Consider the following 115,343-nt stretch of genomic DNA (forward strand, 5'->3'; position numbering starts at 1 on the left):
CACGCTCAGGCGGCCCACTAAAGATTGGACGGCATCGGAAATCCGGACGGATAGCCGCAGGTCGTCTTCTTTATCCCCGGTATCGGCGGTGATAAGCTTCCGGGTGGTGTACACACACACTGTTTTCCCAGCTCGAATGGCGGCTTCTTCAAGTTCCAGGCAGCGGTTAACTTCCTGGGCAAAGGCGGCTTCATCGGCCACTAAGGTAGCGTCCAGCTCGACGAAGACGATATTGGGATTTTCCTTTAAGGCGTCCACCTGTTGGCTGGTTTTTTCGGTGTGGGAGCCTACGACGATGATGCCCCCGTTGTCGGTTTCCTTCACGACCATCTGTTCCCGGGTGAGAAGGGGCTGATCCGTTACCCCGCCCATGACCTTGACGATGGCGGCGGCGGTGCGGAACATAAAGATCTTGCCCTTGGCCATGGCCCGGTACAGGGCCACACAGAATACTTTAATGTCTACGTAATCCACGGCGTTGACGATGATTTTATTAAAGCCCTTAACCGCCATGAGCTGGGCTTCGATTTTATCGTAATCCATGGCCCGGATATCCCCCAGGGCGATACTGGTGACGTCAGCGGCTTTATAGGCCCCTTTGGTTTTTTCTTCGACGTAGTCCTTGATGTCGGACTGGGTGTAGCCAAAGGTTTTATCCTTGGCGAATTCGGTTTCGGCGGCGGGCACCAGTTCCTCGCCATATTTGACGTAATGGATATCGTCGATGGTGAAGCGTCCGCCTTCTTTAAAGAAGGGACAGAGGATTTCCCCGTCAATGGTTTTTCCGGTGTGGGCCTCATAGGCTTCCTTTAAGATGACGGTTTCCAGGGGGTAGTGTCCCCTCAGGGTGGAGTCGCTGCGGCTGATGAAGAGGTAGCCCTTTCCAGTTTCCTTGGCCACTTCGGCCACAACCTGAGCAATTGCCTTATGGGCTGCCTCGGTCTGCTCAGCGGTAAAGCCCCGGGAATTGGTCATGATGTAGAACAGATTGTTTTCTTCTTCAAATCCCTGACGGATGCTGTCCGCATCCCAGGTGGTGTATACCGAAATATCATGGACGGTTTGTACCCCGGTGGGGTCATCATCCAGGACGACGATTTTCTGATGGTTGGCTGCGATTTCCTTCTGCAGAAGGGCATCCACTGCGGCTTCGTCAATGGCGGGATAGCTCTGGAAAATATCTGCTTTGATGGTCATGGTTACTCCTTTTTCGTTAATCCTCTAATATTACTTTTTATTCGATAAACAGATGATGTTGCGGTAATGTATAAATCCTTTTGTTCTGGTCCGCCAAAGGTAAAGTTGGCGGCAACCTGGGGCATAAAGATTCTACCGATGATGTTACCCGTTTCATCGAAGATCTGTATCCCCCCGGGTGCGGAGCAGAATACCATACCAAGGTCATTGATCTTTAAACCGTCTGCACAGCCATCACCATCTGTTTTTAATTTAGCAAATATAGCCCCGCCGGTATAGTTTTCATCCTTGTCCAAATGGTAAACGCGGATACACCCTTCAATGGAATCATTGACGTATAGTCTTTGTTCATCTTTGGATAAACATAATCCATTGGGTTGGGGCAGCGTGTCGTCAATGAGATGGAGTTCTCCCCTTTGGACATCGATTTTATAGACCCCCCGGAAGGATAGCTCCGCAGGTCTGGGGATGCCAACCCGTGGCATCCTCCCGGGTATGGGGTCTGTAAAATAGATGTTCCCTTGGGAATCACAAATAATATCATTGGGGCTATTCAATGCCTTCCCTTTGTACTGGTCTGCCAGAACCTCGTAGGTCCCATCCTTTTTTGTTCGAGAGATCCGGCTGGTACCATGTTCGCAGGTTAACAAATTGCCCTGCCGATCCATTGTGTTTCCATTGGCCAAATAGCTGTTCGGGCGGATCATTTGAACATGACCTGCCTCATCCAACTGATATAATGCGTTTCCCATGATATCGCTAAAAACCAAAATCTGCTTTTCAGCATCCCACACTGGGCCTTCCACAAAGCGAAAACCCGATGCCAGCTCCTCCAGCGGGGTATCTTTATCGAAAACACATCGGAAGGCTTCATCATAAACGGCTATCCCAAAGGGTTCCATTTTACTCACCATAAATTTTTTTGAAATTCTCCACGGTTTTCCGGGCCGTCTGCCCCAAGGTCACCGTATCGGACATCAGCATAAGCAGACTGTACCCTTTCTCGTATTTTTTTTGGGCATCTTCCCAGCTGCCGGCAACCGTGGCCAGGATCTTATCGCTCTTAAAGACCTTATCCTCCACCGTTTTAATGGCCGCCTGTACTTCCGGTGCCCCAGGATTAATGAAATGTCCCATACTGGTGGCTAAATCCATGGGTCCGATAAAGATACCGTCTAACCCTTCAACGCTTAAAATATCGTCTAAATGAGCCACGGCTTCCGGGGTTTCAATGGCCACCATGACAAAGATTTCGTCATTGGCCTTTTTCATATAGTCCCCAGCATTATTGCCGTAGTGGGGCGCCCGGGGACTGCCTGCTACCCCACGAATGCCTTCCGTTGGGTATTTTGTAGCCGCTACGGCCTGAATGGCTTCTTCCTTTGTATTAATATAAGGGACCAGCAGACCATACACCCCGGCATCCAGGATACGCTTAATCTGAACGAAATCATTCCAAGGTGCCCGGCAGAAAGGAACTGCGTCACTGCCCTGCATCCCCTGGAGCTGGGAGATCAGGGTGGGGATATCCCCAGGGCCATGTTCCATATCCACCATGACGACATCAAAGCCCGAATCGGCCAGAATTTCCGCAGTGATATTACTACCGGCCTGAGCCCAGGCACCGGAAAGCTTTTTGCCTTCCTTTAGCTTCTTTTTTGCGCTATTCGTATTTATCATTTTCATAACTCATCCTTATTTGAATACAACGGGTTCGATTCCCAGCGCCTGGCATACCGCTACCAATTGATCGGTATATTCCCCAGCAACACCGGAGATATGGTTCGACCCATACTCGTTGATGAAATCTTCCACTTCACAGGTCATTTTGGCATAGAGCACTGGTAGCTGATGGATGCCCCGGGCCTTGATAAAGGCATCGACCATTTCCTCGGTTGGCCGGATCGCCTCGCAGGGAAGAATCGCCATTTTATACTGGCCATCCACCCGGTATAGTCGGGCAAGCTGCATAGGCCCTTCCTTTGCCGTAAAGCAAGAGATTGCCCCGCCTCCGGGTCGGATGGACTGCTTGATGGTCATGCAGTTCAGATTTTGGCAGGCATCGCAGGAGCGATCGGCATAATGGGCACAGATTCCGCCACAATTGACACAATAAATAATCTTCTGGTCGTCGTCAATATGGCTGACATCGGCAAAGAAGGTGGGGGTCCCCCCGGAAATGATCTTCAGGATTTCCTGGGTCAGGGCCCCATCAGCATCAGCCTCACAGGCCATGGGGATACTTTCCTTTTGGCCCTCCTCCCCATCATAGGTGTCTGCCATGAAGGTTGCCGTCATACACTGGGGTACGGCGTAGGTGGATAAGTCTGGCATACATTTGATGGCGATGAAATCCAGCCCCATTTCCTTGCAAATATCCTTGGTGGCCAGATAACAGCCGATTTGGAATTCAAACTTTTCCTTGGTCAGCTTTTCACTGTAGATGACTTCTTTCGCATTGGTGTGAATCCACTGAATCATTTTCTGGATTCGATCGGGGTCTACTTTCTTGGCCCGCATGAGGATTTCAGATTGATCGATATGTTCACTGTCAATACCGAACTGCTTCCGCCACCCCATGGGATCAAAGGTGGCCGTATCGATCCCAATGGATCGGCCGCCAAATAAACCAAAGACGCTTTTTGCTAATTCTGCTTTTACTTTAAGAGCCGTAAAATAAGGTATCAGCTTCTTTTTAAAGACCTCTGCATCGTAGTCCAGGCGCATTCGCTTATGGTCGTAGCCAATCTGGCTAAGGGCACCACATGCCCCTAAAAGGCCCACACAGCCATGGGTTGACATATCCCGATTTCCAATCATGACGGTTGCCTTTCCCACACGCTGCACCCCCTGAACCACAAGGTTGGGAGATGTCCAGCAGGGTGTATGCCCAATAAGAATATCTACCCCTTGGGCAATGAGGCCATCCGCCTGTTCATTAATCTGCTCCCGAGTCCGGGCAGCATCCTGGTAGAATTTTAAATCGATATCCAATTGCTTCAGGCATTCGATGATTTCACCGTGGTATTTCATGGTGCTTTCGCCAAAAACCTTCTGCCACATATCCTCCCGGTGATCCCCGAAGGTTATCAAACCGACCTTAGCGTTCATGTGCACACTCCTTTTTCATTTTCATATATGCGTCGTACTCATCATCGGTCAGAGTTTTATAGCCGGGTGTCGGGAAGGCCTGGAACCCCCGACCTCCATCGATATAGATGGTTTGTCCAAAGATAAAATTGGAATCCTCGTTAGCCAGGAAAACAGCAAGCCGTCCGCATTCATTGGGGGTTCCAATTCGTCCCTGGGGTGTTCTGGAAATAACGGTGTTAAAGAGCTGAGGGTCCGATCCCACCCGACGCATGAGTTCCGTCTCAATGGGGCCTGGAGCCATGGCATTCACCTTGATGCCGTAGGGGTTAAGGGCAACGGCCTGCACCTTGGTGAACTGGCTGATGGCACCCTTGGATGACGTATAGACCATTTGGGAATCCAGGGCCAGATAGGCATTCACCGAGGACATATTGATGATGGCACCGCCGTCGCCCTGCTTGGCCATCTGCCGGGCGGCCATTTGTCCCCCGAAGAACATCCCTTTAAAATTAATATCCATAATTCGATCGTAGCTCTCTTCGGTGATGTCTAAAAAATGGGTTTTATTGGGATCGTTGATCCCGGCATTGGCCACGTAAATATCCAATCGGCCGAAGGCCTCAACCGCCGCATCCACACTGGCCTGGAGGTCCTTCAGGCTGGACACATCCCCCTGGACAAATTTTACATCCGGCGCAATCTTTTTCAAGGTGGCTGCGGCCTCTTCTCCGGTCGCTTCATCCCGTCCTGTAATGATGACCTTTGCCCCTTCCTTTAAATATTCTTCAGCAATCCCATAGCCGATTCCCTTTGTCCCACCAGTGATGATGGCAACCTTATTTTTTAACTTCATTTTCCACTCCTAAATTTTTAATGCCATCCCCAGCTCGCACTGGATCACTCGCAGTTCGTCCACCAGTTTTTCAGGCAGATCAATTCCATTTTCCTGCCGTCTGACCATGGACTGATATTCCAATTCTCCAGGGATAAGCTGTACCCCTTTGCCATCAGCCATTGGGGTCTCCTTAATCATCTTAACCCAAGTTTTCATTCGATCCTTAAAGACCGCCGACCCCATGAAAAAGTCAGGATTCACCACCGCAAAAAGATGGGAGGTTTGGGACGGATCATCCGGGGATTTGTACATACTGCTTAAATCCTGTAAGAAAGGACCGCCGGTTAATACCCCTGTTAAAATATCGATAAACATGGACAAACCCATCCCCTTGTGCATCCCCATGGGCAACAGCGTCCCCGCAAACCCCAAGGTAGGATCATCGGTGGGTTCCCCCTCTTTCGTCATGGCCCAGGTTGTCGGGATCTTTTCATTTTTTTCTGCCGCCAGAAGAAGCTTGCCCCCAGCCACCGCACTCATGGAAATATCCAACATAAAATCATAGGGCTCACTGAGCGGGGCAGCCAGAGCCAGGGGATTATTCCCCGTCAGTGGCCTTAAATTTCCGGGCATTCCAATATTCGGAATGACATTGGTGGTGGAAATGCCAAGCATTCCCGCTTGGGCAGCCATGGCTGCATAAAGGCCTGCGCCGCCAAAGTGATTGCTGTTTTTAACCCAGGTGACGGCAAAACCATATTTTTTTGCGCCTTCAATGGTTTGCTCCATGGCCTTCTTTCCTGCCAGATAACCGATGGAGGCATCCGCATCCATGAGCATCATCGGTGTGCCTTCCCCTTTAATGACCCGGATATCCGGCTCTGGATTAATGACCTTATTCCGAATCCTTTGGATATAAATCGGTGCCCGTAAAACACCATGGGAATCAATTCCCCATAAATTGGTCTGCACCATATAAGCACTGCAAATCCGGGCATCTTCAGCGGATAATCCAGCTTTTTGATACATCTCTTCAAGGTACGCCTTCAATACCTCAACTTTAATTATTATAGACATGACTTTTACCCCTTTTCTTATTAAAAGTAGTGTATGGAGAACTTTGGTGCCACCCCTAAAGGGATTTCTCCCAAAGTTCTCAGAACATCACTTTTAATCCTTATCGACGGTATGTAATTATTTCAGTTGCCCCTTATCATCGTGATCTTTATCATACTCGATGGCAGCAGTTCCTTCGTATCCCAGAGGATTTCTAAACCCTAAGGGATTGATTCCACAGGGATACTTCGATTTAATCTCTTCAAGCAATTCCACATAGTAATCCACACATTTCCCCACCAGGGCTTCCCCCTTTTCAACACTGGCATGGGTCGGATCGCCAATGACACCATTGTCCAAATCGTCCTTTTCCGGAAGCGCAAAGGTCCCTTCGAAATGATACATCATCCCCGGCATGGCTGCCTGACCCGGTGCAATTTTCCACTTCGAATCCACCAGACCATGTCCGCCACCCTTTTCAGCCAGATCCATATTGAGGTGTTCAGGATACAGATGTAAGGCAACCGAGGTTTCGGCTTCATCGGCATGCCACATGAAATCTTTAAGGACTTCCTTGTTATCCCTCAGGAAATCGTACCAGGTAGACGAAATGGTGAAGTAGCCTTCAATCCCTAATTTATGGACCGCAACGATCATTGAGGATACCTGTCCGTGGGCAGAAATAATGATGAATTTGTTAAACCCGGCAACTGCTGCCCCCCGGACGATATCTTCCAGCAAAGCAATGTGGGTTTCGTATTTCAGAGGGATGGTCCCAGGCATTCCCCAATGATGATGGGGATGGGAGCCATACATGGGTGAGGGCAGGATCATTGCCCCGGTTTTTTCTGCCACCCTTTCTGCAATCCCGATGGCATTAAAGGTATCGGAACCACAAGGACAATGGGGACCATGCTGTTCGATAGCCCCAATGGGCAGGATGGCGATATCACAGACATTTTTGGCATAAGCCTGGTTGACTTGTCCTGAATTTTCGTGGAACCATACAGAATCTCTCTGATTTAATTTGAATTTTGTTTGCATTACCATTTTATTTCCTCCAATATTTTTTTATATTTAAAAACTAAACGGATAATTCTGGTATTTATGAATTGCCTCAAACATCCGCTTAAGGTTTTCCGGCGGAATATCCCGGTTGATATTATGACAGGTCGAGATGATGAAGCCACCGCCTGTCCCCAGGTCCTTCAAGCGTTTTTTGACCTCTTCTTCAATCTCCTCTGGAGTGGAGTTGATGAGTACATTCTGAACATCCATGGCACCATGAAAGGCGATTCGATCTCCATATTTTGCATTTAAAGCCTGGGTATCCTTTAACTCATCCACCGAGGTTTGTACCGGGTTTAGAATATCAACGCCGATTTCAATTAAATCCTCAATGAGTGGCAGCACACTGCCGTCAGTGTGGAAGGATATTCTAATATGGGGTGCCAAAGACTTAATATGTTTAATCAGCCGGGCTTCGTAGGGTTTTACAAACTCTCTGAAATGATTCAGGCTCATCAGCATACTGTTCTGGGCCCCTAAATCATCGGTCAGATACAAGATCTGGCCATATTCCCCCACTTCGTTTAAGTAGACCGTGTACATATCCATATACAGCTGGGTCACTTTTTCCAATAAGGCATGGGAACCTTCAGGGTCGATGATAATATCCATAAAAAACTGCTCATACCCCCGCAGCTCCAAACAGGTTTGGAGCACGCCGCCCTTAATGCCATCGAGACCGATGATATAATCGGTGTTCTCATAAAGTGCCTTCGCCTGCTCCCGAAGACCTTCCACCAGATAGGGATCGCTGGGATTCGGCCACTCCCACTCTGCTAAGGCATCCTCGATTTCCTCGTACGCCTTCATGGGGGATTCAGTCAATGCGTAATAATCGCCATCCTCGGTTTTAAACAGGGAGCCAAAGGTGTTGCGGTAGCTCTTTTCATCGACCTCACGGATATTCGTCCAATTGGGGATGATCCACCGAAAATCAATGCCCCAGGCTTCCAGCAAATCCTCATCACTGACCACACATTGGGACATCCGATCTAAAATACGGATCTGATCCTCTGGGAGTGCCGGCAGGCCCATGGCTTCCCGAATTTTGGGATAACACCATTTATGAATGGATGTAACCTGCTTCCCCTGATCCACCAATACCTTACCGACCTCTTTAAACTGCATGGTCTGTTCAAAAATTTCTCTTCTATTCATTCGGAAGTTCCTTTCTTTACTAAACAGTTATATTTAACAGCTGGGGTAACCATAAGGACAATGGTTCAATATATGTGGTTAACAGCAATGCTACAATCATCACAAGAATCCAGGGCCAAATCGCTTTGCAAATATCATCAAATTTAATATCACTGATCTGACAGGCCATAAAGAGATTCGCCCCAAGGGGTGGGGTTACAAAGCCAATGGAGAGGTTCAATACCATCATCACCCCAAAGTGGGTGGGGTTAACCCCAAGGGCCGTCACCACTGGCAGTAAAATGGGCACCAGCAGAATGATAGCCGAATTGGTTTCAAGGAAGGTTCCTACCAGCAGTAATAATGCATTAATGCACAGTAAGACCAAAATCTTATTCTGGGTAATGCTCAGAATGAAATTTGCAATATGGACAGGTACCTGAGTAAAGGTTAGCAGCCGACCAAATCCTGAGGAAATTCCGATGATGACAAGCACGGCAGCACACATCAGCACCGCATTGTACCCAATACTTGGCAATTGGCTGATTTTAACCTCCTTGTAGACAAAGACACTCACAAAGATGCCGTAGATACAGGCTACCGCAGCGGCCTCTGTCGGCGTAAATATACCTCCGTAGATCCCTCCCAGAATAATCACTGGAATAAGCAGCGCGGGGATGGCATCCCTCACGATTGCCAACTTTTCCTTGCTCGTATACGTGATGCTTTCCCCTTTATAGCCATGCTTCCTGGAATAATAATAGCAGTAGATTGACAGGACAACGCCCACGAGAATCCCAGGGATGATCCCTGCAGTAAACATCCCCGTCACCGATGTATTTGCCGCCACCGCGTACACCACCATGCATAGACTTGGGGGAATCATAACCCCTACCGTTCCGGCGGAGGAAACCAATGCCCCAGCAAAGTTCTTGTCATAATCTTTGGCCACCATCGCCGGAATCATAATAGAACCAATAGCGGCCACGGTTGCCGATCCAGTCCCAGAGATTGCGGCAAAGAACAGGCAGGTCACGATGGATACAATGCCCAGGCCGCCTGTCCCTTTTCCAAAGAGAAGGCTCACTACCTTGAGCAATCGCTTGGATATGCCGCCCTTTCCCATAATGTCTCCTGCGAAGGTAAAAAGCGGTACTGCCATTAATGGGAATGAATTGAGCCCCTGAATCATGCTCTGGGTGAATACCTCCATACTGATTGGCTGGAGGATAAGGATAGTTGTAACTGCCGAAAGACCAAGTGATACGCCAATGGGCACCGATAACAATAGGAAAATAATAAAACTACCGAATAATACGAGTGTTGTTGACATCCGTTACTCCCCCTTTTCCTCGTGATGACCCAGTGCGATTTGCTCTGCCTCACTCTCTTCGAGGTGTTCCCACTCACTCTCATCCCCAGATTCAAAACAAATCTTTCTGGAATTCAAGTGTTTCCCATTTATATTTTCAAATACTTCAATGGGGACATCCAGATGTCTCAGGCGCCATACAATATTCTGAATCAATCGGATTGACATAAGAAGCAGCCCTACGACTCCGGCCATATAAATGACATTCAGCCCCACATCCATGGCTACCAGGCGGTCATTGTAAAGGGTTGCTTCCCCGACGATGTTACACGCCGACACCAAGGTCCTCAGCGTGAACGCCAGGAACAGAAAATCCGTTATCATCAGAATGACTTTTTGTACCTTTTCCGGTGTTTTGTTCACCAAAAATGACACCCTGATATGCCGTTGATTCCGCGTTGCATAGCTGATGGCAAAATACATCAACCAGACAAAGATAATCCGTGATAACTCCTCTCCCCAGGAAAGTCCAAGGCCTAAGAAATACCTCAGGCCGACCTGCACCACAATTAAAATGGTCATAATGTAAAACAGTGCCGACATCAGAATTGGCTCAAAATTAACATCAAGCCAAGATAAACCTTTTTTAATCATCTCCACTACCCCCTTTGTGTAATGTAGGACTTCTTATTCCGCAGTGTGCCGTTCCTTCTCCACTTCCTCCATCACCATGTCGTACACATCCTGTCCACATTTATCAATGATTTGCCTACTGACCGCTTCGTTCATTGTTTGTGTCATTTCTGCTCTTGCCTCCAATGGTACTTCATTCACAATAGTCCCTGATGCCTTAATTAATTCAAGATTCTTCTTTTCTGCCCGATCCGCTTCTTCCCGCTGATCATGAATCGCTTTTTTTGATGCATCCATAACAATGCCCCGATCCTCCTCAGAAAGAGAATCCATAAAATCTTGATTGGCATACCACAGCCAATTGGTGTAGATGTGCTGGGTCAGAGACCAGTAGTTTTGTGTCTCGTTGAATTTCGCACTATAGAAACTTTCTGTCGTACATTCCTGACCATCGATGAGTCCCTGCTGAAGGGATGTAAACACCTCATTCCAGGATAAAGAGGAAAGATTGGCACCCAGTGCCTCCCAGGCCTTTATCTGAACAGAATTATACCCGCGCATCTTCAATCCTTTGACATCCTCCTTTGTATTGATCGGACGTTTGCTATTGGAAAAATTCCGGAAGCCGATTTCCATATATCCAATTCCCTCAAGGTTTTCCGCTTCCAGGTATTCCATCATTTTCTGTCCGGCTTTCCCGTCAAGGACTCGGTGAGCATGCGCTTTATCATCAAAGAGTCCAAACACCTCCCACACCGCCAGTTCCGGCATATTCTGAATGAGCAGGCTCGTGGCGGCAAAGCTCATTTGAATATCTCCCCGCCGGGTTTGTTCCATGGTATCCTGGATGCTCCCCATCTGGCCCCCGGGATAAATTTCTACCTTAATTCGCCCTCCAGACTGGGCTTCCACTTCTTTTTTAAAACCCTCAATGGCTTTATGGCCTGGTGTTTGTACACTATTGTCATGGGCGATTTTAATCATAATCGGATCTTCCACTGTCCCATTTTTTATCCCCGTTTCTTTTTTCTGACCACACCCGGTGAACATTATGGATGCTATACAAAATAATATCAGCATCAAGCAAATTATTCTCTTCATCATACTCTCCTCTTAAATTCGAAACGCAATATTTGAACGGTTGTTAATTCTGGGTAACATTCTATTCCTCCATTTTCCAACATACACCCTTTAAAAGCGAACCTTTTGAACCCATTTTTCCAGAGTATTAGCCTATTTATTTCCCCTCTAGCCGATCCTCCTTCATTGATTTATGTTTACATTATAAACCCATCCAAACAAATGGTCTTTTCAATTATTGCTTGAGATATTTCAAATATTGCTATATTATATAAACAGAACGATCAAGGAGGACAACCTCGTGAATGTAACATTCTCTGAATATGAATCCATGGATTTCACCTACGCCCATAACCTCTCTGAGGAACCCACCCTTGAATCCATTAATCACATTGAAATTCATTCTTTCTATGAAATCAACTTCTTTATCTCTGGTGATGTCACTTATTTCATTGAAGGCCATGAGTACAAACCACAAAAAAACCAATTCTTAATTATCAATAACAAGGAGCTTCACAAACCTGAATTTCATTCGTCCAAACCCTATGAACGCATTGTTTTATACTTTAACCCGAAGCTCCTCTATCAATACCAAACCCCAACCTTTAATCTGCTCTACTGCTTTGAACGGCGCAAACTGGGAAAACGCAATCTCATCGCACCAACAGACCCAGAAGAACTCCTCCGTTTTTTTCAAAGATTTGAGCACTATATTAAAAGTGATCTTCCCGAAAGAGAACTCATGCTTCGGTTGCTTTTTTTAGAATTTATCATTCTCCTGAACAACCTTTATTCCAAGGATCAGGACCACCCCATCCAGGTCCATCCCATTAAATCAGACCCCCTGTGTGAGGCCATCATCGCCCATCTTAACGAAAACCTGACGGAGAACATCACCTTAGAAGAGTTATCTGCCCAGTTTTTCACCAATAAATACTCATTATGCCGAACCTTTAAAAAGGGAACGGGATTCACCGTGATCGAATATCTAACCTACAAACGCATTATGTTGGCAAAGGAATTCCTTTCCGAGGGTGTCAGTATAACCGACACCTGTTATAATGTCGGCTTTAATAATTATTCCAATTTCTATAAAGCCTTTAAAACAGCCGTCGGTGTCTCTCCCAGAAAATTCATCGATGCTATTGCAAAACCAAATATCACAAAGGAGTCTCCATGAATATCCTATCCATCGACAATCTTAAAAAATCCTACGGGGTGAAAACCCTTTTTGAAAATATCAGCTTCACCATTGAGGATGACGATAAAACCGGCGTCATCGGCATCAACGGTACAGGCAAATCCTCCATGCTGCGCATTATCGCAGGACTGGATACCCCCGACGCCGGCGACGTGACCGTCTTTGGCAGCAAGCGTGTGGAGTATCTGGCCCAAACCCCGGATTTAGATCCGGGCATTACTGTCCTTGATCAAGTTTTCCAGGCCAATACGCCAGAGACTAATTTAGTCCGGGATTATGAACAAGCCACCGCTGCCCTGTCCCAAAATTCAGAGGACACGGCACTTCAGAAGCGGGTCCTGGCCCTGGGGGATCAGCTGGATGCCCAGGGGCTGTGGAATTTAGAATCCCAGATTCAGACCATCCTTACCCAGCTGGGGATTTCCGATTTTGATAAGCGCATTGCCGAGCTGTCCGGCGGCCAGCGCAAACGGGTGGCCATGGCCTCGGTCCTCTTAGCCCCCTGCGATCTCCTCATCCTGGACGAACCCACCAACCACCTGGACAACGAAACCATCGCCTGGCTGGAAACCTTTCTGCAAAACCGTAAGGGTGCTCTACTCATGGTCACCCATGATCGTTATTTCCTGGATCGGGTGGTCACCAAAACCCTGGAGCTGGATAAGGGCCACCTCTATGACTACCCGGGGAATTACTCGGAGTTCGTAGAAAAGAAAGCCGAGCGCTACGCCTTTGAAAGCGCCATGGAGCAAAAGCGTCAAAATCTCTATCGCAGAGAATTGGCCTGGATGCGCCGGGGCGCCCGGGCCCGGACCACCAAGCAGAAGGCCAGAATCCAGCGCTTTGAAATCCTGGAGCAAAGCGGCCTCAATTTATCCGAGGAGTCCCTGGCGCTGGATGTGGCCTTCACCCGTCTGGGCCGACAGGTGGTGGAGCTTCACCACTTAAACAAAAGCTTTGCCGGGGCCCCGGTGGTCTCAGATTTTTCCGCCATCCTGGGCTCTGATGAACGCATCGGCATTGTGGGGCGTAATGGCCGGGGAAAATCTACCCTTTTAAATCTTATTGCCGGCCGTCTCACCCCCGATTCCGGCACCGTTACCCTAGGGGAAACCGTTAAACTAGGGTATTTTTCCCAGGAATCCGAGGATATGGACATTAACCTCCGAGCCATCGAATACATTCGGGAGGGGGCCGAAATGGTGGAAACCGCCTCTGGGGAAACCATTACCGCCGCCCAGATGATGGAGCGCTTCCTCTTTGACCGGTATGCCCAGTGGGTGCGCATCTCTGAAATGTCCGGGGGCGAGCGCCGTCGACTTTACCTCCTGCGCATCCTCATGGCCGCCCCCAATGTCCTCCTACTGGATGAACCCACCAACGATTTGGATATCGACACCCTGAAGGTCTTGGAAAACTATCTGGATGGCTTTAAAGGCAGCGTCCTTACCGTATCCCATGATCGCTATTTTCTGGACCGGGTGTGCGACACCATCTATGGCTTTGAAGCCCAGGGCAGGATCATCGTTCAAACAGGGAATTACACGGACTATGCGGCCAAGCACACCGAGTCTCAAAAATACGAGGCCCCCACAGCCCCCAAAACATCAAAACCCAAGGCAGCCCCCACTGACAAACCCCGACGTCTAACCTATAAAGAGCAGCAGGAATACGCCACCATGGATACCGATATGGCCGCCATGGAATCCGAGATCGATGCCATCGATGCCGAGCTGGCCGTCCCCACCCAGGATTATACCCACCTCCAGGAATTAACCGAAAAAAAAGAAGCGCTGGAAGAAGCGCTTCTGGATAAGATGGAGAAAAAAGAATTGTACGATGAAATTGTAGCGGGGAGGAAAAAGCAATAAGTTTTATTTTTTAATGTTTATGCCTTCTTCCATGCCTGTCCAACACCATCCGCCCGAAGCACTGCCTCCACTAAAATCTCAGGGCTGGTCGGCACCGTCTCCGCGGCAATGTGTTTGGTGGTACAGGCCTTCTGGGCTGCCTGCATCAGGCTAGGGGTATCCTCAGGCGAAAGGCCGATTTCTGCCAGGGTAATGGGCAGGCCCAGGGTGCTGGAAAAGGTCAGCACCTCTTCGATGGTCTCCCGGGGCCAATCCTCCAAAACCAGCTGGCAGAGGGTGCCAAAGGCTACAATTTCCCCATGGGTACTATTCTGGCAGCCCGGCAGGGCCGAAAAGCCAGCATTCAGGGAATGAGCCCCAGCACAACCCGCAGACTCCACGCCAATCCCCGAAAGCAGGGTGTTTACTTCGATGATATTCTCCACCGCCTCGGTTAATCGCCCAGCCTTGACATCGGCTTTGGCCTGAATCCCATCGGCCATGAGCCGGGTATAGCACAGTTCCGACAGCGCCATGGCCGCCAGGGGGGTCTGATAGCCATCCCCCACCCGATTCTTCGTATTGGAATCCACGTGGGCCTTGGCTTCAAAATAAGTGGACAGGGCATCCCCCATCCCCGAAACAAACAGCCGCACCGGAGATTGTGCAATGATTTCAGAATCCACCAGCACTAAATCAGGATTGCGTTTGTAATAGATACTCCCGGCATGTTCTCCGGACTCCGTATAGGTCGCCGTCAAGGCACTGGTGGGCGCGTCAGTGGATACGATGGTGGGGACCGTCACAATGGCCGCCCCGATCTGAATCCCCACGTATTTGGCGGCATCCATGGCCTTTCCCCCACCAATACCCACAACAACATCATAGCCCTTTCCCGCAGCCAGGGCCGTGAGTCGCTCAAGCTCTGCCATGCTGGTTTCTCCCCCAAATTTTTCACAGGTGACCCTTTCCCCTGCTTTTTCATACATCGCCACTAGATCTCTGGATAACTTATCATAAAAGGATGGGGTAATAATCGCAAAAATCGCTTTTCCAAGATCCCGGGTGTACATCTCTAAGTTTTTTAGCTCCCCTGGCCCCTGGATATACTTGGGTGGACAGGCAAAGGCCCGTGTTTTTGTGTCCATTGCTGTACGCCTCCTATCAATTGTTTTTTTATTATAATTATAGCATATTCTTTGTTATAATAGAGTTATCGAATTGTCTTTTGTCCAGGAGTTCCACCTATGAACCCTCTATCTTCTTTGTCTATTATTATCTGCACCTGCTTTTGCATCGGCGCAGGACGCTTTTTCTTTTCAGAAAGGCGGGACCTTTTAAATAAAATGGCTGCCGCCGTCCTTTTAAGTCTGGGATGGTGGTCTTTTTGTAATGCTTTTTTCTATGCATCCCCCAATGCAGAAAGCGCCTTTTTCTGGCATCGCTTTGCCGCCATTGGCTGGTGCGGCTTCGTTTCGCTCACGGCCTATTATTTCTATGTCCTCACAAACCCCGAGCACGCTCCCATGGCAGGGTGGAAGCGGGTATTGTTTTTTACTCCAGGCCTTCTTTTAATCCTAAAAAATCTGCTTGGCCCCACCACCTCCCTGGCCCTTTCTGTTATTCCTTCAATGTCTGGCCTGGGATGGACCTATCCCAACAGTCTGACATCCTTTTGGCTCTGGGCCTTCCTGGGCTATGTCCTGATTTATTTTAGTTATGCTTTTTATCTTTTACACCTCTGGGCAAGAAACGTCCACCACCGGATGAAAAAGCGATTGGCCTACACCTTTATCCTTTTGGATACCCTCACCATCGCCATCGGCGTCATCACCGATGTCATTCTGCCCCTAACGGTCCCGGTGTTACCTTCTTTGGCCAGTATTGCCACTGCTTTTTTCGGCCTTGGATATTTTGGGATCATCTATCGCTATGATCTTTTCAACATCGATTTAATTATCTCCCCAGATACGATTTTACAAACCAGCAATAACCCTATTTTCGTCATTGATGAAAAGACTGAGATTTTAAAATGCAACGATGCGGCCGGATGTCTTTTAGGTTACGATGCTCCGCTGCTCCTGGGCTACCATCTTTCTCGTTTTTTGAGAACCCCATCGATTTAAAAGCCCTCAGTCTAAAACCCAAGGATTCTGATGTTGAAGCGGTTATTCTTTGCCCGGACCAGGGGGTTAAAAACATTTATCTCTCCGTTGCTGTCGCCAAGGACCGGCACCATGACTTTCTCTGCTATATCATCTCCTGCAAAGATGTCACCCGGCAAAAGCAAGCCCAGGCCGCCCTGGCCATTCAGCAGACACGCTATAAAAAGCTGGCCCGGGAATATCAGCGTCTGGCCTATTATGATCCTCTGACTGGCCTGTATAACCGCCGACGTTTTTTCGATAAACTAAAAGGGTTTGAATCTGCCTATGCAACGACCCAATTTGATTTTGCCGTCCTTTTCATGGATTTAGACAATTTTAAGGCTGCCAATGATCACTATGGTCATCAATTCGGGGATACACTCCTAACAGTCGGAGCCTCCAAGCTCCAGGCCCACACCAGGGGAACGGACTGTCTGGCCCGTATTGGTGGCGATGAATTCTGTCTGCTCTTACCTTTTCGAAACACCGCGGCCCTTGACCATAGAATCTCGGATATTCGGGCTGAGTTTGACAAAAGTTTTCTGATGGACGGAAAGGCCTATGTTTTAGGCATTTCCATCGGCTACGCCATCTATTCTCAAGCCAAAGATATTCCCCATCTAATGCAGCTTGCCGACGAAGCCATGTACCGGGATAAGGCACGTAAGCTGCATCATCAATCGGAATGAGGGGATTAAAAAAGCCAGCCCATAGCTGGCTTTTTTAATCCCTTTACAATCGATAGGTAGGGTTGGGAAAGCCTGGTCGGAAGGCTTCCACCAAGTAATTCCCTGTATCTAAGGCAAATTCCCCCTTGATGTCCCCCAGGGCTGCTTCTGTTTCGGCCCTAAGGATCTCAGGGTCTACCGCCGCCCGAAGGTTGATGGTCAGCTTGCCCCCAGAAATACCTTCTGTAAGGGCCTTGTCCAGATTCACCATGGACTGGATACTGGTACAGCTCAGCTTAGCGCTGTCCCCATCTCCTTCCAGAAAAAGCTTAAGATGCCCGATTTCCCCCTGGTGATCCGCAACACTTTCCTTCAGAATCTGTCCCAGCGTCTGAAGGAGGCGGTTGCCATCAAAGGCGCGTCCCCCATGAAGGGTGACCTGGGCATTCAGCCAGCCCATTTCGGCCTCAGCATCACCATAGGTTTGGTACTCCACCGCAATCTTTCTTGTACTGGCCCCCTGGACCTCTTCCCCGGTGACCGCAGATAACCATTCCTTCAGACCCTCCCCAGTTGTTGCCGAGATTTCCAAAACCCGGCCATGGGGATAATTTCCCTTCAAAAAGTCCAAAAGCACCTCTTTCCTTGCATCATCAAGGGTATCGATCTTATTGAGAACGATAAAATCTGCCTCCTCCATCTGTTTTGCCATAATATAATAGACTCCTTCGGAAAAAACGGAGGTATCCTTTGCCATAAACTGGGCCAACCGGGCGGGCTCTACCAATACCGACAGCGGCAGCACGGCAATGTCTCCCGCCTTTCCCGCCTTAGAGGGCTTCATAATGGTGGCCACCAAATCGGTACAGCTGCCCACCGGCTCCGCCAGCACAAAATCCTTTGTCGCCATGGCTCCCACCTTTTCTGCAAATCCCGGATAGTTGCAGCAGAAGCAGCTTCCCGTTAGTTCCGCCACGTCCAAGGCCTGACTCTTAACGTACTGGGTATCCACCAAAAAATCCGTTTGATCATTGGTAATCAGCCCCACGGTTTTATCCTGGGCCTTAATCCGTTCTGCCAGCTGCATCATGGCGGTAGTCTTCCCCGCCCCTAAAAATCCACCGATGACCATTAATTGTACACATTTCATAACCATGCTCCTTTTTCTTTTTCATTCCATCTTACCGATACTGTTAAACCTGGGCCAATTCTTCGCACAGCTCCCGAATCCGATTCTGGTATTCCTCCAGGGTCTCCCGCCAATTGCCCAGGCAATGCCGTCCTTCCGGGGTAATGCTGTAACGCCGCTCCCGTCCCGCCTCACTGGATTCAATCAGACCCCGCTCCGCCATTTGTTTTAAATAGCGATAGACTCCCGTAGGGTCCGGGCTCTGCCCCTCAAAGGTGGCATAGCTCCCAATTTTCTTAATAATGGCATACCCGTTGATTTCACTTTCCTGCTTTAGGATGGACAGGATAATGGGCTGGATAAAGCGCTCCAGATTTTTTCCCTGACAGGATTTACATTGCTGGATCATCATGGACTTCCTCCTGACTCATATAATATCCCCCTTTTGCTACTAGACTACATCTACTATTAGACTATATCTAAATTATAGGAGCAGGACCGCCCCGTGTCAAGGGAAAAATATGCCCCCCTCGCACTTCCATAAAAAAAGCGGCACAGACCAAAAGGTCTGTGCCACTTTTTTGGGGGTTGTCTCTTTATTCTCTTCTATTCTCCGAATACGGCAATATAATCTTTTCGAAATTTCTCGATGCCCTGATCCGTCAAAGGATGCTTGAGCATGGCTTCAATGACCGAAAGGGGTACGGTACAGATATCCGCTCCCAAAGCGGCACATTCTAGTACATGAACAGGATTGCGCACACTGGCGGCGATGATTTCTGTGGTGATGCCCTGAACGGCAAAAATATCGGTGATTTTTTCAATGAGGTCAATCCCCGGTGAAGCAATATCATCCAACCGTCCAAGGAAGGGTGACACGTAGGCGGCACCGGCCATGGCGGCCAGAAGTGCTTGCCCCGCAGAGAAAATCAGTGTCATATTCACCGGGATATTCTCCTCGGCTAAGGTCTTACAAGCCTTTAACCCTTCACCAGTCATGGGGATTTTAACCACCATATTCGGATGAATCTTAGCAATTTCCCGTCCCTCTGCAATCATTCCTTGGGCATCGGTGGTGGTGGCTTTGACCTCACCACTAATGGGTCCATCTACAATGGCTGCAATTTCGGCAATCACTTCACCAAAATCCCGTCCTTCTTTTGCGATGAGGGAGGGGTTAGTGGTGACGCCACAAATCACACCCATATCATTGGCCCGCCTTATATCCTCGACGTTGGCAGTGTCTAAGAAAAATTTCATGCGATCATCCTCCTGTGGATTTTTAAATCCTTTATAAATTCAAAATTTCTGCAAAATTATCCTTCAGCTGTGGATACAGCTTGTCAAAAGCGGCGTAGGTGGCATCGTATTTTGCCCGCATGGCCGGGTTGGGATCGTAGTTTTCGGCCCGCATCTTAATGATTTTATCACAGGCATCCTGGACATTGGGGTACATCCCTGTTCCCACGGAAGCCAGAATGGCGGCCCCCAGGGCTGCGGCATTCTCGGAATTCATGTCCGGCAGGCAAACGGGCATATCGTAGATGTCTGCCATGAGCTGACGCCAGAAGCGGCTCTTGGAGCCACCGCCGCACATCCGCATAATAGCGGGTTCGATTCCGGATTCACGCACTGCGGTCAACACATCCCGGAGGGCATAGGTAATGCCTTCCATGACGGCCCGGGTTAAGTCCCCCTTCGTGTGGGTGACGGACAAACCGACGAAGCCAGCCCGGCACTGTAAATCAAAGTGGGGGGATTGTTCCCCGGTGAGGTATGGCATATAAATCAGGTTATTGGCACCAGCGGCTGAAGCCATGGCATCCTTATTGATCTGTTCGTATTCTATATCGTCGCTATAGAACATATTCCGATACCATTTCAGGGAATTACCGGCAGAATTGACGCTTCCCATAAAATGCCAGGCATCCGGCACGGCCATACAGAAGGTATATACCCGGGCCTTTTCATCCATCATGGGCTTGTCGGCATAAGCAAAGACAGTCCCTGAGGTCCCGATGGTGGTCATGGCACGGCCCGGAGCAACCACACCGGTCCCCACGGCACCAGCAGCGTTATCCCCGGCACCCCCAACTACGACGGTTTTTTCAGAGAGGCCCAGCAGTGCCGCTACATCCTTGGTGATGGTTCCGGTAACCTCCGGTGATTCGTAGACCTTCCCCAGCATGGATTCCTTGATATCCAGGGCATCTAAGATAAAGGGAGACCAGCAGCGATTCCGAACGTCCAAGAGCTGCATGGCAGAAGCATCGGAAACTTCGGTGGCGTATTCCCCGGTGAGGCGATAGCGCAGATAATCCTTGGGCAACAGGATATGGGCAGTTTGCGCATAGATTTCCGGCTCGTTTTCCTTGACCCATTGAATCTTAGCGGCGGTGAGGCCTGGCCGAACGGGGTTACAGTTGATTTCCATCATCTTGGCATCCGTCACAATTCGGCGAACGGATTCACAGGACTCTGTGGTCCGGGCATCGTTCCATAAAATCGCCCGGCGCAGGGGATTCCCTGCGGCATCTAACATAACGGCCCCCATCATCTGGCCGGACATCCCGATGCCCTTGATGGCTTCGGTGGGGACTCCGGATTCCTCGATGACGTAGCGCATGGTGGCAATGGCTGCCGAATACCAATCCTCGGGGTCCTGTTCGGACCAACCATTGTGGGGCTGGTATACCGGGTACTCCTGGGCCATCTGGGCGATTTCTTTCCCATTTTGATCAAACAATACGGTTTTAACGCTGCCTGTTCCTAAATCCAATCCAATTAAATATTCCATAATATTCCTCCCTCAAAATTAAAATTTATGAATTTTTGTTTGCCGTAACACACCATACCCGGGCTTCCCCAAACCTAGGGTATCTTCCAAATTTATTTTTTATCCCGGGTTGTGGTTTGGAAGTCACTCCAAGGTATATTCACTTTTTCTCCCTCGTTGAGGAGCTTATCCACATGGAGAAGTAGCGGGAATTCCGAAGCATCAATTTTACCGGCTTCAGCCATGGCCTTCACAGCACTGGCGGTGCGGGTGGCGATGACCACGGCTTCCAGGGTCTGTCCTGCTAATTTCTCGGTGATTTCCTTCATGGACAGCCCTTCCCCGAGGTATTGGCCGACGCTTCGGCTTCGACCCCCGGCCACGGTCACGTCCAGGTCTCCGGCGGCATACATAATCATCTTATGGGTTCCCCCGACGATTTCCAAAAGAGCATCCATTTCTTTGACACTTTGCTGGAAGAGGGCCGCTTTAGAATTCACATGGGCGATACCATCATCCCCACATAAGTTTTTCAGACCAATGGCCAGGGCCGTTCCCAGGGCATAGCCATTTTTCAGGGCAACAGCTGCTTCCAGTCCAACAATATCATCGGTTAAACTAATATGGTAATAATCCGTTTGGAAGAGTGCCCGGATTTCTGCCAGCTTTTTAAGATCCCGGCCGCAATAGCCCACAAAGGAGTGATCGTGATCCGAGAGATCCCGGGCAGTACAGGGTCCGCCAATGGCATAAATTTCTAAAGTCGAATGCTCTGGCAACCGTTCTTCCCAATACTCTGGATAGACCTGGAGGGTACCGTTAGGATAATTGATCATTCCCTTGGTCACCGAAATCATGGGAATGCCCTCTGGAATAATGGGGATAATGGCTTCTAAAAACCAATCCACCCCAAAGCTGGAGACGCCGCAGACCACCAAATCACACCCATCAAGGGCGGTCTCTACCTCATCCACCTTGTAATAATGAATGCCGTGATGGAGGGTTCGGGTTAAATTAATATGAAAATCATCCTCCCGAAGGCCATCGATAACGGCATCATCCAGGGGTGACCCCACCAGTCTGACCTCATGCCCATTTTCAAAAAGGGGAAAGGTCAGTGCTGAGGCCATTTGACCAGAACCAACTAAGGTAACAATGCTCATTTCACTCACTCCTTGTGTTTTTTCTTTGATACGGGCATTGTACGTTGATTTTTAAACAAAGTCAATAGAATGAGTGCAACTTTTCCATTATTTCGAGATTATTCTTAATATGTTTGGGAATAATTTCACTTTCTAAAAATTATGATCTTTTTTTGCACTTTTTTTTGCCTTGACACCCGACAGCATCCCACATATAATAGAATTAAAATTTCATCAGTAGTTTTTTATGGGAATTTTCCCACATCAAGGAGCCGTTTATGGATCAGAAAAAAATCAATCAAATCCTTCGTATTTCAAAATTATATTATGAATTGGACTTGGGGCAAGTCGAAATCGCTGCTAAGGAGGGCATCAGTAAATCCACCGTAAGCCGTTTACTGAAGGCCGGAAAGGATATGGGACTTGTAGAAGTCCGAATCAAAGAGCCCATGCTCTCCTTCGGAGATTTAGAAGCGCAACTCCTCTCCCAGTTTCCGCTGAAGCGGGTGACCATCGTCCCGGATTTCGTGAACAACCCCCAAATCCTCCTTCGGGATGTCTGTACAGCCCTGGCGGAAGACCTTCCCCGATATTTAGATGATGATTGTACCTTGGGCGTTGCCTGGGGGAGTACCCTGGAAATGCTGTCCACTCTTTTAATTCCCATTAAACGCCGGGGCATCTCTGTGATCCAGCTTTCCGGGGGCTATTCCCGGGCCATCCACGAATCCAGTGCCTTGGAAATTCTTAAAAATTTTGCCGGCAGTGTGGATGGTACCGCCTATGTGATCCCCGCCCCTGCCATGGTAGATGCTCCTTTTATCGCAGAGGCCATTAAGCAGGATTCCCAGGTGAAGCGCATCCTTAAAATGGCCGAACATTGCCAGACCGCCGTCTTTTCTGTGGGTAATTTAGCCCGACCCTCTGTTATTTATGAAATGGGATTACTCACGGATGCCCAATATCGGGATATGGAATCCAGAGGCTGTATTGGGGATGTCTGCTCCCATTTCATCAATGCCCAGGGAGATATTTTCGACCACACCCTGGACGACCGTGTGGTTGGAGCCTCCTTAGATACCATCCGGGCCATTCCCAATAAGCTGCTTTTAGCCAGCGGCGTCGTCAAGGCCCGGGTCATTTGCGCCGCACTGCGCGGCAGCCTCGTCGATAGTCTTTATATCGACGCACCCACCGCCATGGAGGTCCTCAAGCATCGTTGATTTTTTATAATGATTCAATAAATTATCTTTAGAGAATCGTAATTTAACCCTTTTCAACCTTTTGTTTTCCTTAAGCATATGGTAATATATGAATGAATAGATGTTTTTCGATTCCTAAAGCCCAAAGGAGAAGTTTTCATGAAACGATTCATTTCCCTGACGCTCGCCCTCATCAGTCTGATTGTTCTGACCTCTGGCTGTGGACAAAGTGCGAAGAAAGTTGCACTAGACCCACAAAATCCGACTAAGATTACGATCTGGCATTAATACAACGGTGCCCAACAGCAAGCCTTTGCCAATGCCATCGCCGAGTTTAATGCGGGCGAAGGCGCCAAGCAGGGCATTCAAGTCAGTGAATCGACCCAGGGTACTGTTTCTGATTTAGAGAAAAGCGTTATGGATGCCGCTCAAAAGAAAGTCGGTGCCCCCCAAATGCCCAATATATTTGCCGCTTATTCTGACACCGCCTATGAACTGGATCAAATGGGGACCGTGGCCGATTTATCCCCCTACTTTACCGAAAAGGAACGCCAGGCCTATATTGAGGAGGGCGATTTTTTCAACAACGGCAGCCTTAAGATCTTCCCGGTTGCCAAATCCACGGAAATTTTAAGCATCAACGAAACCGATTGGCAAAAATTTGCTGATGCTACCGGGGCTTCTAAAGATGAGCTCAAAGCCATTGAGGGGATTACCAAAACAGCAAAAGCCTACTATGAATGGACGAACGCCAAAACCCCGGATATCCCCAATGATGGCAAAGCCTTTTTTGGACGGGATGCCTTTGCCAATTATATGATCATTGGCTCCCGACAATTGGGGACAGAAATCTTCAATGCTCAAAATGGACAATGTACCTTAAATTTTGACAAGGCCGTCATGCGCAAACTTTGGGATAATTACTACCTTCCCATGGTCGCTGGATGGTTTGATGAAGAAAACCGCTTCCGCAGTGATGACATCAAAACCGGGCGCATTATCGCCTGCGTCGGCTCCTCTTCCAGCGCCAGCTTCCTCCCCAGTCAGTGCATCCTTTCTGATACCGAAAGCTACCCCATCACGATGACGTCCACCGTTGCCCCCCAGTTTGAAGGAGGCAAAGCCTACGCTGTCCAGCAGGGTGCGGGAATGGTCGTCACCGAAGCTGACGAAAAAGAGGTCTATGCCTCTGTGCAATTTCTCAAATGGTTCACGCAACCTCAGCAAAACGCAACTTTTTCCGTTGAGTCTGGTTATCTCCCCGTCACTAAAGAGGCCAGTACCGAGTCCTATCTTGCCTCCGTCATGACTGATTCCGGAACCAAAGAAAAGGTGGTGGACGCACTCAATTCAGCTGCCAAGACCACGGAGAATAATGAAATGTATACAAATAAAGCCTTTAAGAATGGTGGTACTGCCAGAAGCATCCTCGAACATACCCTGCCCCAAAAGGCCGAAGCTGATCGTAAAGCCTTACTTGAAATGGTGTCAAACGGCACAGATTACAACACCGCATTGGCTCAATTAAATACGGATGCAAATTTTGATGCCTGGTATAAGGATACCCTCAGCCAATTGGAGACGGTTCTCACCCAAGAATAAATAATCCATGGACCATTTGTATTCCTTCAGAGGAGTGTATGGATATGACCCATCTAAAAGAAAAAAAACAAAGCCTTCGAATCCAATTGCTCATCCCCATCTGTCTCCTGCTGATTACCCAAATGGCTCTTATTTTTATTAGTATTTTCGCCAGCGGACTGCTGGTCCGTCTGGATGAATCGGCGGCTCAGGTCCTCGGCCGAACCGTTCAATCCAGACAGGATTATCTTCAATACGATATGGTGAACAAATGGCGTGAAACCGGTGATACGGTATCTCAGCTGGATGCCCTTTATGCAAATAGTGGCCAGAATGCCGCCAGTCTATCCTCTGATGCCAACGCATATACCGATTATCTCCGCCAGGCCACCCCGATGCTCATTTCTATGATGCGAACAAATGCCGTCTCTGGTGCCTTTGTCATCCTTCGAGGCAGTCCCCTTCCTGCGAATCCAGTAAAGGATAGCCTAACGGGCATCTATATCCGGGATCGGGACCCTTCTTCCGTCTATAATAGTGATAACAAGGATCTCCTTTTCGAGCGTGCTCCAGTGGATGTTGTGGCACAAACCGGCATCACCACCGATTCCTATTGGACTCCTAAATTTACTCTATCCGAGGATAATGCAGATCACCGTTATTTTTATAATCCCTATCGTGCCGCTTTGGAAAACAAAGATTTATCAGATACTGATTTAGCGTATTGGTCACCAGCGTACCACCTTAACGAAGAGGATAACGTCATCTCTATCGCCTATTCCGTCCCACTTATTGCTGATGATGGCACTTTATATGGTGTCCTTGGTGTGGAAATATTGACCGACTATCTGATTAAACAACTGCCGACGGAAGAAATTACCGACAATGACAGCGCCTATTGTCTGGCGGTTCAACAAAAATCAGACGGTCCGTACCAGGCTGTGGCAGTCAATAGCTCAAATTACCAACTGACCCAGGACACATTGAAAGAATTTAACCTCCAGCCAAGCCGATATAAAAAATGCAGTCTTCTCACAGGGCTACAAAACACGTCTCAAATGGTTGCTGCCACAGGCAAGCTATCGCTTTATAACCGTAATGCACCTTTTTCTGACGAACAATGGGTTCTCATGGCCATTGAGCCAAAGACCACCCTATCCAGCCTTTCCTGGAATACGGGCCTTACCCTTTCCATTATTGTGGGTGCCACTTTCATTGTCAGTGTCATTGCCACCATCATCATCACAAAACGGCTAATCGCTCCAGTTTCTAAGCTTGAAAAAGAAGTCCGTATCGGTATCTCTGCCGGCACCCCCGTCCCACTCACTGCCACAGGAATAAGTGAATTGGATTCCCTTGCCCAAGGCGTTGAAGCCCTCAATCGGGAAGTCATGCGGACCGCAGGAAAATTGACCCATTTACTCAAAATGTCCAGTATCAATCTCGGTGCCTTTGAATTAGATGAGGGCCTTGAAAAAATTCTGTTTGTCAGTGATGATTTCTTCGATGTTTTTGGAGAAAAGAATTTATCCGCCCAGGACATGGATTATCATACCTTCCTTGATCATCTGAATTCCTTTGAACCTTATGCCTTGCCCAAGACCATAAAGGATGCCCCACAACAAAAAGAACGGGTTTATGAAATCCCCAAAGAAGATGGTACTTTATGGATTCGAGTACAGGTAGAAATACAAAATAACTTAATCACTGGATTTGTGGAAGATATCAGTCTTGAGTGGCGAGAACTCCGTCAAATGGAATATGAACGGAACCACGATGTTCTTACAGGTCTGATGAATCGCCGGGCTTTCTTGGAACGGTTTCATAATATTTTTACTGATGGAACCCTGGAGAAGGACAAATACGCTGCCTTGATTATGTTGGATTTAGACAACCTAAAATATGTTAATGACAGCTTTGGCCATGAAGCTGGAGACGTCTATATCCAAACAGCGGCAACACAGCTTTTAGCCGGTAGTCCAGTCGATGCCTTAGTTGCCCGGATGTCCGGGGATGAATTCATCCTATTTTTCTACAATCTGGCGGATATGGTGACCCTTCAAACAGCTGTGTCCAACCTGGAAAAAAATGTCCAGGGCCAATGCGTCATCCTCCCTGAAGGTAATGGGCACACCTTACACATGTCCGCTGGTGTTGCAATCTATCCAACGCACAGCTGCCAAGGGAATGCTCTGATCCGATATGCTGATTTTGCCATGTACCAAGGGAAGCGAGGAACCAAAGGCTGCTTTACCTACTTCGATAGCAGCATTTATGATGAGGCCCATCGTCCGTAAAAGTATAACAAAAGGACTATCCGCTCTATATGGGATAGTCCTTTTATTTTTTTATAAATTGCTCAATAAGTGATTAAACTATTTCCGGCCAATGGCTTTTTTAGCTGCTTCTACAATCGCGTTGGTATTCAGGTTATAGTGTTCCAGTACATCCACAGCCTTACCGGATTGTCCGAACTGATCCATAATCCCGACCTTTTCCACCGGAGCTGGTACGGTTTCAGCTAAAACTTCACACACAGCGCCCGCTAAGCCGCCGATAATGGAATGTTCTTCTGCGGTAACGATGGCGCCGGTTTCCTTGGCAGCGGCTACAATGGCATCCCGGTCAATGGGTTTAATGCAACCCATATTCAACACGCGCGCATTAATGCCTTCACCTGCCAGAATTTCAGCGGCTTCCACAGCCTTTTCAACCATCAGGCCGATGGCGATGATCGTCACATCAGTCCCTTCTTTCAGGGTAACGGCCTTGCCCAGTTCAAACTGATAATCTTCCGGTAAAATGACTTCGGTTGCCAGACGACCTAAACGCAGGTAAACCGGTCCATTCAATTCGACGGCGGCATCCATCATCCGTTTGGTTTCCACGGCATCCGCAGGGACCAGGACCGTCATATTGGGCAGGACGCGCATCAGGGCAATATCTTCCACAGACTGATGGGAACCCCCATCTTCCCCAACCGAGAGGCCCGCATGGGTACAGGCCACCTTGACGTTCATCTTGGGGTAACAGATACTGTTCCGAATGACTTCGAAGGCGCGGCCTGCGCCAAAGATGGCAAAGGTACTGGCAAAGGGAATTTTCCCAGTAGTGGACAGGCCTGCAGCCATGCCCATCATATCACATTCTGCAATCCCAGCATTAAAATGGCGTTCTGGAATGGCTTTTTTAAAGTCAGCCGTCTTGGTGGCGCCGGAGAGGTCGGCATCCAGGACGACGATGTTTTCATTCTTTTCGCCCAATTCCACCAGGTATTTTCCGTAAGCTTCTCTCGTTGCGATTTTGCTCATATTCGATTCTCCTATCTCTAATCTCACTTAGGCGTCTAATTCAGAAAGGGCCTGGGCGACTTCGTCCGCATTGGGTCCCTTACCATGCCAGCCCGCATTGTTTTCCATATAGGAGACACCCTTACCCTTGACGGTCTTACACACCAGCATGGTGGGCTTGCCTTCAACGGTTCCAGCCTGTTCCAGGGCAGCGCGAAGCTGATCGAAGTCATTACCATCTTCCACCACGATAACATTCCAGCCAAAGGCTACGAATTTTTCATCAATGGGATAGGGACTCATAACATCGGTAATGGCACCGTCGATCTGGAGGTTGTTATTATCCACAAAGGCAATCAAATTATCCAGCTTGTAATGGGCAGCGCTCATGGCGGCTTCCCACACCATACCTTCCTGGAGCTCGCCATCCCCTAAGAGGACGTAGGTTTTCCAGTCTGCTTTGTCAAGCTTAGCTCCCAGAGCCATCCCAACGGCAGCGCCGATACCCTGGCCTAAGGAACCGGTAGACATATCTACCCCGGGAATCTTCTTCATGTCCGGGTGACCCTGGAGCATGTGACCGATCTGGCGCAGGTTTTCCAGCTCTTCTTTAGCGAAAAAGCCTTTGGCTGCTAAAGTGGCGTAGAGCACCGGAGCGGCGTGTCCCTTGGACAGCACAAAGCGATCACGATCTTCTTTTTTGGGATCCTTGGGATCCACATTCATTTTTTCAAAATATAACAGGGCTAAAATTTCTACGGCGGATAAAGATCCACCCGGATGACCGGAGGCGGCCTTGCCAATCATTTTAACAATATCTTTGCGGATATCCTTGGCTGTTGCTTCTAATTTTCCCATAAAGTTCTCCTTCGAAAAGATTTCTATCTCAAGCCCAATACCATCATTGGGCTACGATATCTATATACCGGGCTAATTTAGCCCAAAATAACCAGAATTTAAAATTTCCACCTCGAGATGAGCATCTCCCATAAAGGTGTACACCCGGGGGACCCGTTTGTTCACCATACAGACCAGCTCGTAATTGATGGTTCCCAGCTTGTTCGCCAGCTCATCAACGGAAAGGTTTTCTCCAAAAAGCTCCACCTCGTCAAAAAGGGTCACATCTTCGAGATCTGTAATGTCAATGGTACATTGATCCATACAAATATTGCCCACTACCGGAGCACGCTGACCTTTAATCCAGACTTCTGCCCCCTTGCCCGACAACATCCGGGTATACCCATCGGCATAACCCACCGGCAGGGTGGCAATTACCCGATCCTCAGTGGCGATGTACTTGCGCCCATAGCCCAGGGAATCCCCGGCATGGATCGTTTTGATATGGACGATCCGGGTTTTAAAGGTCATCACAGGCTTTAGGGGCAGGCGCTCCTTCTTGACCTCATTCGAGGGATACAGACCGTACAGAATGATGCCTGGCCGAACGCCATTGAAAATGGTCTTCTCAAAATCCATGATGGCGGCACTGTTTTCCACATCCTTTAAGGGAATGGTAATCCCCCGTTCCTTTAAGCCCTTCACCACCTCGGCATAGCGGGACAGCTGGAGATGGGTAAAGGTTTTATCAGCACAGTCTGCGGTGGCGAAATGGGTGAACATCCCTTTAATGGTAATCCCCGGCAGCTCAGCAATCTGAGCGATGGCCTCCACCGCCTCATGCCATTGCCAGCCGATCCGGCCCATTCCCGTGTCCACCTTCACATGGACCGGGCAGACACAGCCTTCGGATACGCAGTAATCAGACAGTGCTTTGGCAAAATCATATTGGTACACCGTTGGCTCGATATCCCACTCCACTAAGTCCGGTATGGTATCCTCCGCGGTAAAGCCCAGAAGCATGATGCTGCTGCGATCGATTCCCTTTTGACGCAGGGCTATGGCTTCATCCAAAAAAGCTACCGCAAAGGTGTCAATCCCCTCATCCTGGAGGGTTTCCACCACCTCGATGCCGTGTCCGTAGGCATCGGCTTTCACCACACCGATGATGGTCGCCCCGGGACCCACTAATTTTTTAATGCCATTCAGATTATAAATCAGGTTTTCCAGATTAATCTCTGCCCAGGTCGGACGATGGGGTGGCAGTTCCAAAACCTCACCTAAATCATCATAAATTCCCATAGTTTCCTCCTTAGCATGCCGATGCGCTGACTAAGGCCAGCACCAACCGGCTGGCATTGGCCACCGATTCTTCAAAGTGCGCGTCATAGGTCGCCTCGAGCTCCTCGTCCGCGTGGTCGGAAATACTGCGGATAATGATAAAGGGAATCCCATTCATCCAGGCCGTCTGGGCCACAGCGCCCCCTTCCATTTCCACGCAGGCTCCACAGAGCTCTGTAGCCAGGGCCGCTTTAAGCGCCCCTGAAGCCACCACCCGGTCTGCGGTGAGTACCCGGCCGGCCAGGGCTGGAATACCCAGTCCCGCGGCGGCAGCTTTCGCTTTAGCCAATAGTTCCGGGTCTGCTTCAAAGAGGCGCATCCCCATTTCGGGGATTTCCCCCAAAGCAAAGCCTGCCGGGGTGGCATCCATGTCGTACTGCATGGTATCCTTAGAGAGAACGATATCTCCCACATCCAGGCCACCGGCTAGGGCGCCGGCTACCCCCAGATTGATGAGGCAATCCACCCCGTAGCAATCGATGAGGATCTGGGTGCACAGGGCAGCGTTCACCTTTCCCACACCACATTGTACCGCAGTTACCTCTTTACAATTTATTTTTCCAGAAACAAAGGTCATCCCCGCCTTGATAAAGGTGGTGGACTCTGTCATGCTTGATACAATACCCTCGACTTCTTCCTTTAGTGCTGCGATTATTCCAATCATTTTTCATTCCCCCTGACCAGTAGTACCACGGCTTCTGACGCAATGCCTTCCTCACGACCGGTAAAGCCAAGCTTTTCTTCGGTGGTCGCCTTAATGTTCACCTGGTCCACCGTCGTGCCCAGGGCCATCGCTATCCGCTTACGCATCCCCGGTATATGGGGGGCGCATTTGGGTCTTTGGGCGATAATGACGGCATCCACATTACCGATGCCATAACCGGCACCAGCCATAATGGCCACCACTTCCTCAAGAAGTCGGATACTGTCCGCATCCTTATACGCTTTGTCAGTGTCTGGAAAATGTTTGCCGATATCCCCCTGGCCCAGGGCGCCGAGTACAGCGTCCATAATGGCATGGGTGAGGACATCCGCATCGGAATGGCCCAAAAGGCCCATTGAATGCTCGATTTCTACTCCGCCGAGGATCAGCTTCCGACCCGCCACCAGCTGGTGAACATCGTAGCCGATTCCAATTCGCATGGGATTCATAACCCATCCTCCGTTTCTTAGGAATAACGAAAAGGATTCGTTTTTCCCTCTCGTTAATTTAACCACAATCATCCTTTAAAGTATAGCTATTCTTGAACAAAATCGAAAATGATAACCCATTACAGCAAAAAATTACTGGTTTTTTCACCATATTTTGAAGTTATTTCTTATTTATTTTTATTTTTGTAAAGATAACTCCAAGCAGATATTTTTTCCATCTCATGGCTTATTAGATTTATTATAGCACTTTTTTGTAGGGAGGGGTAGGGGGTGGATCGGCTAAAAGTTGTCTTTCAGAGTGGTTAAAGTCCTGGGAATCAGGTATAATAACACCAAGGAGCGTGCCCATGAAAACCAATCAACCACCCTTTCGCAGCTCAAATAAAATGCTATCCCAGGTTGCGTCTATTTCAGAAAATCTGGGACGCATCAGTGCTTACAAGGATTTAGAATCAAAACCACAGCTGAGAAAGAATAACCGTATTCGGTCCATTCATTCTTCTTTGAAAATTGAAGCCAATTCCCTTTCTTTATCTGAGGTTCAGTCGGTTATCGACGGTCAGCTGGTTCTTGGACCTGGGCGGGAAATCCAGGAAGTAAAGAATGCCTATCGTACTTATGAAAAACTCGATGTGCTCGATCCCTTCGCCATTGCCGATTTAAAAAGAGCCTACGGAATTTTAACGGAGGGGCTTGAAGAGGAGTCCGGGGAATTCAGGCGGGGGTGGGGGGGAGGATGGTGTATTTGATGGGGATGTCTGCATCTTTATGGCACCGCCGGCACAATTCGTTCCCAAATTGATGGCCGATCTCTTTGAGTAGATGTCCCTGAATCAGAATGTGGTCCATCCCTTAGTTATGGCCGCAGTATTTCACTATGAATTTGTATTTATCCATCCCCTTTCTCATGGGAATGGCCGAATGGCCCGGCCCGATTGTGGCACACTGCGATTTTAGCACAGTGGAACCCTCTCTTTACCTTTATCCCCATCGAAAGCCAGATTGAAAAGTTCCAGGACGATTATTATGAGGCCATTTCAAAATGCCATGGAGTTGGGAATTCTGATGTTTTTATTAAATTTATGCTGGAACAGATTGACCAGTACCTGAAGGAATTGGCTGCCCAAGCTGCAAGTGCTGACGAACAATTGAACGAGCCCGTTAAAAAAATGCTTGCCCTTATGGAACCTGGCGTGCCCTATACTGCCAGGGCAATCATGGAAAAATTATCTTTAAAATCCAGGGAGACCTTCCGGAAACACTATATGAACCCCGCCCTGGATTTAAGCTTGGTCCACCGTACCCTGCCGGATAAGCCCCAAAGTCGAAACCAACGCTATGTTAAAAACTAGATTCCCATCTTGCCCATTCCAAAACACGCAAGATAGTTAGCAAGTTAAATATAAACGAGGGGGGGCGAAGCGGAAATGCTTTCAGTGTCCCTCTACATCTTAGTACTGTCACAAATAATTTAGGTTTGTATTTTCCATTTACACTTTTGACTGTATTTGGTACAATACTATCAAAAGAATAATAAAAAGGATAATGTGGTGAGAATCCACAACATGATGGAATCGGGATGCCTTTATAGGATGTGTCCGATAATCTGAATTGATTAATTCAGGGATATCATGTTTCTATGCGATCCCGGATAACGGGATTTTTTTATTGCATTATACCTACAGCTCAATACAACTTTTGTTTTTGAATAGAAGCAAAGTTTTGAAAGGGGTGAGTCCATTGTGCCAAAATCAAGATTAATTGTGCTCTAAAAATTAATTTATTGGTACATAGTACATTGAATACCATGATGAAACGAGAGGGTTATTATGAAAAAAACAACAATCAGTCTGTTTATCGTTTTCTTAATTGCGCTACTATCTGTATGTCCCGTTTTTGCAAATGAAGAATCCACCTTTGTCAACGACCAAGAATTAATCGAAAGCGAAATCCAGTCTAGAGAGTTGAACTTATGGAATCGTCGAAGCTTCAGCTTTTCTTTTGATGCCAGCTCAAGGGCAACGATGGAAAAAGCATTGCAATCCGCCCTAATCACAGCAGGGTCGACTGGTATTGGCTCACTTGGAGGGACACCTGGTGCAATGCTTGGTGGTGGCCTCGGTGCCTTTATTACTACTTTTGCAAATGATGCTACAGACCAATACTATTCCGTTTTCGGCAATACTGGCTATGGATCTGTTATTATTGCCCGTTATCAAAACAAATTAAGGGTAGGAGTCTATCTTTATTCAGATGCAAACCATGTTAATTTAGTCTATCGAAATACCTATGCCACCAATAATTTCAAATAAGTGTACATCATGAAGAAAGAATTTTTCAAGTCATTCATACTGTTTACAATAATTGTAATTATCCAAATAATGGCCACTATTCTTGCAAAATTAATATCTCATGATATTCGATTGTCTATATCCAATTTTAGTGCTTTTTTCAGTCCGCTGCAAGCGGTCATTTTTCCACAGCTTATCCTGTCTACTATTGTCACATTCATTGTTGTACTCGTACTACAGAGAAAAAAGTAAAGAATTATCTTTCCACTAAGAACACAGGTGAAAAGAGTTCTGTCCCTTGCCTGTGTTCTTCTAACCTACCCTGTAGTTTGGAGCTGTGATAATTAATGCTTTAAAAAGCAACCAGTCTGAAAAAATCATCATCTTCAATGTCGAATCTTCCGAAAACACTGTCTAATAGGATGACCTATCCCTGCACATATTCCGCCGAACTCTTCCTAATATCGAAACCAACGCTATGTTAAAAACTAGATTCCCATCTTGCCCATTCCAAAACACGCAAGATAGTAAGCAAGATAATACGCAAGTTAAACATAAAAAAACGGATTACCCCCCCTTGTCAGGAGAAATAATCCAGAGCTAAACATTTAAACCAAGGCTGTCCAAGGATTGTATGCCAGTCATTGCGACCTTAAGGCGAACTGGCGCAGCCTGTATACCGAGCGGGAGCAGGACTGTTATACAATCTACGAACAGCCGCCCCATTGCCACAAACTTGGCGGAGGAACCGCCCTTTTCCTACTCCTCTCCAAACCCACCGTCTACCAACGCCACCAAAGCATCCACCGCTTCCACCTCATCGGGACCATTCCCGGTAATTCTCAGAGTCGTGCCCGCAGTCAATCCCATGCTCATAACGCTGATGACAGATTTTGCGTTGCCTTCCTTGGGCTGATCCGTCAATCGCACAATGGTTAAATCCGCCTGGTACTGGCCGGCGACCTTTGTGAATTCTGCGGCGGGACGGGCGTGGAGCCCCGTGGGATTAACGACTTTCACTTCTTTTACATACATATTTTTCCTCCTGATTAAACAACAAGGCACGGCAGTAGGGGAACCGCCGCGCCTTTGCTTTAGGCCTCCTTAGGGGAGGAGTGCCTTATCTGAATCTTGCGAGATCAGCAAATTAATTTGTGATTCCTATAGGAACAATTCATCCTGGAGCTTACGCAGCTGGACAATGAGGTTATCGTTATTTAAGATAACATCGTCATAGGTGATGACTTCGCCGGCTTTTTTATCCACGGTGAGCTGGGTTTTCTTATCCACCAGGCCCATGGGCAGGGCATTCTGTGCATCCGCTTCCGCCGCAGCCATAAAGGTTCCGCGGATGGTGTAGCCGCCGATACCGTCTAACATTTCGCCGGCCTTCATATCCTTTTTAGCCACGGCAATGGTTTCTGCCACACGCCCAGCCCGAGGAACGATGGTGGGTTCGTGGTCGATGCATGCCTTGGCCACGGACATGGGGGTTTCCAGGGAGGTTAAGTGATAGGGGCGATACAGGGTGTAGTTGGGGCCAGGTCCCATGCTCAGGTAGGTTAATTCTGCGGCGATATCCGGCTGATCGGTGCCGATGATGACAAACACCCCCGGAGCCACACCATTGACGTATTCAATGACGCCGTAGTTGTCCAGAACCCCACCCCGGCCTTCGCTCTTCAGGCTCAGGACATCATTTAATCCCTTGACATCACTTTCCGGACCGTGGGCACCGGTGACATCGGGGACAAAACCGGTGGCATTGGCCATAGCGGTCATTTCCACCATGGTCTTGGTGCCATCCTTAAAGGCACAGATCATCTTAGGGGAGGCCCCCTTTTCTTTAGCGATTTCCGCCACAGTATCCGGGTTGCATTCCAGGGCCAGGGGATTGTTTTTCCCCTTCCCAACAACCTTGACATCAAAGCCTAAGCCCTTGGCATAATCGTACATTTCAATAACGGCACCCGGTTCATCCCCGGCAGAGCCCGTGTACACCACACCGGCATTATTAGCCAATTTCCAGAGGAGATGTCCGATACACACGTCGGTTTCAACATTGAGCATACAGATGTGCTTCCCGGCGTTAATGGCATCCATGGCAACCTTGGCCCCCACTTCCGGCACACCGGTGGCATCCACCGCACAATCGATGATATCGCACTTTGTGGCGATTTCATTATTACTGGTGACGATGAATTTACCTTCCGCCAAGAGCTTGTTGGCTTCTTCAACGGTTTTGGCTTCAACAAAATCCACCCCTTCGGTATAGCCAGAATCCAGATAGGCCCGCTTGGCATTATCCAGTACCACATCCACAACAACCACGGGATCCATCCCCTTCATCGTCGTCATCTGTGCGGCCATTCCGCATCCCATCTGTCCAGCACCGACAATGCTGGCCTTTATGGATTTTCCCTCTGCTTCCAGTTGCTCCAACTTAACGCTCATGTTAATCATGTGTCATACCTCTTTCTATCATATAATATTTATTGATGGCTTATTGAAAATGAATCTCAAAGGAATCTCCCACCTGTATCTCAGGGACGATACCACCGCCGTCCAGCTCCATCTGGCCTGGCAGTTCAACCTCCGCTTGCCCTGAAAACTTCAGCGTGCAATGTCCCATGCTGGCCAGAGTATGATTGGCCTCATCCCCCACAGCGGTAACGGTGTAGGATATATTTCCTAAAATAACCTGGTCCCCCGGGGCAACATCCCGCTCCAATGTACACTTGGTGTGCAGTACGGCCATTTCCGCTAAAGCGGCCGGCGCGTTATCATTAAAGACGATGATAAACCCGCCTTCCTCTGCTAAATCCTTTACCAGTGGCCCGATATCCACAACATCGGTTTTGAACATACGCCATGCTCCTCCTTATTTTTAATACAACCCAATACTGAAGGCAAAGGCAATCAGCACCGCAATGGGGCCGGTGGCCAAACGCTCAAAGAGCACGGCGGGGACGCCAGCATCGATGGTTTCGGGTTCCGCTTCACCCAGGGATAAACCAACGGGGATAAAGTCACACCCAACCTGGGCATCGATGGCGAAGAGTGCTGGCAAAGCCAGGGAAGGATTAATGGCACCACGGCCGATTTGTTCCCCAATGAGTACCCCGACCACCTGGGCGATGACGGCCCCGGGTCCGATGATGGGTGAAATAATAGGAATGGCACAGATGATGGACACCACCAGCAGACCCGGCAGGGTATTTGCCAAGGGCGAAATGGTATTGGCAATCCAATCCCCCAGTCCAGACCCCTGGATAATCCCGATGAGCATGGCCACAAAAGCCATGAAGGGCAGGATATTTCGGATGACCATGTCGATGGTATCCCGACCGGCCTGGAAGAATTTAGCGACGACACCGCCGACGCCCTTTCCTAAGCGAACCAGGAAGCTTTCCCTCTTCCCATCATTGGCCTTCGTTGCGCCATCCTTCTTTTCTTCCGTCAGCTCCACTGCCGCGGTTTCCACTGGTGTATCCCCGGCATCCGCCAGCTGAATATTCCCAGGCTTGACATCGGAAACGTAAATGTCTTCCATAATATATTTGGCCAGGGGACCGCTCTGGCCCACCGCCGTTATGTTAATGGTAGGCACCCGTTTCTTGGGATATACTCCACACCGGGCGGTGCCCCCACAGTCGATGACTACACAGGCGAATTCATCGTCAGCTACGCCGTTGGAAAACCCATCCACCGCTTCGGCACCGGTGAGCTCCGCAATCCGACGTGCCAGGGGATCAATCCCCCCGCCGGTCACTGAAACGATCTTATTTCTTTTTTCCGTGGGTTCAATAACCAGAGGTCCGCCCCAGCCATTGGGACCCTTTGTGATTTTAACGGCCTTATACATTTGCATTCGCCCCCTTCTTCATAAACCGGATGGTCAGACGTTCGCACACCACCCCACGGATGAGGATGACGATGAGCCCGACAATAAAGTACCGAATGGCTAAGGGTCCTAAGTCCTTGCCCAGAGTGGTCAGGCCTGCCGCAATCCCGCCGTACACAAAATATTCACCTGCATTGGCATGGGGAAACAACCCGGTAATGGGATGGCAGAAGGAGACGGTGGCATCGTAGAATGCCGGCTTGTACCGCTCATCCAGGAAACGCCCCATGGTATAGGCCATGGGATTACACAGGAAGAACATCGACAATACCGGAAGCACCGTGTATCGCAAGAGAATGTTCTTTCCACAAACCACACCGAGCTTATCGATCTTGTCCTGCCCGACGATGGCGATGAGCGCATTCACCGCCGTGATCAAACACACCAGGGTTGGGATGATCCCCGTCACCCACCCCACGAAGGTCTCACCACCGAGCTGAAAAAGGCCGATGAAACCAGAGGCTAAATTCGCTAAAAAATCCATAATACCCTCCATAAAATATAATTTCTAAAACTGGATTATTCTTTTTATGTATTGCAACAAGGGGTCCTTCCAGCATAATAGATTTATTCACTGACGGCACCCGTTGTCCGGCTGCGTCTTCGGGCCTGCTTCATGGCTGCGGCGTGGACATTTTCCCGATGGGCTTCGGGATCATCATCTCGGGCAATCCGGCCATCGATGGCCTCCACCGCCTGAATCAGGGCCCCTTTTTTCTTACTGTACTCCTCTGGATCGTAGGGATGCTTTTTCCGACGATGCTTAAACTCCCGCTGATCCTGGGCGATTGCCAGGGCCCGAATCGCCTCCAGTCCCATGCCGTTATAATCCGCCACATCCTTAAATCGGGCGAAGATGGTGACCCCACGCATAATCTTACAACCCACCACCTGATCTGAGCGGCGTTGGTAAGACAGCACGATGACCTGTCCCTTCTTGGCAAGGCTGCCCTTAGTATGGCCCAGCCCGACAATCCCGGTTCCCCGAAGGGCATTCATTGCGTTTTTATAGGCCCGAACCTGGATGAGTCCTAAAAACATTTGTAAAGCCATTAGCCCGAAGACTACAAGAAACAAGTAATTCATTATTGAATTCTGCATTGCTATTCCCCCTAAATCCAGAATATCTCGCCGTTGACTTCGCCCTTTGATGTTGAGTGATTTGATAATTGAATTATAGTCCCTTATCTATCATTTGTCAATTTTAAATAATCGCTTTTTTATCCTCATTTCCCTTAAAACCCTTTTTATAGGCGGTTTCTCGGCTGTTTTTTATCATTCTTTAAAATATTTTCTTTTTAGTTTTTACATACGTTTTTTTACTTTTGTAAATTATACAAACAAATCACCTCGATTTTTTAGAAATTTTAACATTTGCCAAAAATTTGATGTTTGTTTTTTAACGAACCGGTTTTCTTATTCAGATGTAAAAATATTTCGAGTTATTGCATTCTCAAACCATATATGTTAAACTATTCACAAACAAATTCAAAAAAGGAAACCGATATGAAAAAAAATATAATTGACGATGAACGGATGATGCTTCGAGTCAGTGATCTCTATTATAATCATCGTCTCGGCCAGCAGGACATCGCCCTGAAGCTTGGCATCTCCCGTCCTACGATCTCTAAACTCCTCAAAGCTGCCCGAGATGTGGGAATCGTACAAATTACCGTATCCGATATCAATGGACGGAAGCACTACCAAATGGAGCAGCACCTGGAGGAGAAATTTGGCCTCAAAGAAGTTTTTATTGTTGAGAGCAAGGAAGATTCTTTGGAAACGAAGGAATCCATCGGTGAAGCGGCGGCGACCTTTCTTTCCCGGATCATTAAGGAAGGCGACACTATCGGCGTCAGCATGGGGACAACGGTGGCCAGCATCGCTCCCCACGCCCAGGGCACCTACCATACCGGGCTTACCTTTTTGCCCTTGGTGGGGGGGATCGGCACGGTGGAGAACGACCTCCATTCCAACTATATTGCTGAATCCTTAGCCAAAGCCTTTGGCGGCTATTACTTCCCCATTCATGCCCCCGCCATGGTTTCCCGGATTAAAACAAAAACCGAGCTGATGAAAGAGAACAGTATCCGTCGGGTTTTTAAAAAAGCATCCCATCTCGACATTGCTCTTGTGGGAATCGGAATTCCCAGTGCCCATTCCACCATGATTAAAACTGGTTATTTCACCCCAGAGATGCTGGCCGAACTCAAAACCCAAAATATTTGTGGGGATATTTGCATGAATTTCTACGACGAAAGCGGCGATATCGACCGCTACGAATATAACGAAAAAGTCATTGGTATCAATATCACCGCCTTGCGCCAGGTCAGCCATTCCATTGGGGTGTGCTGCGGTGCTGAAAAGGGACAGGCCATTCACGGCGCCATCAACGGCGGCTTCATCAATGTGCTGATTACCGATTACAATGCTGCCCTGGCCCTGGACAGTATCTAAATTTCCATTAAAAAAAGCACCTGACCGGTGCTTTTTTCTTTTCTAACACTTTTCAACGCCGTCTATAAAAACCTCAGCCTTTTTGCCTCTTCCATCAATGCCTCCCGAAACTGGGGGTGGGCAATTTGGATAAGAGCCCGGGCGCGTTCCGATCGGGTTCGGCCTCTCAGCTTGGCAATACCGTATTCTGTGACAATATAGTCCACATCATTCTTCCCCGTCGTCACAACAGCCCCAGGGGCTAGACGGATGACGATGCGGCTGATTTGGCCATTCTTGGCCGTGGAGGGCATGGCGATAAAGCTTTTTCCTCCGGGGGAAAGAACCGCTCCCCGGACATAATCTACCTGTCCCCCGGTGCCCGATATATGCTTAAACCCAACGGATTCTGCACAGACCTGTCCCCACAAATCCACCTCCAATGCGGCATTAATGGACATGAAAAAAGGGTGCCTGGCAATGACCTCCGGGTCGTTAACATAATCCACCGGCAGGATTTCCACCGCGGGATTATCATCGATATAATCGTACATCCGCCGACTGCCATAGGCAAAGGTGCCCACGGTCCGTCCGGTATGGATGGGCTTTAAGCGGTTGGTAACCGCACCACAGGCAATTAGCTCGATCATGCTGTCCGTGAGCATTTCGGTATGAATACCCAGATCCACCTTATTGCGAAGGGCCATCCCCACCGCATCGGGAATGGCCCCAATACCTAATTGGAGGGTTGAGCCATCGGGAATTTCCCGGGCAATGATTTCACCAATGGCTGTACTGACGGCATCTGTTTCCATTACCGGAGCCTCCGGGATGGGAAAGCCACTTTCACACAGTCACCACCTGTTTCGCTTCACCTTATTTTTTATATCTATGGAAAGTGTAACATATTGGGCTCCCAAAATCCAGAAAACCCTGACAGAACCATGGGGATCTGTCAGGGTTTTTTGGATTTTATGGTTTAATTCTTTTTTATTCGTGTCCCTTTACAATTCGCCGCTTCAACTCATATTCGATTTCCCGGGTTTGACGATCCATCGAAACCGCGCTGCCGTCCGCATTATAGACCAAGGCAACCCCCAGATAGACAATACGTTCAGGATGACCGGAATGATCTTGAAAACGCACCATTTCTCCAAATCCAGGCAAATGAACGATGGACATTTCCCGGATGGAAACCAGGGGAATGGGTTCCCCCTCCTCGGGGATGATGGTTGGAATCTCCTTGATTTCAGTGAGCTGCCCTTTTGTTCGGTGCAGGCATTCGATGTCCAATATGATAAATAATTTGATAATCCATGGTTTGATGCCACTCCTTCTTCGTTTTTTTCATTGTAGCAGTGAATCCTTAGGTGAGAAGAGAAGAGGCAAAAAAAGACACCCCGGTACAGGGTGCCTTAAGATTTAATGGAAAGTTTGAAAATTGTGAAAAACAGGTCCTAGAGGACACCCTCGTTTTTAAGGCGGGTATAGTCCGCATCGGAAAGGCCGAGGACCTCCTGGGTGTGCTGTCCTAAAAGGGGCGCGGGAGCATCCACGCTACCGGGTGTTTCGGTCAGCTTAATGGGGCAGCCCTGGAAGTACATTTCCCCAATGGTGGGGTGGGTGCTGTGGACCATCATTTCCCGTGCCTGAAAATGGGGATGCTCAATGGCTTCCTTCATGTTAAGCACTGGACCGCAGGGGATGCCAGCCTCTGCAAAAATGGCTTCCAAATCAGCCTTCTTCTTATCGCTCACCCATCCTCTAATCAGATTCTGCAGGCCATTTTTGTAATTCTGACAGCGCAGATCATTGGTGGTGTACATGGGGTTATCCAGGAGATAATCCATCCCGATGACTTCGCAGAAAATACCAAAAAGCTTATCGTTGCCCACACCGATGGCAATATAACCATCTGCTGCTTCATAGATATCAAAGGGGGCGATGGAGGGGTCCACGTTTCCTTCCCGCTGGGGAATATAACCTGCCATGGTGGTTTTCACAATGGCATTTTCCAGTAGGGAGAAAATGGTATCAGCCATGGCCACATCGACCTGCTGGCCTTCACCGGTTTTTTCTCTGTGATACAGAGCCATCAGGGTCCCCACACAAAGGTAAATCCCCGTTACATTATCGGCGACTGAAGGGCCCACCTTTACTGGCGGTGTATCTTCAAAACCCGTCAGGTTGACCATACCACCCATGGACTGGGCGACAATATCGTAGCAGGGGCGATCCGATAAGGGACCGTATTGACCAAAACCTGAACCCGAGGCGTAAATAATCTTGGGATTAATAGCCTTTAACGTCTCATAATCTACCTTGAGCTTCTTGCTAACCCCAGCCCGGAAGTTTTCCACTACTACATCAGCGTCCCGAACCAGGTCATAAAAAATTTCCCGGGCCCGATCGTCCTTCAGGTTCATGGTGATTCCCTTTTTATTGCGATTCAGGAAGGCGAAAAAGCCGCTTTCACCGCTTTTTTCATCCATGGGTCCCCAGGTTCGGCATTGGTCGCCCTTGGGTGGCTCAATTTTAATGACATCTGCCCCATTATCCGCCAGCAGGGTGGTACAAAAAGGCCCGTTGTAAGCATGGGTCAGGTCCAATACTTTTAATCCAGTCAGTGCTTTCATCATAATTTCCTTTTCACCTCTTATTTTGGGATGGCGTATTCGAAGATGGCAGCTGTGGACAGCTGGGGATCTTCGATCATATCGATGGAACTTGGGAATTCCGGTTCAGCGGGGAGCTCGCACACTTTAAAGGAGCGCACTTCGATGATGGCTTTTCCATCCTCTTCTTTTAAAATCCGTCCGATGAATTCCATGTAGTCACCTGCGAAGCAAGGGACAAAAAGGCGAACCTTTTTAACCTTTGTGCAGCGGCTGACATTGCCGTAGGCCTTTGCCATCAGGCGATTAGCCAAGTCGTTCATATAAGTGATGGAGCGGGCACCGTTGACCACACCGCCACCGTAGAACACATCACGGTCCGACATTCTATATCTCATGGTTACTGTTTGTTCGTTCATCCTATGCCTCCTTCTTAATAATCGATTTCCCGCCAAGGATCCTTGACGTCGCCGCTGGGCTGATGTCCACGCTGGAGATCTTTCTTTACCACCAGGACAACGGTCCCTTCGGTGACGAGCTTGGGTTCATCAAAATAATGCATTTCCCCTGGTGCCGCATCGGTTTTTCCCATCCTGGAAGCAGGCGTGGCTACCTTATAACAAGCAATCCGGCAGGTTCTGGATGTTCCCCCTACCTTTAACATTTCTGCGGTAAAATCCATCATATCACCGACGTAGACATCTTCATACAGCTCGACATCACTATAACCCAGGCATAAAGATTCATCCCCATCATTTAAAATCATCAATTCAGTTTCAACATCACCGATAAAATCGAATTGACGGCCAAAGGGGACAATACCCTCTGGATTACCCGCATCCGCGGTGGTCATGTTGTAGCTTAAAAAAGCTTTTGTTCTTACACTCACAATAATTCCCTCCTGTTTGTTTTATTGGTTAAATCGCATTGCTTTCTGTGTTGTCTTAATAGTACGCCATCCCCTTTATATATAGTCAATTCCTAATTGAAAAATTTTTAACAATATTTTTGGTCAACACCCTCAAACTCTCCCTTCGGTAGAGTGTTTGTTTTTTCATAAAAAATCCCCGCCGTTGTAAAACGACGGGGGCTGGGTTAAGAGAAAATGTTTCCGCCGATAATCAGGCGCTGAATTTCGTTGGTGCCCTCGTAGATCTGGGTAATCTTGGCATCCCGGAACATCCGCTCTACGTGGAATTCCTTCATATACCCGCTGCCGCCCATCATCTGGACGCACTCGGTGGTCACATGCATGGCCAGATCGGTGCAGGCCAGCTTCGCCTTGGCCGCATCAATGGCAAAATCCTCCCCGGCATCCTGACGGCTAACGGCCTTGTAAAGGAGCAGTCTAGCCATATCGATGTCCACCTCCAGGTCTGCCATTCTAAAATTAAGGGCCTGGTGCTTGTGGATCGGTTTTCCAAATTGAATACGATCCTGCATAAAGGCGCGACAGGCTTCAAAGGCCCCCTGGGCCAATCCCAACCCCTGAGCTGCAACCCCCAAACGACCTGCATTCAGAGTCGTCAGGGCATAACGGAAGCCCTTTCCCTCTTCTCCAATCAGTCGATCCGCCGGGATATGGCAGTCCTCAAAGATGAGCTCCGATACCTGGGCACTGGCAATCCCACATTTATTTTCAATATGGCCAATTCGCACCCCAGGGGTCGTCTTTAAGTCCACTAAAAATGCGGACAACCCCTTAGAGCCTTTTTCGGGATCTGTGGAAGCGACTAAGAAGCAATAATCCGCAACGGGACCGTTCGTGATAAAGTGCTTCACGCCATTGATAATGTACTCATCCCCCACCTTCTCTGCTCGGGTTTTTGCGCCGCCAGCATCAGACCCAGTGTCGGGCTCCGTTAAAGCAAAGCATCCCAGAGCATCTCCACGGCAGAGCCGAGGCATACAGTGCTGCTGCTGAGCTTCATTGGCAAAGAGCATAATCGCCCCACCAAAGCCCGTGGTAGAAATGGAATAGGCAATTCCAAAGGACGAATCGACCTTGGATAGTTCCTCAATAATTAAAGTATAAGACAAGTAATCCCCACCCTGTCCCCCAACAGACGTCGGGTATTGGATCCCAATTAATCCTGCCTCTCCCAATTTTTTCACTAAGGACATATCGAAAGTCTTACCGTCGTCCCGATCAATGACGCCAGGAGCCAGCTCCTTTTCCGCAAACTCCCGGGCGACTCTCTGAATCATCTTCTGCTCTGCACTTAAATCAAAATTCATAATATTACCTCATCTGCTCATAATCTATTTCTTTTGCCAATGCGTGATTCCGGCCGGAAACCACCCAGTTTGGCTGTCGTAGAAAGGCCTAGGTGTACAGCATCCGCCCTCACCTTCCCATCCTAGTCATGAAACCGCCGTTTCATCAATAAGGGCAAGGACCTTTGACATACACCTGTTCCTTTCCACGATGAAGCCTCACTGGGATAATTTCATGATAAGGCCTCGACTCCGTATAATGTCAAGGGATAGATTTTCCTTTTATCTCTTTTATTTTACGCAGCTTTCCCAGACTCTCTTTTAGTCATACGGTTTATTGCGATTTCATATTCCAATCAATTAACAGGGCGTAAAAAAAACTGCCCTCATTGTGGCAGTTTTTTTACGTCCTGTGTTTTTCGATATTCTCGGACCATTTCCTGGAAACGGCTATTGTATTCAATGACATTTTCCACGCGCCTCTTGGTAAGAGAGGGAACAAAGGGTTTCGTAATATAATCATTGACACCAGAAGCTAACATATTGATTTGGAGGTCCTCCCGAGAATCCGATGAAATAATGATTACCGGGATATGAGCGGCCTGAGGCATGGCATTCTTTGCTTCAAGAAAGGTTTGACCATCCATCACTGGCATTATAAGATCCAATAGGATAATGGCAATGGAATCCGCATCTCGGGACAAAATATCTATGGCCTCCTGACCGTTGGATGCCGTCATAATCGTATAGTTTTCTTCAAAAAGTTCAGCTAAAATATCCTGACTAACCGCAGAATCATCAATGATCAGCATCTGATTACAGGGTACTTCTGAACCTTTTGCCTGTTTTAAAATCGTTTTTAATTCCCGTTCAATCTTACGTTCTGAGGTAACATCTGTAAAGGTTGCGCCAAAAATCTGATTTTCCGATTCTTTTTGAATCAGTTTAAGATGGATGTGATAATATTGGACATTCCCTTTTTCGGTAACACAAGAGCACTCACAATTGGCTTCCCCATCAGCACCGAGCGCTTCTTCAACCGCTTCGGAAAGTTTATCATATTCTACAGGTCCAAAAACAGTTAGTGGCGTTTGATCCGATCCAAACACCTGAAGATAAGCATTATTCATTCGCAGCGTATCTACCATACCATGCGCACGCTCTAAAATGGCATAAGGTACCGGGATACTTCTCAACAATAACCCCATCTCCGTCTCTGTCGACCATAACATTTCAAGTTCCGGGACATCGGTTTTGGTATGTGTCACTGAAGGCCCCGACTGATGACCTTCACGATTCATCGTCTTTTCAAAATCAGAAACTGGCATCGGTCGTGCAAAATAATACCCCTGGACATAACCACAACCAATACTCATGAGAAATTCAACCCGTTCACGGGTTTCCACGCCTTCAACCACCACTGGCATTCCTAACCATCCCGCCATTCGCGTAATCGAAGCAAGAATTTTTTCACTTTTGGTATTTTGAATATCCCTTGATAAAAATGCCATATCAATTTTTAGAATATCTACATCAGTATCCTTCAAGGTATTCAGGGATGAATATCCACTTCCAAAGTCATCCATCAGGATGGTAAATCCCCTTTTTCTCAACTGTTTAATGATGCTTTTCATCATCTCGGGGTTCGACATATAGGCACTTTCCGTAATTTCCAGCTGCAAAAGCGCAATGGGTATTTGGTATTTCTCCACTAAAGCCACTAAATCCTCAACGATACGAGGGTGATATAAACTAATGCGTGAAACATTAACCGAAACGGGAAGGACTGGATAGCCCTTGGTGAGCCACCGATGGATAATCTGACAAACCCTTTCCCACATATAATGATCCAGCCGAACGATGAAGCCATTTTTTTCAAAAACTGGTATAAATTCACCTGGTGAAATCATGCCCTGCCTGGGATGGCGCCAACGAACCAAGGCCTCAGATCCACTAATCGTTCGGTGCATCAAACTATACTTTGGCTGAAGATAAACAACAAATTCCTTTTTCTCAATTGCCTGGACCATATCACTGAGAATTTGCTGCTCTTTCACTCGTTTTTGATGGAGTGCATCCCCATAGAAGGCATAACAGATATCGTAACGCCCTTTACAATACCTTGCCGCTTCTGTTGCTCGGGTATAAATCTCTTCAATCTCTACAAGCCCCTCTGGAATAACACAAGCCCCAAAGATAATTTCCATACGATACCCTTGGCTAAAACTGGCAAATCCTTCGGCCGCTTTTTTCAAATTATTCTTTAAGGGCCACTCGTGATAGGGTGTACAGATACAAAAAACATCGGACTCCATCCGCCCATAGGTCGTTTTAGGTTCTGACTTGGCGTCCCGGGCAATGGAATTTCCAATTTCAATCAGCAGGGTATCCCCGGCCGCTTTACCAAAGGAGGCATTGTATAGGCTGAACTGCTTGATATCCATTCGAAGGAAGACAAAGGTTTCATCCGGATATTTGGAAAGCATCCTCTGGGTCTCTTCCATAAAATATCCACGGTTATAGATATTCGTCAGGGAGTCCCGCTTCACCAAATCCTGGATTCGCTCCATGAGTACGCTTTCCTTCCGGCCGATGATATTTTTCAACCGCATTCGTAAAATTTCGGCATCATAAGGTTTGGTAATGTAATCCCAGGCTCCCAGATGCAGGCATTGCCGTTCGAGCCGACTGTCTTGTTCCCCAGTGGCCACTAGAATAGGTATATTATTAAAACGACTTTCCTGACTAACCGCTCTGAGGAATTCCTCTCCATTGAGCCCCGGCAGCCATAAGTCCAGAATGACAGCCGATAGCTCCTGATAGCGTTCTTGAAAGAGCGCCATGGCCTCCAAACCATCCACTGCTTCAATTATTTCATATTCAGGGGTCAGAATTTTTCGTAGAATCTTTCGATTAATCCGGTTATCCTCCACCATCATAACCATCGGTTTTTCTCTCATTTTTTCCTCTGCCACGCCTACTCTGCAGGCTTTTTCTAAAAATAATCCGTTTGAATGGTCGCTGTACAAAAGGGTCTTCATCCAAGAAGACCCTTTTTCGTGCAGCTGGCTACCATCCAAACGGAAAAGGCCCTAAAGCTTTGCGTCACTACCTTTCAGTAGCTATGCCAAATAATATTTTCTTAAGTATAGCACTTTTTTTGCTGAATTGCAAACCTTTATCATATCGTCTGGTCAATAAAAATACTCCCATTTCCGGGAGTACTTTTACTCATTATGCTTTTAAACTGGCGATGATGGCCGGAATGACCTGATGTACATCCCCCACTAAGCCAACATGAGCCACATCAAAGATTGGTGCGTGTTCATCCTTATTGATCGCCACAATGGTGTCCGACTCGGACATCCCTGCCAGGTGCTGAATGGCACCGGATATCCCACAGGCAATGTAAAGCTTCGGACGGACGGTCACACCGGTTTGTCCCACCTGTTTATCCGGAGTGGTCCATCCTGAATCCACGCAGGCACGGGAAGAGGCTACTTCTCCACCAAGCTTTTCTGCCAGGGACTTTAATAATTCAAAGCCCTCCGGTCCGCCAATTCCCCGGCCACCGGATACGATAATTTCGGCTTCACCCAGGGGCACGCCGTGCCGGGCTTCCTCAACAATTTGAACCACCTTTGCCAGAATATCCCCTTCTGATAGATTGCCCTTGATGGTTTCAATGGCACAGGCATCCTCCTGATATTCAGCCTTCTGCATGACCCCAGGGCGTACGGTGGACATCTGGGGACGGTTATTGGGGCAGATAATGGTGGCCATGAGATGACCACCAAAGGCCGGACGGGTTTGGAGAAGTTTTTTGTCGGACTCATCCACATCCAGCACGGTACAATCGGCGGTCAGGCCTGTCCCGACCTTTGCAGCAATTCGAGGGGCTAAATCCCGGCCGATGGTTGTCGCGCCCACCAGAACAGCTTCCGGCTGGCGTTCTAATATCAATTCTCCAATGACCTTGGCGTAAGCATCGGTGGTGTATACCCCCAGTAAGGCATCCTCCACAAAGAGAACCTGATCAGCACCGTAATGGGCCAGAGCTTCGACCTCATCGGTCATTCCATCCCCCAGCACCACAGCGGTGAGGGTGGTGCCAATCTTATCCGCCAGCTTCCGGCCTTCTCCTAAAAGCTCAATGGAGACGCCCATGGTTTTACCACGACGTTGTTCTGTGATAACCCATACACCCTTCCACTGACTAAAATCCAGGCCTCGGTTTACTTTTGCATTTGACATATTGTCACCCCTCCTATACCAGGTTTTCCTTCTTCATTTCGTCCATGAAGATCGCAGCCAATTCTCCAGGGGTTCCCATAAATTTCTCCCCGTGGAATTCCTTGACTGGTACAAAGCTTTTGTGCACATTGGTTGGGGAATTCTTCACCCCAATCTGGGTGGCATCCACATCAATATCCGCCATGCTCCAGAATCGGATGGGCGCATCCGGGCTATAGGCCTCGTAAATGCGGCGCATCCGGGGATAGCGGGGGGTATTCAGCTCTTTAATGGTCGTTAAGAGTACTGGCAGAGGGCAACTAATTTCGTAATGTCCATCCTCCGTCGCCCGTTCAACCAATACGGCCTCCTCCGTCACCTGAATTTTTTTCGCATAGGTAATCTGGGGGAGATCCAGGAATTCGGCAATCTCTGGCCCTACCTGGGCAGTGTCCCCATCAATGGCCTGACGGCCACAGAAAATCAAATCATAATCCCCGATTTTCCGGAGGGCAGCACTCAGAATAGTTGCGGTGGCCCAGGTATCCGATCCGGCAAAGGCCCGATCTCCTAAGAGGATGGCTTCATCGGCACCCATGGCCAAGGCCTCTCTTAGGGCATCTGCTGCCTGGGGTGGCCCCATGGACAACACAGTAACATGAACATCATCCCGGCTATCTTTGATGCGCAGGGCTTCCTCAATAGCATTTTTGTCATCCGGATTGATGATGCTGGGCACCCCATCACGGATCAGGGTCCCTGTCTCTTTATTGATCCGGACCTCATTGGTGTCCGGCACTTGTTTCGCACATACGATTATTTTCATCACGACTCCTGCCTTTCCTACTTCAGAATATTGGATGCGATGACGACCTTCATAATTTCAGAGGTCCCCTCGTAAATTTCAGTGATTTTGGCATCCCGATACATCCGTTCCAAGGGGTAATCCTTCATATAGCCGTACCCCCCGTGGATTTGCAGGGCTAAATTAGTGACTTCTCTGGCCACTTCAGAGGCATGGAGCTTGGCCATGGCAGCTTCGGTGGTGAAGCTCTCTCCTCTATTTTCAAGATCGGCCGCTCGGTAAGTCATCCACCTGGCCGATTCCAATTTTGTCTTCATTTCTGCTAAATACCACTGGATTCCCTGAAGGTTTGCAATGGGTTTCCCAAACTGTACCCGCTCCTTGGCGTATTGGATGGATAACTCCAAGGCACCCTGGGCAATGCCCAGCCCCTGGGCTGCTGTCCCAATACGGGCGCTATCCAGGACCATCATGGCGTATTTAAAGCCCTTCCCCATTTTACCCAGGATATTGGCTTTAGGTACCCGGACATCGGTGAAAATAAGTTCCGCTGTCTGGGAGCCCTTGATCCCCATTTTATCTTCGATTTTCCCGATCTCAAAACCGGGAGTATCCCCTTCAACGATAAAGGCGGTTAATCCCTTAAGTCCCTTTGCTGGGTCGGTTTGGGCAATAATGGTATAAATGGAAGCAATTCCTCCACCGGTGATAAAGCACTTGGTGCCATTTAAAATATAATCATCACCATCCGCCACTGCCGTGGTCTGTACGCGGGAAGCATCGGAGCCTGCTCCAGGCTCTGTCAGGGCAAAGGCTCCCAGCTCTCCCCCAGCCAGCAGGCGGGGCAGATAAGCTGCCTTTTGATCCTTATTCCCAAAGCGATTAATGAGCCAGGGGGTTACCCCGTGGATGGAGAGCATGGCTGCCTGGGTAGCACAGACCTTGGCGATTTCCTCAACGGCAATCACTTCAGCCAATTTATCCTCTCCGGAACCACCATATTCTGCTGGAAAGCCCAATCCGGTGATGCCGCATTCCGCCATGGCCTTGAAGGAATCCATGGGAAATTCTCCCGTTTTATCGATCTCCTCCGCCCGGGGCTCGCAGACCTCACTGGCGAATTGGGAGACCACCGTTTTAATCATCTGTTGTTCAGGTGTGAAACGAAAATCCATATAAAATCTCCTCGTATAAAATTAAAGGGGCTGCCCCTTTAAAAGAAAGGTCATTATCAAGGGAGTGTCACTCGGATGATAATGACCTTTTTGATTAGCCGGTTAAATTAAAAACTACTCAGCGTCGCACTTCAGAATGGCATTTAACAGGACGGAAGCCCCCTGGGTACATTGCTTTGCGGAGGTAAATTCCGGTTCGCAGTGGGAATGACCATCCTTAGAAGGTACAAAGATCATGGTGGTAGGCATCATATATGCTGCAAACTGAGCATCGTGGCCAGCACCGGAGTTAATCCTCTGGTTGCTGTAGCCCAATTCCTTAACCGCATCCTGGACATAGCCCACCAGGGTTTCATTGAAATACACCGTATCCCGGGTCCAGGCCACATCGTAATCCACCTTACACCCAACGATTTCTTTAGGCATATTCTTAATAACATCAACCACCTGCTCAATGACCTTGGGATCTTCGTGACGGGCGTCAATGGAGAAATCCACAAAGTCCGGAATAACGGTATGCACATTGGGATGACACAGAATTTCACCGGTGGTGTACACCAGATCGGCATCCAGGTGATCCAGCTCATCGTGGAGGTATTGCAGAATCTTAGCCGAAGCGTACAGGGCATCCTTCCGGTATTTCATGGGTGTGGTGCCGGCATGATCAGATTGACCATAGGTCCGAATACGGTAGTTGATCATTCCCAGAACACAGGTCACTACGCCGATATCCTTGCCTTCCGCTTCCAGAATTGGGCCCTGTTCAATATGGAGTTCAAACATGGCTTTATAATCCTTTGGATTCAGGCGATTGGCCTTTTCTCCCTTGTAACCCGAAGCATCCAGGGCTTCCCCAAAGGTTTTCGTCTTATCCAGCACCGATTTAGAAGCCAGCATATCCTCATGAATAAATTTCACCTTAATATCATCCGGCAGGTAATCATTACAGATAACCCCTGAAGACATCATTGCCGGTGGATATAAGGAACCCTCTTCATTGGTCCAGATCATCGCAGTGATATCGTGCTTGTGGGGAATCTTTTCAGCAGCGATGGTCTCTAATACTTCCATAGCGCCCATGACCCCTAAGATCCCATCGTAGTTCCCACCGTTTTTAACGGAATCACAATGGGAGCCAGTGACAATGGCCGGCAGTCCTTCTTCAGAACCCTTTAATGTTGCGTAGATATTGCCCATATCATCCGTCTTAATTTCCGCACCAACAGCCTGCATCCGACGAACGAATTCGCCTCTGGCCTTCAGGGCTTCAGGGGATAAGGAGTAACGGGTAATCCCACCGTGTCCTGCATCTCCAAAGGTGCTCATGGTCGAAATCTTATCCTGCATTCTTTCTTCACTGCAAGTATACATACTATAAAACCCTCCTTGAAAATTTGTTAGAATTTGTATTTGTTAACTCTATAACGATGTTGATAAGCCTATTATAATGGCTAATCCTAATGAAAGGTAAAGGGCCTTTCCCAATTATTTTAACTTTTTTAACTGTAAAAACCTGTAACCCTCAGGTCGGGGCAGGGTTGGTTATCCGAGCACCGCACTGCGCTTCCAAATCCCCGACCGCTCATAGATCAAGGCCGGCAAAATGGACACGCTGGTGGAAATCATCAAAATCCAATAAATACCAATAATCCCCACCAAGGGTCCCAGGAAATAGAGCAGGGAGATGCGCACAACAATGCAATTTAGAAAAGAATTGATGGACACAAATAATGTATGTCCCGCCCCAATGGCCAGGGCATGGTACATATAAAAAATGGAGAAGAACCACTGTCCCATAATTTCAATGCGCAAATTAGTCACTGCTACCCGGACCACCGTTGTATCCTGGGTAAACACCCCAGCCAGGACCGGTGCTGCCACCTCCACGAGTAATATGGTAATGGTCGCCATGGCAATATCCAAACCCATGGCCGTCCGCAGCACCTGCCGTGTCCGCGGAATGTCCCCGGCGCCCAGGCATTGGGCAATCATGCTGGAGGTCGCCGTCATCATGGCCGTTATCAGGAGTTGGCAAAAATCCCGGATTTTCGCACTGATACCATAGCCCGCCACCACGTCCGCACCGTAGCCGTTAATCACGGCAAGGACATACAGCCAGGATACGGCAATGATGGCCTGCTGGAAGGCAATGGGCAGGCTAAGGCGGATAATGGCCCAGATTCTCGGGCCATCCCACACCAGCCATCGCCGCTCCAAACCATAAAAGGAACCCTTGGGCAAGGCGTAAACCAAAAGAATGGTCAAAAAGGCCACCCCCTGAGCCAGCACCGTTGCAATGGCCGCACCGTATACACCCCAGCCAAATCCCCCTACAAATAAAAGATCTAAGAGGACATTGGCCCCGGAGGCCGCCATAATGCAGTAAAAAGGCCCCTTGGATTCCCCCACTCCCCGGAGGATGGCACTCAGGGCATGATACCCAAAGATGGGTAAAAACCCAATGGCGGATAACCGGATATACCCCACCGCCTCTGCCGATTCCTGGGCCCCCAAAAGCCGGATCATGGGACCGGCCAGGGCATACAGCCCAAAGGTAAACACTACCCCCAGTACCAGGCTGAATACGCACAAAGCCCCTGCCGACGCCTTGCGCTCATCGGCCTGTCCACTGCCAAAATGCCGTCCCACCAGTACATTGCCCCCAACGGTCATGGCAATGGCGATCTGGGATAAAAACCCCACCACCTGCCCGGCATTGGTCACCGCCACAATCCCTGTGCTCCCCACAAACTGGCCCACGATCATCAAATCCACAATGCTGTACAGAGCCTGGAGCGCATTGATAGCAATGAGCGGCACCGCATAGCGAATAAGCTGCGGTGCCACCGCCCCCCGGGTCAAATCATTTCCGTTCATAATCCCTCTCTGTTCTTCCCCATTTTAAAACCTAAAAATCCCTCCCCTTTGGGGGAGGGTCTTTCATCTTTAAACTATTTCCGCGGTGAACGCTTGACGTATTCTCCGAGGCCAGGGGCACCGACGAATTCGCCATCATCATACACCAGGTTTCCACGAACAAAGGTCTTTACCGGATAGCCATGGAGCTGCTTTCCTTCCCAGATGGTATGATCGCAGTCTGAATGCATGGACTCCACACTGATGGTAAAATCCTTATCCTTATCATAAATAACAATATCTGCATCCTTCCCCACGGTTAAGGAACCTTTGCTGTCACAGCCAAAGATCCGTGCGGGGTTAGTGGCACAAAGTTCAACCACCCGCTCAAAGCTCAGCTTACCTGAACCAGCGGCATCAAGCATATAGGGATAGAGATTTTCAATCCCCGAGCAGCCGTTGGGAATCTTGGTGAAGTCATCCTTACCCCAATCCTTCTCGTAGCTTTGGAAGGGGCAGTGGTCCGTGGCCACAGTGTCAATCATGCCGTTTTGCAGGGCTGTCCACAGAGCATCCTGACTTTCCTGACCCTTGATGGGTGGGGAGCACACAAAGTTACGGCCGTCCTCACGCTTATACACATCACAGGTGAATTCCAGATACTGGGGACAGGTTTCCACAAAGACATCCGCCCCTTCTTCTTTTGCTGCAATGCAGGCCTCCAGGCCTTCCTTATCTGCCATATGGACAATATACAGCGGTGCTTCCAGGTGGCGTGCCCAATGAACTGCCCGCTTATCGGCTTCTGCCTCTACAAATTCCGGACGGCTGAGGTAATGATACCAGGAGCTGGTCTTCCCCTCTGCCAGGAAGTTCTCCACATTCATATCGATAAGATCCGGGTTTTCGGCATGGACGTTAATCATCGCACCCAACTCCTTAGCTCGAAGCATCAGCCGGGCCAAAGTGGCATCATCCACCATCATCCCTTCTTTTTTATAGACCAGAAAGCATTTAAAGCTGGTGATTCCCTGGGCCACCGCCTCTTCCATTTCTTCCAGAATCGCCCCATCATTTAAGTTGGTGATACAGCAGTGCATGGCATAATCCACACAAGCTTCCTTTTCCAGCATTTCCTTTTTAGAGTTCACCAAACCGATGATGGTATCTCCGGTCTTTTGTACCGGATAATCGAAAATGGTAGTTACGCCGCCACAGGCTGCTGCACGGGTTCCGGAAAAATAACTATCAGAAGAAACCGTCCCGCCAAAGGGCATTGCCAAATGGGTGTGGACATCCAGGGCTCCGGGCAGGACCAGCTTACCTTCCACATCGTAGACGACAGTGGCATCATCTTCTGCCAAATTTTGGCCAATGGCGGCAATCTTGCCGTTTTTAACGGCAAGATCTGCTTTAACCATATCGGTGGTCGTCACGATGGTCCCATTTTTAATCAGCATATCATATTGTTTCATGGGTTAACCTCTTTTATTTGAATCTATCTTATTATAACCGATTTAGAGATAATGTTCCTTTAATTTGATTTCGTGCTCGGCTTCGCCTTCCTTTAAGACCAGCTTACCTGGCAGGATACAATCCATCACAGGACAGACATTCAGGCACAGGTGACAGCCCACGCATTTATCATCCAGAATTTTTGGTACACGGGTCTCTTCGTCAAAGGTAATGGCTTGATGTCCACCGTCAAAGCAGGAAACATAGCAGCGGCCACAGCCCACACATTTGTCTTCATCAATAACCGGCAGGCTTTTGTAGGAACGGTCAAGATCATCTGCCCCAACAATGTTCGGCAGTGCCAGACCAACCATATCCTGGAGACGTTCGAAGCCATGGTCTTCCATAAAGTGGGAAAGGCCAGAAATCATATCCTCGACAATGCGGTAACCATACTGCATGATCGCAGTGGTGACCTGGAGGTTTTCACACCCCAGAAGGATAAAGTCCAGGCAGTCCCGCCAGGTTTCAATCCCACCCATACCGGTCATTGGTACATCCTTTAAGATGGGGTCGTGCTTCATATCAGAAATAAAGCGCAGGGCGATGGGCTTAACCGCAGCTCCGGAATAACCAGAAACCGAAGATTTTCCGTTCACTACAGGCATCCCGGTCATATTATCCACATCAATATTCGTGATGGATTTCACGGTATTAATGGCAGCAATTCCCTTGGCACCCCCTTCAATGGCGGCAATGGCAGGGATTTCCATATTCCCAATATTCGGTGTCATTTTAGCAATGACAGGAACATCGGTGGCCTTGGAAACGACCTCACAATAATGTTTTACCAATTCAGGGTTTTGTCCAACATCAGAGCCCATGGTGGAGGAGGTCATCTGAGGACAGGAGAAGTTACATTCGATGAGATCTACCCCAGCCTTGGTGACTTCCTTGGCCAGGAATTCCCATTCTTCATCAGAACTCCCCATGATGGAAGCCACAATCACCTTATTGGGATAGTCTTCCTTTAAACGACGCATATATTCAAAGTTAAGTTCATTGGGCTTATCGGAAGTCATCTCCATGTTCTTGAAGCCGGTCCAAGGGGTCCCTTCCTTTGTGGCAATATCGAAACGGGGTGAACATTCATTGGGGATGAACACCGAGATGGATTTGTAATAAATCCCACCCCAGCCTGCTTCGAGTGCTTTGGCGCACATTTCATAGTTGCTGCCCACGGGAGATGAGGACAGGAAAAAGGGATTTTCACAATGTACTCCCATAAAGTCGATTGATAAATCTTTTGTTAATGCCATAATTTGTTCTCCTTCCTCTAATTATCCCAGGTAATTTACAATTTCAGCTGCAGCGGCCTTACCGTCGGCCACAGCCTCTACCACGGTTGCACCTTTGCCATCTTTCATATCTCCGCCAACGAAGACACCATCGCCAAAGGCGATCCCTTCAAAGGCAGCTTCCAGTTCCTGACCAATGGCAAAGACAACCATATCTGCCTTTAAGGTCATTTCAGATTCGCCATCCCGGCCTACGGTCTTGAGGAAGGTTACCTTGCCATCTTTCCCCAGGATTTCAGCGGGTGCAAATTGGGTAAACATAGGAATGCCCATGCTCTGGACCAGTTTGACCTCTTCGATATCTGCCGGTGCTTCTTCAATGGTTCTCCGATAAACGATGGCAGCATTCTTAGAGCCTAATTGCTTGGCGGTGGTCACACAATCCATAGCCACATCTCCGCCGCCGATGACCAATACATTTTCCGGCAATTCTGTTACGACACCCGTTCTTGCTTTTTCCAGGAAGTCAATGGCACCAACAACCCCGTCTAAATCTGTCCCAGGGAGATCTACCATTTTCGCCTGCCACAGGCCGATGCCCATAAACACAGCATCGTATTCTTTTTTAAGGGTTTCCAGCCGTGCCCCGTCGACGGTTTCGCCAAAGACGAAGTGCACACGGGTTTTTTCGATGGTTTCAATGTCGAAGTCCACCACTTCCTGGGATAAACGGGAGGGTACGATCCCATAGGACAACACACCGCCAGCCTTTTCCTTGGCTTCAAAGACGGTGACATCATAGCCTAATACCGATAGTTCTCTGGCACAGGTTAAGGAGGCAGGACCAGCCCCGACACAGGCCACTTTTTTGCCATTCTTTGCCGCCGGTGTTAAAAATTCCATGCCCTGTTCTTTTTCCTGTTCAACCAGGAAGCGCTGGATTTTCCCAATATTAATGGGCGTATCAATGCCACAGCGGCTGCAGGCTTCTTCACAAAGCTTGCCATAGGGGCAAACCTGGGCGCAGCTTCCAGCTAAGGCATTGTTTTCACGGATGGTTTCGGCCGCACCCTTTATATTTCTAAACCGCAGGGAGCGAATAAATTTGCCAGGATCGGTACCTGCCGGGCAGCCCTTGCTGCACGGGGCATCATGGCACAGGAGGCAGCGGGAAGCTTCCTCCATGGCCCGGCGATAATCATAACCCTTTTCAATTTCTTGCGCATACGATTTTTTTAAAACATCACTCATATTGATACTATCCTTTCTCTCTCGCTCAATTTAAAATCAACTTTAATGGAATGTTAACCCTCAATATGTTCTGGCTCATCAGGGAGCACCTGGGCCAATACCCAATCCTCTTTTTCATCCTTTTTATGCATAAACCGCTTATAAATGTAGCGTCCGAGGTAATCACTTCCCAGACCAACCAAATTACCAAGCAGTAAGCAAATAACGAGCAGCTGCCAGTTTCCTCCCGTTGCAAAGGCAGAAAACCCACCCATGAACGTACAGGGAACGACCCTGGTTAAATCGATGTGTGCCAGGAAACAGATCACCCAAGTAAAGAATCCTGTACAAATGGCACTGAAAATCCATCCATTGGAGATCATCACACTTAAAGAAATGATGGTACAACCAATGAGTACCCCAGCGTAGTTACTACACATTGAACGAATAAAACCATTACGTCCACAGCCCGCAGTAAAATACGAGGTACAACCCACAAATCCAACCCAACCCGCTATGAGTGTTGGGGCAATAATGCTGAAATATGTGCTGAACCCAGCCCAAATTCCACAAACAATGCCACTACCTAAGGCACTTGCCATAATGTAACCAAATCCCATAATACACCCTCCTTGATTTTTTCTGACTTGGTATAAACCTATTGTATTGTATCCATTGGGGTGCAAGTAAACCCTTAATTTTTCGTTTTAAGAATTTTTTTGACTATTTTTTAACGATATTTCCCCAACTCTCCTGCTACATAATTGTAATTTTCATGGAAATATCTGCTTAAATTGTTGTTTTTGTGCAATATTACAAACATTTGTCTTCTTATCAAAGACGACACCCCTTAAATTGATATTGATAGCCTTTTTCGAAAATCCCTTCCCATCCCTCCACCTACCCGAGTGTTTGATTTGAAATGCTGACCCTCTCCCTTGAACCGCATCCATTTACAGTGATGCCATGTCGTAGTGGCGCGAAAAAAAGACCAATCCAGCGATCTCTGCTGGCTTGGCCTTCGCGTTTTACTTTTTCTCGACTGGCACAATGATTTTCGTCACGTGCTCTTCCTTATTATTAATGTCAATGGGGGAAATGATAAACTCCTCAGTGGCAGGTCCCACAACTTCATAGCCACCTTCCTCAATCCAACGTTTTAAACCGATATAGGTTTTAAAAATGGTGTCGTAATCCCCGACATGAATACCCGTCGCTGCTGTAAAGCCCCCATACTTGTGAATCTTTTTATGGTTTCGTTCCCCAGGCTCCACCTGGATACTGAATTCCAAATCACAATCCGTGGCCAGTAGCTGGCCTAAAAGCTCTGTATAATAGGTTACGAAGATGGGACCACAAACCTTTAAGTTGTTTTCCCGGGCTTCTTCATTCACAGCGATCCATCGCTCGAGATTAACTTCTTCATTTTTATAGGATTCAATGACCTTCCGGTCTCCATAAAGATAGATTTCCGGGATATCCTGGAGCGCATAGCCATCCTGCCCCTCACCCTTTTGTCCTTCTAACAAAACGGTTCCTTTTTGAATCCTGGCAGCGAAAATCTCTGTTTCCTCGTGGATCTTTTGGAGCTCGGCAATCTCCCCAGCCAGCTGGTTAAGCTTGCTGTCAATCAATACCTTCAGCTCTGTCGCCGTATTTTCATCAACGATTTTCTTTATATCCTTAAGGCCTAAACCAATGAGGCGTAACTGGCGTATGATAAACCCCGTTACCAATTGATTTGCGCTATAGTATCGATAATTGCTTTTTTCTTTCCTGAGGCTCGGCACCAGTAACTTGATTTCATCATAATATCTTAGGGTCTGGATGGGTATTTTACAAATCTTTGCCGCTTGGCCGATGGAATAATACTTAACCTTTTCCATGGTTCTTCCTCCCCGCTTTCTTTAGATATTGTCAACTCATGCCTTTTCCAACCCTGTTATTCTATCATAACCGCCTCAATATTTCTCCCTTTTTTTTGATTTCATCCCCTTCTATTCGGGTTCGCACTTGCTTATGCATCAATGAGCTGATCCTGGAGCTTTCTTAGCTGGACAACCAGGCTATCGTGGTTCAGTTCCACATCCGCATAGGTGATGATTTCTCCAGCCGCCTTGGGTACAAGCAGCTTTGTCTGGGCATCCACCAGCCCCATGGGCAGTGCCCCCATGGCATCGGATTCCGTGGCCGCCATAATGGTCCCACGGATCGTATATCCCCCGATGCCATCAAAGATTTCACCCGGAATCAAATCCTTTTTGGCCACCGTCACGACCTCAGCCATGCGGCCGCAGCTGGGCACAATGGTGGGCTCATGATCAATCACGGCTTTAGCAATGGAGGATGGCGTTTCTACGCTGGTTAAGTGGAAGGGGCGGTACAGGGCATAATTAGGCCCATCCCCCATTTCAATATATTTCAAGGTCGCCATAATATCTGGTTCATCGGTGCTGCAGATCACAAAGACCCCAGGGGCAACGCCGTTGATATATTCCACCACCCCATAGCGATTAAGGACACCGCCTTCGCTTTTCAGGCTGAGTACCTGGGGCAGATGCTTCGCATCACTCTCAGCACCATGGCCCCCCACCACATCCGGGATAAAACCCGTGGCGTTAGCCATGGCGGCCATTTCCACCATGGTTTTAGTGCCATCTTTAAAGGCGCAAATCATCCGTGGGCTGGCACCTTTAACCTCTGCGATTTCTTTAACCGATTCCGGGGTGCAATCCAGGATAACCGGATTATTTTTTCCTTTCCCCACAACCCGAACCTCAAAGCCTAAAGAATCGGCCAGGTCAAAAAGCTCCATCACAGCGCCTGGCTCATCCCCAGCACTGCCCGTGTAAACCACCCCGGCATTCTGGGCCATTTTATAAAGGATATGTCCAATGCATACATCGGTCTCTACGTTGAGCATGACGATATGCTTGCCGTGGTTGATGGCATCCATGGCAATTTTAGCCCCAGCTTCTGGAACACCCGTGGCATCCACTGCACAGTCCAGGGTGGCACATTTGGTGGCCAATTCGTCATTGAGGGTTCCAACAAATTTACCCTCTGCCAAAATGCGGTTTCCCTCTGCCACAGTATCCGCCAGTTCATAATCCTGACCTTCTTTATAACCAGCCCGTGCAAAGGCTGCTTTAACAGCCCCAAGCTTATGGTCCACCACCACTGCCGGGCGCATCCCTTTCATCCTGGAAATCTGACCAACCAGGGTGATGCCCATTTGTCCCATCCCCACAATGCCAACTTGAATGGGATTTCCCTCAGCCTCACGTTTCCTCAGCTTATGACTGACATTAATCATTTTTTTACCTCTCTTTTTTCAAATGTAAAATTAAAAGATTGTTTTCTTAAGTCTGTTTGTATTATACTGCATTTTGCATGAAAATTCGACCATTGTTATTTCCTTAACATGATGAATTAAGAAAATACTCAGAACAAAAAAGGAACCATCCCAATGATGGCTCCTAAAATTTTTATTTTTTCTTTTCTTCCTGTTCCCATTCCTTGTATACCCGGTAGGGTTTGGTGATCACCCGGTAGGGCAGGGATTTAATAAAGCCATTGAGATCCGCCTGCATTTCCTTAGTCATCCGCCCGGGCTTACTCATGACCCGGTCGACGAAGTCCTCTTTAAAATGGGCCTGAATATACTCTTGGTTAATTTGAATCGCCATGCCACACTCCGTGCAGGTGATTCGATGAATTTGGCCATCCCGATATTCGATTTTATGGTCTGTATCCTTGTCACAATTCAAGCAGAACAGATACGCATCCATATTCGTCTTCGACATCATAATCTCCTAATTTGGGGACACATTGCTTCCCAGTAAATCCTTCACAACGGTGGCGGCAATGAGTAATCCAGCCGCCCCGGGCACAAAGCTCATACTGCCCGGGGGCGTTACCTTTATGGATGGCTCTTCCCGGGAATAGACGACCTTGACCTTTTTAATCCCCCGAAGCTTAAGCTCCCGACGCATCACCTTGGCCAAGGGACACACACTGGTTTTTTCAATCATCGCCACTTCAAAACGGCTTGGGTCCATCTTATTCCCTGTCCCCATGCAGGAAATCACAGGTGTCCCCTTCCGATGGCATTCTTCAATAATGGCCAGCTTAGCCGTCACCATATCCACCGCATCGATGGCGTAATCGTAATTCTCAAGACCAAAGGTCTGGATATTTTCCGGGAGGACACAGGCGGAAAGGGCCTGAACATCCACCGCTGGATTAATTTCCCGGTATCGGGCTGCAGCGACAGCTACCTTTTCCTCTCCAATGGTGGTATGCAGGGCAATGAGCTGCCGGTTGAGGTTCGTTTCATCCACCACATCCTTATCCACAAGGGTCATATGACCGATGCCAGAGCGTACCAGGGCCTCGGACACATAGGAGCCAACGCCGCCAAGGCCAAAGAGGATCACCCGGGCGGACTGGAGGTGTTTGATTCCCTGGCTGCCAATGATTTTTTCGGTTCTTGCAAATTGGGTGATCATGGCCTCTTCCTTTCTTGCCGATAGTGCTAACCGTCGATTCTCAACAAACGCCTTGCTTTTATTCGCTCCGTGCTTCGCACTGCGCTCACGCAAGGCTGTTAGCATACGTGCTACATGTGATCCGGAGCTTCTACCCCAAGGATACCCAGAACGTTTTTGAGGACCTGGCGAGTGGATAAGACCAAGGCCAGACGGGCCTTCATCAACGCCACATCTTCTACCCGAACGCGGCAGGCGTTGTAGAAGGTGTGGAAGGCGGAGGCCAAATCGATGGCGTATCGGGTAATCCGGCTGGGATCGTTCTTATCTTCTGCCACAACGATGGCACCCGGCAGATCTGACAGCATTTCCATCAGATCCATTTCTTCCTTGGCCGTCAATAAGGTTAAGTCAGCAGCGGCCGCATCCGTCACATTCCCTTCCATTTGACGGAGAATGCTGCAAATCCGAGCATGGGCATACTGCACATAGAACACCGGGTTTTCATTGGATTCCTGAATCGCCAGATCCAAATCGAAATCAAAGTGGCTGTCCGGTGAGCGCAAGTTAAAGAATACCCGGGCCGCGTCTACACCAACCATATCTAAAAGTTCGGTCAGGCCGATAGCCTTCCCCTTCCGCTTGGACATCCGTACCGGCTCCCCATCCTTCACCAGGCGCACCAACTGCATAATGACAATGTGCAGACGGTCTGGATTGACCCCGGCGGCTTCCATGGCGGCCTTCAGTCGCGCAATGTGGCCGTGATGGTCCGCTCCCCAGACATTGACACTACGGTCGAATCCCCGGGTGATGAGCTTATTTAAATGATAGGCGATATCCCCCATAAAGTAGGTGGGCAAACCGTTCTGGCGGATGAGGACATCGTCCTTCTCACAGCCATAATCTGTGGTTTTAAACCAAACGGCACCATCTTCTTCGTATACCGCCCCCCGATCCTTGAGGGTCTGTAGTGCCGCTTCAATTTCCCCATCATCGTAGAGGCTCTGCTCGGAGAACCAAACATCGTAGTCCACCCCATAAGTATTCATATCCTCGTGCATTTTTTTAAGGTTTTTTTCCAGGGCGTATTCCACAAAGACAGCCTTACGTTCTTCCTCCGGCATCTCTAAAAGTACCCGACAGGCCTCTGCACCACCTTTTGCGTCAATGTACTCTTCCATGTGTACCTGGATATCCTTCCCCTGATAGCCATCCTCCGGGAAGGGAAGATCTTCCCCTAAAAGCTGTCTAAAACGGACGTCCAGGGATTGTCCAAATTTTGCAATTTGATTCCCCGCATCATTAACATAGAATTCCCGGGTGACATCATAGCCCGTCCAAGCGGCTATCTCAGCTAGAATATCACCAATGGCTCCTCCTCGGGCATTTCCCATGTGCATGGGTCCCGTGGGATTAGCGGAAACAAATTCAAGATTATAGGTTTTTCCGGCATGACCTTGGGTCTTCCCGTAATCCTCCTGCATCTCTTCGATTTCCAGTACGGTTTCATAGTGCCATTCCGGTTTTAGTTTGAAATTAATAAATCCCGGACCGGCAATATCCACCTCTGCTACATAGGAATCATCAATATCCATATGACGCAGAATGGCTTCGGCAATAAATTTCGGTGCCTTTCGGGCTAACTTGGGAAGCTGCATGGCAATATTGGTGGAATACTCTCCATACTCCCGTTCCCGGGGAACCTCCAATTGGATTTCCGGTAATGCCTCTACATTGAAATCCCCCGCTGCAACGGCCTGATCCACCGCCTTCTGGATGAGACTTTTTATTTCTTCCTCAACCTTTTCTCTGATATACATATTCTTGCAAATCCTCCATCTCTTCGCTTGTCTTAAAAGCAAGCACGAGCAGACTCATTGTCTGCCCGTGCTTATTTATCTTTATGAAACCGGACAACTACTGATTTCAATATTAATTCGATTGCTGGTATTTGAAATTCCCTTAATCTCCAGATCATAGTCTACTTTGACACTCACAGGCGCTTCCTGATCATTGTAGACTACATCGATCTCCTTGGTGAAAATTCCCATGGAAATATCCCCATAGGGTGTGGAGTACATGGTGAGGTTGTGCTTGCCTTGCTCAAATTCCATAATCGAGTTCACCGAGCCCAGGCGGATGACGGATACCTTATCACCATTCACTCGAACGGTGGTGGTCGTTCCACCCATACCGGCCATTTCAGATTCCTCATAACTCAGGCACGTTGCCCCTTGTTCACGGTAATAGTCTCCTTCAGTCAGGAATACAGCATCATCACCCACAACATCTTCACTTCCATAATTGCCCTTAATGGACAGCCAAACCTTTTGTCGTTCTGGCATCATCTTACTCACCTCCTGTTCCTTTTGTTTAGATAAGCGTATATTCTGTGTCACGCTTTCGTCCCGCTGAACAAATAATTTTTTCTACCAGTTCAGCGTAATCCATTCCCATATTTTCCCACATCTTAGGATACATACTGATATTTGTGAACCCGGGGAGGGTATTCACCTCGTTTATGATGATTTCGCCAGATCCTCGGGTAACAAAGAAATCCACCCGGCTTAAGCCTGAGCCATCGATGGCTTCAAAGGCAATGGCGGCATACTCCCGAACTTTATTTAACAAAGCCTCAGAAATCGGTGCCGGGATAATCACTTCTGAATCCTGATCATCCGAATACTTTGCTTCATAATCATAGAATTCCTTGGAGGCAACGACTTCACCGGGAATGGTGGTCTTAATGATCCCTTCATCCTCCAGCACTGCACATTCAATTTCCCGACCATCGATAAAGGCTTCCACCAGAATTTTCTGGTCATAGCGCAGGGCTTCGATAATGCCTGCCACCAGCTCATCCTGGTTGTGGGCCTTACTGATGCCAACGCTGGAGCCCATGTTTACCGGTTTGACAAAGGCCGGATAACCAAGCTTTTCTTCAATTTTGGTCAAGATGGCATCCTGATTCTGATCCCATTGTCGTTTTTTAAAGCACACATAGGGTGTCACCGGGATTCCCGCTGATTCAAATAATATTTTGGAGACGACCTTATCCATCCCCACTGAGGAGGCCAGGACGCCACAGCCCACGTAGGGCTTCCCCATCATTTCAAAGACACCCTGGATGGTGCCATCCTCTCCCATCGGGCCATGGAGGATGGGATAAAAGATATCGATCCCCGTTATCTCTGGATCGTGAAAGAGGGAAAATTCCTTTTTCAGGTTTTCGTCATCCTGTTCCCAGGAGCCATCTTTAATACGGGTGTAAGGCCCCTTGTAAATCATCCACACCCCCTGTTTGGTGATGCCAATACAAGTGATGTCATATTTTGCTGTATTAATAACCTGTAATACATTATAGGCTGATACCCTGGAAACCTCATGCTCTCCGGATTGACCGCCGAATACCACACCTAATTTTATTTTATTTTCCATAAATGCCTCCTGATTCAGTGGTTTTTCTGGTAAGCTCTCTTCAGTCATAACAGTGATGCCCTTTTCCTCAAGCAACGCCGCGGTGATTCCGATCCCCTTGACCAAAGTCCCGGAAAAAGAACCGTCATAAATCTGCCCATAGCCACAGGATGGACTTTTTGCCTTTAAAACAGCCTTCTGGCACCCGTGTTTACGGGCCAAGGCGAAGGCATATTGGGCTCCTTCAACAAAGGGTAAAGTACAATCTTCATTTTTAACATTATACACTTTTTGTCCATCACTTACCATCATTATTTCACATGGAAAGCGGGGTGTTGGCAGACCACCCGCCTGTTCCGGGCACACCGGAATCGCCCGCCCCTCCTGAACCCATTTGATCACCTGGGGGTGAGGATTAGCCCGGCCATCATAGCGACAGGGCTCTCCGGCCAGACAGGCGCTGACCAAAATTTTTTCACTCTTTTTCATCAAATCATCCATAAATGTATCATACCATAAAAAAGCAGATACCAACATAATTTGTCAGTATCTGCCATCATTTATTTAACAATATAAATTGGTGCTGCCCCTGGGCTTAGCGATCAAAGAAAATGGATTTGCCACTGGTTGAAAGGGGAATCCCCATAATCATGGTAACATCTGCTCCCAGGTACCCTAGGGATTTTGCTGCCATACCAATGGAAAACATAATCCGATTATCGATGCGGGCATCCCCTGCCACCGATACCGCAGAACCGATGGCGATTCCCAGGTCCATGGGATCATACACACAGACCCCATCCGCTTTTTGGCACTGGGCGCAGTCCTCATAGTGGCACAGTTGACAGGCTTCATTGAGCCCCCGCTTCCCCTCCCGGGTTCCGATGAGCACCACTGCTGCACTCAATTCCACATTTTTTCCATCCCGGATAAAGCTGGGTTTGTCCTGGGCTTCCCCCAATCGCATCATTTCTGCCACCAGCTCACCCTTTTCCGTATCGGTGATGACGGCAGTCTCAATATAATCGATACCCCGGGCCTTGGGCGCAGTCCGGGCGGCAGCGCACATGGCATTAGCAGTCATCATGACCGCAGCAACTTCTGCTTTTTCAGATTTTACAATCATTTTATTTTCCTCTTATTCTGGGATATTGGCGGCGACAGCTTCCTTAAGCACCGAAAGCTTAGCTTCAGCATCCTCGTGGGAGGTGCCAACCACTGAATAATAAATCTTGAGCTTTGGTTCTGTTCCGGAAGGACGCAGGGCGTACCAGGAATTTTTATCAAATACGAACTTCAGAACATTGGATTTGGGTAAATCAATCCGTGTCTTCACACCGGTTTCCAGGTCGATGCTTTCTCCTGTTTGGTAATCATTAAAGACCACTAGCTTTTCATCGGCAAATCCATCGAAATGGGTACTCCGGAACTGTTCCATAATGGTGTTGATTTTGGCCTTGCCTTCAATACCCTCCAGGGTAATGGCCTGGACATTTTCCAGGAAGAAGCCATGCTGTGCGTATAAATCTTCCAAGGCTTCGTACAAGGTCATTCCCTTCTGCTTGTAGTAGTGGGCCATTTCGCACACCAGGGCCGAGGCTAACACGGCATCCTTATCCCGGGCATAATCCCCGGCCAGGTAACCGTAGCTTTCTTCATAGCCGATGACGAAGGTATGCTCGCCGCTTTCCTTCCACTGTGTCATTTTTTCCCCGATGTATTTAAAGCCCGTGAGGACATCGTACACCGCAGCTCCCTGGGCTCTGGCGATCACCCCGCCCATTTCGCTGGTCACAATGGTTTTAATCACCGCCTTATTGTCCGGATAATCCCGGGTTTTCAGCATATAATCCACCAGCAGGGCCCCGGTTTGGTTTCCGGTGAAAACCACATAATCTCCATTGGATTTTCGACAGACTACCCCGACACGGTCACAGTCCGGGTCGGTCCCGATGATTACATCGGCGCCATCCTTTTCGGCCATGGCAATAGCGATGTTAAAGACAGATTTTTCCTCGGGATTAGGGTAGGATACCGTTGGAAAATTCCCATCGGGCTGTTCCTGTTCCTTAACCACCACCACATTTTTGTAACCGAGATCTGCCAGTACCCGACGCACCGGCACATTACCACTGCCGTGGATGGGGGTGTAAATCACCTTTAAATCACTGCCGGGGTTGGCATGGGCCACCCCCTCAACAGCGGCGGCAAAAGCATCATCCACCTCAGGCCCAATGGTAATAATATGTTCGTCATCAATGGCAGCAAGCTTTACCCCGAAATAATCCTCAATTTTATCAATTTCTGCTACCACCGCATTAGCCACTTCAGCGGTAATCTGACCGCCGTCTGGGCCGTACACCTTATAGCCGTTGTAAATCTTTGGATTATGGGACGCTGTTACGGCAATCCCCGCAGCGGTTTTTAAATGGCGCACGGTAAAAGACAGTACCGGCACCGGACGCAGGCTATCGAAAAGATATGCCGTAATCCCATTGGCCGCCAATACTTGAGCCGCTATCTGGGCAAATTCCGGAGAAAAGTTTCTGGAATCATAGGCGATGGCCACACCCTTTTCTGCATTGGCGGGGTCCGCTGCCAGCAGGTACTGGGCCAGCCCCTGGGTCGCTCGGGCAACCACATAAATATTCATACGGTTGGTCCCCATTCCAATTTTTCCACGCATACCCGCCGTGCCAAAGGCCAAGTCCGTATAGAATCGATCCTCTAATTCCTTTTCATCCCGAATGACTGAGAGCTCCTTGTACATGTTGGCGTCCCATTGCATAAAATCCTTCCATGCCTGGCAATTTGTCTGATAATCCATTCTTCTCTCCTCCTTGGTGTAATTGCTTTTCGGTTTCATACATTATAACCCACTCCCTTTTTCGCCACAAGAGAAAAGCGCTTAAAGCTCTAAATTTTTAAGATATTCTCTGAATTTATCTTCTAATCCAGGGGTTCGCAGACCGTATTCTACCGTGGCTTCCAAAAATCCCAGCTTATCCCCCACATCGTAACGGCGTCCCGCAAAATCGTAAGCTACCATCTTTTCCCGGCGGGCCAATTTTTTCAGTCCATCCGTCAGCTGGATTTCTCCACCGGCACCCCGACCCGTATGCTCCAGGATTTCAAAAATCTCCGGGGAGATGATGTATCGGCCCAGGATGGCCAGGTTGGAGGGTGCTTCATCAATGGGAGGCTTTTCCACCAAGTCTTCCACTTCATACACATAGTCTGACAGGGACTTTCCAGAAACGATACCGTATTTATCCACCTGATCATCCGGAACCGCCTGCACACCGATAACCGAGGCTTGATATTTATCATAAACATTAATCATTTGCTTTAAGGCTGGGTTTTCTTCATTATAAACGATATCGTCCCCCAGGACCACGGCAAAGGGTTCATCTCCCACAAATTCCTTGGCACAGAGTACGGCATGTCCCAAGCCCTTGGCTTCCCCCTGGCGCACCGTAAAGATATTGGCCATATTGGTAATGTTCTCCACCATGCGCAGCTCGGCTTCCTTTCCCTTCATCTTAAGATTGAATTCCAGCTCTGGTACATGGTCAAAGTGATTAATGATAATATCCTTATTGCGCCCGGTGATAATCAGAATATCCTCAATCCCGGATGCCACAATTTCCTCGATAATATACTGGATGGTGGGTTTATCCACAATGGGTAAAATTTCCTTAGGAACGGATTTTGTCACAGGTAGGAACCGTGTTCCCAAACCAGCTGCCGGTATAACGGCCTTACGTACTTTCATGCTTTTCTCCTATCTTTTAATTATAATAATCTAATCCACAATGAGCGGCTCGGTCCTGATCAAAGGCATGGACCACATCGATAAAAGTGGTCCCCGCCATACGCTTCCCTAAGGAAGGCATGAGCAGACGCTCCATTCCTTTCCATCTCCCCAGAATAACCACGGCATCCACATCTTGGGTCGCTTCTTTAACGGACAGACAAAAGAACAGATCCTCCCTTGTTCTAAACAAACGCCATTTTACTTGATCTAGGCCGTGGGGAGTGAAGAGCTGCAACTGATACCCGGCTGCTACCAGGGCCTGAATAACCACCAGCGCCGGAGCGTCCCGAAGATCATCAGTATTGGCAATGGGTGCCATCCCCAGAACTGCAATTTTCTTTGCCTTTGACCGGCGAAGCTGCTTCTTAATCCGACTGATTGTGGTTCTTAAAACCCGCTTATGATCTCCTGATACAGATTCCAGGAGTCCCATGGGTGCTTTTTTCTCTCCAGCTAGATATCGAAGGGTTTCTATTTCCTGGGAAATACAACTCCCGCCATATCCTAAAGCCTCAGAAAAGGGATTATATCCCGTTTTTTCCTGCATCCTTACAATAGACTTGATTTTCCGGGAATCGCTTCCTCCCATCTGGCTCAGACGGGTAATCCCATCCCCATAGGTCTGCTTAATGGCCAACAACCCGCTGTAGGCATAGGCCGAAAGTTCTGCTTCCTCAGGCGTGCAGTGGGCAATGCGCTTCTTCGCCCCGGACAGGGTGTGGAGCATAATGCTCAGGGCCTCAGGGATTTCCCCCAGACATCCCACTGGCATCACCGCGGTTCGCCCCATTGCCTCAAGCCAATTTCCCCGGGCGTATAAATCCGGCATAGACACCACCTGAATAGTAATCGCCTGATCCGCCTCTGCCAGGATAGCATCCACCATCCTTTGGATGGCGGAACAGCTGCCTGGGGGCATCACCGATTTAATGACCAGCACCCGATCCTCCGTCGCTGTATTGGCCACTTGTCTGGCAATGGCCTCCACAAAACGCAGACTCGGCTGATGATCCTCCCCCATAGGGACCATGGCACTGACAAAAATAACCGGACAGTTAAGAATCAGCCTCCGGGGGTGACTTAAAAACGCTAAAGTCTCCTGAGCCGTTAGTGTGGCGACGGCCTCGGATAGACCGGGCTCTTCCCCGGGAAGCTCCCCCTCAAGGGCACCATTCACCATTTCTTCATCCATGTCCGTACACATCGTAGAAACCCCAGCCTGGGCTAGAACTGTCGCCCAGGACAGACCCTCAACCGTCAAACCAATAACGCCCCCCACCATGGGTGTTTTCTCTGTATTCTCCATTACCATACCCCCTTCAAGGCTTCGTACAATTCCCGTTCACCGCCTTCTCCAATACAGGCATCAATCCCTGCATTCTCCATGCGGTCCATCCCTAGGGGCACCGTTACCGAGGACAATACAATGGGCACGGATCGGCTGCCCGTATGTTTGAGCTTGCGGATACACTTGGCGACGGTGACCCCATCCATGAGGAACATCGCCTTTTCCAACACAATACCATCATATCGTCCTTCTTCTGAAGCTGAAAATATCTCCACTGCCTTTAAACCATTGGCTGCCTCATCCACCTGAATCCCCCAGGTTTCGGCTAGGGCGATAATATCTTTGCCTTCCCCCCTGGGACCAATGCCATAGAGCAAATGCTTCCCTGTAAAGGAAGCGGTATCCATATCTAATGCTTCACCGACAGCTATCTCAGCTTTTCCTTCTTCTGGTGGTTCATCCTCTGCTTTCACTCTTCCTTCAGGTTCTCTTTCCTGCTCCAGAATGAACGCTGGCTCATCTCCTGATGACAGTGCCTCCGCTAATGCATCCCCGTCTACTGATTGGGATGCCTGTGTTGGCTTCTTTGCTTCTGTTTCTTCCAAAGCCGCCGTTTCCACTTCAGTCTCACGATCTAATTCCGGCTGTATCACAGGTTCCGGCTGGCATTTCAATTCACACGCCACAGGAGCTTCTAGCTCCATCCCCTCTTCTGGTGGTGCTTCTGACCAGGGCGTTCCCAGGATATCTAATATCCGCCTCAACGCCCCATCCCCATCTTCTCCTGTTGCCAGGGCCTCCCGTGCTACATCACGGATTTGATCCAGCACCTCCGGTGCCTCTATTTGCTCATGTTTTTTAAAAAAATCTCGCCACTTCCCAGCCATTCTCTATTCTCCGTTCACATTGCTGTTGGGTATTATTATACAATAAAAAATTGCAAATAGAAAGCCACCCCCCTAGACCGGAGGATGGCTTTTTCAAGAAAATTTATTTTTTAAAAACAGAATCGGTTATTTCATCCGTTCCTACAGCGGAATCCAAAAGATGAATCAGCTCTAACGCACTTCGGAAGGGAATTTTCTGCTGGGTTTGTGTCCACAGAACGGTTCCCTGCCACGTGTTATTTTGGGTGTTCAAGATTTCCAGGATAAAGGTCTGTCCGCCCTTTGTTTTGATGGTTGTCGTATTGTCCTGCATTCTTTTCCCCTTTACATCCAGGTTATTTGGCAGCTTCGATGGTGACGTTTCCCCAGCTGGTAATATTGCCTGCAGTATCTTTAGTCGGGGTGAAATTATCAGACTGAATTAATTCAGCCTTTAGATTCATGCTAAACGATTTTTCAGCCATTTCATTCCCCCAGGTTGTTGGAATGGTAACCGTATTAAAGATGGTTGCAGTATCCCCAGGTTTCAACTCTGTATTGTAATAGAAATATCCGTCAGACCCCAAGACCCATCCAGGATTCAAGGTGATCCCCGTTTGAAATTCTGCAATCTGAGATGCTGTTAAACCGGTGTAGTCAATCTTCATCCGGGCGTATGCATTTTGAGAATTTGCATCCAACGTGATGACGGGAACCTTACTTAAGGTTTTACCGGGAGTGATGCTTGTATAATCCCGGCCACCATCTTCTCGCTTTGTCCCATCGGTCGACCCGTCTTCCGTTAACGTCCCAGAGACCTTACCCAAGGTGAAAACATTCTGCTTGGTATCGGTATCGGTAAAGTATGCTAAGGTGGCGCCAACAGCAATGATGGCGATCACGGCCAATGCCGAAATCAGCATGGCGGCTTTTTTGGTAGTTGTCATAAGGTACTCCTTCTATCGAAAGGGGGCATACTCAGGATGTCCCTTTGGTTCAGTTAAGTTAGAATTAAAGCGCTACGAAAAGATCGTTGCCCGTTCTTTGGGCGTTGGCAAGTTTAATTAATTCTGCCTTATACACTGACGCCGTATCGGTGCTCTGTACTGCAAAACCCTGTGCATCAATCTGGAATGCAGGCAGGTGATCAATGGCGATGGTATTTCCCAAAGCATCAATATAGTCTGTTTTTGCTATATTTGTTGCAATCGTATTACTATCTACTTCCGTTTTTGTTTCCGTATCCGCATCAAACTTCCCATTTGAATTTAAATCTTCATAGGTATATGTTTTTGTTGTTGCTAACTGGGTCGTTGTATAAGTTTTTAATCCTGCATTAACGGTAATGTTTTGGAAAATCGCATTGGTACTGGCACCCGCAGTTACAATGCTTTTATATGCATAGAGTTCAGAACCATTGGCCGATTTTGCAATTAATTCCCAGTCCGTCGTGTTCAAATCATTAATGGTACAATATTTTGCGAATTCAGTTTGGGACATTGTCGTATTTAATCCCTTAAAATCAAGGGCCATGGCGACGTATGCCGGCTCATTGGATGCGGTCAAATCAACAACAGGGTTTTTTGCCAAAACTTGACCAGGTGTGTATTTTTCAGCGGCATCTTTATCCCAGTTTGTTTCCGTTAATTCACCCTTAATATTTGAAGTACTGGTAAACTTATTTTCTAACTTATCCGTCGTTGTACTCAAATACGCTAAGGTTGCACCCACTGCGATAATTGCCAACAAAGCAATAACGGTAATACCCTTTGCCATTTTTTTTACGTTCATTTTTTTACCCTCCATTTTGGATTGAATTTTATATTTAAAAAGTCCATGCTTTTTTAAATCCGATTTTATCTCAATCTTATGTATAGTATAATTCCCAGCTGTCACACCGTCGTCACATCCAAGTCTTTATGTCTTTTTTTATTCAATATTCACTGCAATTTCTGACGTTACCGCACTTGCCATGCCACTGAAATCATCAATCCCCCAGGCCCCTTTCAAAGAAGAATTCCCATCGGCATCCTTTTGACCAGCAGCCACACCTTCGGTGAGGACTTGAAGTTCAAAGTGGGTACTTTCCGGTAGTTTGCCCGTATAAGTAACCGCGGTGATTAAGTTCGCAGTCGTACTCCCTGGTGTTACAGCGTCTGTATAATAATAGTAGCTTTCCCCACTGCTTTGATCGACCACCCATTTAGAATCTGTACCAAAGGTGTAATTTACCTTCCCAGCCATATCCACTGGCACCACCTGTCCGGCGTATTCAGTCCCATCATTGTATCGAAGAATCGGCACTAATCGAACCCGTACATAGGTATCGACGGTTTTATAGTCGGGTTTATCTAAATTTTTAATGGCAACGGTCTTTGACACTGTCGGATTTTCTGCTGTCATTTCTGCATAATGATTCACGTTCTCATTGTCGTTTCCCGGGTTTTCTAAATCCTGGGTTTTATCCCCACCTGTCTCAATCACACTCACGTTCACATGCCCACCATCAAAGGCGTTCACCTTGGTTCCGGTGACGGCGCTTAACAGTGCAACTGTGCTGCCGACTATTAAAAAAGCGATGGCAGCAACAATGAGGAAAAGCTGTTTTTTATTATTTCTTAGATTTTTTATGAGCTGCTGCATTCTTTTTCTCCTTCCCCTTCTTCGGTGTTTTCTCTTTAAATAAAAGATCTGGTACGAAGGTAAGTACCAGCACCACTAGAATGATGGTGATCAGGATGATCATTCCCTGCCGGGTTTGGGCGTAAACGGCCAGGTATCCAAGCATTGGAACGGTAAAAGCCGGCTTGCCAACTAAGTTTTCATAGGATACACTACCGCCGTCTGGAGTATTGTTGGCATCTCCCTTCGTGTAGAAACATTGATTTTGTGTATCGATGGCAATGACCCGGTGGGTAACCATGGTATCTGCACTAATTTTAAAGGTAATGGGATCGCCCGGCTTTACCTCGTTGGCATCTGCGTCTTTAACGAAAATTAGGCTCCCCACATGATAGGTGGGTTCCATACTCCCGCTGAGTACGGCCAAAGGTGTCATCCCAAGGAGTCGTGGCAGCATCATAATGGCCGCCAACCCCACTAAAAGGATTAAGATGATTGTTGTTACGATATTATAGGCTTTTCTCATTCGGGTTTGTCATCCTTCTTCGTTTTATGCCCCCATAATAGCAAGGTCAAGTCACATCATGGTCACAACGCATTTTTTCATTCCCTATCCTGCGATAATTTCCTCTATTTTCCCCTTGTTATATGATTTCATTTAAAGTATAATAAAGTCGAATAACTTGTGTGTACATGTTTAGGACTTAAATTCAAATCACAAAACAAAGGGGAGACTGTCAATGAAAAAGTTGATAATGGAAAACAAAGAACTTTGTATGTCTTGTTTAAGCTGTGAGCTGGCCTGTGCCGAAGCCTTTTACAAGGCGCCGGTATCGGAGTACGCCTGCATTCAGATTAACAAAAAGGACGACGGCACCATCAAGCCCAGCCTATGCGTACAATGCGGTAAATGTGCCAGAGCCTGTGAAGCTGGCGCTATTACTCAAAATAAAAAAGGAACCTACATCCTGAACAAAAAGCTCTGTGTGGGCTGTTTGAAGTGTGTGGATGCCTGTCCCTTCGGCCTCATTGTGAAAGCCGATAATGTGGAAAAGCCGTCTAAATGTATTGCCTGCGGCATTTGCGTCAAAGCCTGCCCAGTGGATATTCTAAAGGTCGTTGAATCCTAATAAGGATTTGTCAAGTTTTTTTCAACAGAAAAAGGACGATTGCATTAAACAAAATCACCCACAGATGTCCGGCATATAAAACCAGTTAAGGTCGACTTGACGCGAACAGCGAAGCTGTCCGCGGAGTGGAGACTAAAATGGATTTATATGTCGGACATCGACTGTGAGTGATCTCTTGTGCAATCGTCCTTTTTACGCTATTGATTTACTGATTATACTTTTCTTCAATCGCCGTAATTTCGTCCAGACGGCGTTGGTGGCGGCCACCTTCGAATTCGGTATAGAGCCATTTCTTCACAATGGCCTTGGCCAGTTCAGTGCCCAGCACCCGTCCGCCTAAAACCAATACGTTGGAATCATTATGGCGTCTGGTCATTTCGGCCATATATTCGTTGGTACAGAGGGATCCCCGAATTCCCGGGATCTTATTAACAGCGATGGAAATGCCCACACCGGTTCCACAAATGGCAATCCCACGCTCAGCCTGACCCCCTGCCACGGCTTCAGCGACTTTTTGCCCATAAACGGGGTAATCCACCGATTCCTCATTCTCAGGGCCCAGGTCCATATATTCAATTCCTTCATCGGATAACAGAGCTTTAATGACTTCCTTTAGCTCATATCCGCCATGATCTGATCCAATGGCTATTTTCATTTGACACCTCGCAACCTTTGATGGGCTTATTATAGCACACCCCTTCTTTTTTTCGAAGTGCAAAGATTAGAAACTTTGCTAAAGTAATTTTTAGTTAAATAAACTGATATCCTGCAGATTTATACAGGCGGTTGATAATGGCCAGGGTATCATTGGTCACCGGAATGTCCTCAGCAAAGATATGCTTAACCTTCATTTCATCAAAAATACGCAGGCGGTCGAAGAGATTCCGGCTCATCTCTGCCGGGTCCTCCCGGCTTCCCAGGGAAATGATGATTCCCTTATGATAATTTCCCATGGTTTCATCCGTGGCCAGAATCCCGATGCTGGTATCACCATTCCTGGCCAGAACCTTAATATGGCTTGAAATCTTCGCCACCCGTTCTTCGTCAGTCCCCTTGACGATGAGAACCTCACCCTCCGGGGAATAGTGGGTGTATTTCATTCCCGGGGATTTGACCTCCTCGGGAATGACATTTTCTGTAATGTTCGGGGAAATATCCACCTCACCAATAACCGCTGTCAAATCCCGGACGGTGATTCCTCCGGGACGCAAAAGGGTGGGTGGCTCAGTGGTCATATCCACCACGGTGGATTCCAGGCCCACCTCCACATCCTCCCGAATGAGGATGGCCGATACCTTCCCAAGCATATCTTCTAAAACGTGCTCCCCCTTGGTGGGGCTGGGGCGTCCGGAAATATTGGCTGAGGGTGCGGCAATGGGCACTCCAGCTTCCTGAATCAGGCGGTGGGCAATGTCCCCCGAAGGCAGACGAATGGCCACCGTGGAGAGCCCTGCGGTGACTTCCTCTGGGATGATCTCCCCCCGGGCCATGATGAGGGTTAGGGGCCCAGGCCAAAAAGCATCCATCAGAGCCCTGGCCTTTTCTGGGACCTTGGCGACCAAGCCGTCCACGGCCTCCACCTCCGCAATATGGACGATGAGAGGATTATCCCCGGGACGGCCCTTCGCTAAAAATATTTTTTTGACCGCCTCTCCGTCTAAGGCGTTGGCCCCCAATCCGTACACGGTTTCCGTGGGGAATACCACGGTTTCACCCTGGCGAATGAGCGCCCCCGCTTTTTTAAGACTTTCTGTAATGGATGCATCATCCATTTCTAAAAGCAAGGTTTCCATGTTATCCCTTCTTTCTGACTGTATTAACCCTCGTCACCATCTAATAGTGCCTGCTTCATCTCCCACAGGGCTTTGGATAAATCCACGTGATAAACATGGGGATTGATCATCCGTTTAAAGGTTGGCCACAGGGTTTTCTTTTCCGCCACCAAGTGGGCCTTGCTCTCGGCAATGGTGGGAATATCATAAACCTTTTTACCCTCCACAAAAATAGGGACCAATAGTTCCTTTAGATAATAATCCGTGATGGTCCGTTTTTTCCAGGTATGCATGGGGTGGAAAATGGTTAAGGGTTCATTTTCATCGATCACCTCATCCCCCAGGCACAGCAAATCCGCCAGGGCCATGTTGTTACTCTTGCCATAAATCCGATAGATTTTCTTATATCCGGGATTCGTGATTTTCCAGGGATCGTTGGAAATCTTGATTTTAGGCTTTCCATCGATTTGGGCCATTTTGTAAACTCCCCCCAAGGCCGGGCAATCGTAAGCGGTAATGAGCTTCGTCCCAATTCCCCAGGAATTAATCTTTGCCCCCTGAATTTTCAGGTCCTTAATGAGGTATTCATCCAAATCTGAGGAAGCGACAATAACCGCATCGGTGAGACCCTCAGCATCCAGCATCTTTCTGGCCTCTGCGGTAAGGTAGGCTAAATCCCCGGAATCGATGCGAATCCCGTAATTCCCGGTAATCCGGCCATCAGCCAGGCATTCCTTAAACACCTGGATGGCGTGGGGCATTCCCTGCTCTAAAGTATTGTAGGTATCCACCAGTAAGACCGCATTCTGGGGATTATATTTTACAAATTTATAAAAGGACTCAAGCTCCGTATCATAACTTAAGACAAAGCTGTGGGACATGGTTCCCATAGAGGGCTTCCCCAACATCGCTTCGGTTTCCACCACCGAGGTTCCAGCACAGCCCCCAATAACGGCTGCCCGAGCACCAAAATACCCGGCCTCGGTACCATGGGCCCGGCGCAGTCCAAATTCCATCACCGGATCTCCCTTGGCCTCCTCGACAATGCGGGATGCCTTGGTGGCAATCAGGGTCTGATGATTGATGATGGACAAAATGGTGGTCTCCACAAGCTGGGCCTCAATGAGGGGTGCCTTCACCCGGATGATGGGTTCAAAGGGAAAGATAACCGTTCCTTCTGGTACGGCATACAGCTCTCCGGTAAACCGAAAGCCGCGTAAATAGTCGATGAAGCCATCGGAGAATTCAGGATGGTTCGCCTTTAAAAGCCGAACATCTTCTTCCTCAAAGGCTAACCCTTCAATATATTCGATGACCTGTTCAAGTCCAGCCGCTACTGTGTAGCCGCCACCAAAGGGATTATTCCGGATGAATACGTCAAATACGGCGATTTCGTCCTTCTTACCATCTTCTAAATACACGTTTCCCATACTCAGCTGGTATAAGTCCGTGGCCAGCTGAAGTTTTCTTTCAAATTGCATTTCTGTCTCCTATTCTCCTGCTCCATATCCTTCAATCGATTTTAATGTCAATTCACTTTGCTTACTGTCTTTTTCCGCACTTCCTCTCCATAGCAGGCAAAACCATTTTTCCCCAGCCCTTTGGCATGGTACATGGCCTGATCTCCATGGCTATACAAGGTTTCAAAATCCGTTCCATCCCTGGGAAAACAGGCAATCCCAATGGTACATCCCAGGGGACTGCCATCCGGTAATTGAATGGCCGATACCCGTTTCAAAACATGGCGGGCTCGGGCGGTAACATCATCCGCTTCTCTCAGCTCCTTCATCAATACAATGAATTCATCGCCGCCAATCCGCCCAATAATGTCTGAAGCCCTGAAAATTTCTGTTAGATTTTTCACCAACTCCATTAAAATTTGATCGCCGTAAGCATGGCCAAAATGATCATTAACTTTTTTGAAGTCATCAATATCAATGAGGAGCAGGCAATGGGATGAACCCTGTCGAAAGCTAGACAGCAATAAGAGGGTCTCAATTTCTTCCCGGACAGCTTTTTTATTGAAGGCACCCGTCAGCGGGTCCCGCCGGGCGTGATCTACCAAATTATTTTCCCGACATTTTTGATCCTCAATATCACTAATAATCCCAATAATTCTCCGGGTTTCACCACCATCATCCTGAATACCTACCAATCTAATTCGACTCCAATGAGACTGACCGTCCCCGTAGATAAAACGAAATTCCTCTTCGGCAAATTCCTGTCCTCCCAGAATCATCATCACCATCCCCTGGAAAGACAAGGCTTCACGCTCCTCCACCATGCTGCCATTTTCAATCATCTCCGGAGTGGGCGTATATCCTAAAGCAGACCACCATTTCGTGGAGGTCTGTACTTGGGCACATCCCAGATCCCATTCAAAATATAAAACATCCATGGCGTCAAGAATAACCTGATTGCGCAAATCTTCCATGCGGACGGCTTCGCAATAGGCCTCTTCTATCTGCCCTTCCATTTTTTCTCTGAGACGAATGACCCGTAAAAGAAGCAGCGTGAAAGCAATCATATCCAAAAGTAATGGCGCTACCGTCCAAAGGGAGGTATCCCATGTCCGTCCATTGATGATATTGTTAACCAACACCATGAGCGAAACGACCATCAGGCACAAGCAGGCTAACGCGATTTCGTAATTCCGATCCCTCTCCATTTTAAAAATCTTTTTTTGTTTCTCTTTAATTTTCATTCCACTCTCCATGGAAGCATGGGCTCCGTTGCCCCCCAGCTGGACCCCGCCAAATATGTATACTTATTTTATCACTCTCTTTTATTTTTTTCAATGGTGAACCTCGACTTCCCAAATCTTACAAAAAAACCGACAAAACAAAGAATATTCTGTCGGTTTATTATTCTATTGGCGGATTGGCTTAACCATCAACCTTGGTAATTTCAATGGTTGCATCATGACCGTTTAATCCAAAAACATCTCCGCTACTGCCCATCGTTAAGCTCTCGGCCAAAGTTTCCTGCTTAACAAAGTCAGCATAGGCAGTAATGGCAGCCACTAAAGCATCGTCACCACTGTAGGTAATGTGGATATGGTCCATCACCTCATAGCCCTTGTTTTTACGCATCTGCTGTACCTTGGAAACCAGTTCCCGGGCCAAACCTTCATCCACTAAATCTTGGGTGAGGCTGGTATCCAGGATGACAAACCGATTTCCCTCGGTCTGAACGTTGAAGCCCGGTTTCGCAGAAATACGTACGTCCACCATTTCCGGGGTCACTTCTATGGTTTGTCCATCCACATCCACCGGGAAGTTTTCCCCTGCTTCTGTGGCTGCCACCAGGGCCGGAGCATCCACTGTCGCCATGGCCTTGCCCAGGAGCTTCACGTTTTTGCCCAAAATCGGGCCAGCCACTTTAAAGTTTGGCTTAATGGTATAATCCATAAACGCTCCCAAGTTATCTTTAAAGACCACTTCCTTGATGTTCAGCTCTTCCTGCATCAGACCTACCAGGTTTTTAAGCAGATCTTTATACTTGCCATCAATAATGACTTCGGACAGGGGCTGGCGCACCTTAATTTTAGCATCCTCCCGGGCACTGCGGCCCAGACTGACCAAATCCCGAACCAGGTCCATGGGTTCCTCCACACCATCGTCAATGAGCGCATCTTCTGCAACGGGATAATCCGCCAAGTGGACGGATTCCTTCCCTGTGAGGTCGCAGTAAATTTCTTCACTGATATAGGGAGCGTAGGGCGCACACAGGCGGCTCAGTCCCTCCAGGACCTCATAGGTGGTCCGATAAACTGCTTTTTTATCCGCGCTCATTCCCGATTCCCAGAAACGGCGGCGGTTCCTTCGAATATACCAGTTGGACAGGTCTTCATTGACGAAGAACTGGATTTTTCGGACGGCCCGGGTGAGGTCGTACTGATCCATTTCCTCGGCGACCTCCCGCACGAGGCGGTTGTATTTCGACAGAATCCAGCGGTCGATATCCGGACGGCTCGCCACAGGCACATCAAAGGTTCTTGGATCGATGCCGTCGGTATCGGCATACAGAGCAAAGAAGGTGTAGGTATTCTTTAAGGTATTGAAGAATTTGCTGCGCACTTCTTTCAGTCCCTCCACATCAAACTTGGTGGGGGTCCAGGCCGGGGACACGTAGAGCAGATACCATCTTAAGGCATCGGCGCCATATTCGTCAAAGAGCTCGAAGGGGTCCACGGTGTTTCCCTTGGACTTACTCATCTTCTGACCCTCTGCGTCCAAGATCAAATCGTTAACCAGTACATTTTTATAGGGTGCCTTTCCCGTGACAAAGGAGGAAATGGCCAGTAAGGAGTAAAACCATCCCCGGGTCTGGTCGATGCCTTCGCAGATAAAGTCTGCTGGAAAGGCGTCATCTGGCAGTGGGGGGATGTCCGCATCCTTGGGGCTTTGCCCTTCCTTGAGCTGGGCAAAGGGGTAGTGCTGCTGGGCAAAGGGCATGGAGCCAGAATCGAACCAGCAGTCAATGACATCCTTCACCCGGGTCATCCGGCCGCCGCATTTGGGGCAGGTCAGATGGACCTCATCCACATAGGGGCGGTGGAGCTCGATATCTTCAGAAATATCCTCGATGGCTTTCTCTGCCAACTCTGCCCGGGAACCCACGGAGGCCAGGCCATCACAGTCTTCATCGTCACAGCGCCAAATGGGCAGGGGCGTCCCCCAGTAACGGCTTCTGGAAATGGCCCAGTCGTTCAGGTTTTCCAGCCAGTTGCCAAAACGTTTTTCTCCCACAAATTCCGGGAACCAGTTAACCCCATTATTATTCTTGATAAGACGCTCTTTAATCTTGGTAATTTCAATATACCAGCTGGGTTTGGCATAGTACACCAATGGCGTTTTACACCGCCAGCAATGGGGATAGTTATGAAGGACTTTTTCCTTTTTAAAGAGGACCCCTTTATCCTTTAGCCATTTAATGATTTCAATATCCAGGCCCTCTTCCATGACGAAGTGACCCTTCCAAGGCGTGGCGGTATAGGCGCCATCCTCTCCCACAGGCTTGATAACGGGCAGGTTATACTTCCGTCCCACCTGGTAGTCGTCCTCCCCGAAGGCCGGGGCGATATGGACGATCCCCGTGCCATCGTCGGTGGTGACGTAATCCGCACAGGTCACATAAAAGGCTTTGCCCTTGACGGGCACATCGGCAAAGGGCATGAGGCGGTCATATTCAATGCCCTCTAAGTCACTCCCCTTCATTTCTGCAATGATTTCATAATCCTCACCCAGCAGCCTATCCGCCAATACCTTGGCACAGATATAGGTTTCTCCATGGCTAACGGCCTTAATGTAGTCCGCCGCCGGGTTAACCGCCAGAGCCACGTTGGCGGCCAGGGTCCAGGGAGTGGTGGTCCACACCAGGAAATATTCATCGGCATCAGAGCGCTTAAAGCCCACCACCACGGTATTGGTTTTAATTTCCTGATAGCCCTGGGCCACCTCATGGGAGGCTAAACCGGTACCACAACGGGGGCAATAGGGCAGAATCTTATGGCCTTCATAAATGAAGTCTTCTTCAAAAAATTTATTCAGAATCCACCATACGGATTCAATATAATCATTATCCAGGGTAATATAGGGATTTTCTAAATCCACAAAATATCCCATGCGCTTGGTCATTTCACGCCACTGTGCCTCGTAGCTGAACACCGAATCCTTACATTTTTTATTAAATTCGGCAATCCCATAGGCCTCGATTTCTGGCTTACTGGAAATTCCCAGATGTTTTTCCACTTCAATTTCCACCGGCAGGCCGTGGGTATCCCATCCGGCTTTTCGAAGAACCCGTTTGCCCTTCATGACCTGGTATTTACAGACCGAGTCTTTTAAGGTTCGGGCGATGACATGGTGAATCCCCGGGCGGCCATTGGCCGTCGGCGGCCCTTCGTAAAACACAAAGTTTTCACAACCCTCACGATTGTCAATGGACTTCTGAAGGATATCCATATCCTCCCATTTCTTTGCGATGCACGCTTCGGTTTCTTTCACCGGAGCCGTTTTTAATTCTTTAAATAGAGCCACTCGTTTCCCTCCTACAAAAAAGTAACGTCCCTTGCACAAAAGCATTGTACAAGGGACGATAATAGACTTGTTTTACCGCGGTACCACCCACATTAATACGGCATTTTCCGTATTCACTCATTCTCCATTTAACGGTGGCCCGAGATATCCTACTTCATCACGTTCAGATATCCTGCTCCAAGGTGATCTCAATGGGTCCTGCCTGGGCCCCCTTCCACCATACGGGCGGCCTCTCTGTTCTGCATTTTACCATTGCGTCCTTTTCCACGCATTTATATACTTACTATTTCCATATTCTAACATGAATCCAATGAAATGCAAGGGAAATTTCCATTATCTGGACTTCTCTCTGCTTTTTCAGGTATAATAAAAAGAATCAAAATAAGGAGCGTGTGAAAAATCATGATCAATATTGCCATTTGTGATGATAATCCATTAGATCTGACCCAGCTGGAAGGGAGCATCTTAAATCTTTCCAAAGCGTTGAACCTTCCCGTTTGCCTGACCACTTATCCTGATGGCAAAGCCCTGCTTGCCCACTTGGATCATACGGATTTTACCGCCATTTTCCTGGATATTTTTATGGCAGATTTAAATGGTATTGACGTTGCCCAGGCCATTGCAAAGCGGTCTGATGCCTTCATCATCTTTACAACCACCAGCTCAGAATTCGCTCTGGAGGCCATTGATCTGGGTGCGGTCCACTATCTGATCAAACCCATCACTGAGGAAGCCCTCCGGGAAGTCTACCGCCGCTGTGCCGCCCGTTCTACCAAGCGCCGGGACCCTCTTTTGGAAATCACAGTGGATCGGAGAAAACTAACCCTCTTTCAATCGGATATCCAATACATTGCCGCCAACAACAAAACCTCGATTATTTATACCTCGATGGGCTCCTACCGCACCTACGAGGCGATCCACCACCTCGCCAATCGTCTCGACACCGCACGTTTCATCGTCCCCCAACGCAGCTATATTGTTAATCTGGATTATATCAGCCGTTTTCAGAAAACCCGCATTACCCTGAAAAACGGTCAGGAAATCACCGTTGGCCGTCAATCCCGAAACGAAGTGGCCAACCGCTATACCGATTATCTGGCGGGTATTGTACGGAGAAACGTCCTATGATCGTCCTGCTTTCAGCCTGTCTGGGGTATTGGGTACAGATTTTACCATCCATCCTTTTGCTGGTCTTCTTGTTTTCCAATCGCCTGCGCTTGACCGGGATGCCTTTGGTCCTCGCCTTAACGGGCATTGTTTTAATTCCTGGAGTGTGCTTTGCCATTACCGCTAATTTTTTACCTGTTTTCCTTGGCGATATGCCGACAGAACAGGTCCGATTCATGTGCTTTGCCTTTTTCATGATTCTAACCTATCTGTCCCTTCTACCCCTTTTTGACGAATCCCTGTCCCGCAAGCTTTTCTTTTTTGGCGTCGTCTGCAATTACTCCCAGGTTATTTCGACCTTGGCCATGCTCATTGAACGCACAAGTGCTGTCCAAACCATCAGCTCCAACAGTGATTTTTTTTCCATGACAAACTCCCTTATTTCTGTTTGGCTGCTGGTTTTTACCTTTCCTTTTGTGTTTTATATCCTTAGCCGACGCTACCCCCTTATTCTGGAATCCGTTTCAGACCGGGTCTGGGGATGGCTGGCCTTTGCCAGCGTCATTGAATTTGGCCTTTTATCCTTTGGCGGTCTCCTCCTTCCCCTGACTACCTTAGATGCCTTCAGCCTTTTCGCCATGTCCGGGATCATCCTGAATATCGTGCTCCTTTATGTTTATGTATATAGCATCCTTAAAAACGCCTGGCAACAAACCCAAAAGACCCTGGAGGAAAAACAGGCACGCTTTCTACTCGACCTTCAAACTCAACGAATGAAAGATCTGCACCAGGCCATTGCAGATACCAGACAATCCCGCCACGATCTGCGTCATCATCTCCAGGCCTTATCCACTTTAGCCTCTCAGGAGGATGGCAGTACTGCGGAGGAGCGGCTCCTCCACATCCAGGATTACCTAAAGGCCTACACAGAAATTGTCGATCAGCGGGAGTTCATTCCGCTGTGCCATAACCTATTGGTGGATAGTCTTCTAAATTACTATCGCTGTAAAGCGCTGGATGCCAAGGTCTCCGTTGAAATCCACGCTAACCTTCCAGAGATATCCATGATTCCAGATCCCTTGCTTTGCATTATTTTAGGAAATTTATTGGAAAATGCCCTGGATGCCACGATGGAACTTCCTCCTGGTGAAGGCCGCATTCAAGCCATCATCCAAACACTGGGAGAAAACCTCATCATTACCGTCGATAATACCTTTAATGGTGATTTAAACCTTAAGGGAAATATCTTCCACAGTACTAAAGCCACGGGCTCTGGGTTGGGACTCCTCAATGTCAGCCATACCGCCGAGAGCTACGGCGGCAATGCCCTTTTTGAAGGAAACGACCAAACCTTCCACGCTTCTGTCATTCTCCCCGTTGGCGGTCCCTGCCCTATTTTTGAAGAATAAGCATAAACTGAACCCATTAAAAACTTTTAAACTGAACCATCCAGTGGTTCAGTTTTTTAGTATAATAGAACGAAATAAACAAAATACAGGAGGCCACACCATGACCATAACCACTAAAAAATGCTGCTACACTGCCTTGATGATTGCCATCACTTTCATTATGATTTATATTATCAAAATCCCCATCCCCAATGGCTATATCCACCTAGGCGATGGCGCCGTCTTTCTTTGCGGTTATATCCTTGGGCCCATCCTCGGAACCTTTGCAGCCTGTGTCGGTGCCGCCTCAGCGGACTATTTCTCTGGTTACGCCATCTACATTATTCCCACAATCTTAGCCAAGGGGACCATGGCCTGGCTAACCGCCTGGGCAATGACCCAGCCCAATCTTAAGAAGGGGACCCAAATGGCGGTTCTCTTTGGGGCCAGCATCGTCATGGCCCTCATTTATTATCTCTCAGAGGTCATAATGTACGGCAACGCCCTATCCCCCCTGGTTAACATTCCCTTCAATCTGCTCCAGGCCGCGGTTGGCCTTGTCATCGCAGTACTGCTCTTCAAGCCCCTGCGCAGCTTTCGACTAGTCGAGATTAAACCCATTTCCACCACAGAATAAATTTGTGCTATAATGAATCCAATCATACGGCATTGAATTTTAATTTGAGGAGGAAGCACAATGATAAAAATCGGTATTTTGGGCTACGGGAACCTGGGGCGGGGCGTTGAATGCGCCATCCGACAAAACCCGGATATGGAGCTCGTCGCCATCTTCACCCGCCGGCCCCCGGAGACTCTCACCATTCTGACAGAGGGGGTCCCCGTCCGCAGCGTCGAGGATGCCCCAGCTTTTGAGGATACCATCGACGTCATGATCCTCTGCGGCGGCAGCGCCACCGACCTCCCCCAGCAAACCCCGGATTTTGCAGGGCGCTTCAACGTGGTGGACAGCTTTGACACCCACGCCAAAATCCCAGAGCACTTTGCAGCGGTGGATAAAGCCGCCACAGAAGCGGGCCATGTTGCCCTGATTTCCGCAGGCTGGGACCCCGGCCTCTTCTCCCTCAACCGGGTTTATGGCAACGCCATCCTGCCTGTGGGGCAGGATTATACCTTCTGGGGCAAGGGCGTCAGTCAGGGCCATTCCGATGCCATCCGGCGTATTGAAGGCGTGGTGGATGCCCGTCAGTATACCATCCCCGTGGATGCCGCCCTGGAGGCCGTGCGCAGTGGTGTCAACCCAGAGCTTTCCACCCGGGAAAAACACACCCGGGAATGCTTCGTCGTCGCCAGAGACGGCGCGGACCAAGCTGCCATCGAAGCTGAAATCGTCGGGATGCCCAACTATTTCGCGGATTATGACACCACCGTCCACTTTATTTCCGCCGAAGAGCTGGCCCGGGACCATCAGGGAATCCCCCATGGCGGCTTCGTCATCCGCAGCGGTGCCACCGGCTGGGAAAATGAACATAAGGCCGTGGTAGAATACAGCTTAAAGCTGGATTCCAACCCCGAGTTTACCGCCTGTGTCCTGGTCGCCTGTGCCCGGGCCGTTGCCCGCTTCGCTGCCCAAGGGGCAAAAGGGGCTAAGACCATCTTTGATGTCCCACCCGCTTATTTGTGCGCTGGTGATGGGGCAGATTTGCGTAAAATATTGCTTTAAAGCCCAAGGAGCCGCTGCATTCTTTCCAGATGCGGCGGCTTTTTTGTCGTTGCAATATTAAGGGAGTGCTTGTATAATAAGACCATAAGACACAATGGGCTTAAGGGGAAGAAAATGGGAAAAAAGATATCGCACTCAAAGAATTTTTTTCAAATAACAACCGTTTTGCACAATTATGCAACAATGCTCTTTTTAATGGTAAATCCGTTATACAGGCCGATCGTCTTAAACCCTTAGACAGTGCCCAAAGTGAGCTTATCCCCCTGGGCGAGAAAGCCGCTGATTTTATCCAGAAAAACCGGGACGTGGTAAAGCTTTATAACGATGAAATGGCATTTATCGTTCTCGGACTGGAATCCCAAAACGATATACATTATGCCATGCCGCTGCGCTGCCTAGTCTAGGATGCTCACTCCTATGACAGGCAATATCGTGAAATTGGAGATACCCATCGAAAGAACAGGGATTTAAAGGGAGCGGAGCGATTAAGCCGCTTTGCACGAGGGGATAAACTCATCCCCGTAATAACCCTGGTCGTTTATTATGGCACCACACCCTGGGATGCCCCCAGAAGTTTAAGGGAAATGATTGCCATGCCAGGGGGAAACCCAATACTGGCTTCACTGGTTCCAGACTACCCCATGCACCTGCTGGAAGTCCAGTGTATTGAAAACATGGAAGAATACGAGGGCGAGCTAAAAGTCCTTCTGGGCTTTGTAAAATATCAAAAGAATTTAGAGGCACTTTTAACCTTTGTGGGTGAGAATGAAGAAATCTGCAAAAAGCTTCCCCGAGAAACCCTACGGACCATCGAGGCCGTTGCGGAGATTAAAGAGCTGGAAGAGTATATTCCCAATATTGAAGAACAGGAGGTGATTAATATGTGTGATGCATTACAGCAGTTAAGGCAAGAAGGTCGCATGGAAGGTCGCATGGAAGGTCGCACGGAAGGTCGACGCGAAGGTAAGCTGGAGGCTGAAGAATCGATCATTCTGGAAATGCTCAAAAAGAAGCTGGATATCCCCTTGATTGAAGACATCACCCACCTGCCCACCGAGCGTATTTTAGAAATTAAGCGACAGTATAAAATTCAGTGATTTTGGAATTGTGGAGCCGCTGCATCCCTGTGAAGGATGCGGCGGCTTTTTGATGGGCTTGTGGAGATACCTTGTATAAAAAAACAGCAATGCTGTTTTTTTAGCACTACTGTTTTGTGGATTCTTTACTTGCTGGTGTTAAATACGTTGATAGCCGAGGCGGTGTCGGAGAGCCAGTTCCAGTTTTTATTTTGGTTCACAAAGCTGACCTGGGTGCGGGTGCCTCCAGCGTAGGTGGTGTATTTGGTGGATGCTGTCCAATTATTGTTTGTTTTGGGACTCTTGACATCCTCTAAGCCACTGAAGGTGTGCTTACCATTATCTCCATCTGTTCCCTTCGTTCCAATATAGAAGAGATAGCCGGCAGAGATATTATTATCGGCACCTTGTTTGTTTAACTCAGTTGTACCTAGCTCCTTAGACTCCAACACATACTTCTTCGACCAATCCGTTTCTTCGGTCACTTTGTAATAACCCTTTTTCAATCCTGAGATCAACCGAGAGTCTTTCGTCATATTGCCATTGGCATCAAAGCTAATGGTTTCGTAGAAGGTACTGGTTGGTGTTGCCGCCGTCGCGTCTGAATTGGCAAGGCTATTTTCATAGTACTCAATCTTGTAGACAAAGGTCTGGTTAGCATTGATTTTATTGATATTGCTGTACTGGCTGTCAATGCTCTTGTTGATTTGGATTTGGCCTTTGACTACGTGGATGGTGTAAGTAGCCGGACCCTTGGTCAGTGTGCTGTTAACACCTATCTCTGTTGCATCTCCAGAAATAGAACTATTTGTATGCGCAGAGCTTTCCGCTGTCGATGCCCCTAGATTATTGTAGGTTACCTTCGCATAATAGGTATTGGTAGACGCATCTGGCGTTAGTGTTTCTAGCATTTCCTCTGTTATTTCAGTACTACACAATTCCTCAGTATATAGTTTTACTTCAAATCGATCAGCTGTCACCGCATAACCTGATAGGTTAAATTTCTCCAGCGCACTTTGAATAAGCTGTGCCTTGATGGCATCATTCAGGGGCACTGTATCCCCCCAGAAAATGGTTTCTTCTGCGTTATTAATGGTGAAATCAGACTTAACATTAACCGTGGGTTGATCTAGGGGTTTGCTGGCAGTGCCGACAGTAATGGCGGAATCCGCACCGTTGGTAGTTACTGCATTGCCGCCGATGTAGTTATCCTTGGCTTTGACGGTGATGATTTTGCTCCAGGCTTGTACTCCGGTATTGGCTGTGTTCGGGATGGTCTGGTTTTCCCAAACGACATAGAAGGCTTTCTTCGCACTGTCGTAGCGAACGACGCCGCCGTTGTCCAGGGTGATAGAACCTCCGTCAGTCATATTTTTGTCGTCTGTACCTTTGGTATCTATGGTAATTTTATTGCCACTATCATCCAAAATATCAAAACGTGTATCGATATAGTCTTTCACCGTAGCGTTGCTGATATCCGTGTTGTGAGTGATAGTGCTTTGAATAGTGTCAAAGATATTTTGCAGGCTTTCGGCATCATTGGCGGTAAAGGCACAATTTGTACTTGCGATACCATTTAGCCAGTTCTTGGTTGTATCATTCAATCCAAGACCAACTGTAAAAACTGTGACGCCTGCATCCTTTAAATCTTGTACCGCTTTTTCGGTTTTCGTCTTAGAATCCCAATCATCCGTATTTGTATCCGATGGATAATTATGATTCCCTGTCGGTGCGCCATCTGTAAAGAGAATAACGTATTGTGGAATACCAGTTTGTTTAGAGCTTCCCAGCTGTTGTTTTGCAAGATCAAGCCCTAATTCAGGCATTGTTCCACCACTAGCGGATAGTTTATTTATCGTTGTAATTAAACTGCTAGCATCTGTGCCAATTGTGCTAATACTTGCATCTAGATTACCCCCACCGTAACTGGTCGAAGAAAAAGATGTGATCCCAACCTTGCTTTGAGATGAGTTCTTAGCCATATTCGTCAGGAAACTTCCAGCAGATGCTTTTAAGGCATCCATCCGTGTAGTTACTTTTTTATAGACAGTTACTGTACTATTATCATCAACTTTTGTTTTACTGACCTTCCAGTATTTCTTACCCTGGCTTTTATCATAAGTCATAGTTAGATGATTATCGCCATAATAATAGGTTGTCGACTTATCCAAGGAATTTTTAATCTCATTATAAGCACCGATTGCAGTGTAAGTCGCTTGATCTAAGGTATAACTCATCGACCCTGATCGATCCAGCACCAACATAACATCCGCGACACCGCCTTCGGTAGTTTCCTCCGTGCTGCTGGCCTTCGAGCTTGCCGTAATATTGATATCGTAAGTCCGGTCATTCCAATCCTTTACCGTGGCGGTTTTGCTGGATTCCAGGTCTTTGTTGAGAATCTCCTGGGCGGTGTAGTTAATGATTTTGTTATCTGTAACCACATCTCCCTGCGTTCCATCTGCATTTTTGACATAGACGGTGGCGGTGGCAGTTACGCCATCCGCATTTGCTACCACATCGACGATCCAGCTGTTGTCTGAGGCGGTGTACTTATCAGGTGCAGAGGATTCGGTCAGGGTGTAGGTGCCGACCCGCAGGTTGTTGAAATTGAGCTTACCTTCTGCGTCCGAGCTGGCAGTGTACTGGATTGTTTCGTTGCCTTCGCCGTTCATGGCGAGCTTAAAGCTGGCACCTTCGAGCATTTCACCCTTTGTATTGGTTTTGATTAATTCAAGATTAGCCAAGGGGACATTTTCGACAGTCGTGATTTGGGCGTTGGGGATGGTGAAGTTCATGTTACAATGAGAGAGATTCCCTCCGCGTTCCATATAAAGAACGGTTAAAGTATGCTCCTTGTTTTTATCGTAATTTCCTGTAGCATCTTTAATTTTTGTCCATAAATCGACATTTCCTGTTTGCGCAGCATGAATACCGCCAATATCCAGGACAACCGATCCGTCTAAAAGAACCCACAGGTCGTCGTCACCCGTAAACGTATAATCCAATGGACCTACATAATCGCCTAATGTAAACTTGATGTCGTAACGCATACCGAAATAATAGTTGTGGCTCGCATCATAATCAGAACTAGCATGTTCTTCGGTATCAAGGGGGAAGAAATCACTAGTGTTAGTAATCATATTTGTAGTTCCATCACCTTTATACACGCTGTTTAAAGAATAGGTATCCCCCGAACGACTAAATCCAAGTTTGTAATTTGAAAAGATCGCCTTTCCGGCTTTTGTATCACTCGAAAACAGACCAGGTTCATCGACGTTAAACTCAACGTTCCCATCAGCATCAAGTCCTTTTACAATACCATGTTTGATTGCACCAGCATTATAGAGGTCTCCATTTCCTCCATAAGCATATGTACCAGAAGAGAAACAATTAATTAATTTATTATAACCACCATCATTTATTGTCGTCAGATATCCTTGATTGCTATAAACATTCCCGTAAGAATTACCCGATATTTGTGTACCATCTGCATTTGTTCCACTTACAGCACCAACGCCGATACGCTTTGTTGGAACAGATTCACTAGGATAATTTCCTTCGTAATTAATACTATTTTTTTGATTCGTGTTATTATCATCGGCTCCAGGTTTGACGGTGTAATCATAAAAAGTCGTGTCTCCTTTAATATTTGAACTTGCAGGTGTATAGATAATCTTTACCGTCGTATCTGAGGTCAACTCCAAATTTAATCCATCAGCGATGGAATCTCCATTATAAGTTTTTGTCGTTCCACTCTTTGGTGTGACGTCAATGGATTTTACATCCCAGTTTGTCGCCTTCTTATAATCATTAATCTTAGCACCAACCGTCAGGTTTTTTACATCATCGGCATAAATCTTTTTGTTTGTTTCACTATTATAATGCTCAATGGTCACCTGAATATTACTAGTCCCTTTATTGGTGATGACGTAGGTTGAGAAATGATTAGTGTCAAAAGCGATCTTCCCATCATCAGCCGTACTCGCATTCATATTCTCCACCGTCTTAACATCATCAGACACATGGTACACCGCAGCGGTGTCCCCTGCGGCAACTTCCGGGGTGGTGACAGTTACCTTAACGGTGGCACCGGGTTCCACTTCCTTGCCGTCCACGGTAAATTTAATATCGTAGGCTTTGGCGCTCTTAATGGCCTTTTGTTCTTCCACGGCTTTTTCATCCAGCTTTTGCTGCATATCGGTGGTGATTTCCACCGGGGTCACCGAAAGCACGGCATTCTCCGGCAAATCCCCAGGATTACTCAGGGTAACTTTGACGTTCACCTCGTCACTTTTATAATCAAAGCGGACGACCTCGGTGCCGTTTTCCTGGACGGTGGTCCGGGGGGCGCTATCCTCTGCCAGAACCACTGCGCCACACATGATAAACATCACAAACAGCAGGGCTGCTCCGATGATTCCTTTAAAGATCTTAGTGTTTATTTTTGAATTCATTTGCGTTCCCCTTCCAGATCAATTTCTTTTTATATTTTCGATTGATTTCGCTATCTTTGTTTTCCATTATTCTATCAAGGGGGAGTCACACCCCAGTCACAGATAAAAAATCCAGCAAAAACTATAAAAGCATGGCTCGCGCCATGCCTGTTGTAAAGCTCTATAATAATTTTAAGCATTCCCGGACACTTTCAAACTCGCCAAGGGTGCTGCCATCCGCCCCCTTTAAAAGCCCCTGCCATTCCGCGTGCTTCCGGGTGAGCATAATCAAATCGACGGTCTTGACCTGTCCGGCCATCTCCAGTATTTCGGCACACCCGTGGAAGTGCTGGGGGCTGCCGCAATAGGACTGGGGGACTTCCTTGCCGGCTTTAAAGCTTCTGATAATCTGGCTGGGCTGGGGTTTCCCGATGCGGTTGAAGGCCTCATCCACCTGGATGATGAATTCCCCAATGCCGTCAAAGGGAATGGCCTCCTCCAAAGCGATGCCGACGAGTCGCCCGGCGAAACGGTCCACGGTGTGCACATCGATGCAGATTCGGATGCAATTATCTGGGATTTGCCGCTCCTTCATTTTAAGACCTCCGGCTGCCATTTTTGCCCGCGCCCTTCTTTTTTCTCGGTAATGCGTCCATCTCCTGTAAGCTGTAGCTTAAGCGTGTTTTGGACTTTTTTTTTGTATTATAATAGTTCATTTCGATGCGCTCCATAACCATTTTAGCGGTTTCGTACTGGCAGGTGGGCAGCAGCACGATAAATTGGGAGCCGCTGTACCGGGAGATGACATCCCCGGAGCGCAGGCTGCCCAGGAGAACACCTTCCAAGGAGTCCATGCCATCGCTGATCATGCCCAGATAGGCGGGGCTGTCCACGGGGATTTCAACCCGGGGGATGACAGTGATGAGGCCGATATAAACGGAAATCCCCAGCCGCCCGGCCCGCCGGATTTCCAGATCGTAGGTTTTTTTAAAAACCCCGTATTCGCACAAAAAGGCCCCGGACTCAACATCCTCCCGCAGCTCCCGCTCAATGGCGGCAATGTCCATTTCCTGGTCGTGGGTCTGCTTCAACAAATCCTCATATACCCGGCGCAGCTCTTCGGAGGGGGCGATCCCCAGGCTTTCGTAGAGAAGATCAACAGCGTGCTTGTATTGCTCCATTGCCAATTTCGGTTTACCCTGGAGCATGAGTCCTTTCACAAAGGCGGTATGGATATCCTCATCCAAGGTGTCCAGCTTTAAAACCTCTCTACAGCACTCTGCCATCTCGCCATATTCTCCAAAATCCTCCAAAATCCCCAGGCGATTTTTTGCCGCCTCTAGGTATTGAGAGTGGTAGTAGGTGGATAGTGAAGCCACCCAGTGCTCCCCCGCAAGCTTAGGCATAAACATCCCTTTGTACAAGGCCATGGCACTGCCATAGTCCTCAGCCGCAGCCTTTTCAGTCGGTGCAGCCTTTGCCCGCTGACAGAGTCGATCAAAATCCTCGGCATCGACCTCTAGGGTATACTCTGGATTCCAGGCATAAGAACCACGCCCAGTGAGAATGAAAGCATGGTCTCCCCAGGTTTTTTTTATGAGTGCCCGAAGGCGGTACATGAGATTTTTTAAGGCTCCTGCGGGATTGTCGCTCTTTTCGTCTGGCCATAAACTTTCGCAGATTTCCTGCACCGTCATTTCTTTATCACGGTGGATGATCATGTAGACTAAAAGCTTGGTCAACATTTCGGAGCGGATGCGGTCTTCGTCCAGTGTTCCCCCCAATCCTTCCAAAATAAATCGGCTAAACATTTGGACTCGTAAGCTATTTTCCTTCATTACGCTTTTCCTCTTTACAAGATATGTTTTTAATTATACCTTAACCTTCCTTAATTCCCCTTGGATTTATGGGCTAATTTGGTCAAAAAATGCGTAAAAAAAGCCTGTGCACGTTCTCAAATTCTAACATGCACAGGTTATGTCTTCTTTCTAGCTGCGATGACGCTTTCTGATGAACAGGAAAGCACCCCCAAGGGATAGGATAATGATTGCACCAATCCCTGCATAGACCCAGGGGGATACCCCCGCACTATCTTTTTGTAAATCCTGATTGGCTAAAGGCACATCATTTTCATCCAGGGTGGTTGTCTGTCCCTGTTGATTCGTGGTATTATCCGTGATGGTTTGCCCATCTTGGCCCGTCGTTGTCGTTGCTGTCGTTCCATCCGTCCCCACTGTCCCGGCCGTTACACCACCGGTAGTGGCGATGGTTGTTCCCCCGGGGAGTACCACCGTCTGGATGACCTCAGTGGGATTGGCTTCGGCCTCAGCGGTATAGATAAAGTCGATCTGGGTCCCCTTGGCCGTGGCGATGTTGAGGGTCTTGGAGGCCGCATCCACCATGTAGCCGTCAATGGGCAGCGCGTATTCTGTCACATTCACCCCAACATTGGTAATGGCGGCTCTTTGAGTCGCCAACTCATTGCCATAGTTATCCATATAACGCACCCGATAAACCCCTTCATTGATAATCCGGGCGTATTGAGCTACATAATTGGCTTTTTGGGTCACCGTTGTTTCGACTTCCGGGCTCCACCCGGTAAAATAATAGCCGGTAGGCGGAATGGCAGTAATGACGCTTAAATCCACGGTCCCCTCATAAGGTACCTTCACCGTATAGCTTTCATCCACTGCTCCAGTGTCCGCCACCTGAATGGTGCCTTCTCCCCCTCTAAAGGAAATGGCGTATTCTTTATTGGCATCAGCCGCCTGTACTGGATAAGCTAAAACCACGAGGAGCAAAAAAAGCAGCGTGCTTACCAGAGCCATGGACGATTTCTTTATGTTTACTTTCAGTGATAACATGGCTACTCCCCTCTTTTCCGGCGCTTGACAATGAGGACCACCGCCAGGATAATTAAAGCCACACCAATGACGATGGCGGCCATGGAGGCGCCTCCCACACCAGTATTCACAATGCTCCGTTCACCGGTAATATACTGGGTGACGGTCTTAATCATGGATTGCCCAGGAGTCACAGGGTATCCTGCGCTGAATACCAGTTGGATTTTTCCAGTTTTATCCATATAGCTGTTCTCTGCCGATTGCCCATCCAACTTAATGGCAATCGTAACCGTATCCTGGGCTCCCACCGCCAGGGTGTCCAGCAGAATATTATTATCCTCCTGGAGATATTCTCGACCGACGGATTGATTGTAGGCACTGCCCCCGCCAATAACGGTAGAGAAGAAGGTCGTCCCATTTTTCGCAATCGAAAAATCGTACACCGCCTGGGAGTCCGCTGTTTTTTCTGCGATGTTGTCCAGGATTTCAGCACTCATATAAAAGCTCATCTCCCGGGAACCATCATTCTTCAAGATTAAAGTCAAAGTCCGGTCTTCTCCAGGCTGTAAATCCGTAAAGCCCTGGGTAGAAAGGTCCCCATCCATAGAGTGGACGAATTTTTCGGCCTCTCCCTTAAAGGTGATGACTTCCCCGCCCTCTGCCAGAACGGTTCCCATGGTGGCTAAGAGAAATACAGCCGTTAAAATGAAGGGTATGCATCGTTTTTTCATGTCGGTACCTCCTATTGTTCTGCCACGGCGGTAATCTGCCCGTTATCGTCGATTTCTGCCACAATACCCCACTCTGACAGCATAGCATCTTTAGCCGCCACGGTCTGGATACCATCGGCCTTAAAGGTGATCTGCGTAGACAGACCCAAGTAGTTGTTGCTGTTCTCCCCAACCTTATCCGCCAGGATGCTAAAGGCATCCATAACGTTAGCGGAGATGGCGCCTGATGGCAGTACCTTTTTATAATAGCATTCCACCACCTCAGGATCCTCGGCATCCTCTTTGATAATCCAATCCCCATTTTTGCACACAATGCCAATTTCTGAAGGATCGACCTCCAGGGCCTTCTTGCCATCAATCCCGATCCAGCTTCGGTTGATGGTTACCCGGACGTAGGCATCTTTACTGCCAGTTGCCTGGACAGCTACCCTTTCATCCACCACATCCCCAGGGACTCCAGCGTACTGGAAGCCACTGCCTTTTTTAGCATCTGTTATTTCGGTCACCCCAGACTTAGCCATATCCCCAGTCTGGACGATTTCAATGCCCAGGTTCGCGGTGGATACCTCCTTTGTCGTTTTTGTCGAGGTGAAGAATGCCGCGTAGGTACCAGCAAACAAGGCCAGGACGGTGACGATGGCGATGGTGATTGCGATTTTCTTCTTCGTATTCTTCATGTTCCGCTCCTTCTCTATCCTCATGATTCTTTAATCTTTTATACCCATTATTAGCCATATTATAAAGCGACCTTGTCACATCTCAGTCACACAGCGGGGTTCTCCCGGGGATTTTAGGGTCCCTTCATTTTTACGCACTTGTTCATTCCTTTTCTTTAAATTATGTTATAATGAGACTATATTACAGATTTGGACGGTACCTATACAATGGCCAAAGCAAAAAAATGCTTCTATATATGTGGCCTGATCGCCTTGCTGCTGCTCCTGTGCAGCTGTGGCAGTACCGGGGGAGGCAGCCGTGCCAATGCGCCGACGGTCCTTTCCCCTAGGGCAGACGGCACGGTGGTCTACGGCAATACCGCAGTCACCATTGATGCGTCCCATACCAGCCTAGGCTACGCTATGGTGGATTACACCGGCGGTAATCCCAAGGCAAAGATGCAGATTACAGGCCCCGATGGCGGGGTCTACACCTACGACCTCCAGGTTGGCTACGAAACCTTTCCCCTAACCGCTGGCAGTGGCACCTACACCCTGGTCATTTATGAAAATGCCGGAGGCAATGAATACACCACCGCCTTTACCCAGTCCCTGGATGTCACTTTGGAAGATGCCTTCAGTCCCTTCCTCTACCCCAACCAATACGTTTGGTACACAGCGGATTCTGCGGTGGTTCCCCTGAGCCGTCAGCTAGGGGAAGGTGCGGATACCGATTTGGATGTCATTACCCAGGTATACGATTATGTTACCACTACAATCCAGTATGATGATGCCCTGGCTCAAAGCGTCACCAGCGGTTATCTACCCAACCTGGATACTATCCTGGAAACCCAAAAGGGCATCTGTTTCGATTATGCCGCCCTGATGACGGCACTCTTACGGATTCAAAACCTTCCCACCCGCCTGGAAATCGGTTATGCGGGTAGTGCCTATCATGCCTGGATCAGCGTGTACACCGCTGAAAAGGGATGGGTGGAAAATGTCATTGAGTTTGACGGCTCGGATTGGACCCTGATGGACCCTACCCTGGCCGCCAATAATGATAATGACTCGGTCAAACAGTACATTGGAGACGGCAGCCGCTATGTCACCAAATTTAGGTATTGATTGGAACTCAACGAGGAGAATGTGATGAAAAAACAGCAACGGATGCTGAGTAATGTGGAAATCAGCAGCTTCTGTGAACAAATGGCGATGATTCTAAAATCCGGGGTCTCAATTCTGGAGGGCCTTTCCATCATGTTAGAAGATGCCTCGCCTGGAGAAGGCCAGCGGATTTTGTCCTCCCTATACCAGGCATTTGGCCAATACGGCCAGTTGGCCCCAGCCTTAGAGGCCGCAGAGGTCTTCCCCGCCTATATGGTTGGCATGGTCCGTCTAGGGGAAACTGCCGGTCGGCTGGATGCCGTCATGGACGCCCTGACCCTTTATTACGGTCGGGAAGAGGATATCGCCCGGGGGGTGCGCAGTGCCATATCTTATCCCCTTATCATGATCGGGATGATGCTTGTTATCGTGGTGGTGCTTATGGTCAATGTTATGCCGGTATTCGCCCAGGTCTTTGCCCAGCTAGGGGCTGAAATGACGGGATTTTCCCGGGCCATTTTAGAAATGGGCCTGTCTATGAACCGCTACGCCGCGGTCTTTGTGGTCCTCCTCATCCTCCTCCTGGCCACCATCTTTTATTTATGCAAGGTTCCCCGGGGTCGGGCCGCCATGGCCAGCTTTTCCTCGAAATTCTTCCTCACCCGGAAGCTCAATGAAAAAATTGCCCTGGCCCGTTTTGCCGGCGGCCTTTCCATGACCATTGCCAGCGGTTTAGACGGAGAGCACAGCCTCAGCCTGGTGGCGGATATCACCGAAAATCCCGCCTTAAAGAAAAAAATCACGGTAGCTCAGACCCTGATGGTCCAAGGCTGCAGCTTTCCAGATGCCCTCCACGAAGCCGCCCTGTTTTCGGGCATCTACGGTAAGATTCTGGCCATCGGTCACAAGAGCGGCACCCTGGACAAAGCCATGGACCGGATTGCGAGCCAGTACAACGACGAGGTGGACACCGCCATCGATGGGATGCTCTCCGTTCTAGAACCCACCTTAGTCGCTGTCCTCTCCATCATCGTCGGCATTATCCTGCTCTCGGTCATGTTTCCCCTTCTCGGTATTATGAGCACCATTGGCTGATCCGGACATTTTGCCTCCAGGAGGTGGCTCTATGAAAAATCGATTTAATCCAACTCAAAAAAGCAGATCCATCCTAAAGGATTCAGCTGTTACCCTGGCGGTTTTCTTCCTTGTCGCCGGGGTCTTTATCCTCGGAATCTTCCAGGTTTCATCCGCCTCCAATACTGAGGAAATACAGAACCTGAAAAACGCCGTCCAGCACGCCGTGGTGCACTGCTACGCCACGGAGGGGCGCTACCCCCAAAGCTTGAGTTATTTGGAAGAGCACTATGGCCTCAGTTACGACAATAAGAAATATCTGGTGGATTACACGCCCTACGGAACCAATATTTTCCCGGGCATTACCATCATCCCCCTGGGAGGTTCCTCATGAAAATTCAGAAATCCCGGGAACACGTGGTGGATTATCTCTTCGTTTTAGCCCTATTCTTCGCCTTCGCCCTTTGCACCTTTGCCGTCATCTTCATCGGCATCAAGGTCTACAGCCAAACCGTCACCCATATGAATGAAAACTACGTGGGGCGCACCGCCACCACCTACGTCACCCAAAAAATCCGCAGCACTAGCGGCCCCATTACCATCACCGAGGTAGGAGATACCAAAGCCCTCAGCCTGGAGGATACGGAGGACCAGACCCGTACCCTGATCTACGCCTGGCAGGGAACCCTTAAGGAGTTAACCATTAAAGCCCCGGATGCCATTACCCCCGGGGCCGGACAGGATATCCTGCCGGTGGATGCCTTTGTCCCAACCCTGGCTGGTACGGGCCTCCTTGAGCTCTCCATTACCGATGGAACCGGGCGACACCATTGGCGTTTTGTTGCATTCAATCCATGAGGAGGTTCCCATGAAGCATCGATACACCACATCTAAAAACAGCCTCTTCCTCATGGAGCTCATCATCGCCATTTTTTTCTTCGTCCTTGCCAGCGGGGTCTGTATCCAGATTTTCGTTAAGGCTCACGTCCTCAGCACGGACACCCAGCGTACCCAGCTGGCCGTCAATGAAGCCAGCAGTGCCGCAGATATCATCCGGGCCAACCCGGGAGATGCCGCTGCCGCACTGCTGCAAAACCTCCCGGGGGCTACACTTTCCGAGGGTGCTGTGGAATGCAGCTACGATGTCCAGGGTCAGACCGGTGCCCCGGCGGATGCCGACATCCAAATGCGCATCCTTCTCAGCCAGGCTGAGGGCATGATCACTGGGGAGATTGTCGTTACCCAGGCCGCCACCCAGGAGAGTCTGTATACCCTCCAGGTCAAACGCTACATCCCCATCAGTGAGAGAGGAGGGACCGCACCATGATGAAGAAAGGCTTTCAGATGATGAATGTAGGCGCCTCCTCCTTCCTCGTCATTTTTACCGTCCTGGCCCTGGTAACCTTCGCGGTACTGTCCGTGTCCAGCGCCAACGCCGATAAACAGCTGAGTGACAAGGTTCTGGAATCCACCACAGCTTATTACCAGGCCGAAAACCAGGCCGAAGAAACCCTAGCCCAAATTGATCAGGCCTTATCCCAAGGGCCTTCTCCGGATGATACCACCCTCCCAAACCTTCTCCCTGGGGGATGCACCTGGGATGCCAGTAGCCGCACCATCGCTTTTAATAAAGAAATGGGAGGTGGCCAGGCTTTGGCCGTCAGCTTAACCCTCCCTCCCGAAGGCACCACTTACCAGATTACCCGCTGGCAGGTCATCTCCACTAACGATTGGCAGCCAGATAACACTTTACCAGTGATTACCCTGAACTAGAAATGAGATTTTAAATGGATATTTCCCAAATTTTAAACCACGCCACCCAAAATAAGGCCTTGGACATCTTTATCGTCGCCGGACTGCCCTTGACCTACAAGACCAATGGCCGTTTGGTCCAAATCACCCAAACCAAGCTGCTGCCCCAGGATACCGAGGCCCTGATCCGCGGGATTTATCGACTAGCCCAAAACCGGGACTACGAGCAATTCTTTGCAACCGGAGACGATGATTTTTCCTTTTCCTTGGTGGGTATTTCCCGATTTCGGGCCAGTGCTTACAAGCAGCGGGGCTCCGCTGCTGCCGTAGTACGCATCATCAGCTTCCAGCTCCCTGATCCCCAAGCCCTGGGTATTCCCCAGGCCGTTATCTCCCTCACCACCATGGGGAAAGGTCTGGTCCTGATTACCGGTCCAGCCGGCAGCGGCAAATCCACCACTTTGGCCTGTATGATTAACCATATCAACAAAACCCAGCATAAACACATCATCACCCTGGAGGACCCCCTGGAGCATCTTCATAGCCATAAAAAAAGCATTGTGAGCCAGCGTGAAATCAGCAGCGATACAGCGGATTACGTTACCGCCCTGCGTGCCTCCTTAAGACAGAGCCCCGATGTCATCCTCCTGGGGGAGCTCCGGGATTTTGATACCATCGACATCGCCATGACCGCTGCCGAAACCGGCCATCTCATTCTGTCCACCCTTCATACCCTGGGAGCGGCGGATACCATTGACCGGGTGATTGATGTCTTCCCACCCAATCAACAGAACCAGATTGCCGTCCAGCTTTCCATGTGTCTGGGGGCCGTGGTTTCCCAACAACTTATCCCAGATGTAGAGGGACGACTCATTCCTGTATTTGAAATTATGACTCTGAATCCTGGAATTCGAAATATGATCCGGGAAAATAAAATTCATCAGATTGAGGGCATGCTTTACTCCGCCAACCAGGAAAATATGATTTCCATGGATAATAGTCTATTGGGTTTGGTTTCCCAGGGACGCATTACCAAAGCCGTTGCCCTGGATCATGCCACCAATCCGGAAATGCTTCAAAAGAAATTGGGATAAAAAATGCCAGCCAAAGAACAAATCATTCCTTGGCTGGCATTTTCTTTTTTACATTTTATCCCAACAATTCTTTACGCAACTGCCAAAGCGGGGCAAAGGCCCGACGCAACTCCCGATACAGCTGGTAGGTTCGGTCATAAACAGGATAGGATTTGGACTGATAAATCTTATCCAGACGACAACAGGAACGAACCGCATCCTCAAAATCCTCATACAGCCCCAGGCCAACGCCAGCTGCCATCACCGCCCCCCGAGCAGCGAATTCACTACCCTTGGACACGGCCACGGTGGCGCCGTTGACATCGGCTATGATTCGGGGAAGGATGCCGCTGGTGGCCCCTCCGCCGGAAATCAGGATTTTATCAATCCCATTGTACCCTTCCATACAATCCCGTATAGAGAAGGCAATGGATTCGTACACTGCTCGGAGCAGCTGCTCCCGGCTGGTACTATCCGAAATACCAAAGAAGCTGGCCTTGGCATTGGCATTATTAAAGGGCATCCGCTCCCCAGCAGTGGATAAATAGGGATGATACACCACCCCACCGGCACCGGGTTTTGTCATCTCCACCATCTGATCCGCCAGGGCGTAGTCTGGGCGCCCCAGCAGTTCCTTCAGGGCCCAGTCGATATTGGTCATCCCGTTAAGGGTCGACATCACCTCCACCGCCTTGTCCACACAGACATGGGGCAGGAAATGTCGCCAATACCGGGTGGGGTCGCACCCCTCCTTATCGTGGACGATGAGGGAAGCACAGGTTGTCCCTAACACCACAGAGATATTCCCCGCATCGTAAGCACCTACCCCCAGGGATGCGGCCACCACATCCAGCGCCCCCACAAATACCGGAATCCCTGGAAGGAGCCCCATTTTAGCCGCTGCCTCCGGGGTCATATGTCCTCCCACAGAGGATGCTGGCAAAACCCCTGGGAACTTATCCACGGCCTCTGGCAGGCCCAAGACCGTCATAAGCTGGGTGGGTACCCCACCATTGGTAAAACGCAAAAAGGAGGAGCCCCCGTCGGAGAAGTCCGTTAAAATCCGACCGGTCATGCAATACCGTAGCCAGTCCTTAGCAAAAAATACCGCCTTGGTTTGCTGATATAAATGCAAATGGTTCTTTTTAAGCCAACGCAATAACACCAGGGTACTGCCAGATCCTACCGGACAACCAATATTGCGGTGAACCAGCTTTCCTACTCCTGGCGTCTTTTCATTAATAATCCAAGCCTCTTCCTGGGCCCGTCCATCGTTCCACAAAATGGCATTCATCACTGGCCGCCCATCGCCATTGATAGCCCAGAGGCCCTCACCTTGACCCGTAACGGCCACACCAATGACTTCCTCTGCGATGGCCGGTCCCTGGCTCATCAAAAGCGCGACCGCTGTCGCTGTTGACTCCCAGAAATTTTCCATATCCATTTCCTTGCAGTCACCATTCGTGATGATTTCATTGTCTACGGCGATTTTATTGATTTCCTTTCCCTGTAAATCAAAGAGAACGGCTTTCGTCTTGGTGGTCCCACCATCGATTCCGATGAGATATTTCATGGTCTTCTCCTAACTTCCCCAAAAAATTCGAGAGTGTGTTATAATAGTATATCAAATTCTTGAAAAAATTACTAGCAATGTCGAGGAGGAACAATGAAACTCTATTCCTGGAACGTCAATGGCATTCGAGCCGTAGAAAAAAAAGGATTCACCGATTGGGTTATTGAGACCCAGCCCGATGTACTCGGCCTGCAAGAGGTCAAGGCTGATGAAAGTCAGCTCAGCGATGGTCTTTTAAACCTGGAAGGCTACAAAAGTTTCTTCCATTCGGCTGAGCGCAAGGGATACAGCGGCACCGCCGTCTATTACAAGCGTGAACCCCTGTCCATTACCACGGGACTGTCCGACCCTCAATTCAACAGTGAAGGCCGGACCATTATTATGGAATACCCGGAATTTACCTTCTATAATATCTATTTTCCCAATGGCCAGAAAGATGAAGAACGCCTTCAGTTTAAGATGGATTTTTATGAATGCTTCCTTAAGGATGTGAACGCCTTGGTGGCCCAGGGGAAACGGGTCATCGTCTGTGGTGATGTCAATACCGCCCATCGGGAAATCGATCTAAAGAATCCCAAGTCCAACGCCAAGCGATCGGGCTTTCTCCCCATGGAACGGGAATGGATGGATAAATTTTTTGAGGAAGGCTACATCGATACCTACCGTTACTTCCACCCGGATACAGTAAAATACTCCTGGTGGAGCTATCGCTTCAACGCCCGGGCCAACAACGCCGGCTGGCGCATCGATTATTTCTTTGCCTCAGAAAATGCCGCAGACCTGCTGGTGGATGCTGCCATCCATAATGAGGTCACCGGCTCCGACCACTGCCCGGTATCCCTGACCCTTTCCGTCTAAGAGTGGCACGACCCAAGCTAAGATAACCCAGGGCAGGGCGATGATAAAAATACGTGAACAGAGGAGCCCCTGCGGAATGGTATTTTGCCCTATTAGAGTATTAAGAAAGTTAACCTGACATACACCAGATCAAAACCGTAGGTTTTGCGCCCTGACGAATGAGGGGTTTCCCTTTATTCGTCAGCGCCTTGCGGTGCTATCCAAATCTTTGATTTGGGACATAGCACCCATGCAACGCTTGTCCAAGAGCCAAAGGCGATTGGCAACAAGCAACTGCTGGGTCCGTCGTGAATCTTTTTTATCATCGTCCTGACCGTTCTACTCTGTTTAATCAACGCTTCTAAGCGTAATACGCTTTATACCATGTCCAGAACTGGGAAAGCCCGTCCTTTAAACTTGTGGATGGCTTAAACCCAACATCCGCCATCAGATCCGTCACATCAGCGTAGGTCTGATACACGTCCCCGGGCTGCATGGGATAGAACGCCTTTTGGGCTTCTTTTCCGATGCAGTCCTCCAAAATCCCAATGAAATCCAGCAGCTTTTCCGGCTGGTTATTCCCTATATTGTACACCTTGTAACGGACATTGTTTTCATCCGCCTGGGGTGTATGGGGAATCAGCCGGATAATCCCTTCCACAATATCATCGATATAGGTAAAATCCCGGTACATATCCCCATGGTTAAAGACCTTAATGGGCTTATCCGCCAAGATATTCTGGGTAAAGGAGAAATACGCCATGTCCGGCCGGCCGTAGGGGCCGTAGACGGTAAAGAAGCGCAGCCCAGTGGCAGGGATATCGTAGAGCTTGCTGTAGCTGTAAGCTAACAGCTCATTGCTCTTCTTGGTGGCAGCGTACAAGCTCACCGGATGGTCCACGGGGTCCTCCGTGGAAAAGGGGATTTTTTTATTGGCCCCATAAACCGAGCTGGAGGAGGCGTAGATCAAGTGTTTAACAGGATAATGCCGACAGCATTCCAAAATATTGAAAAATCCAATAATATTACTATTGATATAGGCTTCGGGATTTTCGATGGAATACCGCACCCCCGCTTGGGCAGCCAGGTTAATAACAATGTCAAAGCCATAGGTTTTAAAGACGTCTTCCAATGCCGCCTTATCCCCAAGATCACCTTTGATAAAGGTAAAATTATCGTAAGGGGCCAGATTCTTTAACCGACTTTCCTTTAAACTCACTTCATAATAATCATTTAAATTATCGTAGCCGACGATGGTTTCCCCCTGATCAAGCAGCGCCTTACTTAAATGGTAGCCAATGAAGCCCGCCGCCCCGGTAATGAATATCAATCGTTTCTCTTGTGTCATTTTCTATTTTTCCTCCAATTCAACAATTTCTAATGCTTTTAGTATACCATATTATTTCTCTGCAAACCAAGGGGCTTCTAGTCATTGCTCCGGGGCATCCGTCCCATCCCATTATAAATCCGCCGAATTTGGCGGATGGCACTGGTGAAGTCTCCCTGGGGAAGGATAATGTCCGATTCCTCACCCTCTACCCCAAAGGTCAGGCTCCGGGTATAGCCATAATCTGCCTTCAGACGATCCACCATCGCCTGGGGCGTAGCCTGGGCATCCATAATTTTCAAAAGGCTCCGCCCCTCATACACATCATGGGTAACCCGATAGCACAAGCCTTCTTCCTGGGCAGAAAGCGATTCAATGAGGCGATCGATCTGCCTGGGTGTGTCCAGTACGCTGAAATAGAGGATTTCACAACCCTCGATTGGACACCCTTTAATATAATTACGCAGGGGGGACCGGCGTAAATCTTCATAAAATTCTTTCTGGATCTGATTTCTAAATTGATTGTAATAAATCAACAGCACCTTATCCACCATGGCATTGGTGAAAAAAGGGGTGCCTTTATCCGTTAAAAAGGACTGGACCCGCTTGGCCTGCTCCGGTTGGATAGAAAGGGTATAGAGGTAGCGCTTATCCTCAATATCGTAAAGAGCCGCTCCCCCCATGGCAATAACCGGCAGCTTTAGTTTTAAAATACTGAGATCCTCCACAATGCTGGCCGGCGGCTCCTGAGCCACCAAGGATAGGGGTGCTCCTTGAGCCACCAACTGGTTAAGGACCCTCTGGTGAAAGACATTGACCTGTCGATCACCCGTTTTAATAATGCCGTCGTAATCCACAATAAACAGGGCATCCTGACGTCTGTGGTAGGGCAGATGGGTATGGCTGACGACAAAAGCAACGCCAATCCCCAGGAAAGTATCCAGGATACGGAAGAAAATATAGTCTCCCACCGGCACCCCTCCCCTGGACATCACCGCAATGGCTAAATAGACCATACAGGCCAGGGCCGCCGTACTTTCCTTTTTCAGCAGCACCGCCAGGTAGATGGTGAGACAAATCATCCCCGCATTGAGGGCATCCAAAAAATAGGCCCCACCGCCCCATCCCAGTACTGCGGGTTTGACCAACAGCACCACAGCACCGGTAAAGGCCCCAATCAACGTCGCCACCACCCGTTTGATCGCATTATCCTTCTCATTCTCAGCATCGGGCTGAATGCAAATAATAGTGGCCACCAGGACGTAAAAGGGCGATCGCTCAAAAGCAAAGGCTGTAAAGATAATTTCGACAATAAAGACCGCAATGGTCGTTTTGATAATTCGCATGCCGATATGTGGTAGATGTGGCATTGGACCACCTCCTTCTCTCAATCACACATTCCTTTCCCCTGTATATAAAAGGGGATTGCAGGTATTTCTCCCCGCAATCCCCTTATTCTAATCCATTTGGTTTAAACTCTCATTATTTTGCAATAATTTCCCGATTTCCCAAAAAATGCTGGAGCTTCTTGGGCACGTTGATGGACCCATCTGCGTTCTGGCAGTTTTCCAGAATAGCCGCAAAAGTCCTTCCAACCGCCAGGCCTGAACCATTTAAGGTATGGACAAAGCGGGTCTTTTTGGTCATGGGGTCCCGGAAGCGGATATTCGCCCGCCGTGCCTGATAATCCTCAAAATTCGAGCAGGAGGATATTTCCACATAACGGTTGTAGCTGGGCATCCACACTTCGATGTCATAGGTCTTTGCTGAGGAAAATCCTAAGTCCCCAGTGCAAAGCTCCACCACCCGGTAAGGGATTTCTAATGCCTGGAGGATAGCTTCCGCATCGGCGGTTAAGCTTTCCAGCTCATCATAAGAATGATCCGGATGGGCAAATTTCACCATTTCCACTTTATCAAACTGATGGTTACGGATGAGTCCCCTGGTATCCCGTCCGGCAGAACCCGCCTCTTCCCGGAAGCAGGGCGTGTAGGCCGTGAATTTAATGGGAAGGTCCCCGGCATCTAAAATTTCATCCCGGTAGATATTGGTCACCGGAACTTCAGCGGTGGGCACCAGAAAGAAATCTTCCCGTTCTAAATGGAAAGCATCCTCTTCAAACTTCGGCAACTGTCCGGTTCCGGTCATACTGGCCCGATTCACCATAAAGGGAGGGGAAACCTCCGTATAGCCATGGTCCTCGGTGTGCATGTACAGCATGAAATTGATGATGGCCCGTTCCAGCTTAGCGCCCAGTCCTTTGAACATGGAAAAACGGGCTCCGGTAATTTTAGCGGCCCGCTCAAAGTCCAGGATATCTAAGTCTGTTCCTAAATCCCAATGGGCCTTGGGTTCAAAGTCAAATACCCGGGGTTCGCCCCACTTTCGAATTTCCTTGTTCTGACTATCATCTAATCCCACAGCTACCTCTGGGTTGGGCACATTCGGCAGATTGAGCAGCGCCTTACGGATCTCCCCATCAATGATGGCCAGTTGTTCATCATCAGCCTTAATTTTATCCGAGACTTCCTTCATTTCCTGGAAGAGCGGTGTGAGGTCCTTCCCTTCCATTTTCATCTTAGGGATTTCCTTGGAAACCGCGTTTTTCTGGGCTTTTAGCTCCTCAACGCGCCCCAGGATTTCCCGGCGCTTTTCATCCAATTCTAATACAGGTGCAACCGTGTATTCACCACCGCGGCTACAGAGGCCAGCAGTTACAGCTTCGGCATGATCACGAATCCGTTTGATATCTAGCATTTTTCTCTCCTCTAATCACTGTGAGTTCATTTATTTTTTCGATGTTTTTATCATATCACAAAGCCTTGTTTTGTTCCACCAAAAACTCCAGCTGAAGCATGATCCCTCTACCCTTTATGTATCAGAACATAATTTTTTTCCTTAAACCCCTTGATAGTGCTTCTAAATCTCTGTATAATACAGTCATAAACAGTAACTTATAAAGTTACAAATAAAGAATCGAGGTAAATTATTATGAAAGAAACAACTGGCACCAACTACAAAAACCCATTAACGGATGAACGTCAAGAAATCGGGACTGATGAACGTAAGAGTGGTAATTATGTGAATCCCCAGGCCAAGCTCCGTGACACTAAAAAAGATGAAGTTACTAAGAATACTTGTAAATGTGAAATGAACGAAACAGAATAAGCGTCCTCTCCTTTCCCCTTTAGACAGAAAAACCGGCGATCATTGCCGGTTTTTTTTGCCTTTTTAGTAAAGCAGCCTTTTAATGAAGATAACCTGAATACTTAATGAAAGCATATTTTTGCGGTGACGAATTGACAAATTTATTCTCCCTCAATATAATGAAACCGTAACATCCTATTATTCAATGTTACACACTAAGAAAGCGAGGTTGAAAGCCATGAAAGAAAAAGAAGGCGTGCTTTATGATAATCCCTTACTTGAAGAAGAGGAAGAAATCGGAACCGACGATCGCAAAAGTGGAAATTATGTCAATCCCCAAGCTAAGCTTCGGGAGACCAAAACTGAAGAAGTAACAAAGATTACAGAAGAAAGTGTATAATTTAAAAAGGACCATTGATATCCAAGGATATCAATGGTCCTTTTTGATGTTCTTAACCCATTGTCTGGGTGTGGGACGACCGCCGATTGAATTTTAAATCCTCGGGATGCATCTCACGCTCGATATCATGGAAGGCCTGGTAGAGGGCCTCTCCATCACTGTACATTTTAAGCTTGATCCAATAACGTCCCTGAAACAATTTGGCCCCATTGACCCGCAAATAAATACGGGAATTGGCCAAATCCCGGATGTGGAAACCCGTCAGTTCCCCCTTGGGATAACTATGCCGCCGCCCAAAGGCGTGGAATTCCCAGGCTGATCCGGTATCGATAATTTTCTGGGGATAAGCCAGCGCCACCAAGGTGTTAAACAGCGTATAAACTGCCACTACCAGCACCAGGGACAAGAGATCGAACCCCTTGTAAATGACGATATTATCGTACAGGGCAAAGACTGCCAAACATCCCATAAGCACCACATTGGGCAGGATTATTCCGGTGATGTATCGTTTTTTATCATAGGTATAGCTCGGCATGGCTTATCCTCCTTAACCGTTATTTTTTAAACAGCAGAAACGTCTTCCGATTCCATTTCCTTCCGAAGCTTGGCATTTTTCAAGATACGGCTACGGTTCCATAGGGCTAGTCCAAGGGCCAGAACCCCCAGAATAATGGCTCCAAAAATGCTCCCCACAAATTCCATCATCCGCACAATGGACCAGGTTAAAGGATTGGCACCATCACACAGAGAAGAAATAAGCTTAACCCCCTGGGGCATATCAAAGGCAGCCTGCATGGCAGCCTAGGTCTGCAGCGGTGCCAAATTTGTGGAGATCAGAAGACCTACGGTAATGATAATCAGACCAATGATAAAGGTTCTGAAGCCATTCCCCCGACAAATGGGCACGATAAATACCAACATGAAGGGAATAACTGCAAGGTCCGCAAAGGGCATAACCTGGTTACCAGGCAAAATAACTGCAAGTAATAATGTAATGGGGGTTAATAATAATGCTACAGAAAGAGTAACCGGGTGTCCTAAGGCTACAGCAGAGTTCAGACCGATGTAAATTTTATCCCGCTTCGAGAATTTTTTCTGGATGAATTCCTGGGCCGCATCGGACACCGGAATCAGTCCTTCCATCAGCAGGGCCGCCATTTTAGGAATGAGCACCAAACAGGCCCCCATGGTAATGGCCAGGGTCAGATAGGTCTTGTACTCTCCAAAGCCATAGGCCACCATCCCAACGACCAATCCAATGATGGTCCCCACCAGCAGTGGTTCCCCAAAGACGCCCATTTTGTTTTCCAACACCGTAGCATCAATATCAATTTTATTCACACCAGGAATAAAATCAATAATTTTATTCAGCACCCAAGCGATCGGGGCGAAGGCAGCACTGAAGCCATGGGGAATGGAAATCCCCGGCAGTCCGTTGTATTCCTCAAACATGGGGGCAGTCACATCTGCGATAACCATGACGATAATCATATTAATCACAGAGGCAAAGATTCCCCAACCAATGCTCCCGGTAAGAATCGCCACCAGGGAGCCTGTAAAGGCAAAACGCCAGAAATTCCAGATGTCGATATTCACCGTTTCCGTCGTGTTCGTCGCTAGCATCACAATGTTGAGCAACAAACACACCGGGATGATAAAGGCTCCAACCTGGGTTCCAAAGGCAATGGCAGCTGATGCCGGCCAGCCCACATCGATGACATTGAGCTGAAGGCCATAGGTATCCACCATGGCCTGGGTTGCCGGTCCAAGACTATCTCCTAAAAGACCGATAATCAGATTCAAACCAATAAATCCGACACCAACCATGAGTCCGGCCCGTAGGGATTCCCCAAATTTTGCACCTAAAACTAAGGCGAAGACTAAAATGATGATGGGCATCATAACGCTGGCGCCCAAACTGCTTAACGTATTAAAAAAATTAGCAATAAATTCCATGAAACCTCTCCTGTCCTATAATTACATCATGCCAATAAAAAACCATTCTTCCATTAAATCCCTAAAATATCCACAACCTCAGCCATACATTTATCAATACCCACCCCAGAAACAAAGGGCAGACCATTGATATAGGGTGTTTCAAAGTCGTGGTTCTTAAGGACCGTAGTGGAAACCACCAAATCATAATCTTTGGCTTTGGCTTTCATTTCTGCCACCTTGCACTGACCGATGGTGACCTGATCCGCCTTTCCCATTTTTTCCAGTGCACTGCCAATTTTCTTAACTGCCATGGTGGATGTGGCCACACCTGTGCCACAACAAACTAAAATCTTTTTCATAAAAATATCCTCCTTTGGATTTTTATATTTGAGAGAAAATCTCTAATACAGCTTCTTTATTCTTCGCTTGGCGAATCTGGCCCAACAGCTCGCTATTTTGGAAAATCTCCATCAGCTTCTGCAGGGTTTCAATGTGGCCATCCGGCTCATTGGTTGCAATCATAAAGATCATTTCCACCGGTACCGTGGCGGTATCATCCCCCAGGATGACGAAATCCACGGGCTTCTTTAAAATGGCGATCCCCAGTGCCTTATCGGCCACATGAATGGGATCTGCATGGGGGATAGCCACCCCAATGGTTTCGGTGGGGATTCCGGTGGCAAAGTTTTTTTCCCGCTCAAGCACCGCTTCGGTAAAGCTTGCCTTCCCGTAGCCCTGTTTCACAAAATCCTCGGCCATGGTCTTTAGGGCATCAAACTTATCCTCAGCCTCTAAATCCATATAAATCAGTGCTTCCTTTAACATTCCAATACTATTTTCCATTAACCTTGCCTCCTATTGTTCTGTCACAATTCTTAAAAATCGCAAATAATTCCTCTGGGTTTTCAGCATTCCGCAGGGCTTCAGCACGATCCGTCCCGTCAAAGAAATCATAAAATTCACCGATGGCTCCCAGGCATTGGGAATCCACTGCCATGAGCACCACCAACCACACCGGCCGTCCATCCCAATCCACCGGCTCCTTAAGCTTTAGGATGTTTAGCCCCGGCCGATTTACCGCCTCGGGCAGTCCATGGGGGATGGCAATGCCGTCCCGAAAATATGTACTGCTCAGATCCTCCCGTTCAAATACGGTATCCCTAAAAATCGGTGAGACCATTTCTGCTGCCTCCAGACCACTGACTAACTCCTGAATGGCGGCCTTTTTGGTTGACACCCTCTGGGCACAAGCTAGAAAACGGGTTTGCACTAAATCCTTTAGTCCCAGGGACTTTGGGGTTTCCCGCCACCTCTCTAGGCGTTTAGCACTCCCTCCGATAATGGCTCGAACCTTGGTCAAACCTTCCCCGCTGCTTAATTCATTAATATGGACGAAGGGAATACCTGGAACCTGAGGGTTGATGGACCCCACAATCCCCAGGACCTCGTTATTCCGTTTCAAATCCCGGATGGTATCTTCCAGCTGTTTATCAAAAAGGCCCATGGGCATAATCTTATACTGGGTGGCCTCATCCCCCAAAAGGCTCTCAAGGATATCCACAATACGAACCGCCCCACCGTGTCCGGTGATACACACCGTCAGTAGGATTTTCTGCCCTTTGCGTTGGGATTCTGGCTCCAGGGGATTTTTAGACATGGACAACAGCCCGTCAGCAATATCGTCTAAATTTGACTCTGGCAAAATGGCCCGACGCACTGCATCAATGGCCAATACCGTATCGGTCCGGGTAATGGTCCGAGTAGGGATTCCGGTTTTTTCAGTAATAATATCCCCAAAGGAAACCAGGGAACCCATATCCACCAGCAACAGTACCCCCTTCCCCATTTCAGCCTTTTGCACCAAAGCCTGGGTGCGTTCCAGGGCATGCTGGGGCTTTTCATCCAGGGCCATCTCCATGAATTTAGCGTGGTTCACCCCCAGCAGGCGGTTGGCCACAGCGGCCATTCCCTCGGCCACAGATCCATGGGAGGCCACAATAACCCCTACGCAGCCCTCCCGTTCCTCTTCAATCCCCTCGATAATCATCCGCAGGTACATGGTAATGAAGCCCGCCTCATCCTCTGGGAGAGAGACGCCCATTTCCCGCTCAATGATATCCGTAATCTCCAGGGACATCTGGAACTCCTTCACATATTCCTTCTTAATCTTTGCCAGTTGGGGATTAATCAGGGCTTTTCCGCCCCGTACCCGCTCAAAGGTGGCGCTGAGATGAGCTGCCAGAATATAATACAGACCTTCTAAATCCAGTCGATACTTCTTTTCAATATGCTGGATAACCTTATCCACAATTCCGAGGATTTCCAGGCCGAAAATATTGACCAGCTCTTCTTTACTGAGGCGCTTCTTTGAACCATCCACCCGTTTAACAAAGTGAATCAGCTTTTTCTCGATCTCGTTGCCCAGGATATAATTCACGATTTCCTGATTGTCATAGCGGCCATTCAGCTCACCGTAGCGCTCTTCAATAAAAGCATAGATTTCATCCGGCATAATATAGAGATTGCTTTTAATGGAGGAAATGGTCTGAGTGTACCCCGGGGTGATGATAATGGCCTCATGTCCTACAATTTGGTCCATTTCCTCCCGGTAGTACTTCATTTGCAGAAGCCCCCGTTTCGTCGGTGTGGACAAATCGTCCATGGTGAGCTCCATCTCTTCCCGTTCCCCCACGACCACATTCATAAATCCCCGGGCACAGGCCACCTGAATCTCGCTTTTCAACTGCCCCAGATTCCCTGGGCACTCAAAAAGTAAGAGCGACTTTAAGGCATCGTTGGAGACAATAATCGTCCGGCTGATACGCAGGGCCTCCTGTTGAACAAAGATCTTAATGATATCCAGCTTTTCCCGCATGGGTCGCTCTGCCAGAGCAGGCATGGCGATCACCATGGGGATCCGCCGTCTGAAGGTATCTAACAGGGTTAGCTCTGGATTTTCGGTAGTGGCCGCAATAATGGTCAGGCTGGCGCTCCGGTCACTACTGGTTTCCCCCAGTCGCCTGAATTTACCTTTATCGATGAGATAAAACAGCTGTTCCTGGCCCTCGGGGGGCAGTCGATGGACCTCATCCAAAAAGAGAATGCTGCGGTCGGCCTTTTCCACCAGACCTGGCTTATCCTGATTGGCTCCTGTAAAGGCGCCCTTTTTATAGCCGAAGATCTGGGACATGAGCAACTCTGGATTTTCCGCATAATCGGCACAGTTGAATACAATGAATTCCGCATCCTTATCCAAGTAGCCAATATCCCTGGAAAACCGAAACATCGCCGTTGCCAAATCACTTTTTCCTACTCCGGTTTCCCCCAGAATAAGGGTATGCAATCCCCGGGGCGGGTACATCATCGCAGCTTTAGCCTGTTTAATAATTGGCGCCAGACTGCGATCATGGCCTACAAAGGAGTCAAAAGCATCCGCCTTCTTTGGAGGCTCCTTTTTTTCCTTCAGCACCGTACCAGCCATGAGGTTTTTTTGATTTCGCCCACGGCAT

The 115,343-nt window shown here is 48.4% G+C and carries 113 protein-coding genes, 1 pseudogene, 1 riboswitch and 1 other annotated feature (1 of these 116 running past the window's edge); of the genes and pseudogenes, 29 read left to right on the forward strand and 85 right to left on the reverse strand.

Translation table 11 applies throughout. The features are described from left to right. The 11 genes from BLW33_RS06410 to BLW33_RS06460 all read right to left on the reverse strand — a co-directional run. On the reverse strand, nucleotides 1–1,197 hold a 1,197-nt coding region (locus BLW33_RS06410; protein ID WP_090306601.1), incomplete at its 3' end, for a four-carbon acid sugar kinase family protein. A gap of 2 nt (nucleotides 1,198–1,199) precedes the next feature. Continuing rightward, nucleotides 1,200–2,099 (reverse strand): SMP-30/gluconolactonase/LRE family protein, encoded by a 900-nt coding sequence (locus tag BLW33_RS06415; RefSeq protein ID WP_207647807.1) that lies wholly within the window; start codon nucleotides 2,097–2,099, stop codon nucleotides 1,200–1,202. Between the two features lies 1 nt (nucleotide 2,100). Then, nucleotides 2,101–2,883: an HpcH/HpaI aldolase family protein gene (locus tag BLW33_RS06420; RefSeq protein WP_090306605.1), complete on the reverse strand. Its 783-nt coding sequence runs from the start codon at nucleotides 2,881–2,883 to the stop codon at nucleotides 2,101–2,103. Nucleotides 2,884–2,892: 9 nt separating this feature from the next. Then, entirely contained in the window at nucleotides 2,893–4,308 is a 1,416-nt protein-coding gene (locus tag BLW33_RS06425; protein ID WP_090306607.1) for an L-fucose/L-arabinose isomerase family protein, read from the reverse strand. Beyond that, nucleotides 4,298–5,143: an SDR family NAD(P)-dependent oxidoreductase gene (locus BLW33_RS06430; protein ID WP_090306610.1), complete on the reverse strand. Its 846-nt coding sequence runs from the start codon at nucleotides 5,141–5,143 to the stop codon at nucleotides 4,298–4,300. The genes BLW33_RS06425 and BLW33_RS06430 overlap by 11 nt, the downstream gene beginning before the upstream one ends. A 9-nt stretch (nucleotides 5,144–5,152) precedes the next feature. After that, nucleotides 5,153–6,202, reverse strand: coding sequence for an Ldh family oxidoreductase (locus tag BLW33_RS06435; protein WP_090306613.1), 1,050 nt, complete (start codon nucleotides 6,200–6,202; stop codon nucleotides 5,153–5,155). A 117-nt stretch (nucleotides 6,203–6,319) separates the two neighbouring features. Next, nucleotides 6,320–7,231, reverse strand: coding sequence for a creatininase family protein (locus BLW33_RS06440; RefSeq protein WP_090306615.1), 912 nt, complete (start codon nucleotides 7,229–7,231; stop codon nucleotides 6,320–6,322). A 27-nt stretch (nucleotides 7,232–7,258) separates the two neighbouring features. After that, the gene (locus BLW33_RS06445; protein WP_090306619.1) at nucleotides 7,259–8,407 is read right to left on the reverse strand and encodes a uroporphyrinogen decarboxylase family protein; all 1,149 of its coding nucleotides are present in this window, start codon (nucleotides 8,405–8,407) and stop codon (nucleotides 7,259–7,261) included. Nucleotides 8,408–8,426: 19 nt separating this feature from the next. Next, a complete protein-coding gene (locus BLW33_RS06450; protein ID WP_090306621.1) occupies nucleotides 8,427–9,719 on the reverse strand; it encodes a TRAP transporter large permease in 1,293 nt (430 codons plus the stop codon). 3 nt (nucleotides 9,720–9,722) lie between these two features. Then, on the reverse strand, nucleotides 9,723–10,352 hold the full coding sequence (locus BLW33_RS06455; RefSeq protein ID WP_090306624.1) for a TRAP transporter small permease: 630 nt from the start codon (nucleotides 10,350–10,352) through the stop codon (nucleotides 9,723–9,725). Between the two features lie 33 nt (nucleotides 10,353–10,385). Beyond that, entirely contained in the window at nucleotides 10,386–11,381 is a 996-nt protein-coding gene (locus BLW33_RS06460; RefSeq protein WP_242911612.1) for a TRAP transporter substrate-binding protein, read from the reverse strand. Nucleotides 11,382–11,712: 331 nt separating this feature from the next. On the opposite strand from BLW33_RS06460, the gene BLW33_RS06465 reads away from it, so the two are divergent. Both BLW33_RS06465 and BLW33_RS06470 read left to right on the forward strand, forming a co-directional pair. Then, nucleotides 11,713–12,591, forward strand: coding sequence for an AraC family transcriptional regulator (locus tag BLW33_RS06465; RefSeq protein ID WP_090306629.1), 879 nt, complete (start codon nucleotides 11,713–11,715; stop codon nucleotides 12,589–12,591). After that, nucleotides 12,588–14,483 carry an ABC-F family ATP-binding cassette domain-containing protein gene (locus tag BLW33_RS06470; RefSeq protein ID WP_090306631.1) on the forward strand — a complete coding sequence of 632 codons (1,896 nt, stop codon included), beginning with the start codon at nucleotides 12,588–12,590 and terminating at the stop codon, nucleotides 14,481–14,483. Before BLW33_RS06465 ends, BLW33_RS06470 begins: the two co-directional genes overlap by 4 nt. A gap of 17 nt (nucleotides 14,484–14,500) precedes the next feature. Here the strand turns inward: BLW33_RS06470 and BLW33_RS06475 are convergent, their stop codons facing one another. Further along, nucleotides 14,501–15,610: a glycerol dehydrogenase gene (locus BLW33_RS06475; RefSeq protein ID WP_090306632.1), complete on the reverse strand. Its 1,110-nt coding sequence runs from the start codon at nucleotides 15,608–15,610 to the stop codon at nucleotides 14,501–14,503. Nucleotides 15,611–15,709: 99 nt separating this feature from the next. Here BLW33_RS06475 and BLW33_RS06480 point away from each other — a divergent pair, with 99 nt between their 5' ends. Both BLW33_RS06480 and BLW33_RS06485 read left to right on the forward strand, forming a co-directional pair. After that, entirely contained in the window at nucleotides 15,710–16,588 is an 879-nt protein-coding gene (locus BLW33_RS06480) for a PAS domain-containing protein (protein ID WP_090306635.1), read from the forward strand. Continuing rightward, entirely contained in the window at nucleotides 16,513–17,298 is a 786-nt protein-coding gene (locus BLW33_RS06485) for a GGDEF domain-containing protein (protein ID WP_176966648.1), read from the forward strand. Before BLW33_RS06480 ends, BLW33_RS06485 begins: the two co-directional genes overlap by 76 nt. 43 nt (nucleotides 17,299–17,341) lie before the next feature. Here BLW33_RS06485 and BLW33_RS06490 read toward each other — a convergent pair whose 3' ends face one another. The 5 genes from BLW33_RS06490 to BLW33_RS06510 all read right to left on the reverse strand — a co-directional run bounded on the left by BLW33_RS06490 (nucleotide 17,342) and on the right by BLW33_RS06510 (nucleotide 22,345). Then, nucleotides 17,342–18,427 (reverse strand): GTP-binding protein, encoded by a 1,086-nt coding sequence (locus tag BLW33_RS06490; RefSeq protein WP_176966649.1) that lies wholly within the window; start codon nucleotides 18,425–18,427, stop codon nucleotides 17,342–17,344. A gap of 43 nt (nucleotides 18,428–18,470) precedes the next feature. Further along, nucleotides 18,471–18,818 carry a PadR family transcriptional regulator gene (locus tag BLW33_RS06495; RefSeq protein ID WP_090306642.1) on the reverse strand — a complete coding sequence of 116 codons (348 nt, stop codon included), beginning with the start codon at nucleotides 18,816–18,818 and terminating at the stop codon, nucleotides 18,471–18,473. 194 nt (nucleotides 18,819–19,012) lie between these two features. Beyond that, nucleotides 19,013–19,666 carry a fructose-6-phosphate aldolase gene (fsa, locus tag BLW33_RS06500; RefSeq protein WP_090306644.1) on the reverse strand — a complete coding sequence of 218 codons (654 nt, stop codon included), beginning with the start codon at nucleotides 19,664–19,666 and terminating at the stop codon, nucleotides 19,013–19,015. Nucleotides 19,667–19,697: 31 nt separating this feature from the next. Beyond that, nucleotides 19,698–21,203, reverse strand: coding sequence for a xylulokinase (xylB, locus tag BLW33_RS06505; RefSeq protein WP_090306648.1), 1,506 nt, complete (start codon nucleotides 21,201–21,203; stop codon nucleotides 19,698–19,700). A 92-nt stretch (nucleotides 21,204–21,295) separates the two neighbouring features. Further along, a complete protein-coding gene (locus BLW33_RS06510) occupies nucleotides 21,296–22,345 on the reverse strand; it encodes a glycerol-3-phosphate dehydrogenase (RefSeq protein WP_090306651.1) in 1,050 nt (349 codons plus the stop codon). A gap of 257 nt (nucleotides 22,346–22,602) precedes the next feature. On the opposite strand from BLW33_RS06510, the gene BLW33_RS06515 reads away from it, so the two are divergent. From BLW33_RS06515 to BLW33_RS06525, 4 genes are all read left to right on the forward strand, one after another. Beyond that, nucleotides 22,603–23,547 (forward strand): sugar-binding transcriptional regulator, encoded by a 945-nt coding sequence (locus tag BLW33_RS06515; RefSeq protein ID WP_090306652.1) that lies wholly within the window; start codon nucleotides 22,603–22,605, stop codon nucleotides 23,545–23,547. Nucleotides 23,548–23,685: 138 nt separating this feature from the next. Then, nucleotides 23,686–23,814 carry a hypothetical protein gene (locus tag BLW33_RS14505; protein WP_323400727.1) on the forward strand — a complete coding sequence of 43 codons (129 nt, stop codon included), beginning with the start codon at nucleotides 23,686–23,688 and terminating at the stop codon, nucleotides 23,812–23,814. Between the two features lie 36 nt (nucleotides 23,815–23,850). Further along, entirely contained in the window at nucleotides 23,851–25,128 is a 1,278-nt protein-coding gene (locus tag BLW33_RS06520) for an extracellular solute-binding protein (RefSeq protein ID WP_341456150.1), read from the forward strand. A 44-nt stretch (nucleotides 25,129–25,172) separates the two neighbouring features. After that, nucleotides 25,173–27,404 carry a bifunctional diguanylate cyclase/phosphodiesterase gene (locus BLW33_RS06525; protein WP_176966650.1) on the forward strand — a complete coding sequence of 744 codons (2,232 nt, stop codon included), beginning with the start codon at nucleotides 25,173–25,175 and terminating at the stop codon, nucleotides 27,402–27,404. A gap of 78 nt (nucleotides 27,405–27,482) precedes the next feature. Here BLW33_RS06525 and BLW33_RS06530 read toward each other — a convergent pair whose 3' ends face one another. From BLW33_RS06530 to ispF, 5 genes are all read right to left on the reverse strand, one after another. After that, entirely contained in the window at nucleotides 27,483–28,418 is a 936-nt protein-coding gene (locus BLW33_RS06530; RefSeq protein WP_090306658.1) for a transketolase family protein, read from the reverse strand. 27 nt (nucleotides 28,419–28,445) lie between these two features. Beyond that, nucleotides 28,446–29,255, reverse strand: coding sequence for a transketolase (locus BLW33_RS06535; protein WP_090306661.1), 810 nt, complete (start codon nucleotides 29,253–29,255; stop codon nucleotides 28,446–28,448). 72 nt (nucleotides 29,256–29,327) lie between these two features. After that, nucleotides 29,328–30,536: an alanine racemase gene (alr, locus tag BLW33_RS06540; protein ID WP_090306664.1), complete on the reverse strand. Its 1,209-nt coding sequence runs from the start codon at nucleotides 30,534–30,536 to the stop codon at nucleotides 29,328–29,330. Between the two features lie 10 nt (nucleotides 30,537–30,546). Beyond that, nucleotides 30,547–31,239 (reverse strand): 5'-methylthioadenosine/adenosylhomocysteine nucleosidase, encoded by a 693-nt coding sequence (locus BLW33_RS06545; RefSeq protein ID WP_090306667.1) that lies wholly within the window; start codon nucleotides 31,237–31,239, stop codon nucleotides 30,547–30,549. Further along, entirely contained in the window at nucleotides 31,236–31,718 is a 483-nt protein-coding gene (gene ispF, locus BLW33_RS06550) for a 2-C-methyl-D-erythritol 2,4-cyclodiphosphate synthase (RefSeq protein ID WP_090306848.1), read from the reverse strand. Before ispF ends, BLW33_RS06545 begins: the two co-directional genes overlap by 4 nt. A gap of 356 nt (nucleotides 31,719–32,074) precedes the next feature. On the opposite strand from ispF, the gene BLW33_RS14305 reads away from it, so the two are divergent. The 4 genes from BLW33_RS14305 (at nucleotide 32,075) to BLW33_RS06560 (ending at nucleotide 34,039) form a co-directional block, all read left to right on the forward strand. Next, nucleotides 32,075–32,476, forward strand: coding sequence for a hypothetical protein (locus tag BLW33_RS14305; protein ID WP_242911613.1), 402 nt, complete (start codon nucleotides 32,075–32,077; stop codon nucleotides 32,474–32,476). A gap of 109 nt (nucleotides 32,477–32,585) precedes the next feature. Continuing rightward, complete coding sequence (locus tag BLW33_RS14310) at nucleotides 32,586–32,684, forward strand: Fic family protein (protein WP_242911618.1); 99 nt, start codon at nucleotides 32,586–32,588, stop codon at nucleotides 32,682–32,684. Further along, complete coding sequence (locus BLW33_RS14315) at nucleotides 32,663–33,079, forward strand: Fic family protein (protein ID WP_242911614.1); 417 nt, start codon at nucleotides 32,663–32,665, stop codon at nucleotides 33,077–33,079. The genes BLW33_RS14310 and BLW33_RS14315 overlap by 22 nt, the downstream gene beginning before the upstream one ends. Nucleotides 33,080–33,556: 477 nt before the next feature. Next, nucleotides 33,557–34,039 carry a hypothetical protein gene (locus BLW33_RS06560; RefSeq protein WP_090306669.1) on the forward strand — a complete coding sequence of 161 codons (483 nt, stop codon included), beginning with the start codon at nucleotides 33,557–33,559 and terminating at the stop codon, nucleotides 34,037–34,039. Nucleotides 34,040–34,777: 738 nt separating this feature from the next. Here the strand turns inward: BLW33_RS06560 and BLW33_RS06570 are convergent. The 6 genes from BLW33_RS06570 to BLW33_RS06595 all read right to left on the reverse strand — a co-directional run bounded on the left by BLW33_RS06570 (nucleotide 34,778) and on the right by BLW33_RS06595 (nucleotide 39,023). Next, nucleotides 34,778–35,053, reverse strand: a complete 276-nt coding sequence (locus BLW33_RS06570) for an HPr family phosphocarrier protein (protein ID WP_090306673.1) — start codon at nucleotides 35,051–35,053, stop codon at nucleotides 34,778–34,780. A 126-nt stretch (nucleotides 35,054–35,179) separates the two neighbouring features. Next, complete coding sequence (locus tag BLW33_RS06575) at nucleotides 35,180–36,481, reverse strand: NAD(P)H-dependent oxidoreductase (protein ID WP_090306676.1); 1,302 nt, start codon at nucleotides 36,479–36,481, stop codon at nucleotides 35,180–35,182. 40 nt (nucleotides 36,482–36,521) lie between these two features. Beyond that, a complete protein-coding gene (locus BLW33_RS06580) occupies nucleotides 36,522–36,884 on the reverse strand; it encodes a PTS glucitol/sorbitol transporter subunit IIA (protein ID WP_090306679.1) in 363 nt (120 codons plus the stop codon). A 21-nt stretch (nucleotides 36,885–36,905) separates the two neighbouring features. Then, nucleotides 36,906–37,889: a PTS glucitol/sorbitol transporter subunit IIB gene (gene srlE / locus BLW33_RS06585; protein ID WP_341456145.1), complete on the reverse strand. Its 984-nt coding sequence runs from the start codon at nucleotides 37,887–37,889 to the stop codon at nucleotides 36,906–36,908. Further along, nucleotides 37,876–38,406 (reverse strand): PTS glucitol/sorbitol transporter subunit IIC, encoded by a 531-nt coding sequence (gene srlA / locus BLW33_RS06590; RefSeq protein ID WP_090306680.1) that lies wholly within the window; start codon nucleotides 38,404–38,406, stop codon nucleotides 37,876–37,878. Before srlA ends, srlE begins: the two co-directional genes overlap by 14 nt. 83 nt (nucleotides 38,407–38,489) lie before the next feature. Next, complete coding sequence (locus BLW33_RS06595) at nucleotides 38,490–39,023, reverse strand: transcriptional regulator GutM (RefSeq protein WP_341456146.1); 534 nt, start codon at nucleotides 39,021–39,023, stop codon at nucleotides 38,490–38,492. Between the two features lie 405 nt (nucleotides 39,024–39,428). Here BLW33_RS06595 and BLW33_RS06600 point away from each other — a divergent pair, with 405 nt between their 5' ends. Then, nucleotides 39,429–40,379 (forward strand): sugar-binding transcriptional regulator, encoded by a 951-nt coding sequence (locus BLW33_RS06600; protein ID WP_090244040.1) that lies wholly within the window; start codon nucleotides 39,429–39,431, stop codon nucleotides 40,377–40,379. Nucleotides 40,380–40,441: 62 nt separating this feature from the next. On the opposite strand, the gene BLW33_RS06605 is transcribed toward BLW33_RS06600, so the two are convergent. From BLW33_RS06605 to BLW33_RS06765, 34 genes and pseudogenes are all read right to left on the reverse strand, one after another. Further along, nucleotides 40,442–41,173, reverse strand: coding sequence for an acetyl-CoA hydrolase/transferase family protein (locus tag BLW33_RS06605; protein WP_090306683.1), 732 nt, complete (start codon nucleotides 41,171–41,173; stop codon nucleotides 40,442–40,444). A gap of 175 nt (nucleotides 41,174–41,348) precedes the next feature. Beyond that, nucleotides 41,349–41,651, reverse strand: coding sequence for a hypothetical protein (locus BLW33_RS06610; protein ID WP_090306685.1), 303 nt, complete (start codon nucleotides 41,649–41,651; stop codon nucleotides 41,349–41,351). A gap of 164 nt (nucleotides 41,652–41,815) precedes the next feature. Continuing rightward, nucleotides 41,816–42,997, reverse strand: a complete 1,182-nt coding sequence (locus BLW33_RS06615; RefSeq protein ID WP_242911616.1) for a CaiB/BaiF CoA transferase family protein — start codon at nucleotides 42,995–42,997, stop codon at nucleotides 41,816–41,818. A gap of 17 nt (nucleotides 42,998–43,014) precedes the next feature. Continuing rightward, entirely contained in the window at nucleotides 43,015–43,392 is a 378-nt protein-coding gene (locus BLW33_RS06620) for a hotdog fold domain-containing protein (protein WP_090306691.1), read from the reverse strand. 14 nt (nucleotides 43,393–43,406) lie between these two features. After that, the gene (locus tag BLW33_RS06625; RefSeq protein WP_176770883.1) at nucleotides 43,407–43,862 is read right to left on the reverse strand and encodes a beta-alanyl-CoA:ammonia lyase; all 456 of its coding nucleotides are present in this window, start codon (nucleotides 43,860–43,862) and stop codon (nucleotides 43,407–43,409) included. Nucleotides 43,863–44,068: 206 nt separating this feature from the next. Continuing rightward, entirely contained in the window at nucleotides 44,069–45,211 is a 1,143-nt protein-coding gene (locus BLW33_RS06630; RefSeq protein WP_090306693.1) for an acyl-CoA dehydrogenase family protein, read from the reverse strand. A 365-nt stretch (nucleotides 45,212–45,576) separates the two neighbouring features. After that, entirely contained in the window at nucleotides 45,577–48,150 is a 2,574-nt protein-coding gene (locus BLW33_RS06635) for an EAL domain-containing protein (protein WP_176966651.1), read from the reverse strand. A 97-nt stretch (nucleotides 48,151–48,247) separates the two neighbouring features. Beyond that, nucleotides 48,248–48,329, reverse strand: a riboswitch (cyclic di-GMP riboswitch). 95 nt (nucleotides 48,330–48,424) lie between these two features. Continuing rightward, nucleotides 48,425–49,444: an electron transfer flavoprotein subunit alpha/FixB family protein gene (locus BLW33_RS06640; protein ID WP_090306699.1), complete on the reverse strand. Its 1,020-nt coding sequence runs from the start codon at nucleotides 49,442–49,444 to the stop codon at nucleotides 48,425–48,427. A gap of 13 nt (nucleotides 49,445–49,457) precedes the next feature. Then, nucleotides 49,458–50,249 carry an electron transfer flavoprotein subunit beta/FixA family protein gene (locus BLW33_RS06645; RefSeq protein ID WP_090306703.1) on the reverse strand — a complete coding sequence of 264 codons (792 nt, stop codon included), beginning with the start codon at nucleotides 50,247–50,249 and terminating at the stop codon, nucleotides 49,458–49,460. Between the two features lie 17 nt (nucleotides 50,250–50,266). After that, entirely contained in the window at nucleotides 50,267–51,403 is a 1,137-nt protein-coding gene (gene acrC, locus BLW33_RS06650) for an acryloyl-CoA reductase (RefSeq protein ID WP_090306706.1), read from the reverse strand. 114 nt (nucleotides 51,404–51,517) lie between these two features. Next, nucleotides 51,518–52,774: a Zn-dependent hydrolase gene (locus BLW33_RS06655; RefSeq protein WP_090306708.1), complete on the reverse strand. Its 1,257-nt coding sequence runs from the start codon at nucleotides 52,772–52,774 to the stop codon at nucleotides 51,518–51,520. 171 nt (nucleotides 52,775–52,945) lie between these two features. Then, nucleotides 52,946–54,280, reverse strand: coding sequence for an MATE family efflux transporter (locus BLW33_RS06660; protein WP_090306711.1), 1,335 nt, complete (start codon nucleotides 54,278–54,280; stop codon nucleotides 52,946–52,948). A gap of 74 nt (nucleotides 54,281–54,354) precedes the next feature. After that, nucleotides 54,355–55,734, reverse strand: coding sequence for a dihydropyrimidinase (hydA, locus tag BLW33_RS06665; protein ID WP_090306713.1), 1,380 nt, complete (start codon nucleotides 55,732–55,734; stop codon nucleotides 54,355–54,357). Nucleotides 55,735–55,776: 42 nt separating this feature from the next. Further along, nucleotides 55,777–57,033, reverse strand: coding sequence for an NAD-dependent dihydropyrimidine dehydrogenase subunit PreA (preA, locus tag BLW33_RS06670; RefSeq protein ID WP_090245647.1), 1,257 nt, complete (start codon nucleotides 57,031–57,033; stop codon nucleotides 55,777–55,779). 21 nt (nucleotides 57,034–57,054) lie between these two features. Further along, nucleotides 57,055–58,263 carry an FAD-dependent oxidoreductase gene (locus tag BLW33_RS06675; protein ID WP_090306715.1) on the reverse strand — a complete coding sequence of 403 codons (1,209 nt, stop codon included), beginning with the start codon at nucleotides 58,261–58,263 and terminating at the stop codon, nucleotides 57,055–57,057. Between the two features lie 53 nt (nucleotides 58,264–58,316). Beyond that, a complete protein-coding gene (locus BLW33_RS06680; RefSeq protein WP_090245651.1) occupies nucleotides 58,317–58,862 on the reverse strand; it encodes a DUF1097 domain-containing protein in 546 nt (181 codons plus the stop codon). A 408-nt stretch (nucleotides 58,863–59,270) separates the two neighbouring features. Then, nucleotides 59,271–60,128 (reverse strand): MerR family transcriptional regulator, encoded by an 858-nt coding sequence (locus tag BLW33_RS06685; RefSeq protein ID WP_090245653.1) that lies wholly within the window; start codon nucleotides 60,126–60,128, stop codon nucleotides 59,271–59,273. 131 nt (nucleotides 60,129–60,259) lie between these two features. Further along, a complete protein-coding gene (locus BLW33_RS06690) occupies nucleotides 60,260–61,558 on the reverse strand; it encodes an NAD(P)H-dependent oxidoreductase (RefSeq protein WP_090306718.1) in 1,299 nt (432 codons plus the stop codon). Nucleotides 61,559–61,730: 172 nt separating this feature from the next. Then, nucleotides 61,731–62,048, reverse strand: coding sequence for a bh protein (locus BLW33_RS06695; RefSeq protein ID WP_090306722.1), 318 nt, complete (start codon nucleotides 62,046–62,048; stop codon nucleotides 61,731–61,733). A 9-nt stretch (nucleotides 62,049–62,057) separates the two neighbouring features. Continuing rightward, a complete protein-coding gene (locus tag BLW33_RS06700) occupies nucleotides 62,058–62,753 on the reverse strand; it encodes a tRNA threonylcarbamoyladenosine dehydratase (protein ID WP_090306725.1) in 696 nt (231 codons plus the stop codon). Between the two features lie 110 nt (nucleotides 62,754–62,863). Continuing rightward, on the reverse strand, nucleotides 62,864–64,555 hold the full coding sequence (gene argS, locus BLW33_RS06705) for an arginine--tRNA ligase (RefSeq protein WP_090306728.1): 1,692 nt from the start codon (nucleotides 64,553–64,555) through the stop codon (nucleotides 62,864–62,866). A gap of 81 nt (nucleotides 64,556–64,636) precedes the next feature. Beyond that, nucleotides 64,637–65,083 carry a YwiB family protein gene (locus BLW33_RS06710; protein ID WP_090245660.1) on the reverse strand — a complete coding sequence of 149 codons (447 nt, stop codon included), beginning with the start codon at nucleotides 65,081–65,083 and terminating at the stop codon, nucleotides 64,637–64,639. 25 nt (nucleotides 65,084–65,108) lie between these two features. Continuing rightward, on the reverse strand, nucleotides 65,109–66,173 hold the full coding sequence (locus BLW33_RS06715) for a D-alanine--D-alanine ligase family protein (protein ID WP_242911619.1): 1,065 nt from the start codon (nucleotides 66,171–66,173) through the stop codon (nucleotides 65,109–65,111). A gap of 48 nt (nucleotides 66,174–66,221) precedes the next feature. Further along, nucleotides 66,222–66,689, reverse strand: a pseudogene (locus BLW33_RS14615) (2-thiouracil desulfurase family protein); the annotation flags it as partial. A gap of 58 nt (nucleotides 66,690–66,747) precedes the next feature. Continuing rightward, the gene (locus BLW33_RS06720) at nucleotides 66,748–67,278 is read right to left on the reverse strand and encodes a ferredoxin domain-containing protein (protein ID WP_090306735.1); all 531 of its coding nucleotides are present in this window, start codon (nucleotides 67,276–67,278) and stop codon (nucleotides 66,748–66,750) included. Between the two features lie 12 nt (nucleotides 67,279–67,290). Continuing rightward, on the reverse strand, nucleotides 67,291–68,979 hold the full coding sequence (locus BLW33_RS06725) for a phospho-sugar mutase (protein WP_090306738.1): 1,689 nt from the start codon (nucleotides 68,977–68,979) through the stop codon (nucleotides 67,291–67,293). An 81-nt stretch (nucleotides 68,980–69,060) separates the two neighbouring features. Continuing rightward, nucleotides 69,061–69,927, reverse strand: a complete 867-nt coding sequence (gene galU, locus BLW33_RS06730) for a UTP--glucose-1-phosphate uridylyltransferase GalU (RefSeq protein WP_090306740.1) — start codon at nucleotides 69,925–69,927, stop codon at nucleotides 69,061–69,063. Between the two features lie 16 nt (nucleotides 69,928–69,943). Beyond that, nucleotides 69,944–71,275, reverse strand: coding sequence for a UDP binding domain-containing protein (locus BLW33_RS06735; protein ID WP_176966653.1), 1,332 nt, complete (start codon nucleotides 71,273–71,275; stop codon nucleotides 69,944–69,946). Next, entirely contained in the window at nucleotides 71,275–72,144 is an 870-nt protein-coding gene (locus BLW33_RS06740; protein ID WP_090306745.1) for a response regulator, read from the reverse strand. Before BLW33_RS06740 ends, BLW33_RS06735 begins: the two co-directional genes overlap by 1 nt. 103 nt (nucleotides 72,145–72,247) lie before the next feature. Then, nucleotides 72,248–72,457 carry a hypothetical protein gene (locus BLW33_RS06745; protein WP_090306747.1) on the reverse strand — a complete coding sequence of 70 codons (210 nt, stop codon included), beginning with the start codon at nucleotides 72,455–72,457 and terminating at the stop codon, nucleotides 72,248–72,250. 22 nt (nucleotides 72,458–72,479) lie between these two features. Further along, the gene (locus BLW33_RS06750; RefSeq protein WP_090306749.1) at nucleotides 72,480–73,070 is read right to left on the reverse strand and encodes a SipW-dependent-type signal peptide-containing protein; all 591 of its coding nucleotides are present in this window, start codon (nucleotides 73,068–73,070) and stop codon (nucleotides 72,480–72,482) included. A 64-nt stretch (nucleotides 73,071–73,134) separates the two neighbouring features. Beyond that, complete coding sequence (locus BLW33_RS06755; protein WP_176966654.1) at nucleotides 73,135–73,914, reverse strand: hypothetical protein; 780 nt, start codon at nucleotides 73,912–73,914, stop codon at nucleotides 73,135–73,137. Nucleotides 73,915–74,052: 138 nt separating this feature from the next. Then, nucleotides 74,053–74,766 (reverse strand): hypothetical protein, encoded by a 714-nt coding sequence (locus tag BLW33_RS06760; RefSeq protein ID WP_090306755.1) that lies wholly within the window; start codon nucleotides 74,764–74,766, stop codon nucleotides 74,053–74,055. Beyond that, nucleotides 74,735–75,271 (reverse strand): signal peptidase I, encoded by a 537-nt coding sequence (locus tag BLW33_RS06765; protein WP_090306757.1) that lies wholly within the window; start codon nucleotides 75,269–75,271, stop codon nucleotides 74,735–74,737. The genes BLW33_RS06760 and BLW33_RS06765 overlap by 32 nt, the downstream gene beginning before the upstream one ends. 214 nt (nucleotides 75,272–75,485) lie before the next feature. On the opposite strand from BLW33_RS06765, the gene BLW33_RS06770 reads away from it, so the two are divergent. After that, nucleotides 75,486–75,875 carry a 4Fe-4S binding protein gene (locus tag BLW33_RS06770; protein ID WP_090306760.1) on the forward strand — a complete coding sequence of 130 codons (390 nt, stop codon included), beginning with the start codon at nucleotides 75,486–75,488 and terminating at the stop codon, nucleotides 75,873–75,875. 205 nt (nucleotides 75,876–76,080) lie between these two features. Here the strand turns inward: BLW33_RS06770 and rpiB are convergent, their stop codons facing one another. The 5 genes from rpiB to ileS form a co-directional block, all read right to left on the reverse strand. Next, nucleotides 76,081–76,530 (reverse strand): ribose 5-phosphate isomerase B, encoded by a 450-nt coding sequence (gene rpiB, locus BLW33_RS06775; protein ID WP_090306763.1) that lies wholly within the window; start codon nucleotides 76,528–76,530, stop codon nucleotides 76,081–76,083. Between the two features lie 94 nt (nucleotides 76,531–76,624). Further along, nucleotides 76,625–77,668: an L-threonylcarbamoyladenylate synthase gene (locus BLW33_RS06780; protein ID WP_090306766.1), complete on the reverse strand. Its 1,044-nt coding sequence runs from the start codon at nucleotides 77,666–77,668 to the stop codon at nucleotides 76,625–76,627. Nucleotides 77,669–77,691: 23 nt separating this feature from the next. Then, a complete protein-coding gene (locus BLW33_RS06785) occupies nucleotides 77,692–79,128 on the reverse strand; it encodes a nicotinate phosphoribosyltransferase (RefSeq protein WP_090306768.1) in 1,437 nt (478 codons plus the stop codon). Between the two features lie 47 nt (nucleotides 79,129–79,175). Beyond that, nucleotides 79,176–80,351 (reverse strand): GGDEF domain-containing protein, encoded by a 1,176-nt coding sequence (locus BLW33_RS06790; protein WP_176966655.1) that lies wholly within the window; start codon nucleotides 80,349–80,351, stop codon nucleotides 79,176–79,178. A 181-nt stretch (nucleotides 80,352–80,532) separates the two neighbouring features. Further along, a complete protein-coding gene (gene ileS, locus BLW33_RS06795) occupies nucleotides 80,533–83,688 on the reverse strand; it encodes an isoleucine--tRNA ligase (protein WP_242911617.1) in 3,156 nt (1,051 codons plus the stop codon). A 48-nt stretch (nucleotides 83,689–83,736) separates the two neighbouring features. Continuing rightward, nucleotides 83,737–83,964: a binding site (T-box leader), on the reverse strand. Between the two features lie 126 nt (nucleotides 83,965–84,090). On the opposite strand from ileS, the gene BLW33_RS06800 reads away from it, so the two are divergent. The 4 genes from BLW33_RS06800 (at nucleotide 84,091) to BLW33_RS06815 (ending at nucleotide 87,864) form a co-directional block, all read left to right on the forward strand. Beyond that, nucleotides 84,091–84,816, forward strand: a complete 726-nt coding sequence (locus tag BLW33_RS06800) for a LytR/AlgR family response regulator transcription factor (protein WP_090306777.1) — start codon at nucleotides 84,091–84,093, stop codon at nucleotides 84,814–84,816. After that, on the forward strand, nucleotides 84,813–86,204 hold the full coding sequence (locus tag BLW33_RS06805) for a sensor histidine kinase (RefSeq protein ID WP_090306780.1): 1,392 nt from the start codon (nucleotides 84,813–84,815) through the stop codon (nucleotides 86,202–86,204). The genes BLW33_RS06800 and BLW33_RS06805 overlap by 4 nt, the downstream gene beginning before the upstream one ends. A gap of 100 nt (nucleotides 86,205–86,304) precedes the next feature. Next, on the forward strand, nucleotides 86,305–86,820 hold the full coding sequence (locus BLW33_RS06810) for an ECF transporter S component (protein WP_090306783.1): 516 nt from the start codon (nucleotides 86,305–86,307) through the stop codon (nucleotides 86,818–86,820). 60 nt (nucleotides 86,821–86,880) lie between these two features. Then, nucleotides 86,881–87,864, forward strand: coding sequence for a diaminopimelate dehydrogenase (locus BLW33_RS06815; RefSeq protein ID WP_090306786.1), 984 nt, complete (start codon nucleotides 86,881–86,883; stop codon nucleotides 87,862–87,864). Between the two features lie 233 nt (nucleotides 87,865–88,097). Here BLW33_RS06815 and BLW33_RS14220 read toward each other — a convergent pair whose 3' ends face one another. Further along, nucleotides 88,098–88,238, reverse strand: coding sequence for a hypothetical protein (locus BLW33_RS14220; RefSeq protein WP_207647808.1), 141 nt, complete (start codon nucleotides 88,236–88,238; stop codon nucleotides 88,098–88,100). 141 nt (nucleotides 88,239–88,379) lie between these two features. Here BLW33_RS14220 and BLW33_RS06820 point away from each other — a divergent pair, with 141 nt between their 5' ends. After that, nucleotides 88,380–88,961, forward strand: coding sequence for an RpnC/YadD family protein (locus BLW33_RS06820; RefSeq protein ID WP_278286192.1), 582 nt, complete (start codon nucleotides 88,380–88,382; stop codon nucleotides 88,959–88,961). Nucleotides 88,962–89,086: 125 nt separating this feature from the next. Here the strand turns inward: BLW33_RS06820 and BLW33_RS06825 are convergent, their stop codons facing one another. The 6 genes from BLW33_RS06825 to BLW33_RS06850 all read right to left on the reverse strand — a co-directional run bounded on the left by BLW33_RS06825 (nucleotide 89,087) and on the right by BLW33_RS06850 (nucleotide 97,627). Then, the gene (locus tag BLW33_RS06825) at nucleotides 89,087–93,397 is read right to left on the reverse strand and encodes a fibro-slime domain-containing protein (protein WP_090306791.1); all 4,311 of its coding nucleotides are present in this window, start codon (nucleotides 93,395–93,397) and stop codon (nucleotides 89,087–89,089) included. 160 nt (nucleotides 93,398–93,557) lie between these two features. Then, nucleotides 93,558–93,971: a hypothetical protein gene (locus BLW33_RS06830; RefSeq protein ID WP_090306793.1), complete on the reverse strand. Its 414-nt coding sequence runs from the start codon at nucleotides 93,969–93,971 to the stop codon at nucleotides 93,558–93,560. Between the two features lies 1 nt (nucleotide 93,972). Continuing rightward, the gene (locus tag BLW33_RS06835) at nucleotides 93,973–95,214 is read right to left on the reverse strand and encodes an AfsR/SARP family transcriptional regulator (protein WP_090306797.1); all 1,242 of its coding nucleotides are present in this window, start codon (nucleotides 95,212–95,214) and stop codon (nucleotides 93,973–93,975) included. A 150-nt stretch (nucleotides 95,215–95,364) separates the two neighbouring features. Continuing rightward, entirely contained in the window at nucleotides 95,365–96,240 is an 876-nt protein-coding gene (locus BLW33_RS06840; protein WP_090306800.1) for a hypothetical protein, read from the reverse strand. A gap of 2 nt (nucleotides 96,241–96,242) precedes the next feature. Beyond that, entirely contained in the window at nucleotides 96,243–96,950 is a 708-nt protein-coding gene (locus tag BLW33_RS06845; protein ID WP_090306802.1) for an LPXTG cell wall anchor domain-containing protein, read from the reverse strand. Between the two features lie 11 nt (nucleotides 96,951–96,961). Then, on the reverse strand, nucleotides 96,962–97,627 hold the full coding sequence (locus tag BLW33_RS06850; RefSeq protein WP_090306805.1) for a hypothetical protein: 666 nt from the start codon (nucleotides 97,625–97,627) through the stop codon (nucleotides 96,962–96,964). 207 nt (nucleotides 97,628–97,834) lie between these two features. On the opposite strand from BLW33_RS06850, the gene BLW33_RS06855 reads away from it, so the two are divergent. From BLW33_RS06855 to BLW33_RS06885, 7 genes are read left to right on the forward strand one after another with little or no spacing between them, the layout of a single operon-like run. Beyond that, on the forward strand, nucleotides 97,835–98,734 hold the full coding sequence (locus tag BLW33_RS06855) for a transglutaminase-like domain-containing protein (protein WP_090306807.1): 900 nt from the start codon (nucleotides 97,835–97,837) through the stop codon (nucleotides 98,732–98,734). Nucleotides 98,735–98,758: 24 nt separating this feature from the next. Further along, nucleotides 98,759–99,808 (forward strand): type II secretion system F family protein, encoded by a 1,050-nt coding sequence (locus BLW33_RS06860; RefSeq protein ID WP_090306810.1) that lies wholly within the window; start codon nucleotides 98,759–98,761, stop codon nucleotides 99,806–99,808. Between the two features lie 31 nt (nucleotides 99,809–99,839). Beyond that, complete coding sequence (locus BLW33_RS06865) at nucleotides 99,840–100,181, forward strand: hypothetical protein (RefSeq protein WP_090306813.1); 342 nt, start codon at nucleotides 99,840–99,842, stop codon at nucleotides 100,179–100,181. Beyond that, nucleotides 100,178–100,645 carry a DUF4860 domain-containing protein gene (locus tag BLW33_RS06870; RefSeq protein WP_090306816.1) on the forward strand — a complete coding sequence of 156 codons (468 nt, stop codon included), beginning with the start codon at nucleotides 100,178–100,180 and terminating at the stop codon, nucleotides 100,643–100,645. The genes BLW33_RS06865 and BLW33_RS06870 overlap by 4 nt, the downstream gene beginning before the upstream one ends. A 10-nt stretch (nucleotides 100,646–100,655) precedes the next feature. Further along, nucleotides 100,656–101,114, forward strand: a complete 459-nt coding sequence (locus BLW33_RS06875; protein ID WP_090306819.1) for a type IV pilus modification PilV family protein — start codon at nucleotides 100,656–100,658, stop codon at nucleotides 101,112–101,114. Beyond that, a complete protein-coding gene (locus BLW33_RS06880) occupies nucleotides 101,111–101,560 on the forward strand; it encodes a hypothetical protein (protein ID WP_090306821.1) in 450 nt (149 codons plus the stop codon). Before BLW33_RS06875 ends, BLW33_RS06880 begins: the two co-directional genes overlap by 4 nt. Nucleotides 101,561–101,574: 14 nt before the next feature. Beyond that, nucleotides 101,575–102,633: a type IV pilus twitching motility protein PilT gene (locus BLW33_RS06885; protein ID WP_090306824.1), complete on the forward strand. Its 1,059-nt coding sequence runs from the start codon at nucleotides 101,575–101,577 to the stop codon at nucleotides 102,631–102,633. A gap of 55 nt (nucleotides 102,634–102,688) precedes the next feature. Here BLW33_RS06885 and BLW33_RS06890 read toward each other — a convergent pair whose 3' ends face one another. Beyond that, nucleotides 102,689–104,185, reverse strand: coding sequence for an FGGY-family carbohydrate kinase (locus tag BLW33_RS06890; protein ID WP_090306826.1), 1,497 nt, complete (start codon nucleotides 104,183–104,185; stop codon nucleotides 102,689–102,691). Nucleotides 104,186–104,278: 93 nt separating this feature from the next. Between BLW33_RS06890 and BLW33_RS06895 the strand changes: the two genes are divergently transcribed. Then, on the forward strand, nucleotides 104,279–105,043 hold the full coding sequence (locus BLW33_RS06895; RefSeq protein WP_090306829.1) for an exodeoxyribonuclease III: 765 nt from the start codon (nucleotides 104,279–104,281) through the stop codon (nucleotides 105,041–105,043). Between the two features lie 340 nt (nucleotides 105,044–105,383). Here the strand turns inward: BLW33_RS06895 and BLW33_RS06900 are convergent, their stop codons facing one another. The 3 genes from BLW33_RS06900 to serS form a co-directional block, all read right to left on the reverse strand. Beyond that, nucleotides 105,384–106,370: an NAD-dependent epimerase gene (locus tag BLW33_RS06900; RefSeq protein WP_090306830.1), complete on the reverse strand. Its 987-nt coding sequence runs from the start codon at nucleotides 106,368–106,370 to the stop codon at nucleotides 105,384–105,386. Between the two features lie 77 nt (nucleotides 106,371–106,447). After that, the gene (locus BLW33_RS06905) at nucleotides 106,448–107,719 is read right to left on the reverse strand and encodes an FUSC family protein (RefSeq protein WP_090306833.1); all 1,272 of its coding nucleotides are present in this window, start codon (nucleotides 107,717–107,719) and stop codon (nucleotides 106,448–106,450) included. A 112-nt stretch (nucleotides 107,720–107,831) separates the two neighbouring features. Further along, on the reverse strand, nucleotides 107,832–109,106 hold the full coding sequence (serS, locus tag BLW33_RS06910) for a serine--tRNA ligase (protein WP_090306835.1): 1,275 nt from the start codon (nucleotides 109,104–109,106) through the stop codon (nucleotides 107,832–107,834). A gap of 234 nt (nucleotides 109,107–109,340) precedes the next feature. On the opposite strand from serS, the gene BLW33_RS14090 reads away from it, so the two are divergent. Together BLW33_RS14090 and BLW33_RS14095 are read left to right on the forward strand one after the other, a co-directional pair. Then, a complete protein-coding gene (locus BLW33_RS14090; RefSeq protein ID WP_176966656.1) occupies nucleotides 109,341–109,517 on the forward strand; it encodes a hypothetical protein in 177 nt (58 codons plus the stop codon). Nucleotides 109,518–109,734: 217 nt separating this feature from the next. Then, the gene (locus BLW33_RS14095) at nucleotides 109,735–109,896 is read left to right on the forward strand and encodes a hypothetical protein (RefSeq protein ID WP_176770888.1); all 162 of its coding nucleotides are present in this window, start codon (nucleotides 109,735–109,737) and stop codon (nucleotides 109,894–109,896) included. A 52-nt stretch (nucleotides 109,897–109,948) separates the two neighbouring features. Here the strand turns inward: BLW33_RS14095 and BLW33_RS06915 are convergent, their stop codons facing one another. The 7 genes in view from BLW33_RS06915 to BLW33_RS06940 are tightly spaced (at most 53 nt apart) and all read right to left on the reverse strand, a layout consistent with a single transcriptional unit that may run on beyond the window. Beyond that, entirely contained in the window at nucleotides 109,949–110,431 is a 483-nt protein-coding gene (locus tag BLW33_RS06915) for a hypothetical protein (RefSeq protein ID WP_090306838.1), read from the reverse strand. Nucleotides 110,432–110,457: 26 nt separating this feature from the next. Continuing rightward, nucleotides 110,458–110,691, reverse strand: coding sequence for a hypothetical protein (locus tag BLW33_RS14510; protein WP_341456147.1), 234 nt, complete (start codon nucleotides 110,689–110,691; stop codon nucleotides 110,458–110,460). 6 nt (nucleotides 110,692–110,697) lie between these two features. Beyond that, a complete protein-coding gene (locus tag BLW33_RS06920) occupies nucleotides 110,698–111,852 on the reverse strand; it encodes a PTS galactitol transporter subunit IIC (protein ID WP_341456148.1) in 1,155 nt (384 codons plus the stop codon). A gap of 53 nt (nucleotides 111,853–111,905) precedes the next feature. Then, on the reverse strand, nucleotides 111,906–112,193 hold the full coding sequence (locus BLW33_RS06925; protein ID WP_090246610.1) for a PTS sugar transporter subunit IIB: 288 nt from the start codon (nucleotides 112,191–112,193) through the stop codon (nucleotides 111,906–111,908). Between the two features lie 22 nt (nucleotides 112,194–112,215). Continuing rightward, nucleotides 112,216–112,677 (reverse strand): PTS sugar transporter subunit IIA, encoded by a 462-nt coding sequence (locus BLW33_RS06930; RefSeq protein WP_090306841.1) that lies wholly within the window; start codon nucleotides 112,675–112,677, stop codon nucleotides 112,216–112,218. After that, nucleotides 112,667–115,315, reverse strand: coding sequence for a sigma 54-interacting transcriptional regulator (locus tag BLW33_RS06935; RefSeq protein WP_090306843.1), 2,649 nt, complete (start codon nucleotides 115,313–115,315; stop codon nucleotides 112,667–112,669). The genes BLW33_RS06930 and BLW33_RS06935 overlap by 11 nt, the downstream gene beginning before the upstream one ends. Then, nucleotides 115,297–115,343, reverse strand: partial view of a hypothetical protein gene (locus tag BLW33_RS06940; protein WP_090306846.1) — the 3' portion only. 259 nt of this gene lie beyond the right edge of the window; only the last 47 of its 306 coding nucleotides appear in the window; its start codon lies off the right edge, out of view — the gene reads right to left on this strand; its stop codon occupies nucleotides 115,297–115,299. The genes BLW33_RS06935 and BLW33_RS06940 overlap by 19 nt, the downstream gene beginning before the upstream one ends.

Origin of the sequence: Eubacterium aggregans (assembly GCF_900107815.1) — a bacterium.
Taxonomy (GTDB): Bacteria; Bacillota; Clostridia; order Eubacteriales; family Eubacteriaceae; genus Eubacterium_O; species Eubacterium_O aggregans.

Coding starts and splice junctions, on each gene's coding strand:
- hydA (WP_090306713.1), bottom strand. CDS start 55,734: ATGAAACAATATGATATGCTGATTAAAAATGGGACCATCGTGACGACC.
- BLW33_RS06765 (WP_090306757.1), bottom strand. CDS start 75,271: ATGAGAAAAGCCTATAATATCGTAACAACAATCATCTTAATCCTTTTA.
- rpiB (WP_090306763.1), bottom strand. CDS start 76,530: ATGAAAATAGCCATTGGATCAGATCATGGCGGATATGAGCTAAAGGAA.
- BLW33_RS06455 (WP_090306624.1), bottom strand. CDS start 10,352: ATGATTAAAAAAGGTTTATCTTGGCTTGATGTTAATTTTGAGCCAATT.
- BLW33_RS06930 (WP_090306841.1), bottom strand. CDS start 112,677: ATGGAAAATAGTATTGGAATGTTAAAGGAAGCACTGATTTATATGGAT.
- BLW33_RS06515 (WP_090306652.1), top strand. CDS start 22,603: ATGGATCAGAAAAAAATCAATCAAATCCTTCGTATTTCAAAATTATAT.
- acrC (WP_090306706.1), bottom strand. CDS start 51,403: ATGGATTTTCGTTTCACACCTGAACAACAGATGATTAAAACGGTGGTC.
- BLW33_RS06830 (WP_090306793.1), bottom strand. CDS start 93,971: ATGAAGGAGCGGCAAATCCCAGATAATTGCATCCGAATCTGCATCGAT.
- BLW33_RS06510 (WP_090306651.1), bottom strand. CDS start 22,345: ATGAGCATTGTTACCTTAGTTGGTTCTGGTCAAATGGCCTCAGCACTG.
- BLW33_RS06655 (WP_090306708.1), bottom strand. CDS start 52,774: ATGTATACTTGCAGTGAAGAAAGAATGCAGGATAAGATTTCGACCATG.
- BLW33_RS06450 (WP_090306621.1), bottom strand. CDS start 9,719: ATGTCAACAACACTCGTATTATTCGGTAGTTTTATTATTTTCCTATTG.
- BLW33_RS06640 (WP_090306699.1), bottom strand. CDS start 49,444: ATGTCAAATGCAAAAGTAAACCGAGGCCTGGATTTTAGTCAGTGGAAG.
- BLW33_RS14095 (WP_176770888.1), top strand. CDS start 109,735: ATGAAAGAAAAAGAAGGCGTGCTTTATGATAATCCCTTACTTGAAGAA.
- BLW33_RS06740 (WP_090306745.1), bottom strand. CDS start 72,144: ATGGCTGGGAAGTGGCGAGATTTTTTTAAAAAACATGAGCAAATAGAG.
- BLW33_RS06925 (WP_090246610.1), bottom strand. CDS start 112,193: ATGAAAAAGATTTTAGTTTGTTGTGGCACAGGTGTGGCCACATCCACC.
- BLW33_RS06860 (WP_090306810.1), top strand. CDS start 98,759: ATGAAAAAACAGCAACGGATGCTGAGTAATGTGGAAATCAGCAGCTTC.
- BLW33_RS06710 (WP_090245660.1), bottom strand. CDS start 65,083: ATGATGCCAGAACGACAAAAGGTTTGGCTGTCCATTAAGGGCAATTAT.
- BLW33_RS06895 (WP_090306829.1), top strand. CDS start 104,279: ATGAAACTCTATTCCTGGAACGTCAATGGCATTCGAGCCGTAGAAAAA.
- BLW33_RS06875 (WP_090306819.1), top strand. CDS start 100,656: ATGAAGCATCGATACACCACATCTAAAAACAGCCTCTTCCTCATGGAG.
- BLW33_RS06600 (WP_090244040.1), top strand. CDS start 39,429: ATGAAAAAAAATATAATTGACGATGAACGGATGATGCTTCGAGTCAGT.
- BLW33_RS14305 (WP_242911613.1), top strand. CDS start 32,075: ATGAAAACCAATCAACCACCCTTTCGCAGCTCAAATAAAATGCTATCC.
- BLW33_RS06615 (WP_242911616.1), bottom strand. CDS start 42,997: ATGATGAAAGCACTGACTGGATTAAAAGTATTGGACCTGACCCATGCT.
- argS (WP_090306728.1), bottom strand. CDS start 64,555: ATGTATATCAGAGAAAAGGTTGAGGAAGAAATAAAAAGTCTCATCCAG.
- BLW33_RS06475 (WP_090306632.1), bottom strand. CDS start 15,610: ATGGACACAAAAACACGGGCCTTTGCCTGTCCACCCAAGTATATCCAG.
- BLW33_RS06480 (WP_090306635.1), top strand. CDS start 15,710: ATGAACCCTCTATCTTCTTTGTCTATTATTATCTGCACCTGCTTTTGC.
- BLW33_RS06445 (WP_090306619.1), bottom strand. CDS start 8,407: ATGAATAGAAGAGAAATTTTTGAACAGACCATGCAGTTTAAAGAGGTC.
- BLW33_RS06840 (WP_090306800.1), bottom strand. CDS start 96,240: ATGTTATCACTGAAAGTAAACATAAAGAAATCGTCCATGGCTCTGGTA.
- BLW33_RS06575 (WP_090306676.1), bottom strand. CDS start 36,481: ATGATTAACATGAGCGTTAAGTTGGAGCAACTGGAAGCAGAGGGAAAA.
- BLW33_RS06745 (WP_090306747.1), bottom strand. CDS start 72,457: ATGCAGGACAATACGACAACCATCAAAACAAAGGGCGGACAGACCTTT.
- BLW33_RS06595 (WP_341456146.1), bottom strand. CDS start 39,023: ATGCAGAATTCAATAATGAATTACTTGTTTCTTGTAGTCTTCGGGCTA.
- BLW33_RS06485 (WP_176966648.1), top strand. CDS start 16,513: ATGTCTTTTAGGTTACGATGCTCCGCTGCTCCTGGGCTACCATCTTTC.
- BLW33_RS06635 (WP_176966651.1), bottom strand. CDS start 48,150: ATGAGAGAAAAACCGATGGTTATGATGGTGGAGGATAACCGGATTAAT.
- BLW33_RS06800 (WP_090306777.1), top strand. CDS start 84,091: ATGATCAATATTGCCATTTGTGATGATAATCCATTAGATCTGACCCAG.
- BLW33_RS06845 (WP_090306802.1), bottom strand. CDS start 96,950: ATGAAAAAACGATGCATACCCTTCATTTTAACGGCTGTATTTCTCTTA.
- BLW33_RS14310 (WP_242911618.1), top strand. CDS start 32,586: ATGGCCGCAGTATTTCACTATGAATTTGTATTTATCCATCCCCTTTCT.
- BLW33_RS06785 (WP_090306768.1), bottom strand. CDS start 79,128: ATGCAATTTGAAAGAAAACTTCAGCTGGCCACGGACTTATACCAGCTG.
- serS (WP_090306835.1), bottom strand. CDS start 109,106: ATGCTAGATATCAAACGGATTCGTGATCATGCCGAAGCTGTAACTGCT.
- BLW33_RS06470 (WP_090306631.1), top strand. CDS start 12,588: ATGAATATCCTATCCATCGACAATCTTAAAAAATCCTACGGGGTGAAA.
- BLW33_RS06855 (WP_090306807.1), top strand. CDS start 97,835: ATGGCCAAAGCAAAAAAATGCTTCTATATATGTGGCCTGATCGCCTTG.
- BLW33_RS06725 (WP_090306738.1), bottom strand. CDS start 68,979: ATGGATTATCAGACAAATTGCCAGGCATGGAAGGATTTTATGCAATGG.
- BLW33_RS14510 (WP_341456147.1), bottom strand. CDS start 110,691: ATGCAGGCTGCCTTTGATATGCCCCAGGGGGTTAAGCTTATTTCTTCT.
- BLW33_RS06720 (WP_090306735.1), bottom strand. CDS start 67,278: ATGATTGTAAAATCTGAAAAAGCAGAAGTTGCTGCGGTCATGATGACT.
- BLW33_RS06560 (WP_090306669.1), top strand. CDS start 33,557: ATGAAAAAAACAACAATCAGTCTGTTTATCGTTTTCTTAATTGCGCTA.
- BLW33_RS06780 (WP_090306766.1), bottom strand. CDS start 77,668: ATGGAAACCTTGCTTTTAGAAATGGATGATGCATCCATTACAGAAAGT.
- BLW33_RS06675 (WP_090306715.1), bottom strand. CDS start 58,263: ATGAGTGATGTTTTAAAAAAATCGTATGCGCAAGAAATTGAAAAGGGT.
- BLW33_RS06690 (WP_090306718.1), bottom strand. CDS start 61,558: ATGATTAATGTCAGTCATAAGCTGAGGAAACGTGAGGCTGAGGGAAAT.
- BLW33_RS14090 (WP_176966656.1), top strand. CDS start 109,341: ATGAAAGAAACAACTGGCACCAACTACAAAAACCCATTAACGGATGAA.
- BLW33_RS06825 (WP_090306791.1), bottom strand. CDS start 93,397: ATGAATTCAAAAATAAACACTAAGATCTTTAAAGGAATCATCGGAGCA.
- BLW33_RS06605 (WP_090306683.1), bottom strand. CDS start 41,173: ATGGAAACAGATGCCGTCAGTACAGCCATTGGTGAAATCATTGCCCGG.
- BLW33_RS06430 (WP_090306610.1), bottom strand. CDS start 5,143: ATGAAGTTAAAAAATAAGGTTGCCATCATCACTGGTGGGACAAAGGGA.
- BLW33_RS06570 (WP_090306673.1), bottom strand. CDS start 35,053: ATGTATGTAAAAGAAGTGAAAGTCGTTAATCCCACGGGGCTCCACGCC.
- BLW33_RS06535 (WP_090306661.1), bottom strand. CDS start 29,255: ATGGGAAAATTAGAAGCAACAGCCAAGGATATCCGCAAAGATATTGTT.
- BLW33_RS06685 (WP_090245653.1), bottom strand. CDS start 60,128: ATGGAAAAGGTTAAGTATTATTCCATCGGCCAAGCGGCAAAGATTTGT.
- BLW33_RS06750 (WP_090306749.1), bottom strand. CDS start 73,070: ATGACAACTACCAAAAAAGCCGCCATGCTGATTTCGGCATTGGCCGTG.
- BLW33_RS06425 (WP_090306607.1), bottom strand. CDS start 4,308: ATGAACGCTAAGGTCGGTTTGATAACCTTCGGGGATCACCGGGAGGAT.
- BLW33_RS06810 (WP_090306783.1), top strand. CDS start 86,305: ATGACCATAACCACTAAAAAATGCTGCTACACTGCCTTGATGATTGCC.
- BLW33_RS06715 (WP_242911619.1), bottom strand. CDS start 66,173: ATGGAAAATAAAATAAAATTAGGTGTGGTATTCGGCGGTCAATCCGGA.
- BLW33_RS06440 (WP_090306615.1), bottom strand. CDS start 7,231: ATGGTAATGCAAACAAAATTCAAATTAAATCAGAGAGATTCTGTATGG.
- BLW33_RS06680 (WP_090245651.1), bottom strand. CDS start 58,862: ATGGGATTTGGTTACATTATGGCAAGTGCCTTAGGTAGTGGCATTGTT.
- BLW33_RS06835 (WP_090306797.1), bottom strand. CDS start 95,214: ATGAAGGAAAATAGCTTACGAGTCCAAATGTTTAGCCGATTTATTTTG.
- BLW33_RS06760 (WP_090306755.1), bottom strand. CDS start 74,766: ATGCAGCAGCTCATAAAAAATCTAAGAAATAATAAAAAACAGCTTTTC.
- BLW33_RS06645 (WP_090306703.1), bottom strand. CDS start 50,249: ATGAAAATAATCGTATGTGCGAAACAAGTGCCGGACACCAATGAGGTC.
- galU (WP_090306740.1), bottom strand. CDS start 69,927: ATGAAAGTACGTAAGGCCGTTATACCGGCAGCTGGTTTGGGAACACGG.
- BLW33_RS06660 (WP_090306711.1), bottom strand. CDS start 54,280: ATGAACGGAAATGATTTGACCCGGGGGGCGGTGGCACCGCAGCTTATT.
- BLW33_RS06620 (WP_090306691.1), bottom strand. CDS start 43,392: ATGAACGAACAAACAGTAACCATGAGATATAGAATGTCGGACCGTGAT.
- BLW33_RS06790 (WP_176966655.1), bottom strand. CDS start 80,351: ATGAAAATTAAAGAGAAACAAAAAAAGATTTTTAAAATGGAGAGGGAT.
- BLW33_RS06530 (WP_090306658.1), bottom strand. CDS start 28,418: ATGAGCAAAATCGCAACGAGAGAAGCTTACGGAAAATACCTGGTGGAA.
- BLW33_RS06815 (WP_090306786.1), top strand. CDS start 86,881: ATGATAAAAATCGGTATTTTGGGCTACGGGAACCTGGGGCGGGGCGTT.
- BLW33_RS06495 (WP_090306642.1), bottom strand. CDS start 18,818: ATGATGATCCAGCAATGTAAATCCTGTCAGGGAAAAAATCTGGAGCGC.
- BLW33_RS06935 (WP_090306843.1), bottom strand. CDS start 115,315: ATGGCTGGTACGGTGCTGAAGGAAAAAAAGGAGCCTCCAAAGAAGGCG.
- xylB (WP_090306648.1), bottom strand. CDS start 21,203: ATGGAATATTTAATTGGATTGGATTTAGGAACAGGCAGCGTTAAAACC.
- BLW33_RS06460 (WP_242911612.1), bottom strand. CDS start 11,381: ATGTTCACCGGGTGTGGTCAGAAAAAAGAAACGGGGATAAAAAATGGG.
- BLW33_RS06850 (WP_090306805.1), bottom strand. CDS start 97,627: ATGAAGAATACGAAGAAGAAAATCGCAATCACCATCGCCATCGTCACC.
- BLW33_RS06755 (WP_176966654.1), bottom strand. CDS start 73,914: ATGAACGTAAAAAAAATGGCAAAGGGTATTACCGTTATTGCTTTGTTG.
- BLW33_RS06545 (WP_090306667.1), bottom strand. CDS start 31,239: ATGATTGGAATAATCGCAGCACTAAAGGAAGAAGTCGAGGGTATTGTA.
- BLW33_RS14505 (WP_323400727.1), top strand. CDS start 23,686: ATGAAACGATTCATTTCCCTGACGCTCGCCCTCATCAGTCTGATTGTT.
- BLW33_RS06700 (WP_090306725.1), bottom strand. CDS start 62,753: ATGATCACCCAATTTGCAAGAACCGAAAAAATCATTGGCAGCCAGGGA.
- BLW33_RS06435 (WP_090306613.1), bottom strand. CDS start 6,202: ATGTCTATAATAATTAAAGTTGAGGTATTGAAGGCGTACCTTGAAGAG.
- srlA (WP_090306680.1), bottom strand. CDS start 38,406: ATGGATTTTTTAGCGAATTTAGCCTCTGGTTTCATCGGCCTTTTTCAG.
- BLW33_RS06900 (WP_090306830.1), bottom strand. CDS start 106,370: ATGACACAAGAGAAACGATTGATATTCATTACCGGGGCGGCGGGCTTC.
- BLW33_RS06630 (WP_090306693.1), bottom strand. CDS start 45,211: ATGAATTTTGATTTAAGTGCAGAGCAGAAGATGATTCAGAGAGTCGCC.
- BLW33_RS06805 (WP_090306780.1), top strand. CDS start 84,813: ATGATCGTCCTGCTTTCAGCCTGTCTGGGGTATTGGGTACAGATTTTA.
- BLW33_RS06420 (WP_090306605.1), bottom strand. CDS start 2,883: ATGAAAATGATAAATACGAATAGCGCAAAAAAGAAGCTAAAGGAAGGC.
- BLW33_RS06865 (WP_090306813.1), top strand. CDS start 99,840: ATGAAAAATCGATTTAATCCAACTCAAAAAAGCAGATCCATCCTAAAG.
- ispF (WP_090306848.1), bottom strand. CDS start 31,718: ATGCGAATTGGAATCGGCTACGATGTTCACCAGCTGGTGGCGGGTCGG.
- BLW33_RS06915 (WP_090306838.1), bottom strand. CDS start 110,431: ATGCCGAGCTATACCTATGATAAAAAACGATACATCACCGGAATAATC.
- BLW33_RS06490 (WP_176966649.1), bottom strand. CDS start 18,427: ATGAAATGTGTACAATTAATGGTCATCGGTGGATTTTTAGGGGCGGGG.
- BLW33_RS06920 (WP_341456148.1), bottom strand. CDS start 111,852: ATGGAATTTATTGCTAATTTTTTTAATACGTTAAGCAGTTTGGGCGCC.
- preA (WP_090245647.1), bottom strand. CDS start 57,033: ATGGCATTAACAAAAGATTTATCAATCGACTTTATGGGAGTACATTGT.
- BLW33_RS06735 (WP_176966653.1), bottom strand. CDS start 71,275: ATGGAGAATACAGAGAAAACACCCATGGTGGGGGGCGTTATTGGTTTG.
- BLW33_RS14220 (WP_207647808.1), bottom strand. CDS start 88,238: ATGTATATCGTTTTGGGATTCCAGTCCGAGAACGATAAATGCCATTTC.
- BLW33_RS06580 (WP_090306679.1), bottom strand. CDS start 36,884: ATGTTCAAAACCGATGTTGTGGATATCGGGCCACTGGTAAAGGATTTA.
- BLW33_RS06770 (WP_090306760.1), top strand. CDS start 75,486: ATGAAAAAGTTGATAATGGAAAACAAAGAACTTTGTATGTCTTGTTTA.
- BLW33_RS06880 (WP_090306821.1), top strand. CDS start 101,111: ATGATGAAGAAAGGCTTTCAGATGATGAATGTAGGCGCCTCCTCCTTC.
- fsa (WP_090306644.1), bottom strand. CDS start 19,666: ATGAAATTTTTCTTAGACACTGCCAACGTCGAGGATATAAGGCGGGCC.
- BLW33_RS06415 (WP_207647807.1), bottom strand. CDS start 2,099: ATGGAACCCTTTGGGATAGCCGTTTATGATGAAGCCTTCCGATGTGTT.
- BLW33_RS06870 (WP_090306816.1), top strand. CDS start 100,178: ATGAAAATTCAGAAATCCCGGGAACACGTGGTGGATTATCTCTTCGTT.
- srlE (WP_341456145.1), bottom strand. CDS start 37,889: ATGCAAATGTATAAGGCCGTTAAAATCACAAAGGGTCCCAATGGCTGG.
- BLW33_RS06695 (WP_090306722.1), bottom strand. CDS start 62,048: ATGTCGAAGACGAATATGGATGCGTATCTGTTCTGCTTGAATTGTGAC.
- BLW33_RS06885 (WP_090306824.1), top strand. CDS start 101,575: ATGGATATTTCCCAAATTTTAAACCACGCCACCCAAAATAAGGCCTTG.
- BLW33_RS06525 (WP_176966650.1), top strand. CDS start 25,173: ATGACCCATCTAAAAGAAAAAAAACAAAGCCTTCGAATCCAATTGCTC.
- BLW33_RS06890 (WP_090306826.1), bottom strand. CDS start 104,185: ATGAAATATCTCATCGGAATCGATGGTGGGACCACCAAGACGAAAGCC.
- alr (WP_090306664.1), bottom strand. CDS start 30,536: ATGGGAATTTATGATGATTTAGGTGAGGTTTTGGAACTGCCACCCCAT.
- BLW33_RS06905 (WP_090306833.1), bottom strand. CDS start 107,719: ATGCCACATCTACCACATATCGGCATGCGAATTATCAAAACGACCATT.